The 115,343-nt window shown below is 41.0% G+C and carries 107 protein-coding genes and 1 other annotated feature (2 of these 108 cut by a window edge); of the genes, 20 read left to right on the top strand and 87 right to left on the bottom strand.

The window, feature by feature from the left end:
* From C6Y07_RS10385 to C6Y07_RS10345, 9 genes are all read right to left on the bottom strand, one after another.
* Nucleotides 1-108 carry the 5' end (the start) of a tetratricopeptide repeat protein gene (locus C6Y07_RS10385; RefSeq protein ID WP_106156664.1) on the bottom strand. The gene continues 1,353 nt to the left of window position 1, outside the view, so 108 of the gene's 1,461 nt are visible here — the first part of the coding sequence; it begins with the start codon at nucleotides 106-108; the stop codon falls past the left edge of the window.
* 130 nt (nucleotides 109-238) lie between these two features.
* Nucleotides 239-868, bottom strand: coding sequence for a bifunctional phosphoribosyl-AMP cyclohydrolase/phosphoribosyl-ATP diphosphatase HisIE (gene hisIE, locus C6Y07_RS10380; protein WP_034660080.1), 630 nt, complete (start codon nucleotides 866-868; stop codon nucleotides 239-241).
* Nucleotides 865-1,623 carry an imidazole glycerol phosphate synthase subunit HisF gene (gene hisF, locus C6Y07_RS10375; RefSeq protein ID WP_060597354.1) on the bottom strand — a complete coding sequence of 253 codons (759 nt, stop codon included), beginning with the start codon at nucleotides 1,621-1,623 and terminating at the stop codon, nucleotides 865-867. Before hisF ends, hisIE begins: the two co-directional genes overlap by 4 nt.
* Complete coding sequence (gene hisA / locus C6Y07_RS10370; RefSeq protein WP_060597355.1) at nucleotides 1,620-2,357, bottom strand: 1-(5-phosphoribosyl)-5-[(5-phosphoribosylamino)methylideneamino]imidazole-4-carboxamide isomerase; 738 nt, start codon at nucleotides 2,355-2,357, stop codon at nucleotides 1,620-1,622. The genes hisF and hisA overlap by 4 nt, the downstream gene beginning before the upstream one ends.
* Complete coding sequence (gene hisH / locus C6Y07_RS10365; RefSeq protein ID WP_034660083.1) at nucleotides 2,354-2,992, bottom strand: imidazole glycerol phosphate synthase subunit HisH; 639 nt, start codon at nucleotides 2,990-2,992, stop codon at nucleotides 2,354-2,356. Before hisH ends, hisA begins: the two co-directional genes overlap by 4 nt.
* Nucleotides 2,992-3,576: an imidazoleglycerol-phosphate dehydratase HisB gene (gene hisB / locus C6Y07_RS10360; RefSeq protein ID WP_106036493.1), complete on the bottom strand. Its 585-nt coding sequence runs from the start codon at nucleotides 3,574-3,576 to the stop codon at nucleotides 2,992-2,994. The genes hisH and hisB overlap by 1 nt, the downstream gene beginning before the upstream one ends.
* The gene (gene hisD, locus C6Y07_RS10355; protein WP_060597356.1) at nucleotides 3,573-4,862 is read right to left on the bottom strand and encodes a histidinol dehydrogenase; all 1,290 of its coding nucleotides are present in this window, start codon (nucleotides 4,860-4,862) and stop codon (nucleotides 3,573-3,575) included. Before hisD ends, hisB begins: the two co-directional genes overlap by 4 nt.
* Complete coding sequence (gene hisG / locus C6Y07_RS10350; protein ID WP_003213329.1) at nucleotides 4,859-5,500, bottom strand: ATP phosphoribosyltransferase; 642 nt, start codon at nucleotides 5,498-5,500, stop codon at nucleotides 4,859-4,861. Before hisG ends, hisD begins: the two co-directional genes overlap by 4 nt.
* A complete protein-coding gene (locus C6Y07_RS10345; protein ID WP_034660086.1) occupies nucleotides 5,493-6,668 on the bottom strand; it encodes an ATP phosphoribosyltransferase regulatory subunit in 1,176 nt (391 codons plus the stop codon). Before C6Y07_RS10345 ends, hisG begins: the two co-directional genes overlap by 8 nt.
* Nucleotides 6,669-6,901: 233 nt before the next feature.
* Between C6Y07_RS10345 and C6Y07_RS10340 the strand changes: the two genes are divergently transcribed.
* Nucleotides 6,902-7,696: a C39 family peptidase gene (locus C6Y07_RS10340; protein WP_106156662.1), complete on the top strand. Its 795-nt coding sequence runs from the start codon at nucleotides 6,902-6,904 to the stop codon at nucleotides 7,694-7,696.
* A gap of 224 nt (nucleotides 7,697-7,920) precedes the next feature.
* Here C6Y07_RS10340 and C6Y07_RS10335 read toward each other — a convergent pair whose 3' ends face one another.
* The 7 genes from C6Y07_RS10335 to hprK form a co-directional block, all read right to left on the bottom strand.
* Nucleotides 7,921-8,562, bottom strand: a complete 642-nt coding sequence (locus tag C6Y07_RS10335; RefSeq protein WP_066031704.1) for an NAD(P)-dependent oxidoreductase — start codon at nucleotides 8,560-8,562, stop codon at nucleotides 7,921-7,923.
* Between the two features lie 85 nt (nucleotides 8,563-8,647).
* Entirely contained in the window at nucleotides 8,648-9,076 is a 429-nt protein-coding gene (locus tag C6Y07_RS10330) for an Rrf2 family transcriptional regulator (protein ID WP_060597360.1), read from the bottom strand.
* A 69-nt stretch (nucleotides 9,077-9,145) separates the two neighbouring features.
* Nucleotides 9,146-9,664: an acyltransferase gene (locus tag C6Y07_RS10325; RefSeq protein ID WP_106036490.1), complete on the bottom strand. Its 519-nt coding sequence runs from the start codon at nucleotides 9,662-9,664 to the stop codon at nucleotides 9,146-9,148.
* Between the two features lies 1 nt (nucleotide 9,665).
* Nucleotides 9,666-10,316 carry a pyrophosphatase PpaX gene (gene ppaX / locus C6Y07_RS10320; RefSeq protein WP_106030541.1) on the bottom strand — a complete coding sequence of 217 codons (651 nt, stop codon included), beginning with the start codon at nucleotides 10,314-10,316 and terminating at the stop codon, nucleotides 9,666-9,668.
* A complete protein-coding gene (locus C6Y07_RS10315) occupies nucleotides 10,313-11,257 on the bottom strand; it encodes a nucleoside recognition domain-containing protein (protein WP_060597362.1) in 945 nt (314 codons plus the stop codon). The genes ppaX and C6Y07_RS10315 overlap by 4 nt, the downstream gene beginning before the upstream one ends.
* Before the next feature lie 20 nt (nucleotides 11,258-11,277).
* On the bottom strand, nucleotides 11,278-12,102 hold the full coding sequence (lgt, locus tag C6Y07_RS10310) for a prolipoprotein diacylglyceryl transferase (RefSeq protein ID WP_106036488.1): 825 nt from the start codon (nucleotides 12,100-12,102) through the stop codon (nucleotides 11,278-11,280).
* 11 nt (nucleotides 12,103-12,113) lie between these two features.
* Nucleotides 12,114-13,046 (bottom strand): HPr(Ser) kinase/phosphatase, encoded by a 933-nt coding sequence (gene hprK, locus C6Y07_RS10305; protein ID WP_003212943.1) that lies wholly within the window; start codon nucleotides 13,044-13,046, stop codon nucleotides 12,114-12,116.
* 177 nt (nucleotides 13,047-13,223) lie between these two features.
* Here hprK and nagA point away from each other — a divergent pair, with 177 nt between their 5' ends.
* The 3 genes from nagA to C6Y07_RS10290 are packed head-to-tail and all read left to right on the top strand — an operon-like array spanning nucleotide 13,224 to nucleotide 15,889.
* Nucleotides 13,224-14,414: an N-acetylglucosamine-6-phosphate deacetylase gene (gene nagA / locus C6Y07_RS10300; RefSeq protein ID WP_066031700.1), complete on the top strand. Its 1,191-nt coding sequence runs from the start codon at nucleotides 13,224-13,226 to the stop codon at nucleotides 14,412-14,414.
* Nucleotides 14,414-15,139: a glucosamine-6-phosphate deaminase gene (nagB, locus tag C6Y07_RS10295; protein ID WP_066031699.1), complete on the top strand. Its 726-nt coding sequence runs from the start codon at nucleotides 14,414-14,416 to the stop codon at nucleotides 15,137-15,139. The genes nagA and nagB overlap by 1 nt, the downstream gene beginning before the upstream one ends.
* Nucleotides 15,140-15,163: 24 nt before the next feature.
* The gene (locus C6Y07_RS10290; RefSeq protein WP_066031698.1) at nucleotides 15,164-15,889 is read left to right on the top strand and encodes a GntR family transcriptional regulator; all 726 of its coding nucleotides are present in this window, start codon (nucleotides 15,164-15,166) and stop codon (nucleotides 15,887-15,889) included.
* Between the two features lie 33 nt (nucleotides 15,890-15,922).
* Here C6Y07_RS10290 and C6Y07_RS10285 read toward each other — a convergent pair whose 3' ends face one another.
* From C6Y07_RS10285 to C6Y07_RS10265, 5 genes are all read right to left on the bottom strand, one after another.
* Complete coding sequence (locus C6Y07_RS10285; protein ID WP_106156661.1) at nucleotides 15,923-19,780, bottom strand: lamin tail domain-containing metallophosphoesterase family protein; 3,858 nt, start codon at nucleotides 19,778-19,780, stop codon at nucleotides 15,923-15,925.
* A 93-nt stretch (nucleotides 19,781-19,873) separates the two neighbouring features.
* Nucleotides 19,874-20,260, bottom strand: a complete 387-nt coding sequence (locus tag C6Y07_RS10280) for a phage holin family protein (RefSeq protein WP_024423577.1) — start codon at nucleotides 20,258-20,260, stop codon at nucleotides 19,874-19,876.
* A complete protein-coding gene (locus tag C6Y07_RS10275) occupies nucleotides 20,261-20,455 on the bottom strand; it encodes a PspC domain-containing protein (RefSeq protein ID WP_060597366.1) in 195 nt (64 codons plus the stop codon).
* Between the two features lie 6 nt (nucleotides 20,456-20,461).
* Nucleotides 20,462-21,553 (bottom strand): DUF4097 family beta strand repeat-containing protein, encoded by a 1,092-nt coding sequence (locus C6Y07_RS10270; RefSeq protein ID WP_106156659.1) that lies wholly within the window; start codon nucleotides 21,551-21,553, stop codon nucleotides 20,462-20,464.
* 11 nt (nucleotides 21,554-21,564) lie between these two features.
* Entirely contained in the window at nucleotides 21,565-21,900 is a 336-nt protein-coding gene (locus C6Y07_RS10265; protein ID WP_034660105.1) for a magnetosome magnetite crystal formation protein family, read from the bottom strand.
* Between the two features lie 195 nt (nucleotides 21,901-22,095).
* Here C6Y07_RS10265 and C6Y07_RS10260 point away from each other — a divergent pair, with 195 nt between their 5' ends.
* On the top strand, nucleotides 22,096-22,326 hold the full coding sequence (locus C6Y07_RS10260) for a hypothetical protein (protein ID WP_034660106.1): 231 nt from the start codon (nucleotides 22,096-22,098) through the stop codon (nucleotides 22,324-22,326).
* A 227-nt stretch (nucleotides 22,327-22,553) separates the two neighbouring features.
* On the opposite strand, the gene uvrA is transcribed toward C6Y07_RS10260, so the two are convergent.
* From uvrA to C6Y07_RS10245, 3 genes are all read right to left on the bottom strand, one after another.
* Nucleotides 22,554-25,430, bottom strand: a complete 2,877-nt coding sequence (gene uvrA, locus C6Y07_RS10255; RefSeq protein ID WP_060597368.1) for an excinuclease ABC subunit UvrA — start codon at nucleotides 25,428-25,430, stop codon at nucleotides 22,554-22,556.
* A gap of 7 nt (nucleotides 25,431-25,437) precedes the next feature.
* Nucleotides 25,438-27,423, bottom strand: coding sequence for an excinuclease ABC subunit UvrB (gene uvrB, locus C6Y07_RS10250; RefSeq protein WP_034660110.1), 1,986 nt, complete (start codon nucleotides 27,421-27,423; stop codon nucleotides 25,438-25,440).
* A 295-nt stretch (nucleotides 27,424-27,718) separates the two neighbouring features.
* A complete protein-coding gene (locus C6Y07_RS10245) occupies nucleotides 27,719-27,964 on the bottom strand; it encodes a CsbA family protein (protein WP_012011392.1) in 246 nt (81 codons plus the stop codon).
* A gap of 284 nt (nucleotides 27,965-28,248) precedes the next feature.
* Between C6Y07_RS10245 and C6Y07_RS10235 the strand changes: the two genes are divergently transcribed.
* From C6Y07_RS10235 to C6Y07_RS10210, 6 genes are all read left to right on the top strand, one after another.
* Nucleotides 28,249-30,780: a PEP/pyruvate-binding domain-containing protein gene (locus C6Y07_RS10235; RefSeq protein WP_106156657.1), complete on the top strand. Its 2,532-nt coding sequence runs from the start codon at nucleotides 28,249-28,251 to the stop codon at nucleotides 30,778-30,780.
* Nucleotides 30,781-30,870: 90 nt separating this feature from the next.
* Nucleotides 30,871-31,443: a TetR/AcrR family transcriptional regulator gene (locus C6Y07_RS10230; RefSeq protein ID WP_060597371.1), complete on the top strand. Its 573-nt coding sequence runs from the start codon at nucleotides 30,871-30,873 to the stop codon at nucleotides 31,441-31,443.
* A 40-nt stretch (nucleotides 31,444-31,483) separates the two neighbouring features.
* Nucleotides 31,484-32,818, top strand: coding sequence for an MFS transporter (locus C6Y07_RS10225; protein ID WP_106072074.1), 1,335 nt, complete (start codon nucleotides 31,484-31,486; stop codon nucleotides 32,816-32,818).
* Between the two features lie 277 nt (nucleotides 32,819-33,095).
* Nucleotides 33,096-34,079, top strand: a complete 984-nt coding sequence (locus C6Y07_RS10220; protein ID WP_106072073.1) for a YncE family protein — start codon at nucleotides 33,096-33,098, stop codon at nucleotides 34,077-34,079.
* The gene (locus C6Y07_RS10215; RefSeq protein ID WP_060597374.1) at nucleotides 34,076-34,762 is read left to right on the top strand and encodes a response regulator transcription factor; all 687 of its coding nucleotides are present in this window, start codon (nucleotides 34,076-34,078) and stop codon (nucleotides 34,760-34,762) included. Before C6Y07_RS10220 ends, C6Y07_RS10215 begins: the two co-directional genes overlap by 4 nt.
* Nucleotides 34,759-36,174: a HAMP domain-containing sensor histidine kinase gene (locus C6Y07_RS10210; RefSeq protein ID WP_106156655.1), complete on the top strand. Its 1,416-nt coding sequence runs from the start codon at nucleotides 34,759-34,761 to the stop codon at nucleotides 36,172-36,174. The genes C6Y07_RS10215 and C6Y07_RS10210 overlap by 4 nt, the downstream gene beginning before the upstream one ends.
* Before the next feature lie 209 nt (nucleotides 36,175-36,383).
* Here C6Y07_RS10210 and C6Y07_RS10205 read toward each other — a convergent pair whose 3' ends face one another.
* Nucleotides 36,384-37,733 carry an amino acid permease gene (locus C6Y07_RS10205; RefSeq protein ID WP_106156654.1) on the bottom strand — a complete coding sequence of 450 codons (1,350 nt, stop codon included), beginning with the start codon at nucleotides 37,731-37,733 and terminating at the stop codon, nucleotides 36,384-36,386.
* 75 nt (nucleotides 37,734-37,808) lie between these two features.
* Nucleotides 37,809-38,033, bottom strand: a binding site (T-box leader).
* Between the two features lie 90 nt (nucleotides 38,034-38,123).
* Nucleotides 38,124-38,798: an NAD(P)H-dependent oxidoreductase gene (locus C6Y07_RS10200; RefSeq protein WP_060597376.1), complete on the bottom strand. Its 675-nt coding sequence runs from the start codon at nucleotides 38,796-38,798 to the stop codon at nucleotides 38,124-38,126.
* A 229-nt stretch (nucleotides 38,799-39,027) separates the two neighbouring features.
* On the opposite strand from C6Y07_RS10200, the gene C6Y07_RS10195 reads away from it, so the two are divergent.
* Nucleotides 39,028-39,393 (top strand): winged helix-turn-helix transcriptional regulator, encoded by a 366-nt coding sequence (locus tag C6Y07_RS10195; RefSeq protein ID WP_034660123.1) that lies wholly within the window; start codon nucleotides 39,028-39,030, stop codon nucleotides 39,391-39,393.
* Between the two features lie 10 nt (nucleotides 39,394-39,403).
* Here the strand turns inward: C6Y07_RS10195 and C6Y07_RS10190 are convergent, their stop codons facing one another.
* The 3 genes from C6Y07_RS10190 to ctpB all read right to left on the bottom strand — a co-directional run bounded on the left by C6Y07_RS10190 (nucleotide 39,404) and on the right by ctpB (nucleotide 42,806).
* Complete coding sequence (locus tag C6Y07_RS10190; protein WP_060597377.1) at nucleotides 39,404-40,591, bottom strand: PDZ domain-containing protein; 1,188 nt, start codon at nucleotides 40,589-40,591, stop codon at nucleotides 39,404-39,406.
* A 68-nt stretch (nucleotides 40,592-40,659) separates the two neighbouring features.
* Complete coding sequence (locus tag C6Y07_RS10185; protein ID WP_007500014.1) at nucleotides 40,660-41,013, bottom strand: swarming motility protein SwrAA; 354 nt, start codon at nucleotides 41,011-41,013, stop codon at nucleotides 40,660-40,662.
* A gap of 344 nt (nucleotides 41,014-41,357) precedes the next feature.
* A complete protein-coding gene (gene ctpB / locus C6Y07_RS10180; protein WP_106156652.1) occupies nucleotides 41,358-42,806 on the bottom strand; it encodes a carboxy-terminal processing protease CtpB in 1,449 nt (482 codons plus the stop codon).
* Between the two features lie 153 nt (nucleotides 42,807-42,959).
* Here ctpB and C6Y07_RS10175 point away from each other — a divergent pair, with 153 nt between their 5' ends.
* Complete coding sequence (locus C6Y07_RS10175; protein ID WP_034660126.1) at nucleotides 42,960-43,700, top strand: sulfite exporter TauE/SafE family protein; 741 nt, start codon at nucleotides 42,960-42,962, stop codon at nucleotides 43,698-43,700.
* Between the two features lie 50 nt (nucleotides 43,701-43,750).
* Here C6Y07_RS10175 and C6Y07_RS10170 read toward each other — a convergent pair whose 3' ends face one another.
* From C6Y07_RS10170 to C6Y07_RS10150, 5 genes are all read right to left on the bottom strand, one after another.
* Nucleotides 43,751-45,016, bottom strand: coding sequence for a murein hydrolase activator EnvC family protein (locus C6Y07_RS10170; protein WP_034660127.1), 1,266 nt, complete (start codon nucleotides 45,014-45,016; stop codon nucleotides 43,751-43,753).
* A gap of 111 nt (nucleotides 45,017-45,127) precedes the next feature.
* Nucleotides 45,128-46,018: a permease-like cell division protein FtsX gene (ftsX, locus tag C6Y07_RS10165; RefSeq protein WP_034660128.1), complete on the bottom strand. Its 891-nt coding sequence runs from the start codon at nucleotides 46,016-46,018 to the stop codon at nucleotides 45,128-45,130.
* Nucleotides 46,011-46,697 (bottom strand): cell division ATP-binding protein FtsE, encoded by a 687-nt coding sequence (gene ftsE / locus C6Y07_RS10160; protein ID WP_034660129.1) that lies wholly within the window; start codon nucleotides 46,695-46,697, stop codon nucleotides 46,011-46,013. Before ftsE ends, ftsX begins: the two co-directional genes overlap by 8 nt.
* Nucleotides 46,698-47,077: 380 nt before the next feature.
* A complete protein-coding gene (gene cccB / locus C6Y07_RS10155; protein ID WP_106030555.1) occupies nucleotides 47,078-47,407 on the bottom strand; it encodes a cytochrome c551 in 330 nt (109 codons plus the stop codon).
* A 48-nt stretch (nucleotides 47,408-47,455) separates the two neighbouring features.
* Nucleotides 47,456-48,304, bottom strand: a complete 849-nt coding sequence (locus tag C6Y07_RS10150; protein ID WP_003212797.1) for a YitT family protein — start codon at nucleotides 48,302-48,304, stop codon at nucleotides 47,456-47,458.
* Between the two features lie 189 nt (nucleotides 48,305-48,493).
* Between C6Y07_RS10150 and C6Y07_RS10145 the strand changes: the two genes are divergently transcribed.
* On the top strand, nucleotides 48,494-49,228 hold the full coding sequence (locus C6Y07_RS10145; protein ID WP_106156650.1) for an alpha/beta family hydrolase: 735 nt from the start codon (nucleotides 48,494-48,496) through the stop codon (nucleotides 49,226-49,228).
* 16 nt (nucleotides 49,229-49,244) lie between these two features.
* Here the strand turns inward: C6Y07_RS10145 and C6Y07_RS10140 are convergent, their stop codons facing one another.
* The 24 genes from C6Y07_RS10140 to degS all read right to left on the bottom strand — a co-directional run bounded on the left by C6Y07_RS10140 (nucleotide 49,245) and on the right by degS (nucleotide 71,325).
* On the bottom strand, nucleotides 49,245-51,038 hold the full coding sequence (locus C6Y07_RS10140) for a M3 family oligoendopeptidase (protein WP_060597382.1): 1,794 nt from the start codon (nucleotides 51,036-51,038) through the stop codon (nucleotides 49,245-49,247).
* 124 nt (nucleotides 51,039-51,162) lie between these two features.
* A protein-coding gene (gene prfB, locus C6Y07_RS10135) for a peptide chain release factor 2 (protein WP_106030559.1) occupies nucleotides 51,163-52,264 on the bottom strand; the annotation gives its coding sequence in 2 pieces (ribosomal slippage) (nucleotides 51,163-52,191 and nucleotides 52,193-52,264; 1,101 coding nt in all).
* 67 nt (nucleotides 52,265-52,331) lie between these two features.
* Nucleotides 52,332-54,857 carry a preprotein translocase subunit SecA gene (gene secA / locus C6Y07_RS10130; RefSeq protein WP_060597383.1) on the bottom strand — a complete coding sequence of 842 codons (2,526 nt, stop codon included), beginning with the start codon at nucleotides 54,855-54,857 and terminating at the stop codon, nucleotides 52,332-52,334.
* A gap of 186 nt (nucleotides 54,858-55,043) precedes the next feature.
* Entirely contained in the window at nucleotides 55,044-55,607 is a 564-nt protein-coding gene (hpf, locus tag C6Y07_RS10125) for a ribosome hibernation-promoting factor, HPF/YfiA family (RefSeq protein WP_003213481.1), read from the bottom strand.
* 189 nt (nucleotides 55,608-55,796) lie between these two features.
* Complete coding sequence (locus C6Y07_RS10120; protein WP_106156648.1) at nucleotides 55,797-57,482, bottom strand: methyl-accepting chemotaxis protein; 1,686 nt, start codon at nucleotides 57,480-57,482, stop codon at nucleotides 55,797-55,799.
* 33 nt (nucleotides 57,483-57,515) lie between these two features.
* Nucleotides 57,516-57,896 carry a DUF8042 domain-containing protein gene (locus C6Y07_RS10115; RefSeq protein WP_034660137.1) on the bottom strand — a complete coding sequence of 127 codons (381 nt, stop codon included), beginning with the start codon at nucleotides 57,894-57,896 and terminating at the stop codon, nucleotides 57,516-57,518.
* A 13-nt stretch (nucleotides 57,897-57,909) separates the two neighbouring features.
* A complete protein-coding gene (gene fliT / locus C6Y07_RS10110; RefSeq protein WP_060597386.1) occupies nucleotides 57,910-58,251 on the bottom strand; it encodes a flagella biosynthesis regulatory protein FliT in 342 nt (113 codons plus the stop codon).
* Nucleotides 58,248-58,652 (bottom strand): flagellar export chaperone FliS, encoded by a 405-nt coding sequence (fliS, locus tag C6Y07_RS10105; RefSeq protein ID WP_058013567.1) that lies wholly within the window; start codon nucleotides 58,650-58,652, stop codon nucleotides 58,248-58,250. Before fliS ends, fliT begins: the two co-directional genes overlap by 4 nt.
* Nucleotides 58,653-58,669: 17 nt before the next feature.
* Complete coding sequence (locus C6Y07_RS10100; RefSeq protein ID WP_106048174.1) at nucleotides 58,670-60,184, bottom strand: flagellar hook-associated protein 2; 1,515 nt, start codon at nucleotides 60,182-60,184, stop codon at nucleotides 58,670-58,672.
* 20 nt (nucleotides 60,185-60,204) lie between these two features.
* Nucleotides 60,205-60,546 (bottom strand): flagellar protein FlaG, encoded by a 342-nt coding sequence (flaG, locus tag C6Y07_RS10095; RefSeq protein WP_060597391.1) that lies wholly within the window; start codon nucleotides 60,544-60,546, stop codon nucleotides 60,205-60,207.
* Nucleotides 60,547-60,707: 161 nt separating this feature from the next.
* Nucleotides 60,708-60,932, bottom strand: coding sequence for a carbon storage regulator CsrA (gene csrA / locus C6Y07_RS10090; protein WP_095285728.1), 225 nt, complete (start codon nucleotides 60,930-60,932; stop codon nucleotides 60,708-60,710).
* The gene (gene fliW, locus C6Y07_RS10085) at nucleotides 60,926-61,360 is read right to left on the bottom strand and encodes a flagellar assembly protein FliW (RefSeq protein WP_034660142.1); all 435 of its coding nucleotides are present in this window, start codon (nucleotides 61,358-61,360) and stop codon (nucleotides 60,926-60,928) included. The genes csrA and fliW overlap by 7 nt, the downstream gene beginning before the upstream one ends.
* A 28-nt stretch (nucleotides 61,361-61,388) precedes the next feature.
* Entirely contained in the window at nucleotides 61,389-61,967 is a 579-nt protein-coding gene (locus C6Y07_RS10080) for a DUF6470 family protein (RefSeq protein ID WP_034660143.1), read from the bottom strand.
* 48 nt (nucleotides 61,968-62,015) lie between these two features.
* Nucleotides 62,016-62,927: a flagellar hook-associated protein FlgL gene (gene flgL / locus C6Y07_RS10075; RefSeq protein ID WP_066031682.1), complete on the bottom strand. Its 912-nt coding sequence runs from the start codon at nucleotides 62,925-62,927 to the stop codon at nucleotides 62,016-62,018.
* Between the two features lie 9 nt (nucleotides 62,928-62,936).
* A complete protein-coding gene (gene flgK, locus C6Y07_RS10070) occupies nucleotides 62,937-64,457 on the bottom strand; it encodes a flagellar hook-associated protein FlgK (protein WP_060597394.1) in 1,521 nt (506 codons plus the stop codon).
* A 15-nt stretch (nucleotides 64,458-64,472) separates the two neighbouring features.
* Complete coding sequence (locus tag C6Y07_RS10065; RefSeq protein ID WP_034660146.1) at nucleotides 64,473-64,955, bottom strand: flagellar protein FlgN; 483 nt, start codon at nucleotides 64,953-64,955, stop codon at nucleotides 64,473-64,475.
* Between the two features lie 18 nt (nucleotides 64,956-64,973).
* Nucleotides 64,974-65,237, bottom strand: a complete 264-nt coding sequence (gene flgM / locus C6Y07_RS10060; RefSeq protein WP_003213252.1) for a flagellar biosynthesis anti-sigma factor FlgM — start codon at nucleotides 65,235-65,237, stop codon at nucleotides 64,974-64,976.
* Between the two features lie 79 nt (nucleotides 65,238-65,316).
* Nucleotides 65,317-65,736, bottom strand: a complete 420-nt coding sequence (locus C6Y07_RS10055) for a TIGR03826 family flagellar region protein (RefSeq protein ID WP_106156646.1) — start codon at nucleotides 65,734-65,736, stop codon at nucleotides 65,317-65,319.
* Nucleotides 65,737-65,792: 56 nt separating this feature from the next.
* A complete protein-coding gene (locus tag C6Y07_RS18930; RefSeq protein ID WP_189288297.1) occupies nucleotides 65,793-66,479 on the bottom strand; it encodes a ComFC family protein in 687 nt (228 codons plus the stop codon).
* Nucleotides 66,476-66,769: a late competence protein ComFB gene (gene comFB, locus C6Y07_RS10045; RefSeq protein ID WP_060597398.1), complete on the bottom strand. Its 294-nt coding sequence runs from the start codon at nucleotides 66,767-66,769 to the stop codon at nucleotides 66,476-66,478. Before comFB ends, C6Y07_RS18930 begins: the two co-directional genes overlap by 4 nt.
* A 66-nt stretch (nucleotides 66,770-66,835) precedes the next feature.
* The gene (locus C6Y07_RS10040; protein WP_142393300.1) at nucleotides 66,836-68,215 is read right to left on the bottom strand and encodes an ATP-dependent helicase ComFA; all 1,380 of its coding nucleotides are present in this window, start codon (nucleotides 68,213-68,215) and stop codon (nucleotides 66,836-66,838) included.
* A gap of 120 nt (nucleotides 68,216-68,335) precedes the next feature.
* Nucleotides 68,336-69,178 (bottom strand): DegV family protein, encoded by an 843-nt coding sequence (locus tag C6Y07_RS10035; RefSeq protein WP_034660152.1) that lies wholly within the window; start codon nucleotides 69,176-69,178, stop codon nucleotides 68,336-68,338.
* Between the two features lie 217 nt (nucleotides 69,179-69,395).
* Entirely contained in the window at nucleotides 69,396-70,085 is a 690-nt protein-coding gene (gene degU / locus C6Y07_RS10030) for a two-component system response regulator DegU (RefSeq protein WP_008348273.1), read from the bottom strand.
* A gap of 64 nt (nucleotides 70,086-70,149) precedes the next feature.
* A complete protein-coding gene (gene degS, locus C6Y07_RS10025; protein WP_003213166.1) occupies nucleotides 70,150-71,325 on the bottom strand; it encodes a two-component sensor histidine kinase DegS in 1,176 nt (391 codons plus the stop codon).
* 221 nt (nucleotides 71,326-71,546) lie between these two features.
* On the opposite strand from degS, the gene C6Y07_RS10020 reads away from it, so the two are divergent.
* The gene (locus C6Y07_RS10020) at nucleotides 71,547-72,215 is read left to right on the top strand and encodes a YigZ family protein (RefSeq protein ID WP_012011434.1); all 669 of its coding nucleotides are present in this window, start codon (nucleotides 71,547-71,549) and stop codon (nucleotides 72,213-72,215) included.
* Nucleotides 72,200-73,291, top strand: a complete 1,092-nt coding sequence (locus tag C6Y07_RS10015; RefSeq protein WP_106048170.1) for an LCP family protein — start codon at nucleotides 72,200-72,202, stop codon at nucleotides 73,289-73,291. The genes C6Y07_RS10020 and C6Y07_RS10015 overlap by 16 nt, the downstream gene beginning before the upstream one ends.
* Before the next feature lie 36 nt (nucleotides 73,292-73,327).
* On the opposite strand, the gene C6Y07_RS10010 is transcribed toward C6Y07_RS10015, so the two are convergent.
* The 14 genes from C6Y07_RS10010 to C6Y07_RS09945 all read right to left on the bottom strand — a co-directional run bounded on the left by C6Y07_RS10010 (nucleotide 73,328) and on the right by C6Y07_RS09945 (nucleotide 89,405).
* The gene (locus C6Y07_RS10010) at nucleotides 73,328-74,395 is read right to left on the bottom strand and encodes a glycosyltransferase family 4 protein (RefSeq protein WP_034660156.1); all 1,068 of its coding nucleotides are present in this window, start codon (nucleotides 74,393-74,395) and stop codon (nucleotides 73,328-73,330) included.
* A 134-nt stretch (nucleotides 74,396-74,529) separates the two neighbouring features.
* Nucleotides 74,530-75,726 (bottom strand): teichuronic acid biosynthesis protein TuaH, encoded by a 1,197-nt coding sequence (tuaH, locus tag C6Y07_RS10005; protein WP_066031804.1) that lies wholly within the window; start codon nucleotides 75,724-75,726, stop codon nucleotides 74,530-74,532.
* 19 nt (nucleotides 75,727-75,745) lie between these two features.
* The gene (gene tuaG, locus C6Y07_RS10000) at nucleotides 75,746-76,501 is read right to left on the bottom strand and encodes a teichuronic acid biosynthesis protein TuaG (RefSeq protein WP_060597403.1); all 756 of its coding nucleotides are present in this window, start codon (nucleotides 76,499-76,501) and stop codon (nucleotides 75,746-75,748) included.
* A gap of 24 nt (nucleotides 76,502-76,525) precedes the next feature.
* A complete protein-coding gene (gene tuaF / locus C6Y07_RS09995) occupies nucleotides 76,526-77,203 on the bottom strand; it encodes a teichuronic acid biosynthesis protein TuaF (protein ID WP_060597405.1) in 678 nt (225 codons plus the stop codon).
* A 58-nt stretch (nucleotides 77,204-77,261) separates the two neighbouring features.
* The gene (tuaE, locus tag C6Y07_RS09990) at nucleotides 77,262-78,719 is read right to left on the bottom strand and encodes a teichuronic acid biosynthesis protein TuaE (protein ID WP_066031678.1); all 1,458 of its coding nucleotides are present in this window, start codon (nucleotides 78,717-78,719) and stop codon (nucleotides 77,262-77,264) included.
* A 39-nt stretch (nucleotides 78,720-78,758) separates the two neighbouring features.
* Nucleotides 78,759-79,688 (bottom strand): NAD-dependent epimerase/dehydratase family protein, encoded by a 930-nt coding sequence (locus tag C6Y07_RS09985; protein WP_060597406.1) that lies wholly within the window; start codon nucleotides 79,686-79,688, stop codon nucleotides 78,759-78,761.
* Between the two features lie 14 nt (nucleotides 79,689-79,702).
* A complete protein-coding gene (tuaD, locus tag C6Y07_RS09980) occupies nucleotides 79,703-81,040 on the bottom strand; it encodes a UDP-glucose 6-dehydrogenase TuaD (protein ID WP_060597407.1) in 1,338 nt (445 codons plus the stop codon).
* 79 nt (nucleotides 81,041-81,119) lie between these two features.
* The gene (tuaC, locus tag C6Y07_RS09975; RefSeq protein WP_060597409.1) at nucleotides 81,120-82,304 is read right to left on the bottom strand and encodes a teichuronic acid biosynthesis protein TuaC; all 1,185 of its coding nucleotides are present in this window, start codon (nucleotides 82,302-82,304) and stop codon (nucleotides 81,120-81,122) included.
* A complete protein-coding gene (gene tuaB, locus C6Y07_RS09970; protein ID WP_060597411.1) occupies nucleotides 82,301-83,752 on the bottom strand; it encodes a teichuronic acid biosynthesis protein TuaB in 1,452 nt (483 codons plus the stop codon). The genes tuaC and tuaB overlap by 4 nt, the downstream gene beginning before the upstream one ends.
* An 18-nt stretch (nucleotides 83,753-83,770) precedes the next feature.
* Nucleotides 83,771-84,430 carry a sugar transferase gene (locus C6Y07_RS09965; protein WP_066031673.1) on the bottom strand — a complete coding sequence of 220 codons (660 nt, stop codon included), beginning with the start codon at nucleotides 84,428-84,430 and terminating at the stop codon, nucleotides 83,771-83,773.
* Between the two features lie 198 nt (nucleotides 84,431-84,628).
* The gene (locus C6Y07_RS09960) at nucleotides 84,629-85,201 is read right to left on the bottom strand and encodes a prolipoprotein diacylglyceryl transferase (protein ID WP_066031672.1); all 573 of its coding nucleotides are present in this window, start codon (nucleotides 85,199-85,201) and stop codon (nucleotides 84,629-84,631) included.
* A 233-nt stretch (nucleotides 85,202-85,434) separates the two neighbouring features.
* On the bottom strand, nucleotides 85,435-86,925 hold the full coding sequence (locus C6Y07_RS09955) for an N-acetylmuramoyl-L-alanine amidase (RefSeq protein WP_060597729.1): 1,491 nt from the start codon (nucleotides 86,923-86,925) through the stop codon (nucleotides 85,435-85,437).
* A 23-nt stretch (nucleotides 86,926-86,948) separates the two neighbouring features.
* On the bottom strand, nucleotides 86,949-89,057 hold the full coding sequence (locus tag C6Y07_RS09950) for a SpoIID/LytB domain-containing protein (RefSeq protein WP_106030569.1): 2,109 nt from the start codon (nucleotides 89,055-89,057) through the stop codon (nucleotides 86,949-86,951).
* A gap of 24 nt (nucleotides 89,058-89,081) precedes the next feature.
* Complete coding sequence (locus C6Y07_RS09945) at nucleotides 89,082-89,405, bottom strand: hypothetical protein (RefSeq protein WP_024423640.1); 324 nt, start codon at nucleotides 89,403-89,405, stop codon at nucleotides 89,082-89,084.
* A 182-nt stretch (nucleotides 89,406-89,587) separates the two neighbouring features.
* On the opposite strand from C6Y07_RS09945, the gene tagU reads away from it, so the two are divergent.
* On the top strand, nucleotides 89,588-90,508 hold the full coding sequence (tagU, locus tag C6Y07_RS09940; protein ID WP_034660171.1) for a polyisoprenyl-teichoic acid--peptidoglycan teichoic acid transferase TagU: 921 nt from the start codon (nucleotides 89,588-89,590) through the stop codon (nucleotides 90,506-90,508).
* Between the two features lie 33 nt (nucleotides 90,509-90,541).
* Here the strand turns inward: tagU and wecB are convergent, their stop codons facing one another.
* The gene (wecB, locus tag C6Y07_RS09935; protein ID WP_060597415.1) at nucleotides 90,542-91,681 is read right to left on the bottom strand and encodes a non-hydrolyzing UDP-N-acetylglucosamine 2-epimerase; all 1,140 of its coding nucleotides are present in this window, start codon (nucleotides 91,679-91,681) and stop codon (nucleotides 90,542-90,544) included.
* A gap of 269 nt (nucleotides 91,682-91,950) precedes the next feature.
* Here wecB and galU point away from each other — a divergent pair, with 269 nt between their 5' ends.
* Nucleotides 91,951-92,832: a UTP--glucose-1-phosphate uridylyltransferase GalU gene (gene galU / locus C6Y07_RS09930; protein WP_034660174.1), complete on the top strand. Its 882-nt coding sequence runs from the start codon at nucleotides 91,951-91,953 to the stop codon at nucleotides 92,830-92,832.
* Nucleotides 92,833-92,858: 26 nt separating this feature from the next.
* Here the strand turns inward: galU and tagH are convergent, their stop codons facing one another.
* The 6 genes from tagH to tagD all read right to left on the bottom strand — a co-directional run bounded on the left by tagH (nucleotide 92,859) and on the right by tagD (nucleotide 102,295).
* Nucleotides 92,859-94,463: a teichoic acids export ABC transporter ATP-binding subunit TagH gene (gene tagH / locus C6Y07_RS09925; RefSeq protein ID WP_106156644.1), complete on the bottom strand. Its 1,605-nt coding sequence runs from the start codon at nucleotides 94,461-94,463 to the stop codon at nucleotides 92,859-92,861.
* A gap of 19 nt (nucleotides 94,464-94,482) precedes the next feature.
* Nucleotides 94,483-95,310: an ABC transporter permease gene (locus C6Y07_RS09920; protein WP_060597419.1), complete on the bottom strand. Its 828-nt coding sequence runs from the start codon at nucleotides 95,308-95,310 to the stop codon at nucleotides 94,483-94,485.
* Between the two features lie 172 nt (nucleotides 95,311-95,482).
* Complete coding sequence (locus tag C6Y07_RS09915; protein ID WP_106156642.1) at nucleotides 95,483-97,849, bottom strand: CDP-glycerol glycerophosphotransferase family protein; 2,367 nt, start codon at nucleotides 97,847-97,849, stop codon at nucleotides 95,483-95,485.
* Nucleotides 97,850-98,031: 182 nt separating this feature from the next.
* Nucleotides 98,032-100,293: a CDP-glycerol glycerophosphotransferase family protein gene (locus tag C6Y07_RS09910; RefSeq protein WP_106030573.1), complete on the bottom strand. Its 2,262-nt coding sequence runs from the start codon at nucleotides 100,291-100,293 to the stop codon at nucleotides 98,032-98,034.
* A gap of 48 nt (nucleotides 100,294-100,341) precedes the next feature.
* Nucleotides 100,342-101,808, bottom strand: coding sequence for an alpha-glucosyltransferase N-terminal domain-containing protein (locus C6Y07_RS09905; RefSeq protein ID WP_106156640.1), 1,467 nt, complete (start codon nucleotides 101,806-101,808; stop codon nucleotides 100,342-100,344).
* 97 nt (nucleotides 101,809-101,905) lie between these two features.
* On the bottom strand, nucleotides 101,906-102,295 hold the full coding sequence (gene tagD, locus C6Y07_RS09900; protein ID WP_008343212.1) for a glycerol-3-phosphate cytidylyltransferase: 390 nt from the start codon (nucleotides 102,293-102,295) through the stop codon (nucleotides 101,906-101,908).
* 371 nt (nucleotides 102,296-102,666) lie between these two features.
* Between tagD and C6Y07_RS09895 the strand changes: the two genes are divergently transcribed.
* Nucleotides 102,667-103,437, top strand: coding sequence for a WecB/TagA/CpsF family glycosyltransferase (locus tag C6Y07_RS09895; RefSeq protein WP_106156638.1), 771 nt, complete (start codon nucleotides 102,667-102,669; stop codon nucleotides 103,435-103,437).
* Nucleotides 103,438-103,448: 11 nt separating this feature from the next.
* Nucleotides 103,449-104,636 (top strand): CDP-glycerol glycerophosphotransferase family protein, encoded by a 1,188-nt coding sequence (locus C6Y07_RS09890; protein WP_106030575.1) that lies wholly within the window; start codon nucleotides 103,449-103,451, stop codon nucleotides 104,634-104,636.
* Between the two features lie 17 nt (nucleotides 104,637-104,653).
* On the opposite strand, the gene C6Y07_RS09885 is transcribed toward C6Y07_RS09890, so the two are convergent.
* The 8 genes from C6Y07_RS09885 to C6Y07_RS09850 form a co-directional block, all read right to left on the bottom strand.
* Nucleotides 104,654-107,284, bottom strand: coding sequence for a glucosaminidase domain-containing protein (locus C6Y07_RS09885; protein ID WP_106156636.1), 2,631 nt, complete (start codon nucleotides 107,282-107,284; stop codon nucleotides 104,654-104,656).
* Between the two features lie 125 nt (nucleotides 107,285-107,409).
* On the bottom strand, nucleotides 107,410-108,360 hold the full coding sequence (gene manA, locus C6Y07_RS09880; protein WP_066031653.1) for a mannose-6-phosphate isomerase, class I: 951 nt from the start codon (nucleotides 108,358-108,360) through the stop codon (nucleotides 107,410-107,412).
* Nucleotides 108,361-108,506: 146 nt separating this feature from the next.
* Complete coding sequence (locus C6Y07_RS09875) at nucleotides 108,507-109,328, bottom strand: carbohydrate ABC transporter permease (RefSeq protein ID WP_050944374.1); 822 nt, start codon at nucleotides 109,326-109,328, stop codon at nucleotides 108,507-108,509.
* Nucleotides 109,325-110,296 (bottom strand): carbohydrate ABC transporter permease, encoded by a 972-nt coding sequence (locus tag C6Y07_RS09870; RefSeq protein ID WP_181185425.1) that lies wholly within the window; start codon nucleotides 110,294-110,296, stop codon nucleotides 109,325-109,327. Before C6Y07_RS09870 ends, C6Y07_RS09875 begins: the two co-directional genes overlap by 4 nt.
* A gap of 52 nt (nucleotides 110,297-110,348) precedes the next feature.
* Entirely contained in the window at nucleotides 110,349-111,614 is a 1,266-nt protein-coding gene (locus C6Y07_RS09865; RefSeq protein WP_066031652.1) for an ABC transporter substrate-binding protein, read from the bottom strand.
* Nucleotides 111,615-111,715: 101 nt separating this feature from the next.
* Complete coding sequence (locus tag C6Y07_RS09860) at nucleotides 111,716-113,134, bottom strand: response regulator (protein ID WP_106156634.1); 1,419 nt, start codon at nucleotides 113,132-113,134, stop codon at nucleotides 111,716-111,718.
* Nucleotides 113,128-114,570, bottom strand: a complete 1,443-nt coding sequence (locus tag C6Y07_RS09855; RefSeq protein WP_106156632.1) for a sensor histidine kinase — start codon at nucleotides 114,568-114,570, stop codon at nucleotides 113,128-113,130. Before C6Y07_RS09855 ends, C6Y07_RS09860 begins: the two co-directional genes overlap by 7 nt.
* Nucleotides 114,567-115,343, bottom strand: partial view of a sugar-binding protein gene (locus C6Y07_RS09850; protein ID WP_066031649.1) — the 3' portion only. Its footprint extends 225 nt past the window's final position; 777 of the gene's 1,002 nt are visible here — the last part of the coding sequence; the start codon falls outside the window, past its right edge; its stop codon occupies nucleotides 114,567-114,569. Before C6Y07_RS09850 ends, C6Y07_RS09855 begins: the two co-directional genes overlap by 4 nt.

Genomic DNA, 115,343 nt, shown 5'->3' with positions numbered 1-115,343 from the left:
TAGATTTCTTTCTCTATAAGCTTTTAGACCTTTATGAAAAAAGTAATGCCCATCTTGGAATAGCTGGACGACTTGTGTGTGATTATTTTGAGAAGTGTATTTACTCACCGATACCCTCCATTTCGAACAGTGTACCGTGTGTAGTATAACATACTTCACGAGTCGTCACATAGAACAAAAGAAAAGGAAGGATTTGTTTTTCACTCAAAAACAAAAAGCCAGAGGTGCCCCCGGCTTTTCACTCACCTTGATGACGCTTTTTTAATACTTTTAATACCTCATCAAGCGGCAATTGCTGTTCACGTAATAACACAAGCAGATGATACAGGAGATCGGCTGTTTCCCACTTCAATTCTTCTTGATCCCGGTTTTTCGCTGCAATGATGACCTCTGACGCTTCTTCCCCTACCTTTTTTAGGATTTTATCGACCCCTTTTTCAAATAGATAGGTTGTATAAGCGCCTTCTGGCATTTCTGTCTGACGTTTTGCAATCACCTGTTCAAGTTCATTTAAAATCGCAAAACGATCCTGCTCTTCCGTTTGAAGCTTCACGCCTTCTTCCGAAAAGCAGCTATAGCTGCCAGTATGGCAGGCTGGTCCACTTGGTGTGACAAGAACAAGCAGAGCATCTTTGTCACAGTCATATCGAATGGATGTGACTCGCTGAGTATGTCCAGATGTGGCGCCTTTGTGCCAAAGCTCGTTTCTCGACCGGCTGTAAAACCATGTTTCCCCTGTCTCCAGTGTTTTTTCATAGGATTCTTGATTCATATACGCCAATGTCAATACTTCCTTACTTTGAGCATCCTGTACAATTGCAGGTATCAGGCCTGCCTCATTAAAGGATAATTCGTTTGCCTGTTTCATCTGACCTTCACCCCGTGTTCTCTCAAGTATGTTTTTACTTCTTGAATTGAAGTCTCTTTATAATGGAAAATGGAGGCTGCTAATGCTGCATCAGCTTCTCCTTTTGTAAATGCCTCCAGCATATGCTGGGCATTGCCAGCGCCTCCCGAGGCAATGACAGGCACGGTGACGGCTTCTGACACAAGCTTTGTTAATCGATGATCAAAGCCTGTTTTCTCACCGTCGGCATCCATACTTGTCAGTAAAATCTCTCCTGCTCCCCTCAGCACGGCTTCTTTTGCCCAATCGCTGACCTCTATATCCGTTTGACGGCGCCCTCCGTGTGTGTAGACCATGTACTCTTTTTTCTCTTCATCGTACTTTGCATCTATTGCGACGACGATGCACTGGGAACCAAAGAAATCGGCGCCTTCTGAAATCAGTTCTGGTCTTAAAACTGCCGCTGTGTTCACAGATACTTTGTCTGCACCCGCTCTTAATATGCGCTTCATGTCATCAAGGTGGTTAATCCCGCCGCCTACCGTAAAAGGGATGGCAAGAGTGGACGCCACTTGCTTGACCACATCCACCATCGTTTTCCGGCCTTCATGAGAGGCAGAAATATCAAGAAAGACGAGTTCATCCGCCCCTTCCTCATCATACATCTGCGCTAATTCTACCGGATCACCAGCATCCTTTAAGCCGAGGAATTGCACCCCTTTGACCACACGCCCTTCCTTCACATCGAGACATGGAATGATTCGTTTTGTCATCATACGCGGTCAAGCCCTTCAATTGCTTCAGCTAAAGTAAACCGCTTCGTGTAAAGGGCCTTTCCAATGATCGCACCAGAAACACCTGACTGTTTTTGTGCTGACAGCTTTTGAAGATCAGCTAGCGCGCTTACACCACCTGAAGCAATGACTTGTTTGCCGGTAGCTTCCGCTAAGCGAACTGTACTTTCCACATTGGGGCCAGACAGCATGCCATCCATTTGAATATCCGTGAAAATAAAGACCTCCGCGCCTTCCTTTGCCAATTCTTTGCCGAGTTCCTCCGCCTTCACTTTCGACGTTTCAAGCCACCCCTCAGTCGATACAAAGCCATTTCGCGCATCGATCCCAATCGCTATTTTCTCCCCATATTGCGCAAGCATTTTTTTCACAAAGGCGGGATTAGAAACAGCGGAGCTGCCAAGGATGACTCTAGCTACACCATTGTTTATATAAAAGGCAACGTCTTCTTCAGTCCGAATGCCGCCGCCAATTTGTACATTCACATCTAAGGATGAAGCAATCGCCAGTACATGCTCATGATTGACGCGATTCCCTGCTTTCGCACCATCTAGGTCAACGAGATGAATCCACTTTGCTCCTTCATTTGCAAACCGCGCAGCCATATCAAGCGGCGAATCTCCATAAATGGTTTCTTGATCATAATCTCCTTGCACAAGCCGTACACATTTGCCATCTCTCATATCAATCGCTGGATACAATGTAAATTCACTCATTTGTTCACCCTCTGTTCGTTTGCTAATTGAATAAATTGTTTGAGCAGCGCCATTCCCGTTGTACTGCTTTTTTCAGGGTGAAACTGTGCGCCAAGCACATTCCCCTTGCCGACAACTGCTGGTACTTGAACGCCATAATCCGCACTTGCTAATTGCTCTTTTGGATTCATATCACTTACATAATAAGAGTGAACAAAGTACGCAAATCCTTCCGGTACACCATCAAACAATGGGGAGGGCTGATGAAATGTGAGCTCATTCCACCCCATATGAGGCACCTTCAGCCTTTGCCCATCCTGGTCGCGATCCTTTAAAAGAACGACACGCCCTTTTAACAGCCCCAAACCTTTCGTACGTCCTGCCTCTTCACTTTCTTCAAATAACAGCTGCATCCCGAGACAAATACCAAATAGCAGCTTTCCTTCCTGCACAACTTGGTGGATAAACTCTTCAAGTCCTGTCTGTTTTAACAGCTGCATCGCATCACGAAACGAACCGACCCCAGGCAAAATATAAGCATCTGCCTTTTTGAGCTCCTCCACATCAGAGGAGACGATATAACTGGCACCTGCTCGTTCCAGTGCTTTTGATACGCTGAACAAATTTCCCATTCCGTAATCAATGACTCCGATCATTAGAGCATCCCCTTTGTCGAAGGAATCCCTTTCACACGTGGATCAATGGTTGTTGCCTCATCTAGGGCACGTGCCATCGCTTTAAAAATGGCTTCAATTATATGGTGCGTATTGGTTCCGTAGTGAACAATCACATGAAGATTTATACGAGCTTCTAGCGCAAACTTCCAAAGAAACTCATGCACGAGCTCTGTATCAAAGGTACCGACCTTTTGACTTGGAAAGGCCGCTCTCATTTCCAAATGAGGGCGATTGCTTAAGTCGACCACGACCTGGGCAAGCGTTTCATCCATCGGAACAAAGCTGGAGCCATACCGCTTAATTCCCTTTTTATCACCTAACGCTTCCTTAAACATTTGCCCAAGCACGATGCCGATATCTTCTGTTGTGTGGTGATCATCAACATCCGTATCTCCTTTCGCATCGACGGTCAAATTAAAGTGTCCATGCTTCGTAAATAAATCAAGCATGTGTGTCATAAAAGGGACATCTGTTTGAATATCTGCTTTTCCTTCCCCATCAATCTCTAACGCTAACGAAATATTCGTTTCATTTGTTTGTCTCGCTGTTTCCGCCTGTCTCATGACGATTCCTCCCGCTTTCTCGATTCAATCGACCTTGCATGCGCTTCGAGCCCTTCTAATCTGGCAAAAGCCGCAATGCTATCCCTGTGTGTCTCAAAGGCTTCTTGACTATATGAAATAATGCTCGTTTTCTTTTGAAAATCAGTCACACCAAGCGGGCTGGAGAATCTAGCTGTTCCGTTGGTTGGCAGCACGTGATTTGGTCCTGCAAAATAATCTCCCACCGGCTCAGGGCTATAACGCCCTAAAAAAATCGCCCCTGCATGCTTGATTTGACCAAGAAGTGATTCTGGATATGCTGTCAGCACTTCTAAATGCTCTGGCGCTAACTGGTTGACGACGTCTACTGCACGATCCATGGAATCTGTCACGTATATACGGCCATGATTTTGTATGGATTGTGCGGCGATTGATTTTCTTGGCAAGGTGTCCAGCTGCGCTTGCACCTCAGCCTGCACGTTTTCAGCAAGTGTCTTAGACGGTGTCACCAAAACACTAGATGCCAGCGCATCATGTTCTGCCTGCGAAAGTAAATCAGCCGCTACCTCATGTGCCGATGCCGTATCGTCTGCTAGAACCGCAATTTCACTTGGACCGGCAATCATATCAATGTCTACTAGGCCAAATACTTCCCGCTTTGCCAGGGCTACATATATGTTGCCTGGACCTGTGATTTTATCAACAGACTGGATGCTTTCTGTTCCATAGGCAAGTGCCGCAATCGCCTGCGCACCGCCCATTTTATACATCTCAGAAATACCGAGCTCCTTTGCAGCAACGAGTACAGCATCTGAAAGATGCCCATCTTTCCCTGGGGGTGTCACAAGGACAATTCGCTCAACACCAGCGACAAGCGCCGGAATCACATTCATTAAAACAGATGATGGATAAGCAGCTGTTCCGCCGGGGACATACACACCGACTGCATCGAGCGGTGTCACCTTTTGTCCGAGCATCGAGCCATCCTGCTGGTGATAAAACCAAGAGGATGTCAGCTGACGCTCATGGTATGTGCGAATATGACGGATAGCCGTTTGGATCACCTGAATCATGGCTGGGTCCATGCGTTCGGAGGCTTTTGTCATTTCCTCCTCTGTGACAAGCGGATCTTCAAGCAGCACTCCATCAAATTGCTTTGTAAAAGATTGTACCGCTTGATCACCATTTAACCTCACTTCTTGTATAATGCGCTGAACAGCCAGGCGCTGCTCTTCCGTGCCTGTATCTAAAGTCCGCTTGAGTGAGAGTGTCTCTGTCTCACCTTCTTGTATATAGGTGATGTTCATGATGTTTCCTCCCCTTCAATGATTCTTGCAAGGCGCTGCGCCATTTCATCGATCACCGCATCCTTCATCCGATAGCTCACAGGATTGACAATAAACCGTGACGTAATATCACAAATATGCTCCGTTTCAACAAGTCCATTTTCCTTGAGTGTTTGACCTGTAGAGACAATGTCAACAATACGATCGGCGAGTCCGATGAGCGGTGCTAATTCAATTGAACCATTCAGCTTAATGATCTCCACCTGCTCCCCTTGTTCTCTAAAATAGGAAGATGCGACATTTGGGTACTTTGTTGCCACACGCGGCGCGACACCGCCCCAGCTGGCTCCCGGTAATCCGGCAACCGCTAAATGGCATTTGCTGATGTTTAAATCGAGCACTTCGTACACATCACGAGCTTCTTCGAGCATAACATCCTTCCCTGCAATGCCAACATCTGCTACACCGTGCTCTACATAAGTCGTCACATCCATTGGCTTCGCTAAAATAAAGCGGAGGTTTTCTTCCGGTACATCAATGATTAACTTTCTTGAATCCTCGAATTCCTCTGGCAGCTGATATCCCGCCTGTCTTAACAACCCAGCTGCTTCTTCAAATATCCGGCCCTTTGGCATCGCCATCGTCAACACTTTACCCATTTGACTCTCCCTTTCTAGCGCCGATAAAATAAGTCACCTGCTCAAATGCCTTGGTCATCGCGTCAATATTTTCAATCCCTGCTAAGTCTTGCAGGACGATCTTTTTCCCTTTTGACCGCTCCTTTTCTGCAAAAGCAAAAGCCTCCAGCCGTTGTTCTTTACTAAAAATCACTGCCTCCTGCGGCTCATTGATTTCTTTTGCATCAAGCGCTTCAAGCAGACGGTCTAATCGAAGTCCGAATCCTGTAGCTGGTGCAGGTGCATCAAAATGAGCCAGCAATTGGTCATATCTGCCGCCACTTCCGATGACTGACCCAACATGATCTGCAAATACTTCAAACAAAATGCCCGTGTAGTAGCTCATATGACTCACCATGCTTAAATCTAAACGGATATATTCTGTACAGCCGTAATCTTCAAGTGTTTCCCAAAGCGATTTTAACTGTGTGAGCACCTCTTTTCCCTCTTGTGAAACGACGATTTCCTTTGCCCGCTCTGTGACTTCCTGGCCGCCTCTTAACTCTAAAAGCTGTAACAGCCTCGTTTTATCGATGGAGGAGAGTGGCAATTGCTTCACATGCTGGCGGTATCCTACATAATTCTTTTCATATAAGAATCGGCGGAGGACGTTTGCACGCTCTGTATTTCCCAATACATCTACAAATAACGTCTCTGCTAAAGCGACATGCCCGATCGCGATTTTGAAGGACTTTAGCCCGGCATTTTTTAATGCAAATACGACAAGCGCGATCACTTCAGCATCTGCACTAATCGACCCATCACCAATCAACTCAATTCCGACCTGCTCAAATTCTGATGGCCTTCCGCCTTCTCTTTCCTGCGCCCGGAACACATTGGCCGCATACCCAACGCGAAGCGGATACGCCTGTTCATGAAGCTTTGAAGCCGCCACTCTCGCAATAGGTCCCGTCATATCAGGTCTGAGTACAAGGGTTTGCCCGTTCTGATCTAAAAGCTTAAAGAGCTGTGTATCTGTAATCGCCGATTGAACACCGACTGTATCGTAAAATTCAAGCGTTGGTGTCTCCATCAAACGATAACCCCAGCCATTCATGACCTCTGTTAATGAATGTCTCACTTTTTTCTTCGTCTCATACAACCCTGGTAATGAATCCCGCATACCATATGGTTTCTCAAACATAAACATGCTCTTCTGCACCTCCAACACATTAAAACAAAAAATTCCGAATCCTTTAGTTCGCTAATATGATAATATGCTAACAAAATAAAGTAATTAAATCAATCATTTTTATTTTCTCTCTATTTTCATGAAAAATTTGTGGAATTATTACATTCAAGTGACACCTGTCCCTTTTCTGCATGTTTGATAAAAGAACGTGATATAATACTTAAAAATATTGAATAACACAGGAGATTACAGTGAAGTTCATCCAGACATTAATCTTAACTTTGTTGTGCGCATGCCTTGTTTATTTCGGCTTTATATACGTGACACAAATCGACCAAGTCAAGAAGGCAGCTTCACCACACGAAGCAGCCAAAGAAAAAGAAAACGATACGGCACTCGCAGCTGAAGAAACACGATCAACGAAAAAAACAGACAACACATATTCTTCTTTAAAAGGAAGCAAAAAAGCCATGGATGTCATCCTCTACAATCAAATGGATGCCCCAAAGCTTTATAATGGATGCGAAGTCACAAGCTTAGCGATGCTTCTTCATTACAGCGGCTATGAGCAAGTGACAAAAGACGCATTGGCAAATGAAATCAAACGTGTTCCGCTCAATTATGAAAATGGCTTAAAAGGAGACCCGCATGACGGGTTTGTAGGCGATATGGAGAATGGACCAGGTCTTGGTGTTTACCATGAACCTATTTATCAGCTTGCGAAAAAATATGCGGGCGCTCAAGTCGTCGATTTAAGTGGAAAACCTGTCAAAAAGGGCATCTATCAATCACTTGAAAAAGGGTATCCTGTTTGGGTGATTACCACATCCACCTTCGACAAAATAGATAACATCGAAACATGGAATACACCAAATGGCAAAATAGATGTGAGCTTTAATATGCATAGCGTGGTCATCACGGGCTATGACAAGGAACATGTCTACCTAAATAACCCATACGGTGAAAAGAATCAAAAAGTCGATCGCAATCAGTTTGAGGATTCTTGGGAACAGATGGGCCGGCAGGCGATTATCATTAAAGCGTAGAACACCTTTCTCATTGAAAACATGAAAAAACATCCTCTAGCCGTATAGAGGATGTTTTTTTCATGATGATCTTTCTAGTATTTCCTTCAGGCGGTCTTCAAGCTTTGCAGCTGTCATTACTCCTCCGCCTACAATGAAGTATTCAACCTTTTTTTAGTAAAAATGAGAGATAATTCTTGATCGTTAGACTTCTCACTCATCGTTTTTAGCGGCAGTGAAACGACTTATTCTGCTTCAGATACAACGGTAAAACGTTCTCCAACATGGGCAGCCTGCTCAATTTCATCGACAAGGGCAATGGCGTAGTCGGCATAGCTCACATAGCTGTCACCTTTAGAATTGACAATCAGCTGGTCTTTCCCTTTCACATAAGAACCTGTGCGTTTGCCTTCTGGGTCAAAGAATGCAGCAGGGCTGAGGAAAGTCCATTTTAATCCTTCGGTCTGTTGAAGATCTTTTAGGTTTTCACCTTGCTGTGAAGCAGTCGCCACATACTCCTTTGGAAATTCTGGTGTATCAACAAGTCTTGTTGTTTGAGCCTCATCAACAAATAGACTGCCTGCTCCGCCCACAACGATTAAACGCGTATCGGGTACCTCTTTCAAAATATCAATAAGCTTTTTCCCAGCCTCTACGTGAAGGTGCTCTTGTCCAGCAGGTGCACCAAATGCATTGACGATGACATCAAAGCCTTTGATGTCTTCTGCTTGTAAATGAAACACATCCTTCTCGATAACAGCTACGGATGAATCTGTCACCTTTTGTGCATCTCGAACGATGGCTGTCACTTCATGTCCTCTAGATTGAGCCTCTTTTACAATTTCCTGTCCTGCTTTACCTGTAGCGCCAATAATACCAATCTTCATATGAATTCCTCCTGTAAAATGATTTTATTTAATAAATAAAGGTGTAACAATTATAGTTACAACAGAGGTAAAAAAAATTGAATAATCATCCAATTTTTTTGATTAACAAATGCGTTAGTTCACTTAATTTGATCTCAGCAAGCACTTGCTCCATCGCACTTTGAGCGCGGCACAAGATTAACTCAAGCACAGCCTGAATATTTGCACCGATCGGACAGTCAGGATTTGGGCTTTCATGGATTTGAAACAACTCTCCCTCATCCACGACTTCAACCGCTTTATACACATCAAGCAGCGTGATGTCGTCTTCACTGCGGTTCAACTGAGAACCACCTTTGCCAAGACTCGTTGAGATTAGGCCTGCTTTTTTTAATTTACTCATAATGCGGCGGATGACCACTGGGTTTGTATTCACACTTCCCGCGATATCCTCCGATGTCTGTAATGATCCTTTTTCAAGTGATAGCAAGGCCAGAATATGGACAGCGACAGTGAATCTGCTGCTGATTTTCATGTTTTCTCACCTCTGTTGTAATCATTATAGTTACACCATAACATATTGTCAACAAAAAAGTCTGCCGAGCTACTCAGCAGACGTAGATTGACGTGCTTTCATTTCTTCTTTCGTATAAATCATGCGCATTGGATTTCCTCCAACAAATGAGCCCGCTGGAACATCCTTATGAACAAGTGTACCAGCCGATACGATCGCCCCATCCCCAATGGTTACACCAGGTAAAATGGTTGAATTGGCTCCAATTAAGACTTCATCACCAATATAGACTTCCCCAAGTCTGTATTCTTTAATCAAATACTCATGGGACAAGATGGTCGTGTTATAGCCAATCACACTATTTCGACCGACCGTGATTTTCTCAGGAAACATGAGATCCACCATGACCATTAAGGCAAACGCTGTATCCTCGCCGACCTTCATACGAAGAAAGGTTCGGTATATCCAATTTTTCATTCCCATAAAAGGCGTGTACCGTGCTATTTGAATGAAAATAAAGTTTTTCACCACTTTGAAAAAGGGAACCGTCCGATAGACTTGTCGTAACGAATTGACCCCTTTTACAGAATAACGATCTGTTTTTCTCAACTCAATCAGCTCCAACAATCGCCAGGAGATCACTCATTTTCTTCAGCATGAAATCAGGGCGATGCTTTAAAAGGGCCTCTTCTCCCTTAATCGTCCAAGCAACACCTGCTGTTTTTGTCCCTGCCGCTTGACCAGACAAAATATCGTGATAATTATCGCCGACCATCACCGCTTCATGCGGATCACTGCCAAGCTTGGATAATGCCAGCTGGACAGGTTCTGGATGCGGCTTCTCATTTTGGACATCATCGAGCGTCACAATCACCTCAAAGAATGGCTCTAAACCTGTCAGCTTCAAACCCATTAAAACCGTATCACGTATTTTTGTTGTGACTATCCCAAGTTTAAATCCTTGATCCTGCAGGACTTTCAATGTATCTAAAACAGTCTCATATTCAGTCACAAGCAGATCATGCTGTTGATGATTAAACGTTCGATACATCTGAATCATATCATCCGTTAGCTCAGGGTCCATCGCAGAGAATGTATCAAACAATGATGGACCAATGAAATGAAGGATCTCTTCACGGCTGTACTGACCAGGATAATAATGATCAAGCGTATGTTGAAATGAAGCAATAATTAATTCATTCGTATTGATTAATGTGCCATCTAAATCAAATAGCACGGTGTTAATAGTTGATTCGTTCATATGGCTTCCTTTCTAACAGCTGCAAGCTCCCGCTTCCGCCAAATATAGCTAATGGCAGCTGTTAATAAAATAGCAGATATCAGACGGATGACAAGAAGCGGCCACACAGGAATCCCAAGTGGAATAAATATCAGCGTATCTTCGACCACTGCATGGCAGGCAACAAGGAAAATGAAAGCAAGGGTTAAATCCTTTTTACTCACGCCGTCCTCTTCCACTGCCTTCATCATCACGCCGGCTCCGTATGCCAGACCGATGGTTAATCCAGCTACCATTGTCATCGACGTATTTTCTTTCATTCCAAGCATTCTCGTAAATGGAGACAGCCACTTAGACAGCGTATGGAGCCATCCTAAATCTCTCATGAATTGAATGATGATCATGAGAGGGATGACGATACAGGCGAGCTGGACCACACCGAGTACGGCTTTTTGTAAAGCGAGAAGGACAATCATGTACCAGCTGGAAGGCACATCAGCCGGCTGAGCTGCCGTCAGCAGTCCATATTGTGCCGGCTCCTGGCCTCCCTGCCAAACGAGATGAATGACAATAGCCGAAATAACAGCAAGGCTGATTCTGACCAGCAAAATGATAGACACTCTGAGTCCAACCTTTGCTGCCACTGTCGATTCGATGATCAGGTTATGGCAAAAGGACAGCATCACGGCCAAAATGAACACTTCCTTCACAGGAAGATCTAGTGTCAGAATGGCGGCTATGCCCGCATACAAGTTCAGCACATTTCCTAATACAAGCGGAATGGCCGCTTCTCCTGAAAGACCAAACAACCCCATAAATGGCCGTATGAATTGTATGATCCAATTCATAACAGGCGTATGCTGCAAGATACTGACGAGAATGGTAACCGGAAAGATGACTTTTCCAAGTGTCCAAGTTGTCGATAGCCCTGCTTTTAAGCCGCTTTTCCATGTCTCTCCCATCTCTTCTGATCCCCCCCTGCTTAATTCGATGAGTTGTTCTCTTTATAAGGAATCGATGCGTATCCTTTCATTCTTCTAAAGATCATCAGCAGAACAGCCACTGCAAAAATGGCAATCGAAATCATTTGAGCGATTCGTAGATGTTCTGTCAGCATCAAGCTGTCCGTTCTCATCCCTTCAATGAAGAAACGACCGATTGAATACCAGATTAAATAAGACAAGAAGATTTCGCCTCTGCGCAGCGATGTTCTGCGTAATAAAATCAAGATCACAACACCGGCAAGATTCCATAATGATTCGTATAAGAACGTTGGGTGATAATAGGTCCCATCAATATACATTTGATTAATGATAAACTCTGGCAGATGCAAATTCTCTAAAAAGGCTCTTGAAACAGCCTCACCATGCGCTTCCTGGTTAATAAAGTTCCCCCAGCGACCAATTGCCTGCGCTAGTAAAATACTAGGTGCTGCTACATCGGCTATTTTCCAGAAGGACACCTTTTTCACTTTTGTAAAGACGATCGCTGTCAGCACAGCACCTATCAGCCCGCCATGAATAGCAATTCCGCCATTCCAAATCTTAATGATTTCATTTGGATGCTGCTGATAGTAATCCCATTCGAAGGATACATAATAAATTCGTGCACAAATAATGGCTATTGGAATCGCAAATAAGATTAAGTCAATAAACGTATCTTTATTGATTCCTCTCTTCTCACATTCTCTCAGTGCGAGCCAGAGTCCCAGCAAGGCTCCGACCCCAATGATCACACCATACCAATGAACCGAAATAGGTCCGAGCTGAAAAGCAATCGGATCAATTGGCTGAATCGCTTCGTTCATATAGACAACTCCTATTCATCCTGGCCATTGTCTTCAATGACATCGGCAAGTTTACTTGTAAATTGTTCCGCCGCATTATGTCCCATGCGTTTTAACCTGAAGTTCATCGCAGCCACCTCAATGATGACCGCTAAGTTTCGTCCTGGCCGGACAGGGATGGTCAGCTTCGGTACATCTGTATCGATGATTCGCATCTTCTCTTCTTCAAGTCCTAAACGATCGTACTGTTTGCCTTGTTCCCAAAGCTCAAGGTTCATCACAATCGTAATTCTCTTATAGCTTCTGACAGCACCGGCTCCAAATAAGGTCATCACATTAATGATGCCTAGTCCACGGATTTCTAAAAGATGTTCAATCAGCTCTGGTGCGCTTCCAACTAACGTATCCTGATCCTCTTGACGGATTTCCACGCAATCATCTGCGACCAGCCTGTGTCCTCTCTTCACTAATTCTAAGGCTGTTTCACTTTTTCCTACTCCGCTTTTTCCAATTAACAATACACCTACACCATATACATCTACGAGCACGCCATGAATGGCGGTCGTTGGTGCAAGCTTACTTTCTAAAAAGTTGGTCAACCGACTCGAAAGTCTTGTCGTTTTTAGGCTTGATCGTAACACAGGGACGCCATTTTCATTTGAAGCTTCAATTAATTCCTTCGGCACTTCACGATCTCGTGACAAAATAATTGCAGGGGTAATATCTGTACAAAGAGACATCATTCTCTGCTTTCGTTCGCGTTCTGGGAGTTGTTCAAAAAAAGAAAGCTCTGTTTTCCCTAAAAGTTGAACTCTTTCTTTTGGGTAATATGTAAAATAACCAGCCATTTCAATACCTGGTCTGGAAAGATCACTGATTGTAATGGGACGATTAATCCCTTCTTCCCCACTTACCAGTTCAAGATGAAATTGTTCCATTATGTCCTTCGTACGAACTTTCGGCACGTTTCTTCCTCCTTTTATCACAGGCGATTCAGAAATACAGCTCTATTTTATCACTTTCAATGATGATCCCAAAACAGTATTTTATCCTGATCCTGTTTCATCTGTTTCACTGGTATAGACAACTATACTTAAAAAGGGTAAACTAAGTCAAAGACAATGACTAAAGGGGGCACAATCATGAGCAGCTCTTTATTGCTCTCCAATATTCATATTGTGACAAAGACTGAAATGATTGCAAACGGTTTTGTCGGTTTACGCGACGGCAAGATTGACTATATTTCAACATCACCACCGACAGGAAATTATGAAAAAGTATATATTTCCCGGGAAAACTTTTATTTACTTCCCGGAATGATTGATATTCACATCCATGGCGGATATGGAGCAGACATGATGGATGCGACATCAGAAGCCATGAATACACTCGCTGACTACTTACCGTCAGAAGGAACGACAAGTTTTTTAGCAACAACCATCACTCAAAACCATCATGAGATTGAGCAAGCACTTAAAAATGTCGCTCAGTGGAAACATTATAATGAAGAACAAGCAGGAGTTCAGGCACAATGTTTAGGTATCCATCTTGAAGGTCCTTTTATTTCTAAAGATAAAGCAGGGGCACAGCCTGTTCAATGGATAAAGCAGCCCGATCTCCCTCTTTTTGAAAAATGGCTGGATGCTTCTCAACAGCTTATTCGAATTGTCACGTTTGCACCTGAGGAAGACCCTGACTTTGCTTTTCTTTCTCTGTTGCAAGAAAAAAACATCATTCCTTCTATTGGACATACGAATGCCCATCATGACATGATTGAATTAGCAGCTAATCATGGTGCACGCCATGTCACGCATCTTTATAATGCACTGAGTTCATTTCAACATCGTGAACCAAACGCTGTTGGGGCTGCTCTTACGAACGAGAATCTTCATACTGAGCTGATTACAGATGGGATTCACTCCCATCCACTTTCCATCAAGCTTGCATATTTGGCAAAAGGAAGTGATCGTTTGATCATGATTACAGATTCGATGCGCGCAAAAGGACTCGGGAATGGGACGTACGAATTTGGCGGTCAAACAGTCACAGTCAGCGGCGAAAAAGCATTACTCTCAGATGGTACACTTGCAGGATCGATCCTGAGAATGAAAGATGGCGTCAAACGGATGAAACAGATTACACATTGTGAATGGACAGAGATAGCGAAGATGACCTCAACCAATGCAGCCATTCAGCTAGGACTTGACCAGCAGCTCGGTTCGATCGAAGTTGGAAAACAAGCAGACCTTGTGATTTGGGATCAATCTGGCGAACTAATGATGACGATCTGCCGTGGACAAATCGTCTTTGAGAAAAAGGAGGCCAACCACTAATGAAGATCATCGAATTTGAAGATAAAGAACAATTAGGAAAAGAAGCAGCAGCCCTTATCGCACGCACAATCGCTTCTAAACCAGATGCAGTACTTGGCCTAGCAACGGGCGGTACACCTCTTGATACATATCAAGAGTTAATTCACCTTCATCAAGCACACCAATTGTCTTTCAAACAAACAAAAACAGTCAACTTAGATGAATATGCAGGACTTGATCCAGATCATGAAAATAGTTATATGACCTACATGAAACGTCATTTATTTGATCATATTGATCTCCCTCAGGATCAGTATTTCCTTCCAAATGGCGCTGCACCTGATTTAGAAAAAGAATGCTTAAGATATGATCAGCTCATTCAAGATATAGGCGGCATCGACCTTCAGCTTCTTGGAATCGGTCAAAATGGACATATCGGTTTTAACGAGCCCGGTACCCCATTTAACTCAAAGACTCATGTCGTGCAACTAGATGAAAACACCCGGGAGGCCAATGCAAGATACTTTTCTTCTATTGATAAGGTGCCTACACATGCCATTACCATGGGCATTGCAAGCATTCTTTCAAGTAAAAAGATTCTCCTTCTTGCATCAGGAAAATCAAAAGCGAAAGTGATACAATATTTAGAACAGACTGAGATACATCCAGACTTCCCAGCATCTGCTCTGAAACTTCATGAAGATGTGACAATTTTGATTGATCGAGAAGCTGGTTCACTACGCTAAAGCTAAACACGAGAGGATTTTCACATGTTTATTGATAAGCAGTCACCTATTCCGATGTACCATCAGATTATGGAGAACTTGAAAAAACAGATTGAGGATGGAACATTAGCACCTGATACACTCATTCCTTCTGAAAGAGAATATGCCGAACGCTTTGATATAAGTCGAATGACTGTCAGACAAGCCTTATCGAACCTTGTGAACGAAGGATATTTGTATCGACAAAAAGGAAAAGGCACCTTTGTTAGCCGAAAAAAGTTTGAACAGCCGCTTCAAGGCTTAACAAGCTTTACAGAGGATATGCGCCAGCGTGGGCTTAAAGCTTCAAGCCAGCTGATTGACTTCAAAAAAACCGTATGTCCAGAGCACTTACTGCCTGTCTTACAACTGTCAAATAGCGATGCTATCTTTGAACTCAAACGGATACGCCTTGCAAATGATGAACCGATGGCGATTGAAACGAGCTATATCCCTGAAGCATTTGCAGGAGATTTAACAAAGGAACATTTAACTGGCTCTATATATGAATATATAGAGACTCAAACAGGCCTTGCAATTGCTCATGCAAAACAAGAGCTTGAAGCGAATGTAGCTTCAAAGGAAGAAGCACACGTGCTGTCTATTTCAACAGGCGATCCCGTGCTCTCAATCGCAAGAACGACTTATTTTCAGAATGACATTCCGTTTGAGTATGTTCTCTCCGTGTATAGAGGGGATCGTTACAAGCTCATTCATACAATGGAAAGATAAACAGTGCCCTCATAAAAGGAGGAGCACTGTTTTTTATTTCCTAAGAAATGTTGCTTCACGATCATCTTTTGTATGAATTTTCCATATAGGCGAAATTGCTTTTCCTTGAAAACGATCTTTTGCTACAGTGTACCAATAATAGTCTTCATTTGGCCTTAAGCCTTTCCACTCAAAGCTTGCTTTTTTGCCGCTTTTTACACCGCGTGCCTCTCCTATCAGGACATTTGTGTAGACATTAAGTTCAAAATAATTGGTTTTAACAGATTTCATTTTCGGCGTCAAATCCACATCAATTGAAAATTCATCCTGATCTCCATACGTTTTAGGATCATAGAAATGCTCTTGATTCATATAAGGTGAGTACGTCGTAAAATGAAGCTGGTTTTTTTCTTGATCGGCTGTTATCAGCCTCATAAACCCTTGTCCACCTTCAGGTCCTGACTGATAATCAGCGAGTATTTGATATACTTTCCGGTCTACTTTGCCATCCTGGTCATCGTCAAGCTCATCTACTTTCCTGCTTGCTCCGTGATAATGGCCGCTAAATACTGCCACAATATTGGGATGGCGTTTCACCACCTGATGGAAGATGAGGTCGCCAATCGGGCTGCGGTTGCCACTCACCAACAAATACTCATGGAAATTTAAAATGACGATGCGATCTGGATGCTCAGAAATCACACGGTTTAACCAATCAATTTCATCTTGCTTAATCCCCCAGCCCATGTATACCATCATATAATCATTGCCACCGGCAGAGATGAGATCATAATGACCTCGATTGTTTTGATAGGATTCACCATAGTAAGGTTTATTTGCAAAGCGTTTCTCCCCGAAATATTTCCCATATTCCGCATATAAGCCGTCCTTATGTCGAACATCATGATTTCCTGCTAAAACACCGTAAGGAATCTGATGCTCATCTAACACACGCATAAACGTATCGGCACGATGCCATTGTTTATCCTTTGAATCATCCACAATGTCACCTGTATGGAACACATATTGAATGTTTAACTTCTCCCTCTGGTCTCGGATCCACTCGACCATTTGTTTAAAGATATGAGGATAGCTCTTTGCATAATATTGTGTGTCAGACATCCAAACCATCTTATATGGCTTTTGCGCTTTGCTGATTTCATCCTGTACAAGCAAATCAAACGTATGATTCTTCATGTACTGTCTTACTGACAGCAGTCCTTTCAGGTAAAATTCTTTTTGATCTTTAGCAAAATGATGAGTGATTTTATCCCACTTTTCTTGCTGATGATTCCATGCATACATGGTCACCTTTCTCCCTGACAATGAACTCCCTTTCCACATCGCTTCGACGACATCCTTTTCACGTACATCTTGATGAACCTTGATTTGAAAACGATGATAGGGAAAACGATGTAAATCCTTCGTTTCAACTGACTTACCATCAGCAAATGCAATGCGATTCCTTTCTTGATTAGAAAAGATCATTTCTCCTTTTTCGTTAAAGCTTTTTGGCGGTTCTGTATCCGCTGCATATTTCAAAATCTTCATTGATGGATGCAGCGATGTATATTGGTAGGCACGGTAAAAGGAGTAATCCAGCTTATCATTCGTTGGATCCTTGGTGAGCACAGTTTGCTTAGACGATTTCATTTTCGTCTTATCTGCTACTCGTTCTGGTGTCTCAGGGTGTTCATGTACCGTTTTGAATTCTTTTTTCAACGTCGACATGTTCCCTGCGGCATCTTTTGCTTTAATTGTCAATGTGTGCTCACCAGGGTTTAATTCGCTAGAGGACGTCTGATATGGCAAGGAAATTGGCTTGCCATCTACATATGCCTTCATCTCCTCTATGTCACTCCAACGATCCGTTACCTTTGCTTTTAACGTAAAGGCACCTTTATATGGATCCTTTGTTTGAACGTTGGTCTTGATTTTCGGACCTGTGTTATCGACATTCACATGTACAGATGCATGCTCGTCTGAGGTTTTGGCCTCAATCAAATGTGGCCCCTCTTTCAGCCTTCTTGTGTCCCACTTCATATAGGTTGAAACATAAGCTTCTTTTGAAATTTCAAATTGAAATATTCTTACCTTTTTGGCGTTACCGCTGTCTCCCATTTTCCATTCTTTTTGCGGCTTTGCATTGATTGGAGGAATTTGTGTTCCATTCGACAGGATCATCCGGACGTTTTTTAATTCAAAATCATCGTGATTCTCTCCAGGCAGCCGATCTACTGGAGAAGACTTCGTTCCAGCATGGAAGGAGATCGTTTGGGGACCTGCTTTTTTCATCTCTGCTTCTGGTATTGGCATTGTATAGGTACGATACACTTTTGTCGAATCATCAAAAATAGAAAGTAAGTGCTTACCTATGGACACACCATTTTTAAAATATAAATTTGTCCCTTTGACATCAAATGCGATATATGGATCTGCTTCAAGGGCAGAAAATACTTGCTGATTCCGCTTTCCATCTATCAATAATTCAATGCTTTTTTTCCGATCAGACGTTGCCTTTAATGGAAATAATCCTGAAACCGTATCTCCTTCTTCTACATTGAATCGAAGGCCGTGGGCTTTGCTAACCTGCTCCACATCAATCATTTTTTTCATCGTCATTGCTGTATTTTCGCCGTCTGACGCTTCAAGCTGATATTCCAATTGTTCTTTACCAATCAACTCGGGTGAGTAAATAATATGATGAAATAACCGGTCGTTATGATCTTTTTGAAGCAGTATTTCCTTGAAATCATCTTTCCGATTTGTTCGATAGCGAAGCTTGACGGTTTTGACGGCCTGATCATCCTGTACATCCGCTTTAATCTCTATGCTTTCAGTTGGTTTCACTGGTTTCCTCACTGTCATATCTTCAATCACAGGTTTATGGATATCTTGAGAAATTTCTTTTTTCTCAGATGGAATTTGTGCTTTTAGCACTTTTCCAGGCGTAGGCTCTTCTTCAATTTTCGAGATCAGCTTCATTTGCGAAGTACCGTCCATTGGATATTTAAACAGCAAAGATTTATGCTCACTAAACCATGATGGCTTCAAACGAAATGCTGCTGAAGAAATCTCCTCCCCTATATTTGTTGTGATTGAAACAAGACGAGATTTAGAGTTGGACAGCCCTTTGCTCTCGATGACAGATACATGCTCACCCTCTTTTAATTGACTTTTGTACATGGCATTGAAGTCCGCTACAGTTAAATGCTCCTGCCCTTTTTTCCTCAGCCAGAAAACATAAGGTTTTCCAGGTGAAATGGTGACTGGATTTGCGTGAAAGGAATACACATCATCCATTTCAGTTCCTTGTGCAGGATTGCGGTAGCGAAGTTGATAATGTTTAAGAGAGATTGGCTCATGTGTCGTGTTATACACCTCGATAAATTCAAAGGCATCTTTGCCTTTGCGATTCTTTGAATTGACAACAATTTCCGTGATGACTAAGTCCGGAATGCGAGAAAGATCCTCTTCAAATCCATTTAAGTGGACAGATTGTTCTGCCGTTTTGATCACGGACTTTTGCGTAAGAAACTCTGTATAGTAACGAACGGTTGAATTCCATAATTGATCTGGCGGAATTTTCGCTGTAAATTCTGGCTTCATACCTGGTAACCGTTCCATTGGGATCAAACGGTACCCTAGTTCATCACTTTGTTTATAGTACAAGTTCGCAGACAAAATTTGTTCCGGATCCGTAATAGACGCACGAAACTGGAGATCACGGCTTTTTTCCCCTAGAACTGGACGGACATCCACATGAAATCGATCAAAGATAAAAGGAGAAAAAGGCTTGTCCGGTATATTGACTTGTGTTTGAATAAAAGGCCCTGCTGAAGCAGGCTGATTGAAACAAAAAAGAATGATAAAAAAACATAAAAGCATGATTTGTCTGCTCACGTTCACCATCGTGCACCGCCTCCTTCGGATATTGTGTCTCCTGAAGGAAGTTTTTATGACAGATGAAACGGAGAAACGATACAAAATGGTACAAAAAAACCGTTAGCTTTTTTTCGCTAACGGCTCCACAATTCCTTTTTGTATCAACAGATGGAAAATGGATAAAATGACAGCCATCCAAATGGCCGTTCCAAACCCATCAATGTTAAAACTATCACCCATAAAGCTCGATGTCATCATCAATGTGATGGCATTAATCACAAACAAGAACAATCCTAGTGAAAGGACGGTTACTGGAAGCGTTAAAATGATCAAAAACGGCTTCACTAAAATATTGAGCAAGGATAAAATGATACTTGCGACAATGGCTGCCCCAAACCCTTCAATATATACGCTTCCGAGCCCTGGCAGAATGCCTGAATCAAAATATCCAGCAATGACGATTAAAAGTAATGCATTTACTAAAATACTGACGATCCATCTAAGCATTTAGTTAGTGCCTTCTTCCGGAACAACAAAATACCAGATGAAGTAGACCAGGAAGATAGGCATAAATGCTGTCAAAAATCCGATGATGACCGTTAAAATGCGAAGCAGGGATGCATCGACACTTAAGTATTCGGCAAGTCCACCAACAACACCCGCTATTTTTTTATCTGTTGCTGAACGATAAAGCTTCTTCATGTAGAATCACTCCTTGTCTGATTGGTGCTTTACTTGAATTGAACCTGTTTTTGTTTCTGCAAAAATGGATATACTGTTCACTGCCTGTTGATTGGCTTTGATCATTTTCTCTTTTTGTAATGTTTCATTTTTCTCTTTAATCATCTCTGCATCAAGCAAATCATGAGAAATAGACCCAAGATTGCTTTTCAGTTCAGCGGTCACTGCACACGTACGCGGGATCTGGACGTCCACACTGCCTGTTGTCGTTTTCGCATAAATGGAACGGCACTTTTCATCCGACAGCTGAACAGCAATGTTTCCGTTAAAGCTTTGGGCATCAATTGATTCACTTTTCCCGCGCAGGTCAATGAGCCCATTGATGGTTTCTACTTCAATCATACCACACTCGTGATCCGCCAGTTTAATTTGTCCGTTTGCTGTTTCAATTCCGACCTTTTCTGCCTGTAACGAGGCAAAAGAGACAACACCATTGGTGGTTTTCGCAGCAAGTTCTTTTGTCTTTAGCTTTTCCCCGCGAATCGGACCATTAAACAGTTTAACCTTGATTTTATCGTATTCGATACGAGGTACATATAAAGTGACATTGACTTTCATCGTCTTCTTTTCGGTCCGTATAAAAAATTTATCCCCTTCCAGGCCGCAGTCCAATTGATTGAGAAATTGCTGTCTTGCCTGCTCTCCGTCCTCTGCACGGTAGATTTTCGCATGGCACTCTGCACGAATATCCCCATCGTCCCAAGGCATCACATTGAGACTGCCGTTCGCCAATTGAATATCTAAATGAGAGAGCGTGGCGTCTTTGAACTGAAAAATGTGCTCAACGTCGACCGACTGTCCAAAGTTTAAATCAAGATCTACGTCTTTCACCTTTTTCACCGCAGAATCTAACCAGCCAAACAGCTTTGCACCAAGATTTTCAGTACCAGTTCCTTTGCTCTCTGTGCCAACTTTTTCTTCATGAAAGGTGTGATCAGCTGTAGACTTTTCTAATGAAACAGACTGACTTTCTTCTAGTTTTTCAAGCAGCGTAATCGCTTCTTTTGCCGATAATGTCCCGTCTTCTACTAATTTTAAAATGCGTTCTTTTTCATTCATACAAAGCCCTCCTACGATTTGATGGATTGAAGTACTTTAATACCTTGAATGATATTCCAAATGACAGAGATCAAAAAGCCAATGGCGACTAAAAAGGACAAGATGAGCATCGTGATCACTGGAATAAGTGAGTCACTTGCCTGTGTCGCCAATAAAAATGGGATAGATCCAAAAACCAGTATCACGCACGCTGCGACTGGCAAAAGGTGTGACCACAATGCCCGCATCGCGTGCCGTTTCGTTTCCTTTTGATCAACTACAAAATATGCCACGATCGGTACAATAAACGGCATAAAAAATACACTAAAATAACAAATAGATGCAATGATCGACTGATCTCTATTCATATATTCGCTCCTTCATGATGAAAATTCCTTTCTCACTCATACGTTTATTGCGTATCAAAAGTTTCAAAATCATTCGAATTACATATGACCTTAGACACAAATTATATCTTTTTGCACCTAAGTATAGATTCTTCACGGATTACCCTTTAAAATATGTTGAAAAGATGGTGATTATCATTATAGGGGGTAATTATTTTGACAGATCATCATAATACTAACCACACGGCTCAAACGCTTTTAGACCTTATACAGAAACAGAAAAGCATGAACAGCGATATGATCAGGGAGCTTGAGACCATTCATCCGTCTCATCCAAAGTATGGTGATATCCGTTATTTAAAAGTACTGCTCGACAGCAGCAGCACCCATATTTTAAAGGATTTAACGCAACTCAGTCATTTAATGCCGAAGGAAGATGCGCAATAAAAGAAAAACCCCTCTTAACGAGGGGTTTCAGCGTGTAGGCAAACCCTCGCATTTTTTGTCAGGACTGCGCGCTGGTGCTCCCGAATGTCAAATTCGCTCCGCGCCAGTGCTCATCCTTCCTAGACTTCAAAGGTTTTCTATCACACTGAAAAGAAGACAAAGGGCTAAAATAAACATCATTTTAGCCCTTTGTCAACAATCTGAAACCCCTCTTAACGAGGGTTTTTTTATGATGACGTTACACTTTCTGTTTCTTTGACCAACTGTTTCATTCGTTCACGGTCTCGTTCTAAAATAGGCTTCAAGTATTGACCAGTGTAAGAAGCTTCTTCTTTTGCAATCTGCTCAGGAGTCCCAGAGGCAATGATCGTTCCGCCGCCTGCACCGCCCTCTGGTCCGAGATCAACGAGGTAATCAGCAGCCTTGATAATATCAAGGTTATGCTCAATCACTAGCACCGTATCTCCGTTTTCGACCAAACGCTGAAGCACTTTTAATAAACGGGCAATATCATCCACATGCAGACCTGTTGTCGGCTCGTCTAAAATATAAAGAGACCTTCCGTTTGAACGGCGGTGAAGCTCAGATGCTAATTTCACACGCTGCGCCTCTCCCCCGGACAATGTCGTCGCAGGCTGTCCAAGTGTAATGTATCCTAGCCCAACATCAAAAATCGTTTGAAGTTTCCGCTTAATTTTCGGGATATTCTCGAAAAATTGGAGTGCGTCCTCCACAGTCATTTCAAGGACATCGGCAATGTTTTTCCCTTTATATGTGACCTCAAGTGTCTCGCGGTTATAACGTTTCCCGTGGCACACCTCACAAGGCACATACACATCAGGTAAAAAGTGCATTTCGATTTTAATAATGCCATCTCCACGACACGCCTCACAGCGTCCGCCTTTGACGTTAAAGCTGAATCTGCCTTTTTTATAGCCTCGTACCTTTGCTTCATTGGTTTGTGCAAACACATCCCGCACATCATCAAATACGCCTGTATACGTAGCTGGATTGGATCTCGGCGTACGGCCGATTGGAGATTGATCAATATCAATCACCTTATCTAAGTGATCCATTCCTTTGATCTCTTTGTGCTGTCCTGGCTTCGCCTTCGCTCTGTGCAGTTTTTGCGCAAGTGATTTTAATAGAATTTCATTCACAAGCGTACTTTTCCCTGAGCCGGACACACCGGTCACAGCTGTAAAGACGCCTAGAGGAAACTTCGCATTGACGTTTTTCAGGTTGTTTTCTTTTGCACCTTTGATCTCAATGTAGCGGCCGTCAGGCTTTCTTCTTTCGATCGGCAGCGGAATAAATTTCTCACCCGATAAATATTGTCCTGTTAAAGATTTCTTGTCCTTCATGACTTCTTCCGGCGTCCCAGCTGAAATCACTTCTCCTCCATGAACTCCTGCTCCAGGTCCAATATCAATCAAATAATCAGCGGCCAGCATCGTATCCTCATCATGCTCTACGACAATGAGGGTGTTCCCGATGTCACGCATGTTTTTCAATGTCCCGATCAACCGGTCATTGTCACGCTGATGCAGACCAATGGATGGTTCATCTAATATATAAAGAACACCTGTCAGCCTTGACCCGATTTGAGTCGCCAGACGAATCCGCTGCGCCTCTCCGCCGGATAGTGTGCCCGCTGACCGGCTCAATGTGAGGTAATCTAATCCCACATTATTTAAGAAAGACAATCGTTCTTTGATTTCACGTAAAATGAGCTGGGCAATCTGCAAATCTTTCTCAGACAACTCGATTTCACCATATAAATCAAGGGCATCAGAGACAGACAAATCAGTGATTTCTCCGATATGTTTGCCATTGATCAGAACCGCAAGCGTTTCTTTTTTCAGACGATATCCTTTACATGTCGGACATGGCTGATTGGCCATATATTTTTCCATTTGCTCACGAATATAATCAGAGCTGGTTTCCTTATAGCGTCTCTCAATGTTACGAAGAACGCCTTCAAATTCAATTTCATTTTCACGTACCTGACCAAAATCATTTTCATATTTAAAATAAATCCGTTCAGAGCCGCTGCCATATAAAATTTTATCGAATAAATGCGACGGTATATCCTTCACTGGAATGTCCATGTCGATGCCGTAATGTGTACATACTGCCTCAAGAAGCTGAGGATAGTATTGTGAGCTTTGCGGCTCCCATGGGGCAATAGCATGCTGTCGTAACGTCAAATCCTTATTAGGAATGACGAGCTCAGGGTCAACTTCTAGTTTAGAGCCAAGCCCATCACAGCTCGGGCAGGCACCGAAAGGACTATTAAATGAAAACATTCTCGGCTCAAGCTCACCAATAGAGAATCCGCAGTGCGGACAAGCATGATGTTCACTGAATAACAGCTCTTCTTGTCCAATCACGTCAATCATCACACGGCCTTCACCTAGTCGCAGCGCCGTTTCAAGGGAGTCAGACAGCCGAGCCGCAACGCCTTCCTTCACCACGATTCGGTCAATCACGACTTCAATGGAATGCTTCTTGTTCTTTTCAAGCTCGATCTCTTCTGACAGATCTTCCATCTCTCCGTCGACTCTTACTCGAACATAGCCCTGCTTTCGAATTTGATCAAGTACTTTGACATGTGTTCCTTTGCGGCCAGATACAACCGGAGCAAGCACTTGCAATTTCGTTCTTTCTGGATATTCTAAAATACGATCTGTCATCTGCTCAATCGTTTGGGACGTAATTTCAATTCCATGTATCGGACAAATAGGTTTCCCGACTCGAGCATACAAGAGACGTAAATAATCATAGATTTCAGTAACGGTTCCAACCGTTGATCTAGGGTTCCGGCTCGTCGTCTTCTGGTCAATACTAATCGCCGGGGAAAGACCTTCAATGGCATCTACATCCGGTTTATCCATTTGACCGAGAAATTGGCGCGCATACGCTGAAAGAGATTCAACGTACCTGCGCTGACCCTCTGCATAAATGGTATCAAAGGCAAGAGACGATTTTCCTGAACCAGATAAACCCGTGATGACCACTAGCTGGTCACGCGGGATATTCACATCAATATTTTTAAGGTTGTGGGCTCTAGCACCTTTCACCTCTATTCGTTCCATAGCCATCAGGCAATCATCCTTCCGCTTTTAGCTCTAGCAATAGATCTCTTAATTCTGCTGCTTTTTCAAAATCAAGCGCTTTTGCTGCATCTTTCATTTCCATCTCGACCTTTTCGATCACTTTTTCTCGTTCTTTTTTGCTCATTTTTGACAGCTTTGGTGCTGCATTTGTTTCATATTCTTCCGATTCCTCATGTATCTTTGTTGCCTTAATGGCATCTCTGATTTTCTTATGGATGGTTTGCGGAGTAATCCCAAATTTCTCATTATACGCCTCTTGCTGCTCTCGTCTGCGCTTCGTTTCTTGAATCGCAATATCCATTGATTTGGTCATTTTATCTGCATACATAATGACCCGGCCTTCTGAATTTCTCGCTGCACGGCCAATCGTCTGGATGAGGGATCTTTCAGAGCGTAAAAAGCCTTCTTTATCCGCATCTAAAATCGTCACGAGCGACACCTCTGGAATATCCAGTCCTTCACGAAGAAGGTTGATTCCCACAAGCACATCATATTTTCCGAGACGTAAATCTCGAATAATCTCAATCCGCTCAAGGGTTTTAATTTCTGAATGCAGATAATTGACCTTGATTCCGATCTCTTTTAAGTAATCTGTGAGATCCTCAGACATTTTCTTCGTCAGCGTAGTCACGAGCACACGCTCATTTTTCTCAATCCGAGCATGAATTTCTCCAATTAAGTCATCAATTTGACCTTCAATCGGACGCACTTCAATGATTGGATCAAGTAAACCTGTTGGACGAATAATTTGTTCCACAACCTCTGGGGTTTTCTCAAGCTCATAAGGACCAGGAGTGGCAGATACATGCACAATATGGTTGATATGCTTTTCAAACTCATCAAAGGTGAGCGGTCTGTTATCAAGTGCTGAAGGCAGACGGAATCCGTGATCAACCAACACTTGCTTTCTTGCTTGGTCCCCGTTGTACATCGCGCGGATTTGCGGGATCGTCACGTGTGACTCATCGACAACAATCATAAAATCATCTGGGAAATAATCAAGCAATGTGTAAGGTGTTGAACCAGGAGGGCGCAAGGTCAGATGCCTTGAGTAGTTCTCGATTCCTGAACAAAAGCCCATTTCTCTCATCATCTCAAGGTCATATCTTGTCCGCTGCTCAAGGCGCTGCGCTTCTAGCAATTTTCCATTATCTCGAAGCTTTTCGAGCTGCTCCTCAAGCTCTTGTTCAATATTAATAATTGCTTTTTCCATTTTTTCTTCTCTTGTGACGAAGTGAGATGCTGGGAAAATAGCCACATGTTCACGATCACCGAGTATTTCTCCAGTCAGTGCATCCACTTCACGAATACGTTCAATTTCATCACCGAAAAACTCCACTCTGATACAATGCTCATCACGTGAAGCAGGAAAAATTTCAACGACGTCTCCTCGTACTCTGAAGGTTCCGCGCTGAAAATCTATATCATTACGAGAATACTGAATGTCCACCAGCTTACGAAGAAGCTGATTGCGTTCAATCTCCATTTCAGTACGTAAAGACAGCACAAGCTCTCGGTATTCTTCTGGCGAACCTAAGCCATAAATACAGGACACACTGGCAATGATGATGACATCTCTCCGCTCAAATAACGAGGAAGTAGCGGAGTGTCTCAGCTTATCAATCTCATCATTGATGCTGGCATCCTTTTCAATAAATGTATCAGTCTGAGGCACATACGCCTCTGGCTGGTAATAATCATAGTAACTCACAAAATATTCGACAGCATTATTCGGAAAGAATTCCTTGAACTCGCTGTATAGCTGACCGGCAAGTGTCTTGTTATGCGCAATGACAAGTGTCGGTTTGTTCACTTCTTTGATCAGGTTGGATACAGTAAAGGTCTTTCCCGTACCTGTAGCACCTAACAGCGTTTGATGCTGTTTCCCCTGATGGATCCCCTCAACAAGCTTTTCAATCGCCTTCGGCTGATCTCCTTGGGGCTGATAGTTAGAAACTAATTCAAAGCGGTCACTCACATCAAAGCCTCCGTTTCGTTACGAAATCTATCTAATGAATATATTATCATAAAAGAACACAAAAATACGAACTAAAGTTCGGCTCTTGCTTGATTTTTATTTCCAATACAGTCATACCCTCTCTTCAATGGCAAATAACCCTCTTACGAAAACCTTCCTTTCAGTATGGAACATTTTGGTGAGAGATATTCGATGAGCAGAAAAAGAGCACAAAAAGAAAGCTGCACTCACTAGAATTCGTAAGCACAGCTTAAAAAACGTCACCTTTCGGCCTAGCACGCTCTTGATGATGACATCAATGATGTTTTTCAGCCTTTTCTCTTTTTTCAATTTCTTTTTTAGCCATATATAATGCCCCAGCTACTAAAGAAATTATATCTAATCCCACAATAAAGTAGGTTTCTGTATAGCCCTTCATGTACGAGGCAAATAAAAGCGCTGCTGTTAATGCAATGCCCACATAATGATTATAAGTAACCTTTGAAAATAAAATAACGAGCAGGAAAGGAAAAACAAGTGCAAATATGGCTTTTGTAATCACAAAAACCCTCCCTCTTCTTGGTCTACTTCCTTGATTATAGTAAAGATTGGCATATTGAACAATTCACAGTTTTCAATTTCACCTATTTTTCTTTCTGTTCGGAGACTTTTGTTATAGATATAGAAGGAAATTAGTGAGAATGTCCCCTTTGTAAAGATAGGTCTTTCCGTCTTTGACAGTAACATCCAATACATCCTATGATTAAAATGATAGTGCGCACTATCATTTTAAAAACTATAGAGAGACATACAAATCATTGGCTATTTGGATAAGGGGGCATTCCCATGTATTCAGTTTTATTTCATGCGGCTGAAGAATCCGCAGCACTCGCAGGGGCAAAAGGCCTGAATTTAATTAAATTAAACAATCACGGACTGCCAGTCCCAGATGGATTTATTATCAAAACCAACAGCTTTTCAAGCTTTCTTTCATATCACAACCTGCATCCAACTGAACAAAACCTTGCTAACAAAATCAAAGAAGCATCGTTTCCTTCTCAAATGGAAGCAGAACTCCTTTCGTCCTTTCAATCATTGCGGAAGACTTATCCCTCAGTTGCAGTTCGATCCTCTTCTGTTGCTGAAGATCTCGAAGGCGCCTCATTTGCAGGACAGTACGAGACCTATTTAAATATCAAAACAAATGAAGAATTCTTACAGGCTGTCAAAGAATGCTGGTCTTCTTATTTTGCAGCGAGAGTGACAGAATATAAGGAAGAGATGGATGAAAACGAGGAAGAGATGCCGCTCATGGCTGTTGTCGTTCAAGGATTGATCCATTCTGACGTCTCCGGAGTCATCTTTAGTGAGAATCCCGTATCGGGAAAAACAAATGAAATGATGCTGACAGCAAGCTACGGACTAGGAGAAGCAATCGTCTCCGGGCTTGTGACACCAGACACATTTATTGTAGACAAAGAGACACTTTCTATTGAAAAATCACTTGGAACGAAAGAGCTGCAAATTATTCCTTATCAAGAAGGTGTCATTGAACAGTCAGTAACGGAGGAAATGGCTGGGCAATATTGCCTGAATGATGACGAATTAGTAGAAATCACGCAAATCACCAAACAAGTAGAAGCACTTTATGGACATAGCGTCGATATCGAATTTGGAATAGCAAATGGCACATTTTATTTACTTCAAGCCAGGCCGATTACCGCAGCCCTCTCAAAAGCAGCAGATGAAACAGCGGGTACTTCTTTTCAAATGCAGCCAGATGAGCTGCAGGATTTCTGGATCTCAATGGACGATCATATGCCTGGGCCAACGAGTCCTCTCTTTTCAAGTCTGATCATCCCAGCATTAAAAAGCGGAATGAAGAAAAATGGTGAAAAATATCAAGTACCTGATCTGAATATTAAAAATATCAAGCTTTATAGAGGCCACCTGTACTCAGCACCGTCACTGCCTGAAGCGAGTGCAGAAGCTGCTCCAGTTATTGATGAGCGCATATTTGAGTTATTTCCGCATTTAAGTGAACGTATGTATGAGATTTTAGAGAAAAATTTCTTTCCCTTTTACGAAAAACTCGATCACCAAATGAAGGAACCTATGACCATTAAAGAAGCCATCATCGGCTTCGAAGAATTAAAGGCTTTTTATATACAAGCCTACGATGATCATTTTGATATTGTCATACCACAAGTTATTCTATCGGCTATGATCGAAGACATGCTTGTGACATATACTGGTGATCAAACACAAGTGGTCCTGCTGCATGAGATGTTGATAGGCGTGATGAACAAATCTCTTGAAACAGACAAGAAGCTTTCTGATTTTGCAAAGAGTGTCCTTCAAGATCCTGAACTTCATCAAGCATTTATGAAGCATGAAAAGAACCCAGAGCTGCTTGATGCACTCAATCACTCGGAAAAAGGCAGACACTTCATTTTGGAATTAGAGGAGTTTCTTCAAGTCTATGGCTGGCGATCTGTTAAAAGTCATGACCTTACGGAAGAAACATGGGTGGAAAACCCTGAGTTTATACTAGATATCATCAGAAACAACATTCAATACCAATGTGATTTTGATGAAGAATTTGCACAAGCCGTCATCAAAAGACAAGAGACATATGAACATTTTATGAGCCAAGTGAAGGATGAAGCGTTTAAAACAAAATTTGAGACACTTTATCAATTTGCCCTACAGGCCGCTAATATCCGTGATGATCATCACTTCTACATTGATGCCATGTTAGATGCTAAAGCCAGAGTATATCTATTAAAAATTGGCGAACTTCTTGTACAAAAAGGAGCGATTCCTCATCAAGAAGATCTATGGTATCTCTACGATGAGGAGGTACACACAGCGCTCACAACGTCTACAACATTCGATACGGTCATTGCACAAAGAAAAATCGAAATGAAAGAAAATGAAGACATTCAACCACCAGCTTATATGGGCACCCCAACTGAAGCTGAATTACACCAAGTGGAAAAAATGCTCGGTTCATTAAGAGAAAATGAAAATAACACAAACGATATGATCTATGGAATTGGCGCATCTAGCGGTATTGTTTCTGGAAGAGTAAAAGTCATTACATGTGCTGAGGAATTCTCACAATTTCAAAAGGATGATATTTTAGTTTGCAAAACAACCACACCTTTATGGACGAGCTTATTTAGAGATGCAAAAGCAGTCATAACCGATGCTGGAGGCATTTTGTCTCATTCAGCTATTATCGCTAGAGAGTATATGATGCCAGCTGTCCTAGGTACCCGAATAGCGACTGAAACACTTCAATCCGGTGACCTTGTGACAGTAGATGGTAGCAATGGACGCATTCAGATATTAAAACAGCATGCACGTGTCTAACTTTATCGTTTTGGGTCATATTGGCGGTCATAGGTTTTATCGGTATACTTACTTTGTTGCAAACACATTCATAACCTGAGGTGAGTATGCTTGTTAAAATCTACAAATCAACGAATCATTCGCGCAACAATGGATTTATTAACTGAAAAGGGCTATCAAAAAACCACAACCAAAGAAATAGCCACAAAAGCGAATGTCAGTGAAGCGACTATTTTTCGCAACTTTAAAAACAAACGCGGCGTCATTGCTGCCATTATGAAAATGAAATCAACACCGACGAAAACCTTAGAAGCAGAATTTAAAGGCGATTTATACACCGATTTAAAGTTTCTCGGTTCCTATTTCCTTGAAGATTTAACTTCAAAAAAAGAATTTATTTATATCAGCATGCGAGAACCGGCTATGTTTAAAGATTTGACCAGTCATGAAAAAATTTATCCTCAAGAACTAAGGGAAATGCTGATACAATATTTCAAAAAGATGAGTGCTCAGCATCATGTCTTAAAAGGAAAAGAAGACATTTATGCAGACATTTTCATTAGTACGTATTTCGGTTTTTTTATTCAGCAGCTAGAGCAAGACTTTCAACTCGTTTTAACACAAAAAGATGATTTTATTGAGACATACACACACATTTTCATGAGAGGAATTTCTCCCGCTTAAAGGGTGGAATTCTTCTTTTTTACAAAAGGTGGTATACACATTGAGGTTACAAAAAGAGAGCTTGATCATCTATTCTTTGTTACTTGGAGCTATACTAGTTCCGGTCAACTCAACGATGATCGCAGTCGCTCTATCATCCATATCAACTTATTATGATCAATCCATTTCAAACATTACTTGGGTTGTCACGATTTATCTTATTGTCATGGCGGTCACTCAGCCTATCGCTGGTAAGTTAGGAGATATATACGGACACCGCCGCATGTATTTAACCGGAGTAACACTCTTTTTAATCGGCTCGATTGGCTGTGCTTTAGCACCTAATCTAGCATTTCTCATCATCTTTCGATCCATTCAAGCAGCTGGCGGGGCTATTTTAACACCGAATAGCATTGCATTGATTCGTGCAACAGTATCACCCGAAAAACTGTCTAAAACAATGGGTTACTTTGGATTTGGTGCTGGTATTGGTGCCGCACTTGGACCTTTTATTGGATCGATTCTCATTCAGAGTTTTGACTGGCATTCCATATTCTTAGTGAATATCCCATTTCTGTTTCTTACACTTGTCACCGGTATTTTACTCATTCCAAACATAAAGCATACACGCTTACAAGCAAGGGTAGATATCATCGGTTCATTGTATTTAACCATCGGAATTGCCACAATCATTCTATGCACAAAAAGCAAGTTACTAAATGAATATTTAATTTATGGCATTTTAGCATTGATTGTGATTCCTTTATTCTTTAAACATGTACGGAAAGTAAAGAATCCGATCATCGATTTGTCCCTATTTAAAAACAGTTCATTTACAAATGCGAATCTGTCGATCATGCTAAGTAATTTTGTCATGTACGCCATCCTTCTTATTATGCCGCTGTTTATGGAACAACAACTTGCCCTTTCTCATACACAAGGCGGTATGATTCTATCGGTATTTTCGCTTTGTATGTCTCTTAGCGGTTTGCTAGGGGCTAGACTTCATCCGAAAAAAGGCGCGAAAAAAATGATTCGCTTTTCATTTCTCTGCCTCACTTTATCAGGCATCATGTTAATTACACTGAGTCAGTACCCCTCCTTACCACTGCTAATCGTGACACTAATCGCAGGTGGAATTTCATCAGGGATTGGTATGACCAGTATGCAGATGGCTTCTTTAACTGCTGTTGATCAAAGCTTATCTGGTTCGGCATCTGGTATTTTCTCTACCTTTCGATATTTTGGCAGTATCATTTCATCGACATTGATTGGTATCATGAGTGGTTTCCAATCTTTATTTATTGTATTAATGGGCGCAGGAATCCTTGGTTTCCTTTTATCTCAACGCGTCAAAACAAGTTCCACCTCTCCATCATCGGGGCATTCCGCCTAATGACTCCCTGCGCTCTATGTTGATTTAGAGCGGGGGAGTTTTCATCATTTGTATCACTGTAAGCTAGAGCGGGTACAGTAATCAAATATTGAAAATCCTTTTTTAAAGATGAAAAAAAGCCATATGACTAGACAAAAAAGGAACTTCCGATCGAAATTGTCCCCGTTCACCCACCTAAAAGCTGTTTTTCATCTCTTCCAGTACTGATAACTTCGATTTTTTTTCACAATTTTTGTGGTATGCTTTTTGAAAATATAGGACGCAAAGGAGCGGAAGAATGGAACGTGCAAAATATGTTTTGATCTGTTTATCAGCTCTAATATTATTCCTGTCAGGCTGTGGCAAAGACCAGCAATTTAATCCACCTGGCAGCTCTCAATCGATCGCGGTCATCTCTCAATTAAAAAAAGCTTCCTTTTCAATAGTTGATTTACAAAAGAATAAAATGATCTCTTCCGTTGATTTAAAACATCCGCTCACTGACCTTATCCAAATCAACAAAGACGTCATCATTGCAACAAGTAAAGAACGAGAATCGCTTATCGAAATTAATTTAAAAAAAGGTACAGCAACAGATTATATGGATGTGAATAAAGGGCTGACTTCTCTTACATATGATGCAGCTTCTCACACCTTAATTGCAGCGGATACACAGAAAAATGTCGTTTATTTTATTGATACGCAGCGTAAAAAAATAAAAGCAACTGTGAAGACCGGAAAGTTACCTTCTTCTATGACACTTTCTTCTTCAGGTACTTTATTTGTTTTAAATGCAGAAAGTCATACTGTCTCCGTCATAGATATTGAGAAGCAAAAACATATACGTACGTTCTCTGTACTTGAACGGCCTTCTGGTATTCATTTTGATGGAAAGTCCATTTGGGTCGGTGGACACGGTAAACAAGGTACCTTAAATAAAAGCATTTTTTCTTACGACCCAAAAACAGGTAAAAAGCAGCGAGAAATGAAACTAGGCGTTATGCCCGTTGCATTCTTTTCAGAGAAAAATTCTTCTACTTTATATGTACTTTGTCATGGAGATCATACTCTGTACAAAGTAGATACAGAGACAAATAAGCAGCTTGCTTCTGTTGAAACTGGTCAAAACCCGAATTATATCACCGCTGATACCACATCAATATATGTGAGTAACTTAGATGACAATTCAGTATCAATTATCGATAAACATACATTCATGATGAAAAATCGACTGAATGTCCCATCAGGACCTTATGCTATCGTGTTGGAGGAAAAGAAATGAAAGAACAAATGCATATTTTAATCGTAGACGATGAGTTCGATATGCTTGAGTTAATCGGATCCTTTTTAAAGAGACAAGGCTTTCACATCATCACAGCTAATAATGGAATGGATGCCTTACGTCAGCTTGAAAAAGAACCCGTTGACCTTGTTGTACTGGATATCATGATGCCTGATATGGATGGATTTGAAGTCTGTCAGCGTATTCGGCAAACATCTCAAATCCCCATTTTATTCTTAACAGCTAGAAGTTATGAGGAGGATCGAATTAGAGGTCTAGAAATTGGTGCGGATGACTACATCATGAAGCCTTTCAGTCTACGTGAGCTTGCAGCAAGAATTGAAACAACCTTGAGACGAATTAGAGGTCTTTCGCTAAAGCGCAGCCGAATACAGATTGGTGACATGGAGATTGATCAGGATGGCAGACAAGTCTATATCCATCAGGAGCCCATTAATTTAACTAGAAGAGAATTCGATTTACTCATGTTTCTTTTACTCAATCAAGGCCAAGTGTTTTCACGAGAACAGCTCTATCAAAAATTGTGGGAATCACATTCCACGAGCGGCTCTTTACGAACAGTCGATACACATATCAAAACGCTGCGACTGAAATTAAAGGGAGCGGAACGGCATATTAAAACCGTTTGGGGTGTCGGCTATAAGTTTGAGGAGGAAGAATGAAGCCTTTATCGATTAAAAAGAAAGTGCTCTTCTTAATCCTTGTAGTGACCGGAATCGTTGCTGCCTCAGCTCTTGCCCTTACCTATTACTTATACCAGCACTTATATATTGATAAACAGATCGATTCCTTAAGTTTACAAGGTAAAAAGTTGGCACAAATCTATCATAAACACGGGAAAGATACGTATTTTACCGATAGAATAAAATGGGCAAACGACTCAAGTCAGGCGAACATTATTTTTACAGATGACCCAATGGAGCTTTCAAGTGGTATTCCTTTTGATACGAACACAAATGATAATCTCATTACGTTCAAGGAACGCCAAAAGCTCCTTCAAGGGGAAACCGTCGTGCTGATTAGAGAACACTCACAGTTTCATCAAGATATTCTTGGCATCGCTATCCCTGTTTTCTCAAGCAAAGATGAGCTATCGGGGACAATTTTTCTATCCATGCCCTTATCGGATGTGTATGAACCCTTTGTCCAAATCAGATTGACACTTGGCATATCCATTTTATTGATCCTGCTCCTGATTTTCTTTATCGGATATAAAAGCTCCAATAAAGTCGTGCGGACAATTAATCAAATGAAAGAAATTGCTATGGAAATGGAATCTGGTGATTTTTCAAAACGTATGGCTGTGACCAAAAACGGAGATGAGTTAAACCAGCTGAGCCGCTCCTTTAACAAACTGTCTTCTACCCTTGAAAAAGTTGAGCAGCACCGCAGGGAATTTCTTGCGAATGTCTCTCACGAACTTCGGACTCCGCTAAGTTATATGAAAGGATATGCTGAAGGAATTGAAGAAGGGATCATTGATCAAAAAAAAGGAATGCACATCATCCAGGATGAGGCCGCACGTTTAAGCCGGCTTGTGCACGATCTTTTAGACCTTGCGCAGCTAGAAGGTGATTCTTATCCACTAACGATGGAGCCAATTGTCTTTGCACAGCTGATTCATGACGTTCTTGATCAAATGGCATTTATCGCTAATCAAAAAGGCATTTATCTGAAACGAACACTTGATGAGGATTGTATTGTGTATGGCGATAGCGATCGGCTGCAACAAGTGGTTCGTAATTTACTGGACAATGCCATTCATTACACTCCCTCTGGAAAATCGATCTCGATTGAATTACTAGTTCACCAGCATATGGCTGAATTGAGAGTGACAGATGAGGGCAACGGCATTCCAAAAGAAGACCTTCCACATGTTTCTGAGCGATTTTACCGAGTAAATAAGGCACGTACGAGAAAAGATGGCGGCTCCGGTCTTGGACTAGCCATTGTCTATCAAATCATGAAAAAACATCATGGCACGTTCGATATTCAATCTGAGCCAGGATGCAGTACGACAGCCATCATTCAGCTGCCAAATACTCCGATCGATGAAGACCTGCCTTTGATATAACAAATTAGATTTTATAGGTAGGGTCATTCGCTTGATCCATATATGTGCATCAGTCGTCTAAATTCGAACAGCTATTTTCAGCCCCTTTTTGATCATCTACTTTTATGCATCAATTCCTTTCAAAAGGAGAGTCGATTGCTTCAGTTCAAACAATAAAACTATTAAAAAAGCGTGCCAGACCTTCTTCAAAAGTCCTGCACGCTTTTAAATTAAACAACTGTTTCAAACCGCTTTCTATTGATGAAGAAAGAAAGAGTGATGATGAGATAGATACCCATTGTGACCAAGGTTTGGACGATCGGAGTTGTTGATACTACGCCAATAAAAATGGCAATGATCGCAATGACAGAAAACCATGTCGTGAAAGGATACAGCTTGACGCGATATCCTCCTGGTGCTGTTACGCTTCGAGACTTTAGATGCCCGACAGCAATAATAAACCAGATGAATAAGACTGTGTAGCTTAAAGATCCCATTAAATAATTAAAGGTTTGACTTCCTACAAAAAGAGAGATTAATACGGCTGCATACAAAGTAGATGTACATACTAGAATCGCTCTGACTGGCACCTGCTGTTTCGACAGCTTAGAAAAACCCTTCCATACACGGCCATCCATCGCCTGTGTAAATAGTACCCTTGAAGAAGCATACAGACCAGAGTTCATAGAAGACAAGATCGCTAGTAAAATAATCCCGTTCATGATATCACTTGCATATGGCACACCAATCGTTGCAAACACCGTGACGAATGGACTCACTTGCTCATTGTTTACTTGATTCCAAGGAATCAAGCTGACGATGATGAAGAACGGAAGTACATAAAAACCGATGATTCGTACAAATGTACTTTGAATGGCCTTTGGGATGACTTTTTCAGGGTTTTTTGTTTCTGCTAATGTGACCCCAATCATTTCAGTTCCCCCATATGAATACACGACCACCAGCATTGCGGCAATTAAGCCGCCCGTTCCATTCGTGAAAAATCCCCCGTGGTCGGTTAAGTTGGATAATCCCGGTGCTGCATGCTGTCCGAATGAGACAAACAGCATCGTTAACCCAATGATAATAAATAAAAGAATGACAGCAATTTTTATAGAGGCTAACCAGTATTCTGTCTCAGCAAACATTTTGACTGAACAAACATTGATCAATGTCACAACAAGTGAAATGATTAACACAAGTGTCCATATTGGTACTTGCGGGAACCAGTACTGAATAAAGATTGCAGACACGATCGCTTCTGCTGCAATGTTCAGCACCCACATTTTCCAATAGATCCAGTCTAAGAAATAGGCGGGGTATTTGCCTAACACAGGTTCAATTAAATCACGAAATGTTCTAGCGCCAGGTCGTGCAACCGTCATTTCGGCAAGTCCTTGCATAATAAATAATAAAATAAGACCACCAATCATATATGCCAAAATGACAGCAGGACCCGCGATATCAATGGCAGAACTGCTTCCTTTAAACAGACCAGCACCGATGGCACCGCCAAGTGCGAGCATCATGATATGCCTTGACGTCATTGTTCGTTTTAACTGCACATGTTCCTTTTCCATTTTCTATAGCTCCTTTAAATTTGAATCTTCAGACAAATATAAGATAAAAGCATATAAAAAGGCCAGTCATCTCCTTGAAGAGACGACTGACCTTGCAACCGCGTTACCACTCTTATTGATTCAGACATAGCTGAATCCAACTTGAAACCCGATAACGTAGGTCACACGTAAAGACTTACTATTCATTCAGTCTTGCCGCTCCTTGAGCGAGTTCAATGATTCGTTTTACTGCGTTGCACCACCCCGCAGCTCTCTTAGAAAACGGATATTCATTTACTATTCTCAAGTCAAAGCGTTTTATAGTCAATTTGTCTATTTATCAAAGATTTTATTTTTTAAATATACTGACTAACCACGCAATTGTCAACAGCCTTTTTCAGACATTTTCTTTTAACGAATCCAAACGGCTACTTCATCCATCGGACGACGCGTTTTGCCGCGCTTTGGCTCAATGACTCGATACCCAAAGGCTGCCATGACAGAGATGTCGTACTGACCACCTTCAAGTAATTCTTCTTCCTTAAGAATACGATGAATCTCATCGTAGCTGAATCCCTCAACAGGGCATGAATCAATGCCGATTTGTGCCGCGGCTGTCATCATATTTCCAAGGGCAATATACGTTTGTTTGGAAGCCCAATCGAAGAGCGTACGGTCATTTTCCATCAAATGAAGATCATTCTCTTGGAATTCTTTGTAGCGTTCTTTTACCATTTCAAACGTTTCGTCTGTCATTCCCTTGATTTCCTTGTTGATGTATTCTGCATATGCTGAATCATACCGGGCGTCTGTTCTTGCCAAAATGATCACAAAATGGCTGGCAGTTGGAAGCTGCTTTTGCGCACCCCATGTATATTCTTTTAATTTCTCTCTAAATGCTTCATTTTGAACGATGAGAAATTTCCAAGGCTCAAATCCGACAGAGCTTGGGGAAAGTCTTCCTGTTTCTAAAATGAACGCAAAGTCATCTTCTGGAATCTTTTTCGTCGGGTCAAACTCTTTTGTCGCATGACGGAATTCATACGCCTCAATGATTTCTTTTTTTAATTGCTCTTTGTCTCGCATGGTATTCATCCTTTCTAGTGAACGATTAGGGTGAGAAGTTTCATCAATCCAATTTCTTTCCATTCCCATATAGAAATTGTTATGATAATAAAACAAACAGCCCGAATGTGTGATGTGATATCTCTATGGTAAAAGAAAAGCTTCCATTGATTCAAGTACGCACATTTTTGTTCGTTAGGTACAATCATGTTCGTTTATCACCCATTTCGTCTTAGAAAGGAGTGTAAAGATGAGTGCACCATCCAATCCAGTCAGTATTGTCAATCATGGCTGTCCCGTTTCAACCACAACGAGTGTAATAGGAGGAAAATGGAAAGGAGTGATCCTTTATCATTTGACTTGCGGTCCAAAACGATACAACGAATTACGCCGGCTTCTGCCAAGAATTTCTCAGCGTGTTCTCACGCTGCAATTGCGCGAGCTAGAACAAGACGGCGTTGTTCACAGAAAAGTCTATGAGGAGGTCCCTCCTCGTGTCGAATATTCACTCACTTCTCTTGGAGATACTTTAAAACCCATCATCTTCGCTATGCGTGAATGGGGCGAATCCTATGGAAAAGAAGCTCGCCCAAAAGAAAAAAGCTGCCATCTCTAGCAGCTTTTTTTTATGATGAAATCGCCGTTGATTCTTGCTGTGGATCATCCTTCACAAACAGGATGCCAAGCTGATGATGCTCCCCTTCGTAAGAAGCGCGTTTCTCAAACCTTGTCTGACCATTCAAGCCAATGATCTCAAGCTTTGTCAGAGCACGATTGGTTTGAAGGGCTTCGTAAAATTCCGAAACGGTTTTGACTTCAATTCCATTCACCTTTGTAATGACTTCTCCGATCTCAAGCTTTAAATCAGCTGCAGGTGTATTCGGAATGATTCCCAGCACCATCAGCCCTTGATTACGCTTAGAGAAGTAGAATGGAGCCGCATTGTCATTGACTCTCTGTTTCCATGAGAGGAAAGCTCTTCCGACAATCGCTATCAATACAGCTCCCCATGCAATCGGCTCAAACCAAATACTTGCAGCACCTAGTAAAGCAACAGCGAGTCCAAGCATGAGAATACGCCGTGCCGTAATTTGAATGCTCACAATTGGCAGTGATCCTTGAATCCGCTGCCCGAAACCGATGATGTATGGAATCAAAATAAATGAAAAGCTTTGATCGTGTACTTGAAGCACCGGCCACCATGGCAGAGAAGAAGTAAATTCACCTGCCGGCATCAGCAAAACAAGCGGTAAAAGCCACAGGCGGTTTGCCCGCTGCTGGCCAATCAAAAGTCCTCTCGCACTCATCACCATTGCAGGCGATGTTCGTAAATGCGCCGTTCGATAGGCTAGAATCCCCTCGGTCATTAATAAAAGACCTAGCAAAATAACAACGGCTGATGCATTCATCATTGAGAGCTGCGGCAGCCAAGAATGGCTCACTTGGACATACATTAGTCCAAGTGCCGCAATAAAACTGAAACCGAGTGTGTATGCAGACGAAAGCGCACTCGCCTTAAAGAATAAAGAGCAAACGATGGTCATCGCTGCAATCAGCACGATGAATCCAGGCGGGAGGGAAATCCCTAAGCCTACTGAAATGACGGATAGGCAAATCCCTAGAATCCATCCCTTTGAATATGTAAATTTAAGTTCATCGTATACATCTTCTATTCTTGTTTGAAACGCTTTTCTCTCCCGCTTTACGCGGATGTAGCCATGTAACAGGCTGATTAATATCATGAAATAAAAAAGAGGGTGGATTAAAAACAGACCGACCGCTTTTAATCCAGCTCCCATCCACTCCGAGCTCATTATCGTTCACCGCCCAAGTCAAGCATTTTCTCTTATTCTATCAAATAAATCGATGCTTGACACCAGGTTTATTTCTCCTGATTCATCCATAGTGTGACATTCGACAGTGAAAAATCTTTTAAGTAGTGATTGACATCTACATCTAGTATGCCGCCGAGCAGCTGCATCGACCTCTTGATGTCGGTTAAGTTTATACCAAGTCTCTTATGATTATCCATTAAATAATTGAAGTATATCTCAGCACAGTCTTCATCGATTTCGTCGACTGATTCTACCGTTGTGTAATTGACCAAGTACCTGCTTAACAGCATGAGCAGACTTAATGCCTTTGTAGCGGAAAACGTCACATCTTTCGTACGACTCTTAAGCTCCTCTACCAACTCGTAATATTTTTTCTCTCTCACAATACTTGCCCTTTTCAATTGTGTACCCCCATTTACTAGTTCTTTTAAGAAAAGCGCAAACCTCGGTACAGCTTAATGCTCAAGCTGAATATCCGCAAAAAATAAAATATTTAAAATGAGTGCTACTTTATATTGTAAGAATTATTTATGTAACATACAACTTTCAAAAGTTTCATTTTCATGACATGTTTAAATCAACAGAAAGTCTCTTATATAAATATGTTATCGGGTAAAATCGAAGGAATGTTATGTTTTTTGTAAAATAAATGAATATATTTCTCGATATAATTTATTTTTAAGAATAAACTATTACATGTTCGTGACACTTATGAACCAAAAAAAAGAGGCATTTATTCGCCTCTTTATTTTTTAAGATATAGTGCTTTTAGTGCAGTCTGCAGTTGAAGATCATTTTTCTCATAGGATTTCACTTCATCCACCATTTTGTTCATCATTTTCGCTGTCTTCAGATCAATCACACCTGATTTATCGAGATTGTATGTGCTTTGGAAGGCTAGAACCGCCTTTTTCGTTTCTTCATCAAAGTAGCCGTCTACTCTGCCGGGGTCGAATGACAATCCCTTTAACAGCGTCTGTGCTTGTCTCACTTCTTCATTGTTCATATCCAGCTGAAGCGGTTCTTTCAGTTGAAGTGGGCCTACGGTAAAGTAATCTGGCTGATGAATCGCAATTGTCGGTACGACACCTTTTTTGTGAATCCAATTCCCTTTTGGCGTGAGCCATTTATACAGCGTTAATTTAATGTTACTGCCGTCACCCATTGGAACCGCCTGCTGCACAGTGCCTTTCCCAAAGGAGACATCACCGACGACTTCATATTTTCCGGCTTCTTTCATAGCACCAGCAAGTATTTCAGAAGCGGATGCACTGCCTTTATCGATTAAGACATTGACTGGATAAGGCTTCTGTTCTTTCCGTTTTGAAAAATACCGTTTCCTGTCGCCGTTCCGTTCTGCAATTTGAATATAAGGCTGATCCTTCGTAATAAAATGCTTCAAAATGTCTTCTACACTTTGCAGATAGCCGCCAGGGTTCCCTCTCACATCCAGCACAAGACCTTCTATGCCCTTTTTCTCGAGTTGTTTCAGGCTTGACGTGAAATCCTTCGCAGTATCTTCAGAAAAGCTAGAGATCGCGATATAGCCCGTTTTATGACCATTTACCTCTTTCACAGAAGAAGTCACGGTTTCAAGCGGAATTTCTTCTCGTTTGATATGGAATGTTAACTCTTTTTCAATCCCATTTCGTCTGATTTTCAGAGCGACAGATGTTCCTTTTTTTCCTCTGATTTTCAGTACAGCATCGTTTAAGCTTTTTTCTTTCATCGGCTCACCATCAATGCTGATGATTTCATCTTTCGGCTTTAGACCTGCTTTTGCCGCAGGGGATTTTTTAAAGGCAGAGACGATAATGATTTTTCCTTCATCCATTCCCACTTCTGCCCCAATTCCCTCAAAAGAAGAATCAAGCGAATCAGAAAATTGCTTGGCGGTTTGCTTGTCCATGTATACTGAGTACGGATCATTTAAAGTTGAAAGCATTCCTTGAATGGCGCCTTCAAGCAGCTTTTGGCGATCCACTTCCTCTACATATTCATTCGATATCAGGTCATAGGCTTTCTCGATTTTCTCCATCCCATTCTCTTTCGCCTTATCACTTGATTGAGCTTGTCCAGCCATTGCAACAGCTGCTTGCGGTGACTCCGCATGAGTTCCCTCTTTATGCGCCATCACCCCTGCACTTATTAATAGAACGACACTTGCCATAATAGATGCGATTTGTTTTTTCATATTTGGCCTCCTTCTTCAACTCTTCCTGATGACCTGAGTTATTATATGCCAGAAGAAGGGATTTCATGTAAAGACATTCTCCCGCGAAAGCTTGACTAATCATTTCATTAGGTGTAATTTTTATTTTGTTATGATCGAGAAGGAGTCTTCGCTATGTATATTATATTGACGATGCTTTTATTAGGAATTTTATTAGGATTTGTAGGAGCAGGCGGGGCTGGTTTTGTCATCGCATTGCTTACGTTAATTTTTGATATCCCTATCCATACCGCACTCGGGACGTCTTTAGCCGCAATGGCATTTACGACGTTATCAGGTGCATACAGCCACTACCGGGAAGGGAATATTCAGCTGAAATCTGGTTTGATTGTCGGAGCTTTGGCTTGTGTTGCTTCTTTTGCAGGAGCTAAGGTTGCTCCTTTTATTCCAGAAGAAAGTCTGCACTATTTAACAGCTGGAATGCTCTTTTTATCCGCTGTGTTTATGATGATCAAATTATTTGTTCTTAAGGAAGACACTGAGCATCAGCCGCTTTCTTCACGTCAGCTGCTCATAAGGGGTATTATTTTAGGACTTGTATCCGGATTGCTGTCAGGTATGTTTGGTATCGGGTCTGCACCATTTATTCAAGTAGGACTTTTGATTTTACTGAGACTTTCCATTCGACAGGCAGTTGGCACGACAATGCTTGTCATAATTCCGATTTCCATTGGTGGTGGAATTGGATATATTACAGAGGGCTATGTTGATTTTATCTTGCTGATTCAAATTTTAATCGGAACAGTATTAGGGGCATTTATTGGCGCAAAATTCACACGCCTTGCACCGAAGCTCTTATTGAAATCGGCTGTACTGTTAACACCTATTATTGCCGGTTTACTGCTGTTATTTTAATTTCATTTAGAATCAAAAAGGCCGATAACATGATGTTATCGGCTTTTTGATTAGCGGATATATTGCGCTGGATTGACTGCATTTGATTTAGCGCCATTCCATAATCCTTTATGAATTTCAAAGTGGAGATGCTGACCATGTGATTGGCCTGTATTCCCCATATATCCAAGGAATTGTCCTTGCTCGACTCTCTGCCCTGTGGACACACTTCTTGTAGACAGGTGGGCATATACCGTTTGATAGGTCTGTCCATTGATATTATGCGTAATGAATATCACATTCCCGTAGCTCGATGAGTAGCTTGAGTTCGTGACTGTTCCAGCTGCAGCTGCGACGACAGATACTGTGCCTTTTGCTGCAATATCTAAACCGTAGTGCTGTCCGCCTGAACGTCCGCCAAAGCCAGATGAGAATCGGCCAGCAGCTGGTTTAATAAAGCCGGAGCTGCTTGCTGGTGTATCAGATACTTGATCCGAGCCGCCGCTTTGAGGTGCAGGTGCACTTTTTTCAGCAGCTGCTTGTTCTGCTCTCTTCGCTTCTTCCTTTTGGCGGCGTGCTTCCTCAGACTTCACAGCCGCTTTTTGGTTCGCTAGAATTTCTTGTTCATTTTCAAGTTTGCCTAATTCATCATGGGCATGGTTCTTTTTATCTGTTACATCCCCTAAGATTTTCTCTTTTTCTTTTTGCTGTTTAGACAAATCCTTTTTCAACTCTTCTAGCTCTTTCAGAGATGTTTCAAGTCCATTTAGCTGATTATTTAGCTCTGCTTCTTTTTGCTCCACCAGCTTTAAATCATTTTCATGTTCTGTAATCATGTCTTTGTCTGCTTCGACAATGGTTGTGACAGCTCCAACACGACCGACAAAATCACTAAAGCTGCGAGCACCCAGCAGCACATCTAAATAGTTGATCGTACCGCCGCTTTTTTGCATCGAACGAATTCGATCTTTGAATATAGCTTTTCTTTTTTCAATTCGATCATTGATGACTTGAATGTCTTTTTTTAGTTTCTTGATCTCTTGCTTCGTTTGTTTGACTTCTTTTTCTTTTTCAGCGACTTTTTCAGTTGCAGCACTTACCTTGTGGTCAATCTTTTCAATTTCTTTTTTGAGCTTGGATTCTTTCTTTTCAAGCTTAGCCAGCTCTGATTTCTTTTTCTTCAAAGTGGATTCAGTCTTTGATGTTTTCTCTTCGATTTGTTGACGTTTTTGATCTAGGTCTTCGTATGCGAATGCACGATTCTCGTTCCCTGGAATGTATAGCCACGTTGTTCCAATAAACGCTGCCATTCCAGCCATCATCAGCTTTCTTTTCAAAACGATATTCCCCTCCTATGACAACTGCCTGCATAAAGAGTCGACCGGATGAATCGGTTCAACCGGTCACACCTTCTATCAAATTCTCGAGTGCTGCCATCAAAAATAGATTTATACTTTTAAGAATTTACGGATAGACGTCAAGCTTCCCCATACACCAATGATTGCACCGATCAATAGAAGGACCAGTGAAACTTGATAGACAAACGGGTTATATGGAAGCATGGAAATAAATGAGCCTTGTACTCTCGGTGCCACCCAGCCCACTGCATATTGATATGTGCCAAGCAATAGAGCTATTGGTATAATAGAACCAAATACACCAAGCAGTAATCCTTCAATAAAGAATGGCCAGCGGATAAACCAGTTCGTTGCACCTACGAGTTTCATAATCTCGATTTCTTTACGTCTAGCAAAAATCGTAATTTTGATCGTATTAGAGATCAAGAACATGGCTGTAAATAAAAGCCCAATAATGAGCGCAATACCTACATTTCGCGCCACTCCGACCACATTAAAGAGTCGGCTGACTTCTTCTTTTCCATAGGTTACTTTATACGTACCCTTTAAGTTTTCTAATTTCTTCGCTACTTTTGGTGTATCGTGTGGATCAGATGTTTTCACAATAAACGCATCGTTTAATGGGTTTTCTTGATCAACAAGTCCCATGGATTGTCCATTTTCACCAAAGCTTTTAATCAGCGCTTTTAGTTCGTCATCTTTAGATGAGTACTTCACATCACTGATTTCAGGAATCTTCTCAATTTCTGCTTTTAATTCATCCTGCTGCTTTTGATTCGCCGTTAATTCGATTAACACTTTTACTTCTACTTCTTTTTCAGCGTTCGATGCCATGTTATTCAAGTTGAGCATAATCACAAGAAAAACCCCAACTAAAATCAATGTGACAGTGACCGCACTAATTGATGCAAATGTCATCCACGTGTTTCTTCCAAGTGAACGGAAGCTCTCACGTAAATGCCGCGAGAGAGTTTTAATCATAAATGCCGTACTCCCCTCTTGCTTCGTCACGCACAATCATTCCATCTTCGATTGCGATGACACGTTTCTTCATGCTGTTTACAATTTCTTTGTTGTGTGTCGCCATGACGACTGTTGTTCCGCGGTTATTAATCTCTTCAAGTGTCTTCATGATTTCCAGAGATGTGTCTGGATCAAGGTTTCCTGTCGGCTCATCTGCAATGACAACCTCAGGACTATTCACGATCGAGCGAGCGATAGATACACGCTGCTGTTCACCGCCAGACAACTGGTCAGGAAATTGTCGTGCTTTGTGCTTGAGCTGTACCAAATCAAGTACATCCAGCACTTTTTTCTTAATGATATGAGGCTGTTCCCCAATGACTTCAAGAGCAAATGCCACATTCTCAAACACCGTGAGGGTTGGAAGTAGTTTGAAATCTTGGAATACTACGCCAATTTCTCTTCTTACGTAAGGAATTTCTTTTTCCTTAATTGAGGCTAAATCTCTGCTATTAATTAAGATTTTCCCTTTGGTTGGCTTCTCTTCACGATACATCATTTTGATAAAAGTGGATTTACCAGCACCACTGGGACCAACAACATACACAAACTCTCCTGGGTGGATAGAGACATTGATTCCATTGATCGCCTTTACACCGTTAGGATAGATCTTGTAGACTTCCTTCATTTCAATCATGTAATCACCTAATCTTTTCTTATTGCTGACTAACAGCTTATCATGATGTTTTGACACTTATCGTCAAAAAACGTTATGTATGGTCACGCACATACCCTTCGATACGTACAAGCAATTTATGTCCTTTTCATCCAAAAAGATGAAAAAAATGAATCGTCTAAATTTCAACAACTCCAATTATACGTCATGAATCGACGCAATGGTATTACATTTATATTTCAAAACTTATAGTTAAAAGGTAAAAAGAACAATTAAAACCGATAAACATGTCTTTTTACCCTTATTTTTTTAATAAAATTTAATATAATACGTTTTCATACTATTCAAAAGTCTTTTTCTACATATAAAAACAAAAAAACCTTGTCGATTAGACAAAGGTTTTATTTTTTCTCTGCAAGCCATTTTGCCACTTCTTTTGCTTGCTTCTCATCTACCATTCCGCTTGGCATAGAGCCTTTACCATTCTGTGCAATATCTGCGATTTGGCTTTCATTATATTTCTTCCCTACTTCTTTCAGGCTTGGTCCGCCTCCACCAGATAGGTCTTTCCCATGACAGCCAATACAGTTTTGCTGATAAATTTCCTCACCACTGCTCACAGTTGAAGCACTTTTGCTGCCTTCTTTGTCACTGCTGCTTGAATTTCCTCCACAAGCCGCAAGAACAAGAAGCATCACTGCAAACAGCATCATTAATCCGCTTTTTTTCATCAATTTCCCTCCCTTACAATCATTTGGTCAACGCTATTATATCCTTGTTTACGCCCTTTTAAAACCCTCACCAAGCACCTCTTTTGCATCCATTACGATGACAAATGCTGATGCATCGATTGCTTTCACCACTTGTTTCAACTTTGTGAATTGTGACTGCCCAACGACACACATCAGAATTGGACGGTCATGGTCGGTATATCCACCGACTGCTGAGATCTTTGTGACACCACGGTCAATTTGATCAAATACTGCCTGCCTGACCTCATCCTCATGCCCTGTAATGATCATCGCCATTTTCGAATGACTGAAGCCGGCCTGTACGACATCAATCGTTTTACTTGAAATAAACACACCAATGACAGCGTACAGTCCCTCTTCAATCCCAAAAACAGTCATCGCAGCCAGGACAATTAGGCCATCCATCATCGCTAAACAGGTGCCAAGCGTGAGGCCTGTATATTTATTGATGATTTTGGCAGCGAGCGCCGTTCCACCTGTTGATCCATTTCCAAGGAACACGAGCCCTATTCCGATCCCAATCACCACTCCGCCAAAAATGGCTGCTAAGAGCGCTTCATGTGTCACAGGTGCAATATGTCTTGTGACAAACACCATCAAAGGTAAAAAAATAGAGCCAACGAGCGTTTTCACGCCAAATGTCCCGCCTAATAAATAAAAACCAGCGATAAACAGCGGAATATTGAGTCCCCATTGCACATATGCCGCCTCAAAGCCGAATGACTGCATAATCGTACTAATACCGCTCACTCCACCTGCAGCAATCTGATTCGGTAATAATAACGTATTAAATCCAATCGCCACAATGGCTGATCCGATTAAAATGAACAAGTAATTTTTCGCTTCAATCCATAATTGTGAATGTCCCTGCTTCATGTCTTTCTTCCTCCGTTACTTCTGAATGCACACCTATTTTAAGCCCTTCTAAAACGAATGTAAATAACAGCCAAATGCAGTGCTAATGGATTAATACTTTATCACACAAACGGATCAGCGTGCTTGCCGTTTGGCATAGGAGCAAATGATGGTATATTTAATATGTACATGAGAAAGAAGGGACATGCGATGAAGAAAATACTGAAGATAACAGGCATGACATTACTTGCACTGATCATCTTGGCTTTTGGTGCTTTCTATACATGGAGCCGCTTTACATACGGACCATCCGCCGCATTAAAAAAGCAAGTGAACATCGAGCAAGTGGAACATAAAAACGATGTGTATATATTTGCAACAGCAAAAAGCGATACTGGTATTATTCTCTATCCCGGGGCAAAGGTGGAACCAATTGCGTATACCTATATTGGGAATGAACTGATGAAAAAAGGTTATTCTGTCTTTATCCCTGACATGCCATTTTCGTTTGCGATTTTTAATACAAACAAAGCACACGATATTATGAAAGTTCATCAAACGATCAAACACTGGTATATTGGCGGTCATTCACTAGGCGGAACAGCTGCCGCTATGTTTGCAGAAAAAAACCAGCGCAAGCTCGACGGTCTCTTTTTCTTTGCGTCTTATCCAGCATCAGATAACTTGAAATCATCCTCCTTGAACGTACTCTCTATATCAGGTGAAAAGGATGGGCTTGCGACACAAGAGAAAATCAAGAAATCGAAAACAAATTTGCCGTCTCAAACCGTTTACCATGAAATAAAAGGCGGGAACCATGCTCAGTTTGGCATGTACGGCAAACAAAAAGGTGATCAGCCTGCGGACATTCCAGCCCTCACGCAGCAAAAGGATATCATTCAGACCATGCTTGAATGGCTAAAACCAGCAAAAAAGCTCCCGTAATAGGAGCTTTTCATTTTTACTTTTTCGTCGCTTCTAAAAACTCTTCAGCGTCTGCTACAGCTAAACCAATGGCTTCCTCCCAAAAGGCTTTTTGGGTAAGATCGACGCCTAAATGCTTATGAGCCAAATCTTCTACTGTCATTGAAGCTGTATCCTTTAGTAATGCAATGTACTTCTCTTCAAACGAAGTACCAGCCCGCAAGGCTTTTGCATAAATCCCTAGTGAGAACATGTAGCCAAATGTGTATGGGAAATTATAAAACGGTACACCTGTGATATGGAAATGCAGCTTAGACGCCCAGAAATGTGGATGGTATTCATCTAAAGAGTCACCGAAGGCTTCCTTCTGCGCTTCTACCATCAGCTCATTCAACCGATCCGCCGGCACTTCTCCTTGTTTACGCTCTTCATAAAAACGCTGTTCAAATAAGAAACGAGATTGAATGTTCATGAAAAATGCTACACTCCGCTGCAGCTTATCCTCTAACAAACTGAGACGCTCCTCTTCATTTGCCGCTTCTTTTAATGAAGCATCAGCCACAATCATTTCTGCAAATGTCGACGCCGTTTCAGCTACATTCATCGCATATTTGCGATTAAGAATGCGAACATCCTGCATCACTTCCTGATGGAACGAATGACCAAGCTCATGCGCGAGTGTCGCCACATTGGATGGACTTCCTGAGAAGGTCATAAAAATGCGTGACTCCCCGCTGTCAGGAAAATTTGTACAAAAACCGCCTACTCGTTTGTTTGGACGATCCTCAGCTTCTACCCAGCGTTCATTAAAGGCTTTTTCTGTAAAGGCAGCAAGCTCTTTTCCAAATCCAGCGAAATGTTTCACAATAAAAGCAGCTGCTTCTTGATAGGGATAGATCTTGGTTTCACTGCCAATAGGAGCCCCAACATCAAACCAGCTTAGCTTATCCACTCCAAGCATGTCAGCCTTTCGATGTAAGTAATCAATGAATGGCTGCTTATGTTCATCAATCACAGACCACATTGCATCAAGGGTTTCTTGTTTCATCCGGCAAATATCAAGCGGCTCTTTTAAAATATGATCCCAGCCTCTTGCTTCATATACTTGTAAACGGAAACCTGCCAGATGATTAAGCGTGCTTGCAAATAGATGTTCATCCTGTGTCCATGCGTGCTCTAAGTTATGATATACGGCCTTTCTGACTTCACGATCTGAATCATCCATCGCATTTTCCGCTTGGCCGACAGAGATCATCTGCGTTTCACCATCTTGTTCAAATGGAATCATAATCTTATTCACCAAGCTAGAATAAAGCTCATCCCACGCATGGTAGCCATCTACGGCTAGCTTTTGAATCAACGTTTCTTGTTCAACAGGCAATTGATCCTTCACGCGCTCTCTGCGTTCATTTAATATGTAGCGTACATCTGAAAAGGCCTCTGAATTCAAGAGATCTTCCCATTTTCCAGGAGAGATGGCAGCAAGCGCTTGATCAAACAGCGCAAGAATGGTACCTAAATCAGCTTCAAGCTTGGCTATCGTACCTCGAAGACTGCCAGCCTTCATATCCTTTGTATTTTGAGATTGAAGACAGGATACAAATGAACCTGCTTGAGACAGTTTTTTATATGTGGTTTCATACGTGTCAAGGACAGACGTTAACCTGCTTTCAATGTGTGTATCTTCTTTTGAAAAGGCATCGACCTTTTGTCTTAATTCATCTAATAGCTGCTGAATGTGTTGCAGGTATGTTTTAAATTCTGGTGAAGAACTGCCTCCTTTAAAAAAGGCATCTAAATCCCACGTCTCTTGTAATGGTGTTAATCCCAAAATATTTCCCCCTTTATTTGCTAATTTCATCATACAAAGGATATAGAGTCAGTATGGCATATGTATTCCTTTATATTCATTATATTTTCTCACAATTAAAAAAACCCAGCAAGAAGCCGAGTTTTTATGATAATTTCGAACGTAAGTAAGCATCGATAAATGAATCTAAATCTCCATCCATGACCGCTTGAACATTTCCCATCTCCGTATTGGTTCGATGGTCTTTCACAAGAGAATACGGATGGAATACATAAGAGCGAATTTGGCTTCCCCAGCCAATTTCTTTCTGCTCTCCTCTAATTTCATCCAATTCAGCCTGCTGTTCTTCGATCCGTCTTTGATAAAGTTTCGATTTCAGCATTTTCATCGCACGTTCTCTGTTTTTGATTTGTGACCTTTCTGTTTGGCATGTGACCACAACATTGGTTGGTATGTGTGTGATACGAACGGCAGAGTCAGTCGTATTGACATGCTGTCCACCTGCGCCGCTTGCACGATACGTATCTACCTTGATATCTTCTGTCCGAATATCAATATCAATTTCTTCATTGAACTCTGGCATGACATCACAGGAAACGAAGGACGTATGCCTGCGGCCAGATGAATCAAAAGGAGAAATACGAACCAAACGATGGACACCTTTTTCTGCTTTTAAGTACCCGTATGCGTTATGCCCTTTGATGAGCAATGTCACAGATTTAATTCCTGCTTCATCACCAGGAAGATAATCAAGCGTTTCAACCTTAAAGCCTCTGCGCTCTGCCCAGCGAGTATACATTCTCAGAAGCATAGAACCCCAGTCCTGTGATTCAGTACCGCCTGCACCAGGGTGAAGCTCAAGAATGGCATTGTTTTTATCATATGGTTCACTTAAGAGAAGCTGCAACTCAAACTCGTTAAACTGCTTGGTTAAGTTCTTCAGCTCTTTTTCAAGCTCTGCATGAAGCTCCTCGTCATAATCTTCCTTTAATAGGTCATGTGTCATTTGCAGCTCTTCATGAGATTCACTGAGCTCATGGTATGCATTCACATTATCCTTTAGTGCATTGGCTTCATTGATGACGCCTTGTGCCTTTTGCTGATCATTCCAAAAATCAGCTTCTGACATTGTCGCTTCGAGTTCTGCAATTTTGGCTTCTTTTGTTTCGAGGTCAAAGAGACCCCCTAAAATCAGCTAGCCTGCTAGCCATATTTTCAAGCTCTTGTCTAATTTCTACTAATTCCATATCCTTCACCTCATAGATGTATGGGGGCTGACATGAATAGAAAGAGGTTTTCACCTCTTTCCATTACTTATTCTGTCTTCCCATGACAATTTTTATATTTCTTGCCGCTTCCGCAGTGACATGGTGAGTTTCGCCCAATGTCTACGACTTTACGTACCGGCTTCTTTTTCACTGTCTTCTCCTCATCACCCTCTTGAGGCTGATGAGCAGTTGTTTGGCCTTGAACGACTTCTTCACGTTCTAGGTTGTTTTGAATTTCTGATTTTAAGACATATTTGGCTACATCATCTTCGATTGAAGCAACCATATGCTCAAACATCGCAAATCCTTCCATTTGATACTCACGAAGCGGATTTGTTTGTGCATACGCGCGTAAATGAATCCCTTGACGCAGCTGATCCATTGCATCGATATGATCCATCCACTTTGAATCCACCGCACGAAGAACGATGACTTTTTCAAATTCTCGCATTTGTTCATCGCCATATGTTTCTTCTTTTGCATCGTATTTTTCTTTAATACGATCCATGATGAAGGAGGTGATTTCATCTGCTTCTTTGCCATAAATATCTTTGACCGAAATAGCTCCTTCATCTAAATAGTTCGTGTTGATTAATTCAACAAGCCCATCTAGTTTCCATTCTTCAGGAAGCTCTTCTTTCGGCGTATAAGAACCAACAGCCCGCTCAATTGAAGATTGAATCATATTGATGACAATCGATTTTAAGTTATCAGAATCGATGACTTCAAAGCGCTGTTTGTAAATCACTTCACGCTGCTGACGAAGTACATCGTCATATTGCAGAAGCTGTTTACGGGAATCAAAGTTGTTCCCCTCGACGCGTTTTTGAGATGATTCAACGGCTTTAGACACCATTTTACTTTGGATAGGTGTAGAGTCATCCATGCCAAAGCGGTCAAGCATCGCCATCGTGCGCTCTGCACCAAATCGGCGCATCAATTCATCTTCCATGGAGAGATAGAATTGAGTAATCCCTGGGTCTCCTTGACGACCAGAACGTCCGCGAAGCTGGTTATCAATACGTCGTGATTCATGACGCTCTGTCCCAATCACAGCTAGACCGCCAAGCTCTTTGACGCCTTCGCCAAGCTTGATGTCCGTACCACGACCTGCCATGTTTGTCGCAATGGTGACGGCACCTTTTTGACCAGCCTCTTCAATAATTTGTGCCTCACGCTCATGGTTTTTCGCATTTAACACTTGATGAGGAATCCCTTTATTTTTAAGCAGCTTAGAAATAAGCTCAGATGTCTCAACCGCTACTGTTCCGACAAGAACTGGCTGCCCTGTCATATAGCGCTGCGCAACATCCTCAGCCACTGCTTTAAATTTACCTTCCATTGTGCGGTAAATTAAATCAGGTCTGTCATCACGAACCACTGGTTGATTGGTCGGAATTGTCACAACCTGCATGTTGTAAATGTTACGGAATTCTTCTTCTTCCGTTTTCGCTGTACCAGTCATACCAGATAGCTTTTCATACATACGGAAGTAGTTCTGGAACGTAATCGTTGCAAGGGTCATACTTTCGTTCTGCACTTCGAGACCTTCTTTTGCCTCAATAGCTTGATGCAGACCTTCACTATAACGGCGTCCTTTCATTAAACGTCCTGTAAAAGAGTCAACAATAACGACTTGGCCTTCTTCAACGACATAATCTACATCTTTTTGCATCGCAACATGTGCCTTCAGCGCCTGAGCGATGTGATGGTTCAGCGCAACATGCTTAACATCAAATAAGTTCTCGATGCCGAATGCTTTTTCCGCCTTCGTCATTCCGCTTTCTGTTAGCTGTACACTTTTTGTTTTAATATCATATGTGAAATCATCTTCTATTTTTAATGTACGAACAAATGCATTGGCTTGTACGTAAAGCTTTGTAGATTTCGCAGCTTGTCCAGAAATGATAAGAGGTGTTCTCGCTTCATCAATTAAGATGGAGTCAACCTCATCGATCACGGCATAATGAAGCGGTCTTTGAACCATTTGCTCTTTGTAAAGCACCATGTTATCTCGTAAATAGTCAAAGCCCAGTTCATTGTTTGTTGAATACGTGATATCAGCGGCATACGCTTCTCTTTTTTCATCTTTGTCTAAGCTGTTTAAGTTTAAGCCAACCGTTAAGCCAAGAAATTCAAAAATCTTGCCCATTTCCTCTGCATCACGGCTTGCCAAATATTCGTTGACTGTCACAATGTGGACGCCTTTTCCAGAAAGAGCATTTAAATAAACAGGCATTGTTGATGTCAACGTTTTACCTTCACCTGTTTTCATCTCAGAGATGTTGCCTTCATGAAGCGCGATCCCCCCCATGAGTTGCACCTTAAACGGGTACATTCCTGTCACGCGGCGTGATGCCTCGCGAACCGTTGCAAATGCTTCAACCAACAGGTCATCCACGGATTGTCCTTTTTCAAGTTTTTCTTTAAATTCAATCGTTTTATTTCGTAAAGCCTCGTCAGATAATTTCTCGAAATCTTGTGCGAGAGCTTCGATTTCATTTGCTTTTTTTTCATATTTGCTGATCGTACGTTTCGTAGGATCAAACACTTTGTTTAAGATTCCAAGCATATAATAACGCTCCTCTATTTCATGCAATTTTTCGGCATGTCCAAAAGATTGACAGGTCCATATTTACCTGCATTTATCATACCATACCTTCCTTCATTTCCAAAGAATTTGCAATGATTTCGCACAAAAAACCCGCCCCTTATGAAGGGAACGGGTTTACTTTTTTTAGGTTGTTTTTAGATCAGATTAAGCGTTTGGCTCAATGAGTCCATATTTGCCATCATTTCGGCGATAGACCACATTGGTCAAATTTGTCTCAGCATTTGTGAAGACGAAGAAACTATGACCTAACATGTTCATTTGAAGAATGGCCTCTTCGCTATCCATCGGTTTTAAATTGAATCGTTTTTGTCTGACGATTTCTGTTTCATCAATTTCTTCGTCATCTTGAACAGCTACATCAGCCGTCCCATTTCCTCCAGCAAATAAGTGTTTTTTGGCACCTTGCTCGCGGAATTTACGGTTTACTTTTGTTTTGTGTTTTCGAATTTGACGTTCTAATTTACTGGCTGCTAGGTCTACTGCATTGTACATATCTTCATTATGCACCTCAGCTCGAAGTGCTAGATCAGTCATTGGAATGGTAACCTCAACTTTAGATTCTTGATCATTGTAAAACTTCAAGTTCACGTTGACTGAAGCATCTACGTCTGTTTCAAAATAACGCTCCAGCTTTCCAATTTTTTTCTCGACATGATCTCTTAGTGCAGGTGTTACGTCGATGTTTTCTCCTCTGACATTGTAATTCATGTAAAGAACGCCTCCTTTAAAATTAAGGATATGTAAACCTATTTCTACTTTTCCCTCCTTTTCTCCTGCTCAAACGTAAAAAAAATGTGAATATTCATTGAAATTTGTCGAATTTTGCGGTGCTTCAACTGTTGCTTGATAGGTGATGAATATATATTCGGCTCATTCTTGAAAAAGACCAGCTCACGTTTAAATCGTGAAAGATGAAATGGATGTTTTCAGCGAATGAGATAAGGTTTTTAAATCTTCCGCCGCTGCTTTCATCTCTTCATTTGCCGCCAATGATTCTTCAACAGCAGCAGACATGTACTCCGTCTCTTCTGAATTGCGTTTGGCTCCTTCTTCAATGACCCCAACCGTCTGAGATATTTCCTCTGTACTAGCTGAAATTTGCTCTGCAGTGGCTGAAAGCTCCTCTGCTTTCATCGAAATATCACGAATAGATTCCAGGATTTCATGAAAACTCTGTTCAGACAATTGCGATACTTTCACACCTTCTGCTACATCCTGCTCAACCTTTGTCATCGAGTGTGATGATTTTTCAGTATCTTTGTTCACGTTCGCGAGTAATTGACTAATTTGATCTGTCAGCTGACTAGATTCTTCCGCCAGTTTCCTCACTTCATCTGCTACAACCGCAAAGCCTCTTCCATGTTCTCCTGCTCTTGCCGCTTCAATAGCAGCATTTAAAGCAAGCAAATTCGTTTGGTCAGCAATGGCATGGATATGACCTAACAAATCTTCAATGCCAGTAAACTGGGTTTGTACATGAGCCATTGTGGAATGGTGTTCATTCACAGACGCTTTTATAGAGTTCATTTGTTTTACAAATTGCTGAATAAGTGCTGCACCCTCTTCAGCCTTTTCAGTCACTGAAATTGAGTGACCCGAAACATCGGATGTATGTTCAGCTGCATTTTGCATACCAGTCGAGACTTCTTGAATCGCAGAAGCTACTTTTCCGACCGCGTCTGATTGTTCACGTGAAGCTTCACCGACCTGTTCAATCGAACTAGACGTCTGCTCACTTGCCGATATTGTTTGATGAATGGTTTCCTCAAACTGAGCAGCAGAATCAGCTAATTGTCTTGATCCATTTTGCACCTGTAAAATGAGTTGACGTAAATGAGTCGTCATTTGATTAAAAGCGGTACCGAGTTGGCCAATCTCATTTTTAGAGGTCACTTCAATCTCTTCAAGTGTAAGATCACCATCTGCCATCCTTCTCGCGGCATTTGTGACAGAAACAATCGGCTTTGTCATACGATAAACGAATCTTGTCCCAATCACCAAAAAGCCAACAATAATGACCGCACTAACTAGAATGAGTGTGAATAGTAATTGGTTACTGTCTTGATTGAGCTGATTGATTTTCTGGTCACGTTGCTTCAACTGGGTTTGAGCAAATTCTTTTGTAAAGGTATGTATTTCTTGTTCGATAGGCTGTAATTCTTGACTGAGGCGGGTGTTGAATTCTTTTTGATTTTGCATATTCAATGAATTAAATAGTCGGTTCGTTGAGGTGTAGTAAAGATAATTTTTTTCTGAGATTTGATCTAATAGATTTTTTGCTTGTTTGACAGCGCTCATTTTTGAAGCTTCAGTTGTTTTCTTATTAATCTCTTCATATGTTTGCTCAATTTTCTGTAAATTTTCAGCATCTTGCACGACAACATAGGTTTTGATTTGCGCTTCCTGCTTTTGCAAAAGCGTCTCTAATTCCAGTGAGGTCTGATAAAGCTTCACTTCTTTGCTGAGAAGCGTCTTGTAGGATTGATCTGTTTTGTAATAGATAAAGCTTGAGAACCCTAAAATACTGACAAACAATACACATATGACAATAAGCCCAAACAAAAATTGATTTTTTAGTCTCATAATTTCCTCCGAATGGTCTGAATTGAACAAAAATTAATGAATGACATACGGCCTCATACAGGCATGTATTTCATCCATCCACTTTCTATATTCAGGTATAAAATATGATGTAAGGAATGATTGGAAGTGTATTGAAGGGAATGTATAGAAAGCTAGTATATCAAAACTTAAAAAAATTTGATCAAACGAACGAATCGTTTTGGCAAAGTGCTCATTTTCTATAATTGAAAGCAGAAGGGGATGTGTTGTCTCTAAATGAAAGAAGGCATGGATCAGATCATTAAAGATCCGATCCCCTTCAGTTTTAGCAAAATCCTTCTCAATTTCATCTAAATATTTTAGACTCTCTTCTATCGTATATAGAAGTTCATAATATGTGGTTAATAAAATATAGTCATCTGAACGATACGCCACAGGTCTCACCTAATTATTTCCGTTTATCGTAATATACGCCGTCACTCGTCATAGGCTGGTATGGATTTTGATAATTCAGCTGTTTTGTTTTCTTTCTTTGAATGGCTTGAATATCTGCTCTTATCCCATTTTGGATAACAGTTAATTGCTTCGCCATCTGTTGATCTGTTTGGATGATTTCTTTGATTTTCTCTTTTTCTTGATCCGTCAGCTCATGCTGAATATCTCTCATTAATTCGTCTCTCTCAATTAAAAAGGCATCAAAATCTTCAACCAAGGTGTCACTTTGTGGATTTGCCGCTATTTCGGCTGCCATTTTTAATGTTCGGTCATACAGCTGGTCCACAATACTCATAGAGATCCCCCGATAGAGTGGTGGCGCCCTTTTCGATCGGTTTGAATAACTTCCTTCCACGCATCACGAAAATCAGTTACGTATTGCTCTACTTCATTCAACATCTCTTCGTCATTTTGAAGATTGGCTTCAATCAGTCTGCGATAAATGTAATCATACATACTTGCCATACTCTTTGATACGTCATAAGAACGATTTAAGGTAACATTTAATTCTTGAATGATGTTTTGAGCCTTTTTCAGGTTCACATTTCTCGTTTCTGCATCCTCTTTTTGAATGGCATACTTCGCTAGTCTAATGAACTTTAAGCAGCCTTCATAAAGCATAAGCGTCAACTCGGCAGGTGTTGCAGTCTCAATAGAATTTTTCTGATAGGCGGCATAAGGGTTCTGTATTGCCATATGTTATAAACCTCCAATTATTGTCCAAGCAGTTGAGAAAGATAGCCAGATTGGTTGTTTAGCTTTTGAATCGCGCTATCCATGGCGTTAAACTTTTTGTAGTAGCGGGTTTCAACCATTTTTAAACGATCTTGGAATGTATCCATTCGTTTTGTTAAAGAATCAAGGTCCTTACCAAGTCCGTATTCCTTTAATTGCATTGTTGTGCTGCCAGCTTTAGTTTGAATGCTCTTCGTGAAGGCTGATAAGGAATTTTTGATACGATGAATGATTCCTTGTTCTTGATATTGCTGCTGCGCTTTATCTTTATCTTTTGAATCCACATTTAGCGAACCTGACATAAATATTTGACTGATCTTCTGTGGGTCTTCTTCAATGGCTTTTCTTAGTTTCGGTTCATCAATGACAAGCTTTCCGCCATCTTTATATTTATCTGAAGTGGTAATTCCGATTTGTGTCATGTGAATTCTATTCCCATCACTTGTCGTAATATCAGCATAAAAATCACTTCTTATTTTAGAGGCACCACCTCGTAAAATGGAATCACTTCTCAGCAAGCCAGACTTCGCTGTCGTTTCCCATAGCTCCACTTCTTTGTCAGACATTGCTTTTTTCTCTTCAGCTGTTAAAGGATGATAGTCCCTATTTCTTTTTTCATTGACTTTGCCATTGACCTGCTCAACAAGTTCATTGTATTTATCAACAAATTGTTTAATTTTATCAAAGATTGTATCGACATCTGTTGAAACGTTTAAGCTGACAGGCTTATCGGTTGTCCCTTTAAGCTCGTACGTAATACCAGCTTGCTCAAATGTATTGTTGTTATTTTCCATTTTCAGACCATTAATCTCGTATTGTGCTTTTTGCCCTTGAGTGGTCGCAACTAATTTGTTATCTCCATCCACTTGGAAGCCTAATTGAGTGAAGAATGAAGCTGAATTACCATCAGCTGCTTTAATACTGACACCTTCTCCCGTTGTCCGTGAAGTGAGAGCGACCGTATCGACATAGTTTGATCCGTCAAAGATCTGTCCTTTGTAAGCCGTCACACCTAATTGCGAGTTGTTCAGCTTTTTCACGATGTCATCAATTGTATCGGTATCAGAAGTATTGATCGTCACCGTTTTCGGTTTTGTCGAATCTGGTGTCGTCACTTCGAATGTAAACGTGCCATTTGTTGGTGTAAATCCAGATGTACCAGATGATCTGAAGACGGAAGCTGTCGCTAATTGGGTGACATTGATTGAGCCAGAGGCAGCATTAGTTGAGCCAGTTGCTGTGACAGCAGATTCATTTGAGCTTGTCACCTTTTTTGCGCCATATGTACTTGGACGCGTTAAGTTTAAACTGTTGATCAAATCATCTAATTCTTTGACTTTCGAGTTCACCTCGCGATAGCTGTCTCTTTGCCATTCAAGTGTTTGTTTCTGGCGTGTCATTTTATCAAGTGGTGCTTGCTCAGTTTTCATTAGCTTTGATACGATTTCATCAATATCAAACACATTTGAAAATCCAGTAATTCGATTGACCATTTTTTATGTTCTCCCTTCACTTACATTCTTTTATCTACAAATAAACCGACAATTTCTGTCATTGCCGCATAGAAATCAAGCCATTCCTTGGAAGGAATTTCTCTAATGACTTCTTCTGTTTGGTTATCTACGACTTTGACATAATATTCATTGAGTTTTTCATGTAATTCAAATTGCAGATGAAATTGAGTGGGCTCAATGAGCTTGTTTGCTCCTTGAAGCGTTTTTTCAATTTCTTCTTTTGAAACGACCTTGCCATTTGCTTGTAAATCAGAGTTTACATTGTCATTCTGGTTATTAGAAACACGGGTTTGAAATGCATCGATAATTGGCTCTAGCGATGTCAACTTACCAACAGACATAGTTATTCAGCTCCTGTGCTTTAATCTATCTTTTATATCGGCTTTGAATTTTCAAATTAAATATAGATGGACAGATTTGTTAAAGTTTCATATAGATTATAAACACACACATCGAAACGCTTTCATACGGAGAAGGACAACTGAATTAGATAAAAAAATCCTCACTTTTTTTGTGAGGATAATTGAGTGAGGAGATCTACGGATAAACTCGCAGCACGACTGTTCTCTTCTTGAATAGACAGGTACACTTCTTTTCTATGAATATCAATGTGCTTAGGAGCCTCAATCCCGATTTTCACTTGATCGCCTTCGATTGAAATAATCTTGACTTCAATATCATCGCCAATTTGAATCGACTGGTTTAATTTACGCGAGAGAACTAACATGAGGATGCCACCTCTAACAAATGTTTTGTATGATAGGCTGAATCATGCAAAATCACCTGCTTGGCTTTCATGTTTTTCCGGTTCACAATAATAGGCGCTCTTAAATTGGCTGTCGTTTTTTCAATAGAAGATTCCATTGTTAAGATCACCATGACTTCCACATCATTGGCATCTTCTACTTCTAGAATATCTACGACCGTTTCGTCTAGATCGAATTCATATTGATTGAAGAATAAAAACGGACTGCTGACAATAAAGCCTAACTCTGCGTTTTTCAATGATTGAAGAACTAAAAATGGAGACTCTTCTGATAAAGGTAAAATGACAAACTGTTGTTGATCTAGAAATCCTGGTATTCCATTAGAGAAGTTGATGATTTGCTCCTCTTTGATTGTCATTTCACCATGGTATTTTGTTTGAATGATCATAATTCACGACCTTTTTCATTTTTCTTAACTATACCTTATCACCATTTTGGCCCGTTTCGTCAACTTCTATTTTTAAATCTGGGTATTGTAACATATCAATATTGACCTTACCTGGCTGGTAGTTAACGATTGGTTTATGAGGCGTTGCCTCTATAATAGCTTTTTGAGGCTCCACATCAATTTGAAGCTCAGATGGCTGATAGTGAATTTTGACACTAAAGAATGAAGGGATCACACCAATGGTGAATTGTTTGGCTGGAGGGGTGCCATTGATTTTGGCAAACTCGGCAATTGCATTCCCACCATTCTCGATCTTGATGAGTTCACTGCCTTCTTCCGCTCTTCGGCCCATTCCCTCTCCAACAGCACGTTTCCCCTCAGCTGCCCATTCCTCAGATCGTCTAAAAATCGACTTGATATCCATATCGGCAAATGCTTCGGTTTGATCTATTGTTAATTTTGACGGTGTCCTTGTCATATTCATGACGGCTCTGGGCTGCTGAATCTCAAGGTCTGCTCTTGGCTGCTCTACTTCTTGCCGAGAAGGAGTTGTCGACATTTGCAGCTTTGCATAGGTTTGTTGCATTAACAATCTAGGGATTTGCATATAGGTACACCTCCATGATGCAAAAAAGCACCCAACGGATGCTTTTTATTATCTTAAGAAATCGACAAGGGATGGCTGAATAACTTTAGCCGTCGTTGCTAAAGCAGCTCTATTCACAACCTCTTGTTGAAGAAGATCAATAATTGCTTTTTCACTTTCTACATCTTCATTATCTGATTTGGCATTTTTCAGTACTTCGAATTGTGAAGTCAAGCGACTGCCTACTAAGTCAACACGATTTGAACGGGCTCCTAGGTCCGAGCGCTCAGCACTCATCACTTCTTTAAACTGATCGATACTTCCTAACGCATCATCAGAATTTGCGAACGTTCCATTTTTCAATGAGTTTTCTAAATCCGTCAGCATTTCAATGACATTTTGACCGCTGGCAGACTGTCCACCAAACGCTGAAATTGGATTTGAGTTCACATTTAAAGTGATACCATCAGAAATGTTCGACTTAACGGCATTTGCATCTGTATAGTTTTCAAAGTTAAACGTAAACGTACCATCTGCGTTCTCGACAACTGGTTTGACATTTGTATTCGTTCCATTAAATACGAATTTACCTAACATCTGAGTGTTCATTGCGTCAATGATTTGTTTCTTCATCTGGCCAATTTCCACTCCGATAGCTGCTAAATCTTCTGGCTGCTTTGTTCCGTTAGCCGCATCAAGCACTTTATCTCGTACATTTGACATAATATCAATGATTTCAGTGACACTTGTTTCAGATGTATCAATCCAGTTTTGTGCTTCATTTAAGTTTTTTTGATATTGTTCATTTCGAAACATTGCTGTGCTATATTGAAGGCTTTTTACTGCTGCAACGGGATCATCAGACGTTTTTGTGAAACGTCTCCCTGTTTGTGCTTGCTCATTTATTTTAGAAAGTTTTTCATAACTTTTACTAATATTACGAAGTGAGTTTTGAGAAATCATACCTTGTGTGACTCGCATCAGCTATACCTACCTTCCTACGACACCCATGCCGTTTATTACTTTATCCAATATTTCATCTTGTAATGTCACAACTCTCGCAGCTGCATTATATGCATGCTGAAATTGGATCATATTCGTCATTTCTTCATCAATGGAAACAGCACTCGTCGACATTCTACGTTCATTGGCTGAATTGACAAGAGCGGCTGAACTGCTTTCTAGCGTCATGTTCTTTTTCCCTTGAATCCCCATCTCAGCAATGACATTTTGGTAGTAATCCTGGATCGTCGTTGTATTGCCGCCGATTGGTAACTTTAAGTCTTGTATATTTGCTAATTTTGTAGCATTCGAACCGTCACCTTTTGTTTGATTGAGAGATGCTGCAATATTATCTGTTGATGCTAAAATGACATCACTCACTTTGATACGAGCTGCTAAGCCTTTATTCAATTCATTGTTATTCTCAATATCAAAGAAGTCTTGTCCACTTGTGCCATTTAACGTGTACCCCTGCTTATGCACATCGTTAAATGTATCCATAAATACTTGTGCTACTTCATCCAGCTCTGCAAGCATATCCGGATACATGCCTTTTTCAGCACCATTTGACATGTAACCATAAGCCTCAACAAGTGCTTTTACTTTACCATTCACTTGAAGCTGATCTGCTGCAATGGTTGTTGTTCCGAATTGAAGTGAGTTAACAAGTCCCGTTGTGTTATCATAGGAGATTTGCAGTTCAGATTTTTCGCTCGTAATGCCATTCAAAATCGTTCCAGCAGATTGTCCATTTGCACCGATAATGTCGATGTTGACAGTTCCTTCAGCAATTTTGAGTGCATTCCCGCCAGATGGATTATAGCTCACTTTAATATCAACAAGTGAGGATAATTGATCTACCAACGCATCACGCGTATCATATAGATCATTTGGAAGATACCCGTTTGGTTCAACTGCTGCAATTTGTTTGTTCACTTCATCTATTTGAGATAAAATCGTGTTCACATTTTTGGCTGTTGAATCGAGTTCTGTTTTTAAATTCTTTTGTATCGTTGTTAAAGACGAATTAAGTAGACGGAATTGATCTACTAAAGCCTGTGCACTTGTTTTAACAACTGTACGCGCAGACGCTGTATCGGCATTTTTTGTTTCGGATAGGACCTGTAATGATTTCCAAAGGTTATCAAAAGCTCTGTTTAAGCCTTCATCCGTCAAATCATTCATAACTCCCTCCATTTGCGAAAGGGCATCAGATTTTGTTGAGTAGTAAGACAAGTTATTGTTATGATCTCTGAATTGCAGATCTAAAAAGCTGTCTCGAATTCTTTCAACGGTTCCAACTTGAACTCCTGTCCCCATTTGGCCATACGTCTTGCCGTCATAAACTGAAATGACTGGATAAGGATTATCTGCTTTAAAGGTAACTCTTTGTCTTGAGTAGCCATCTGTATTTGCATTGGAGACGTTGTTTGATGTGACATAAAGCCCTGCACGCTGGGCTGTGATTCCTCTTTTTGCCGTTTCTAGACCCATGAATGTAGAACCCATTGGTATCCTCCTTGTTTACGCCTTTGAATCAAACAAAGCCCTCTGCTGTTTAGGCTTTGAACTCTCAAGACCATTTTGTCCGTAATTCATATTTTCTTTATTAGGGTTAACGAGATCGAATGTCAGTGAAATAAATTGAAGCGACTGCTGAATGAGCTGTTTGTTCAGTTCATTTACATCTTTCAGTTCCACCATGATGTCATTTAATTTGTCATATAACGAAATGAGCTCTTCTTGATCCGAACCTTCAGCCTTTTCGATACACGCGGTGATGGTTGGCGGTTCATCACTTTGTAAAAATTGAACTGTGGCTTCAATTCGTTTTTCTTCTAATTGAGAAATGGCTTGAATATATTTTTGCTCTAAATTCAGAACCTCTGAAAGAGCATCAATCTCATTGCTTTTCAGCATTTCTGTTTTATCCTTCGACAGCTTCAAAAGCTGTTCATGCAATCCATAGAGACGATGCAGCTCTTCAATGATTATTTTAACTGACATTCACGCTACTCCCTTTTGTTATTGTTGTTTATAAAAATTCAGCATTTTATCAGCAATGCCTTTTGTATCTACTTGATATGTTCCGGCTTCAATGCTTTTTTTAATTTGGTCTATTTTATCTTGGCGTTCTTTCATGATATTCGGCACCTTTTGCATTTCGATTGCCTTTTTAGAAATTTCGACTTTATCAGTTGATTTTGCTTGATTTGATTGCAACGTTTGTTTCTCATATGTTTTCTTGTAAGGATTTACTGGTTGTGTTCCATATCGATTAATTTTCACGGGATTCCTCTCGCTTTCCGTTACAGTCTGTCTTGATTCTATCCATTTTATCGACCAAACTGCAACTTAGTTTAGGGAATCAATCGTTTTTAGGATTAATGGCATAATAGGTGTCTTTTTTCCTAGATTCAATCTCCCTTTTACGCTCTTCTTCTTGATTCATTTGACTCATTTGCGAATGAATATCCTGTTCACATTGGCTGCACAGCTTGTTTTTTCTGATCGGTTGGCCACATCTTTCACAAGGATAGTTGATATTCGGAAATTGACTAATTTGAAGTCTTTTCAAACGGATAAATTTCAAGATTAATTCTTCAGCAACTTCTGTTGCATCTACTATTTCAGCAATGGTTGAGTGTCTATTACTTTGCTTTCGCAAGAATTTATAAACGATATCAAAAGAACGTTCTTCTTCTTCGAAGCATTTGTTACAAACCGTTTGGATGGTGGTTTTTAAAAATAGCTGATTACATTGTGGACAGTTTGCCAATTGATTCATAACCAAAACCCCTTACGTTATTTTCTCTTCTTATTATCGGTTAATTATCCTGAATTTTAACTACGGATCAACGTAAAAGAGGAAACACTTTTGGCACCTGCTTCTTTTAAAATTCTTGCCGCATCATAAATGGTGGCCCCCGTTGTATAGATGTCGTCAATTAAGATAACATCCCTTTGAACGATCGCATCTGTCTGCTTGATTTGAAACATTCTTTTTTGATCTAAACGTTCATTTTTCTTTTTCTTAGACTGCTTGCTTTGATGTATTTTCACAAGCGGCTGCAGGATCGGCTGACCAATCAAGGAAGCAAGTATGACTGACTGATTAAACCCTCTTTCCTTTAGCCTTTCTTTACTTAAAGGAATCGGGATCAGCACAGGTTCTTTAATTGAAAAGGAGCGCTTAAATACTGCTTGGACATCTTGTTTAAAAAGCTCAGCTAAAGCTGTATCACCTCGAAATTTAAAGCGGGAAAGGACATCTTTCATCAAATCGTTGTAAGCATAAACAGACCTATTTTTCACAAGTACTGTAGTAGAATCAGGGCGTTCTTTCCACCTGGAACAGTCTTGACATAATTGATCATTCGACTGTGCTCTCCCACAAGCTGGACAAATCGGGCGTTGAATTTTTTCTAGGTGATGCTTACATGCTATACATAGATGATCATCATTTAATAGAAGTAATGATTTCCATGTAAAAGCAGCGACAAAATGCCCCTCACAAATTAGGCAGATCAATTGTTATCCTTATTTATCGGCAGACGATTTTCGCATCTTGGAAATGTGGTGACCTTTGAAGCAGCTTCTGTCAGAATGACCAGCATGGCCGTATTCTTCTGTTTATCCACCATCTCGGATTTACTGTAAGATATTTTATCGATATCTGTTATATACTGAGGCTTCACTTGATTTAGTGAAATCGCTAATACATCTTCTATACACTTTTCACAGTGACAAATCATGTTTAATTGGTTGAGATATTGATAGAGGATTTCCTTGAGTAGTATTTCTTTTGCATTGAGTAGCATATTTGTCTCTCCTGCCATTTGTGTATTGTGAATATAAATGTACCATGAAATTTAGTTGGACCCACATTATTTTTCAGAAAACTCTTTTGCAGCTGTATCATTCATTTTTACGATATGCTTCTTTGCTTGTTTCATACTTCTCGTTAAACCAAAATGAAAAAAGATTACATCTCCTTTAAAAAAATCGGGATGTCTACCTGCTCTACCAGAAATCTGAACAAGTGCACTCTCTGTAAAGATAGTAGATTCCGCACCTAGTACCCCCACTTGAACATTTGGAATGGTAACGCCTCTTTCTAGAATGGTGGTTGTAACTAGTACATCGTATTTATAATCTCTGAAGTGCTGGACCTTTTGTTTCCTGTCTGGATCATCAGCAGACACCCCCTCCACATTTAAGCGGTGTTCTCTAAGGACCTTCGTTATCTTCTTCATGGTCGAAATAGAAGGAACAAAAAGTAAAATCCTTCTCTTCTTTGTGATATGTTTCTGCATCCAATTCATTACTTTAGGTGGGAGCTGGTTCTTTTTTAATTTCTTCTTCCAATGTCCAATCCATTGAAAGGACGGGACAGGTAACGGTTGTTGGTGAAAGCGCAGAGGAATTTTTATGGCTTCTAGTTGTCCACGAGATACATCTCTTTTCATTTTCTTAGAGGGCGTCGCACTTAAATAAACCCTAACCCCTTTCTTTCTCATTGCCTTTAAAACAGCAAATTGGAGACGTTCATCGATTGAATAAGGAAAGGCGTCGACTTCATCTATAATAAGCACATCAAATGCAAGTTTGTATCTCATCAACTGATGAGTTGTGGCGATCACTAGCGGTGCTATTTGGAACCTTTGAGGACTTCCTCCATAAAGAACAGCTATTTTCATTCCTTGAAATGCTTTTTTAAGCCGCGGCTCTAGTTCAAGGACAACATCTGTTCTAGGTGTCGCAATGCAGACGCTCATTCCTTGATGTAAGGCATATTCAATTCCGTGAAAAAGCACCTCTGTTTTCCCTGCCCCGCAAACTGCCCAGATGAGTAGATCAAATTTGTTTTTTATCGCTTCGATCAATTTTTCTGACGCCCTTTTTTGTCCTTTAGACAGGTTTCCCTGCCATGTTAATTCCGTATGACATGTTTCTTCCATTTGTGGACCCGTCCATTCATAAAGAAAGCCACATTCCGTTGTTTTCCCCATCATGATGCATGATCTACAGTACACACAATCTTTTTGACACATGTCACACGGAGTGTGGGCAAAGTACCGCTTTTTTGATACACCACATCTACAGCAAGTAAGACCATTTGCTTTCCTCTCAATAGCAGGTGTTCGGATGACTAACCCTTTCTCCACCAGCCAATCCAAATCGGACTGTGAGCATCTTGTTTCAGCGGTAAGCAGGTGGCGTGACTGCAGTTGCTGCCTTAGTTCCATTGCTTTGTCCATGTTCAATTTCACCAAACACCTTTCAACTGATGTTTGCCTATTATGCGCAAAGACATGACCTTTCGTCCAACAGCTAAAATAGAAAAACAAAACCCCTTTTCTATTAGAAAAGAGGTTTTTTAAGATTTATCTAATCACCCAGCCAAGAGCTATAGAGCCTTCGCCTAGATGAGTGCCAATCACGGCACCAAAGTAGCTTTTATAAAATTCAACATGAGGATACTTTTCTGATAAGTGCGCAATTAAGTCGTCTGCTTCTTCTTCTCTATTACCATGTATCAGTGTTGCTCTCATCGGGACACCACGTGATGCATCTTCGTCAAATAATTCAAAAATACGTGAAATGGCTTTTTTCCGTGTACGAATCTTCTCAAAAGGGACAATTAGCTTGTTGTCAAAATGCAGTATAGGCTTTACCTTTAAGAGGCTCCCAATAAAAGCCTGAGCACCATTTAATCTGCCGCCTCTTTGTAAATGAGTTAAATCGTCTACCATAAAATAAGCTCTCTGATTCTCTTTCAGATAATTGAGATGGGCTAACACTTCTTCTAGAGAAGCACCACCTTGGATTTTTTCAGCAGCTTCTATCGCATAAAAACCTTGCGCCATACAGCTAGTTTCTGTATCAAACGGATAAATATCAATCCCGTCAACTAGGTCATTTGCTGAGGCTGCACTATTATATGTTCCACTAATTCCACTTGAAAGGTGAATACTAATCACGGCATCGTATGTTTCACTTAGTTTTTCATATAATTCTATTAACTCACCGAAAGCAGGCTGAGAGGTGGTTGGAAGGTCTTTATGCTTTTTGACTTCTTCATAATATGTCTTCCAATCCATTTCTATTTCTTCACGGTATGATTCGTTGCCAAAAATGACATTAAGAGGGATCATATGAATATGATGTTTATCACGCAGTTCTTGTGGTATATAAGCAGTACTGTCTGTTACAACGGCTATTTTCATTCTTAAATACCTTCCTTATCCGTTAAGTTGCTCTTTTTTATTTTCAAAGAATGATCATTGTTATTCATTAGATTTATAATAGTAATCAAAAAAGCCTGCCTAATCAATAGGCAAGCCCGTTATATCCGAAAAAGACTCCTTATCTACCTATCATTTCTCTCCAATTAACATGTGAGAGAACCAAAAACAGGCGAAAAAGGAGTACTTGTCCGGAACATTATCTCATTTCTACCCAGCCGTTTTTAATTGCTACAACAACAGCTTGTGTACGGTCGTTTACATTCATTTTTTGTAAAATGTTACTCACGTGGTTTTTGACTGTTTTCTCACTAATAAAGAGCGACTCACCAATTCCTCTATTGCTCTTTCCGTCAGCTAACATTTGAAGAACTTCGCACTCACGTCTCGTTAAGATATGAAGTGGTCTGCGAATTTCAGGATATACCTCGTGCTGCGGATGTGCTGAAACGCCACTAGTCGCTAGGCGTCGGAATTCATTTACTAAGTTATGAGTAACTTTCGGATGTAAATAAGATCCTCCGTCAGCTACGACTTTCACTGCTTCAATGAGCGTGTCTGCATCCATTTCTTTTAACAGGTAGCCTCTTGCCCCTGTTTTCAATGCATGTGTCACATAGTTTTCATCGTCATGAATAGATAGAATAATGACTTTTGATTCGGGATAAAGCTCAACTAGCTGCTTTGTAGCCTCTACACCATTTACATTCGGCATATTAATGTCCATAATGACAACATCCGGATGATAGTGTTCTACGATACGTGCAGCTTCGTCACCGTCGTCTCCTTCTGCAACTACTTCAAAAGTAGGTTCAAAATCTAAAATCCGTTTGACACCTTCACGGAATAATTGGTGATCATCAATAATTACAATATTTACTTTAGTCACAAGCTACGCCTCCCCATGTTTATTGTTCTACACCTGAACTTTATGGTCAATATGTCTTTTGTCTCTATTTTACAATTTTATTTTGCAATGTTAATGGCACGCGAATCATGATGAATGTCCCTAGACCTATTTTTGAGTCTATGGTCATTTTACCTTCCAGTAAGTCTACGCGTTCTTTCATGCCAAGTAAACCGAAGGATTTGTTTTTGTTTGTTTTCACATCTTTCATATCAAAGCCTTTTCCATCGTCTTTGATAATTAACGTGACAAAGTCTTTCGTCACTTCTACTTTTACAGAGATTTCTTCAGCTTCGGAATGCTTTAGTGAATTTGTGACAGCTTCTTGGGCTAGTCTAAACAGTGCCACTTCAAATTGAGAAGCAATTCTTTCGCTTTCTGTATCCCCTAGGCATTGGAACGTAATCTTGGTTTTTCCATCATACTCTTCGATTGTGTTTAAATATTTTCTTAGCGTCGGAATGAGACCCAAATCATCTAAAGCCATTGGTCTTAAATCATAAATGATTCTTCTCACTTCGTACAGAGCATTTCGCACATTCTGTCTGAGACTTCTAATTTCTTTAAAGCCTTCTTCTGTCCCACGGTCTCTGAAAATCCGTTCAATTAATTCGGAACGCATCATCACGTTTGCCAGCATCTGGGCCGGACCGTCATGAATTTCCCGGGACACCCTTTTGCGTTCTTCTTCTTGGGCTTCAATAATTCTTAGTCCAAAATCTTGTTTTGCCTGAGCATCTTCAAGTAACACGCCAACTTGGCGTAAGTCCTGATTGAGATAGTTGAGAACAACTGTGATCTGACTCACAAGCGTTTCAGAGCGTTCAATGACGTCTTGCAGGCTTAACAATCGTCTTTCCAGATCGTCTCTTCTTTCTCTCAGCTGCTTTTCGCGCTGCTGGATCATGGTGAGTTCCACTTGTAGATTATGTGCTTTTTCGTAGGCCTCCCGTATTTCTTCTTCGCTAAATTTGTTGAAGTTTCTGCTGACCTCAGATAAGCGATTTCTAGCATGTCTCGTATGGACTTCGAGTTTATCCCCAAAATCAATTACTTCGTTTACTTGCTGCTTGATTTGCTTCAGCTCTTCTACTAGGCTTTCATATTGTTGACGGGACTGTTCGCCTATCCTAAATACTTCGTCCTTGCTGCCATCAACTGTACTTAGCATTTTCATGATGATTGAATCCAATAATTTCGGATCCATTTTAGGTGTTGTCATGGCTTTTCCCTCCCGTAACAGTGATGTCATCTTTTTTTATTATAAATGTCATTGATCTGCATTTTATGTCGAATTATAATGAAAGAATGCGTATAAATCATGAAGTTTTTATGACGACCCTTTTTCCGCCCCTATCATCATAACAAAATACGCTGTAAAATTCTAAAATCAATGCAAATTTTCTCTAGTCTTACAATTTGCTTGTCAGGAGGGTAAGTCTTTTGCTGAATCGCTATCTTACAGTAAAAAGTCGTGGCGAGCATGAGATCGTCATTGAAAAATCACGTTTTATTTGTCATATACAGCGTGCTGTCTCAGAAGAAGAAGCACAAGCATTTATACAATCCATTAAAAAACAACATTGGAATGCCACACATAATTGTTCTGCCTATCTCATTGGAGAACATGACCTGATTCAAAAAGCGAATGATGATGGTGAACCAAGCGGTACAGCAGGTGTGCCAATGCTTGAAGTGTTAAAAAAACGGAAGCTGAAAGATACAGTCGTAGTGGTCACTCGTTATTTCGGCGGTATTAAGCTAGGCGCCGGTGGATTGATTCGTGCCTACGGAAAATCTGTATCAGAAGCCATCAACCATGTTGGTATGGTAGAACGCTGTTTAATGCGTACGATGCACACAACAATAGATTATACATGGCTTGGAAAGGTAGAGAATGAGCTTAGAGCCTCATCTTTTCAGCTAAAAGAAATTCATTATGCAGAAGATGTTATTTTTGAGACGTATGTAGAAGAAACACAAACAGAGCAGTTCATTGAATGGATGACTGAGCTGACAAATGGAAAGAGTGTTACAAAAGAAGGCGAACTGATTTATTTAGAAAAGGACATTGGTCCGATAAAGGAGACAGATGAATGGCACAACGAGTAAGAGTGCGTGTACGAAAGAAAAAGAGTAAGAAGAAGAAAATTTTCAAACGTATCCTGGTCTTATTTTTACTTCTTATCATCTGCATGGGCGGATTTGCAGTATATAAAATAGTCAATACACTTCAGGCTGCTGACAAAACATATGATGAGCTAGACCGAGGAGAGAAATCGAAGCTTCGTGATGCGGTCATTGATATTAAGAAGAAACCTTTCTCTGTACTATTTGTCGGAATTGAGGATTATGCCACAGATGGTGATCATGGCCGTTCAGATTCACTCATTGTCGCAACGATTAACCCTCAAGACAAAACGATGAAAATGGTTAGTATCCCTCGTGACACACGCGTACAGCTTGCAAGTGACACGACAGGAAATAAAGAAAAGATCAATGCAGCATTTGCTAAAGGTGGAAAAGACGAGACGATTGAAACTGTCGAACAATTCTTGCATATTCCGATTGATAAATATGCAACCGTTGATTTTGACGGATTCAAGGATGTTATTGATGAAGTCGGCGGAATTGATATCGATGTTCCATTTGACTTCAATGAAAAAAGTGATGTGAAAAAATCGAAAAAGATTTACTTCAAAAAAGGCAATATGCATTTAAACGGGGAAGAAGCACTTGCTTACGCGCGGATGAGAAAACAAGATCCACGCGGTGATTTCGGACGTAATGATCGTCAGAAACAAATTTTACGCGCAATGATTGATCAAATGACGAAGGCAAATAACATTGCGAACGTCGATAATATCGCTAAAGAAGTAAGTGATCACATTACAACCAACTTCCGTATCACAGAAGGTCTTGCGCTTCAGCAAATCTACAGCGGATTTAAGGGGGATGACACAGAAACACTTTCTATTAAAGGAACAGACCTTTATTTAGGACCAAATCGAACGTATTACTTTGAGCCAGATCAAACCAATCTAGCTAACGTACAAAATGAATTACGGACGCATTTAAAGCTTCCTGCTGAATCTTCGAGTGAAACAGATTCACAAACCAATCCACCCTCTGGTGAAACAGGGTCAAGCGATACAACTAATCCTTCGACCAGCACACCAGGACAATAATAAAAAACAGCCCAGTTCCTAGGAACGGGCTGTTTTTTATTGTCTTTTCACCATTCGTTTATAGAATTTCGTAAATGGTTTGAACTCTTCGTTGACCAAACCCGTGACTTCCGCAATCACTTGCATAAACATTACCAGTAAAAAGATAATGATGAGCGATAACCAAATGGTGGCGCTTGTCAGCAAAATCGCACTTAAGCTAAAGACTAAGCCAATCATGTAAATCACGATAACCGCCATGCGATGGGACAAGCCAAAGGCCATTAGTCTATGATGAATATGGGATTTGTCCGGCGCTGAAATCGGCTGTTTGTTTAATATGCGTCTAATGATTGCAAAGGTCGTATCAAATATAGGAACACCTAGAATGATCACAGGAACAACAACACTAAACAAAGTGACACTTTTGTATAACCCTAAAAGTGACAGCACCGAGATCATATACCCTAAAAATAGCGAACCGGTATCCCCCATAAAAATCTTCGCTGGATGAAAGTTGTAAAAGAGAAAGCCGATCGTACTGCCAATGACGACAAGAGATAAAGAAAGAATCAGAATCTTATCAGCAGAAAATGCCATCACTGCAATCGTTGATAAACCGATGACGGAAATACCGGCAGCTAGTCCATCAAGACCGTCAATTAAATTAATGGCATTTGTGATGCCGACAATCCATAGCACGGTGAGGGGATATGCCATCCAGCCTAACTCAATTCGATCTGTTAAAAAAGGAACTGAGAAAAAATCCATTTTTAAGCCTGTGCTCACAATCAAACAAGCAACAAGAACTTGTACGAGAAATTTAAATTTTGCACTTAAATTATATTTATCATCAAATATACCTAAAATGACGATGAGTACGGCACCAACTGAAATTGCTGTAATTTTATTATGTAGAAACAGCCCGCCTGCTAATGCTCCAGCCGCTACCCCAATAAAAATTGCCAAACCACCCATTCGAGGCATTACTTTATCATGAACTTTTCGTTTATTCGGCTGGTCCACTGCACCAATCTTAATTGCAAACTTTTTGACGATTGGTGTCACAATTAAAACTGTAGCCAGAGAGACAAAAAACGCTAATAAGGCGCGTTCGTAATCCATAGGTCAGTCTCCTTCTAAATTGAAATCTGTATTTTGTATATTGGCCGCTCTTTCCATTATACAATTGAATAGAGGATGATCACAAGCTCCCCCGGTGAAGAAGAAACAAATAAAAACGCACAATCCCGAATGAATTATGCGTTTTCTTTAATATTCGTTAGTTCCACCATGTTTGTGAACAGCGCGTGCCAATCTTTTTTCATTGCACGGCTTTGTCTTAGATGTCTATAGGTCGTGTCGTCTTTTTTGCTGATCACTTTCAGGCAGGCTTCTACGAAGAGCGCAGGATCATCGCCCTCTAAATATTCATACACATCCTTCTCTTTTAGCCTTTCCGTTGACGGGAGATTTAAACCGACAACCGGTATTCCAGCTGCTAAAAATTCATAAAGCTTGAGAGGGAACACCGCTTGATTGTAAGGGGATTGTTTGTATGGCATCATGCCTACATCAATCAGCTTCATATAAGCAGGTACTTCTTCTGGTGCAACAGCTCCTGTCCAAATCACATTTGGCAGTTTGAGTGCATGCTGAAAAGATGGATCTCCATTCGTTCCATCCGGACCGACAAATAAAAATGTCCAATCAGGCCGCATGCGAGCAGCTTCAGCCATCATGTCAAAATCGAGCTTTGGCTTGATTCCTCCGATAAAACCAAGCACGGTTCCTTCTCTTCCTTCCAGCACATCTTCTTTACACGGAAGATTGCTTTTCGCAAATACATCGTACTCGACGCCATTTTCCACAGTAAACACATCTTTCGGTTCTCCCATAAGACGTTTTTTGATTTGATCGTGTAAATATTGAGAAGAGCATGTAATGCTGTGTGCGTATTTAATGATTCGATTTTCTGCTTTGACAATGACACGCTGCCTCATATAAGAAAGAATGTTGTGTTTGCCGCTTATCGGCTCTCCCCACAGGTCACTGCAATCATAGACAATGTGTTTCCATTCAAATAAGGAAGATAAGAGCGGAAAGCCCGGAAACGTATACCATAAACAAACAGCAATCCCCTTCTTTTCCTCCATCCGCAAATGCTCAAGAAGAGGGGACAATTTATGAATATAGAACATGTCTTGATATCGGCCAAAGCGAAATAATTTACTCTTGAGCACATCAGGAATGGCCAATTGCTTCATTCGATCTGTTATGGGCTGAAAGGGAGCTGTATGACGAGATGATGACGGGCATACCCAGATGACCTCTTTCGTTTCCGGATCAGATGCTAAAAATTCGGCCAACCGATGCCGTCTGTACCTCAGTCCGTCCTGTCCCCATTCTCCCGTCGCTACGACAACATGTATGATCGAGTCTGCTTTCACCTTTATCACCTTTTTTCCCTTCTGTTTATAAGCGCTTCTTCACAGCATTTGTCGCATAGTGCATAAAACACCAGGACGCTTTGACAAAATGAAGCTGCTCAATTTCTCTGTAGACAAACCACGTTTTTTTCGCTGCTTTCCACTTGTTGCTAGAGATGGAGTTTCCAACGATGCGATATTCACTGAGCGGTTCGCTCATACCATAGGCTGTAAATCCTCTTTTTAATATAGACAGCCATGTAGCTAAATCCTGCCTTGTGCGAATGTTCGGCATTTCCACATGTCCTACCTTTTGAAGATCAAGCATGACCGTTAAACAGCCGATAATGGTATTTTTCAAGGCTTCATTATAATCTAATCTCGCTGGCGCAGTGACGGTTTTTTCTAATGGTTCTCCATTTTCTGCAATGATGTCATATGCCGTAAATGTAAAGGCATAATCATTTGTCAGCATGAAGTCTACCTGTTTTTCAAGCTTCGTCTCTTTCCACTTATCATCGCTATCTAAAAAAGCAATAAAGCGCCCTTTTGCCTGGTTGATGGCTGCGTTTCTAGCAATGGCAGCTCCCCCATTTTCCTCTAAATAAATGACGTTGATTCTGTCGTCCGCTTGACTTAAATCCCCTAATAGCTTTCTCGTTCCATCTGTAGAACAATCATCTGCAATGATCAGCTCCCAATTGGAATAGGTTTGGGCAAGGACGGAATGAACTGTATCCGTTAAATAACGTTCCGCATTATACGCCGGTGTAATGATGGATACTAACGGTTGATTGTTCACCTAAGACTCATCTCCAGTTCATCATTAAGATTCTTTGAACACTTCGGGTAAGACCACAAACATGAGCGAGATGCTAAAGCCAATGACAAGCCCAAGCAGTGCACGTTTTTTGGCTGACATGCCTTTATTGCCCTCATCAAGTACTTGTGCAGGATCGACAATCTTTGCCTGCTTCATTCCAAGCTTTGTCGACTCCAATTCATATAAGAATCGTTCTTTATCGACTTTGGAATCATTGCTGACAGATTCGTCTTCAAGAGCAGCTAATCTACTTTCAATCACCTGCTGCCTTTTTGTAAATAATGCTTTGTCTTGCTTAAGAAATGTATCCGACACCTGCTTCACGACAGCCAAAGCGCGATCCTTATTGGCATCTGTGAAAGACAGCTGTAATTGTGTATCTGATTGATTGGTAAGGATGAGACGGGTTTTCACATCCTGCCTTTCTTCTTCTTTGACATCACTGAGTGCTTCATTTAGAAATGCATCGCTTTTTAATAGAGATGTCACTTCTGCCATATTGTTATACACCCCATCATCATATTTACCAAGAGTGAGGGTAACAGCAGCTGTGTAACTGGACTGCTGCGTAGTTCCTTTAGCAAAAAAGAAACCAAAGGCGCCTAATATGACAGGCAGCAGGATGAGCCATACGATGTACTTTTTGATTCGCTTCCCTATCCTAGATATGAAACCAGACATGTTCATTCTCCCAACATTGACGTATTTGCTCTTTCACTAGTGTAGCCATACACACGGTTTACCATAGCTTGAGTCGTTGTTTATTTTTCAACATATTCACCGCTGCGATCACCAGTCCTAAAAATACCCAGTGGAAATATAAATTCGAGACGGAGCTAGGACTGATACTTGAAACGAGAAAGCTCAGCATGGCTGCAAACAACCCCTCAATGATCATTTTTGCCGATCTTGTGTCAGCCCATTGGTATTGTTTGTACAGTGTGAACATGAGATAGGCGTATACTGAGATATAGCCCAGCATGACTGCAAACCCAAAGTTCGTCATCAATTCCAGCAGCCAATTGTGCACTTCTACGACCTGGTCTGTATCAAAGATCGAAAAGTGAGCTAAGTAGTAAGACACATTCCCCGCTCCAACCCCGAATCCGTATGAATTCGTAAAGAAGTGCCAAGCATTTTTGATCAAATTCGCTCTCGCGATGTTAGACGGGAGTGGTTCACTAAAAGAATGTGCGACCTGAGAAGCGAGAAACAAGTCATAAAAAACCGAATAAATCTTGGCTGAAAAGACAGCGATACCGATGACTACAAGTCCGCTTGCTGCAATGATTGACCACTTTTTGAGAAATCGCGGCAGCAGCAGCCATACATAGACCGCCACTCCTGCAAATATGCCAAGCAGACTGGCTCGGGATTCGGTTAACAAAATGAGATACAGTGCGGCGATTGCCCCTAATAATCCAAACGCTTTGATATAACCGTTTTTCATTTGACGCATGCATGCTAGATATAAAAAGAAACTAATCGATAAAAACGTCGCAAAGTCATTTTGATTAAAAAAGACAGATGTAGGATAGTGCTGTTTATACGCTGGTCCTAGATACAATGAGGTATTCGGTAAATGGTTCAATGTAAAGTGATTATAGAAACCAATCCCCATCACAAACACAGTCATGACCAGCCAAATGCTATAAAAGGTCACCACTTGATCCATTCGCTGAATGAACATGACGACAAGAAAGACAAACCCCATCCCCATTGCAAGCAGGGACATATATTTCAGGCCGTCTGTGACCGAATGAGCCCAAAGCAGTGAGATGAGCCCGTAAAGAAACCATGCAGCGAAAAAACCAAGAATTCCTTTGACACGAATCTGCTGCCACTGCGATATGTACGTCCCCTTATCTCTCATCCGCCATATGAATAAAGCAAAGACGGCGATAAGCATAATACGGTAGAGAAAAAGACTAAAGAATCCGGCACTAATAGAAAAGAAAGCGTTGTTGAGAAAAGTCAATGCAATCAAAAGATAGATGGCTGACATGAAGATTTGCTCACCATTCATGTATAGCTTCATCAACACGAGAGCAGCCGACAGGATCAAAAGTATAACCGGAACAGCCACCATCTTCTTTAACCCGACGGGCTGGGCGGTTGCCATTTGTACAAGCCCGATCCCTGCTGCAAACAAAATACATCCAATCATGATTTGCCATGCTGTTTGTTTCACACTCATACCCATTTTCCTCCTAAGCAACCCATCCGATTTGAGGGATTAAGCCTTGACTTCCTGTTCATAGTAGGAAATGGTACGAGCCAAACCTTCCTGTAAACTCACAACAGGCTCCCATGCTAAGACTTGTTTCGTTTCCTCATTTGCCAATGTACTATGCACAATATCTCCTGCACGCTGCGGCTTGTAAATTGGTTCAAGATGCGACCTCGTCACCCGCTTCATCGTTTGAAACAGCTCATTCACAGTGATCGAATCACCACATGAAATATTTAAACAAACGTTTGATTGAGCTGTTAAAGCCGCAACATTCGCTGCTGCTAGATCACCTACATAAATGAAATCTCTTGTTTGTTCCCCGTCTCCGAAAATGAAAGGAGCCTCATCTTTTGCAAACTTATCAGAGAAAATAGAGACAACTCCACCTTCGCCAAGTGCGTCTTGTCGCGGACCATAAACATTGCTGTACCGAAGAATACAATAGTCCACATCATACAGTGATTTTGCCATTTCTAAGTATCGCTCTACTGTGAGTTTCGCTAACCCATAAGGCGAACCAGGCTTTAGCCGGTGAGCGGTATCCACTGGCAGATACACTGGATCTCCATAGACAGCTGCTGATGAGGCAAATACCACCTTTTCCACTCCTGCTTCAGCCGCTGCTTTCATGACGTGCAGGGACCCTTTTATATTGACCTCTTCGTCATAAACGAAATTCTGAACGGAAACCGCTACACTCACCTGTGCTGCAAGGTGAATGATATAATCCGGCGCCATTTGTTTGATCAAATCGACCGTTTCTAATTTTGTGACATCTGCCTCAATGCATTGAACGGAAAGGTGGGCAATATTTTCCCGAGATCCAGTTGAAAAATTATCAAGAACGATGGGCTCGTAGCCTTTTTCTAGTAAAGCCTCTACCGTGTGTGACCCAATAAATCCGCTTCCCCCAGTAACCAATACTTTCTTCATCCAAGCTCCCCCTGTTATTGTGCCTTTGATACCAATTCTGCTTCCCATACGCCTGGGCGGCCGATAGACTGGTAAATAAATCCTCTCTCTTTCATTTCTGCTGGATCAAACAAATTCCTTCCATCAATTACAATCGGTGAACGAAGCAGCAGCTTGATTTGATCTTTATCCATCTTCTGTACGTCATCCCATTCTGTTAGGATGAGGCAAGCATCCGTATCTTTTACTGTTTCATACAGGTCATTGCTGAAGACAGCCTGCGGGCCAAGCTCTCGCTCTGCTTCTACATAAGCAATCGGATCATAAGCCTTCACAAAAGCACCCAGCTCTCTCAGCATGGGGATAATGTCTAATGCAGGCGCAGAACGCATATCATTCGTATTCGGTTTGAATGCGAGACCTAAGACAGAGATGGTTTTTCCTCTAATATCACCGAATACACTCATCAGTTTGCTGACAAGGTGAGCTCTTTGGTGATTGTTCGTTTCAATCACGGACTCGATCAGCTTGAACCGGTAGCCGGCTGTTTCGGCAATTTTGAGAAGAGCCATCGTGTCTTTCGGGAAACAAGAACCCCCAAATCCAATGCCCGCTTTTAAAAATTTATGCCCGATGCGGCTGTCTAATCCAACTCCTTCGCTGACTTTTTCAACATCAGCGCCCACCCGCTCGCAAATATTTGCAATGTCATTGATGAATGAGATTTTTGTGGCAAGCATGGCATTTGCAGCATACTTAATCATTTCAGCACTTTCTAAGTTGGTCTCTACAACCTCTGTTTGAAACGGATCATGCAATCTTTTGATGATGGTTGACGCATGAGTGCTTGTCGAGCCTATTACTGCCCGCTCCATATTCATCGTGTCTTGGATTGCAGAGCCTTCTCTGAGGAACTCTGGATTGGATACGACATCAAAAGGATATTTACTGCGGGATGCTTTTTCGACAATGGCTTGAACGAGCCGGCCTGTTCCAACGGGCACTGTGCTTTTATTAACGATGATTTTATAGCCATTTAGATGTTCACCAATTGTTTGAGCGACGGCTTTCACGAACGTTAAATCTGCTTCCCCCTGTGCTGTCATCGGTGTCCCTACAGCAATATAGATAATCTCTGATTCCCTGATAGCGGCAGGAATATTGGTTGTAAAAAACAGTCTTCCTTCCTCCGTATTCTTTTCAATCAATTCCTTTAAACCCGGTTCATAAATGGGAACGACACCACTTTTTAAGCTGTTGATTTTTGATTCATCGATGTCACAGCAGATGACACGATTTCCGATATCAGCAAAACAAGTACCCGATACTAACCCGACATACCCTGTTCCAATCACAGCAATTTTCTTCAACATTTTTCATCCTCTCAGTAAAAGCATATTGTCCGTTCCAAGCTGTTTATCTATCTATCATTCTTTGCACATTTCATCTTGTTTAAACGATGGATATTGATTGATTAAGCACCTTTTCATATTGCTGTATGAGCTGTTTCGCATTATTTGCTGATGAATATTCTGTGTGAACGATTTGATGAAGATCGTTCTTCACTTGCTCATTCCATCTGTTTTCATAAAGATAGGCGTGAATGGCCTCTTTTAACTGATTCGTCGAACGCGGATCAACGAGCAGGTGTTGATAGCTAGAAAATAAAGATGGGAGACCACCGACTCGTGTCGCAATGACAGGTACTTTTAAAGCAAGCGCCTCTAGGACGACGGTAGGCATTCCTTCACTATAGGAAGGAAGTGCAAACAGATCAGCTGCCATTAAGTAGTCTTTCACCTGCTCATTCGGCACCTGTCCTGGGAGTACAATGGATGCTCCAGCCCGTTCTTCCAGCTCCTTTGCAAGGGGGCCTTTTCCAACAAAGACTGCTTTCACACCATCCATGCCGCTGACAGCATCAGCTAATTCAAGTAAGCCCTTCTCTTTGACTAATCGCCCGACGAAGACAACGAGCTTGTCGTGAAGGGGTAAGCCTAACTTTTTCCTGATGCCTTGTTGATCTTCTTCCGTTTTAGAAAATGACTGAAGCGGAATACCGAGCGGGAGACATTGCGCTTCCACCTTTGTCATGTCATTTGTCTTTTTAGCAAGCTCCTCGCTCACCGTCAGAACAGCAGATGCCTGTTTCACCGCCGTTTCAAAGGCTGCATGTGCCCCTTTGCTATAGCCCGGATACACGTTCACATCACTGCCATGTAAGGTCAAAAGATAAGGAATTTGCGTTTCTTTCTGAATCACAGCCGCCGCTCCGCCAGACGGCATCGCAAAGTGCGCATGGATAAAATCTGGTGACAGCTGAAAACGCTGCATGGCGCCTAGAACAGAAGCCGCTATTCGTTTACTCGGCTGTGCCCATTTCAGCTGTCCAGGGAGCGCTGTATAGGGCGGCCTGTATACTGTCACTCCGTTTCTCACTTCCTGTTCAAGCAGATTTTTTTTCTGCCGATAGGACGCCTTCAGCATCCGCAAAACCGGTGGAATTACCGGATTGGGACATACGACGGTCACTTGTATTCCTTGTTTGAGCAGCTCTTGCACTTGCGTTTCATGGAATACACCTTCACTTGGATGTTTTTCACTAGGATATACACTTGTCAGCCATAGCACCTTCATGACGAACGACCTCTTCTCAATAATCTGCCTGCCACCTGCGGATACATTTTGATGAGCAGCAAGCCATACAATGCAGCACTGACACAAATCGTCAATCCTAATTGAAGTAAAATATCCGCTGACGTCAGCTTCATGCCTTGATGCAAGAAAACCGCACAGGCGGCCATCAACAGCGTCATGACAGCAGGCTTTCCAAGTGATTTTAAATACACCTTCATATCAAGCTGAATGACATACGCCATGAGCCATCTGCCAACAATAAAGTTGAGCAGGCTGACACCTGAGTAAACCCAAGCTACTGTGAGCAGACTGCCTGTGCTGACACCTGCATATAAGGCGCATCCATACACGATGAGCATCCCCGTATCCCAATAAAAGGCTAAGTCCGCTCTCCCTTTGGCAAGAAGTATTGAACCGTTTGGATTCATCAGCACACGCAAAAGGCCGACAATGCACAAAATGTTAAGAACCGGAACGGCTACGAGCCATTTCTCTCCAAACACTACTTCTATAAAGCTATCTGATACGGCAGCAAGACCGATTAATAATGGAAAACTAATCAATGCGAGCATATTCGTCATACTGAGGAAGCCCTCTCGCAGCATGGAGTGATCACGCTGACTTTTTGCGAAAACAGGGAAAGCCACTCTCGTCACGATTGGGTTAATCTTCAGCACCGGGATCGTTACAATTTGATACGCCAAGCTGTAAATACCTAATGCTTCTGCTCCAAGAAAACGGCCAATTAAAATCATGTCTATGTTCGATCCTGCTCGATTGACCAGTCTGGATGCGAGCTGGAATGCTCCAAATGAGAAAAATTCTTTCACTTCCCCTAATGCAAAAACAGGTGCTGGGCGCCACTTCTTCCAATAAGCTGCGGCATACATTAGCCCTTTTCCTGATTGCAGCAGCACTTGAGAAATGACATAGGCAATAATCGGATTGATGAAGAAGGCCAAAGCGAGTAAAACAAACAGCGATATCATGGTTGCAATGGCTTCAATGGTACTTAATGTTTTAAAGGCTAAGTCCTTTTGCATCATGTATTGGTATTGCTGGCCAATTGGTGCAATCAGAAACATGATGGATAATAGTTTGAGCAAACCCTCCAGCTCTGGCCGGTTATAAAAGGCGGCAATCATTGGGCTTACTAGAATGAGTAAACAGAATAAGACAATTCCAGTGAGCAAATTGATCCAATATAATGTAGATAATTGACGTTCTGTTGTTTGTTCCTTTTGGATGATCGCTGCCCCAATCCCTAGATCAAGTAAAATCTGCGTAAATATTGTGACAGTTGTGATCATGCCAACGAGTCCAAACTCCTTCAGTGACATCACGTTCCCTAAAAAAGCGAACTGTGCGATTTGGATAATCGTAATGATGAATGCGGACAAGCTTGTCCATTTTGCCCCGCCTAGCATGCGTTTTTTCATACTTGCCATTTCTCTTCCCTACTTTACTTATCTGGCTCCGTCACCCGTCATGATGACTTTTAACGTTTTTACCATAATCTTCGTGTCGAGAGAAAATGTCAAGTTTTGAATATACTGTAAGTCGTGCGTTAATTTTTCGCTCGGACTCATTTCATATCCGCCATTTACTTGAGCAAGACCTGTCAATCCCGGCTTGACCGCTAATCTTTTCGTAAAACCTGGAATCGTCCGATTAAATTCTGCGGTAAACATCGGTCTTTCCGGCCGCGGACCTACGATACTCATTTCTCCTTTTAACACGTTGATAAATTGCGGAAGTTCATCGATTCTTGTTTTACGAATGAAGGCTCCCACTTTGGTGATACGCGGGTCATTTTTTTGTGCCCATTTCGCTCCTCCGCTTTCAGCGTCGGTTCTCATCGATCTGAGCTTCCATAATTTAAAGTAAACACCGTCTTTCCCGACCCTCTCCTGCATATAAAAGGCTGATCCCGGTGTTTCCAGCTTAATCAAGAGAGCAAACAGCAAAATGATTGGCGTACTCAACATCAATCCGATGAACGAGAACATTAAATCTATGAAACGTTTTGCAAATAAATAACGAACCATATGTTCTGTTAAGGCAAAAGAGTGGTTTCGTCTCACTTCATATTCTCTATAAAGATTCATCGCTTTCTCTGCACTCACTGACCTGCACCTCACCATCTAAAGTAGTTGTTGTGTAAAGAGATGTTCTATGAAAGTCAGTTTATCAGAGCAACATTAAGCAAATGTAAATGCGCTGTTAAGTCTTGTAAAACTGTGTTAAGAATGTGCACTTATATCAAGTTATGCCCTTTTCAACGTAAAAAAGACCCGCAATTCTGCGGGTCTCCGGGTCTTTCTTTATTTTGCTTTGACGGATTCGATGGTTTTTAATCGAAGGGTTCCGTTTGCATCTTTTGTATAGGTTACTTTCACTTTTGATTCTTCTTTTAAGCTGTTCACTTGTTTAGAAAACGCATTTCCGAACTGAATAGCTACTTCTTTGCCATCAATGTTCACAGCAATGGTATGTCCATCAGCCAAACCGACATATGTGCCTTCTTTGGTGACTTCATTTTTCTTATTTGTTGTTGATTCTTTCTTTGTTTTAGAATCAGCTTTTGATTGATCCTTAGCAGGTTCTTCTTTTGTGATTTCTTTACTTGAGCTGTCTTTTGCCGCTTCATCAGATTGACCAGCTTGCTCTTCTTTTTGAGCAGCTGTTTCTTTGCTTTGATCATCTGCTTTTTCATTAGATGACTGATCTTCTGTTTTTTCCTCTGAAGCATTTTCTTTCTTTTGATCAGCCGCTTCGGTTGTTTCCTTTTTGCTGTCATCCTTATTGTTGTCGCTTGATTGATTTGTTGTGCCGCATGCTGTAAGTAATACACCTAGAAGCAATACTAGAAACGGCATTGTGATTAATTTTTTCAAGATCGTCACCTCTTCATGATTTGTCGATTTGCTGTCGCTTGAAGATTCATGCGTAAACCATTCACCTTCTATGTTTCAATTATAACAAAGATAACCAAAAATGAAATGTATTTTTAACTTGACACATTATTGATTACCCGATCACTTCATAGACTTTTGAAAAAAGGCTGCCGAGAGACGTTCTCGAGCAGCCTAAGAGGAGTATCTGAGGCACCCCTCATGTTTGTATTTTCTTATCTAAAGTAACCTGACACACCGCTTGAAATGCCTGACGCTAAACGATCTTTATACGTAGCAGATTTCAAGATGTTTGAATCAACTGGACTGGACACAAAACCAGTTTCTAAAAGAACACTCGGCATTTTAGAATATTTAATCACGTAGAATCCAGCTGTTTTCACACCACGGTCTCTTGTACCAAGTGCACTGACCATTTTAGGCTGAATGTTTTGCGCAAGCTTCAAGCTGTTTGCAGACGCATAGGTTTTGTCATAATACGTTTCTGTTCCGTTTGCACTGCTGTTATCATTTGAGTTGGCATGGACACTAATGAAGATATCTGCTTTCGCATTCGCACCTTTGCTCACTCGTGTTTGAAGACTGTCAAATGTGTCTGATGTTCTTGACATGGTAACAAGTGCACCAGCGTTGTTTAATTTTGCATTTAAACGTTTTGCTACATCTAAATTCAAGTTCTTTTCATATAAACCGTAGCCTACAGCTCCTGAATCATGTGCACCATGACCTGGATCAATGAATACTTTTTTTCCGACGACAGGATTTTTTAATTGATTCACAACAGTTGGTGTCACCGTATTTGTACTGCCTACGACAGTAAATTTGGTGATTTTTTTACTGCTGATTGTTGCTCTTGTTACTTTTGGTAATGTCTTTTCATTCGTTAGAAGCAATGCTTTGTTTTGCTTCGCTGCGATCCCTGCAGCAGAAGATGAAGTGGCATAGCCAAAACCTCTTCCTACATAGGTATTATACGTGCTCATATTATACTTTTTCACAATATTAGCGGCAACGTCATAACGAGTGGAGCCTTTGATTCGTGTTGGAGATTTCAATTGATTATAAGCTGCTTTTGTGACGTAATTTTCTCCACCGACGACAATGGTTTGTTTGACATTGCTTGCTTTTGCAACAGAAGCGATTTCAGAACGAAGTCCCTTTTTATCTGTGTAGAGAATTGGGAATCCTTTTTGTGCTGCTACCGGTGCAATTGCAATCCCATGAGCATAGAAGGAACCTTCAACGACAACGACGCCTGCTGGCTTTTTCATTTTTTTCGCGATATTTGCAGATAGCTCATATCGATTTTTTCCTGAAATACGTTGTGTAGAGATACCCATTTTCTTCACTTCGTTAACTACGTTGTTCGACACACTTGATGTACTGCCTAAAACGATAACTGTCTTTGTTTTTAAAGCCTTTAGGGCTTTTTTCGTGTCACCCGAAAGACTCTTACTGTTTGTATAAAGAACTGGTCCATTTTTTTGGTGTGCAAGTGGAATCCCTGCTGTTGCATCTGCATACGCAGTTTTCCCTACTAAAACGACTGTACTTGCAGTTCCCCATCCCTTTTTCGCTACGTTTGCTGCTACAGCATATCTGCTCCCGCCATCAATTCGTGAGACGGAATTATCTGCTGAAGCTGTCGGAACAATAACGAAAATGGCGATAAGGCTGAGGATGGCTGTTTTCATGCTTGAGCGCATCATCTATGTCCTCCTTTAACCCTTTAATAGTTTGTTAGTTTTGTACCTGGATAGTAGAACGAAAGTATGGAAGAATATGAGTTTCCAGATTCTGCTCTAGCTTTGGCTCCGTATTGGCTCATACCAATGCCGTGACCATATCCTTTTCCTGAAATCGTAAAGTCATTTGTATTGTTTTTGACAGACGCAAATGTGCTTTTCACCTTTGTTGCGCCCATGACGGATCTAAACTCGGTCATCTTCATACTTGCCGTTGTGCTTTTGTTTACTGCATACGTGCCTGTTTTATTTTTCAGATGATATGTCAGCTTGATCGATACCGTCTTCGCACGCTGGCCTTTTGTTTTTCCTGAGAATGTCAGGCTTGAGATGGATGCAATCTTCATATCAGATGCAGCTGTTTCTTTGTTTTTGAGTAGCCATGATTTGAGACCAGCAAGGTCCGCTGCATTTGTCTCTTTTGTCTTAGACCACTGAGATGCTGCTGTGCTAGCAGTCAATGTTGTGCCTAGTTGTTTTTTAGAGAGTTTTAGCGTCCATGCATTGACCGGATCTTTTGTATCCTTTTTGGCCACTAAGTACGGCAGTGCATTTGCCCACACTTCTTCACTTGCCTCTGTATAACCGCCATTACTAGAATAATAGGTTGCTGAAATGAGCTGATTGTTGTATTTCAGTACCTTCCCTTTTGTGGCATCGACAGCTTTTGTCGAATTCGTGTACCAGTTATATCCTCCATATACTTGGAAGGCAGTTGTATCAGGTACGACTTTTCCAATACTTTTCACTGAATACGTTCTAGCGGCAACTGCCTGTGCTTTTAGCGCTTCAACATGCCAGCTTGCAGGCATTTCATTTGGTACTACGCCTTTTAGATAGTCTTCAAATGGAATATTTTCGAGAGTCGGCCTGATATAACCTGATTCAATTGCAAAGTTGACGCTGCCTAAGTACGGCTTCCCTGCAATTTGAAGGACATTTTTCGTTGAATATTTCTCAGGAACAACTCTTACTGTGTTATACGTCTTTATGCCTTTTAATGAAATTTTTCCGTTAGAAATATTCAATTGGTAGTTTTGATTTTTTTTCAGATAGACTTGTTTAGCTAATGAGTTTTTCAAGCTATCTTTAATCGCACTTGTGCTACCAGCAAGGTGATAAGCATATGTACCCTTTTGTTTCAGCAGTGCTTTTAGTGACGCTGTGACAGAATCTGGTTTCACATACACAACGGTACTGTTAGACTTTGCAGCCAATTGAGACAGCGGCATAGCATAAATATAGCTAGAGGCTTTTGCCAAATAAACTTTATCTGCATTGATATTTAATTTCTTAATAATATTCACAGATAGTTCATAGCGATTGGCACCACTGATTCTTGTCACCTGTGACGTTTTTTTAATTTGATTCTCTACTTTTTGTCCCGTACTTTTCGTACTGCCGATGATGATGACTTTACTTGGCAGCTTGTAAGACGGAATGGAATCTTTTTTTGTTAACAGGATTGGATATCCCTTTCTCGATGCATAGGATGCAATCGCAATCCCATTCATAAATGAGTTTCCGCCGACAACGACAGCTTGCTTATAGTTACCCATTTCTTTAGCGATTTTTTGAGAGATTTCAAACTTGTCTTTTCCACTAATACGTCTGACTTTGCCATACTTTTTAATAGATTTCTCAGCAGCTGTGGAAATACTTTTCGTGTTACCGATGATCAGGATGTTATCCGGTTTCATTTTCTTCAGCTGGTTTTCAGTTGTTTTTGTCAGTCTTTCAATGTTTGTATACAAAATGGGTGCGCCTAGTTTGTAAGCTAACGGTGATACAGAAATGGCGTGATCAAATGCATCACGGCTCACAATGACAACAGTTGATGGATTCTTCCAGCCAGCAGACGCGATGCTATTAGCAACTTCGTATCGATTTTTGCCATCATATCTTTTCGTGACAGCCACATTCGATCCTGACAGCTTGTATTCTCCAGCTGTGGATAGATCCATCGTTTTTTTATTTCCGATATAATTAGACAATTTCACTGAAATTGTCGAGCTAGCCATGGCAGACTGAAAGGGTGCGACTAGTAGAGTCAGTGTCATGAGAACAATAAGTGTAACGCCTGTTTTCTTCAATTTTGTTCATCCCGCCCATCTTTTTTACTTCTGTTTTTCAATCTTTTGAATTTCCTTTTGACCACTGTCATTGATAAAGTAAGAGATTTCTACTGTGTCTCCTGGTTTGAATTCATTTAACACATCTTTAAAATTATCCGTAAATTCATAGCTTAAGGTCGTATTCACTTTTTTCACTTCGACTGTATGTGCATCAGCCATTCCAATAAATTCAGCTTTTTCTTCCAGCACCTGAGGAGTTGAACTGCTTGTCTTGTTTTCTCCCGAGGACTGCTCAGCCGTTCCACATGCTGTGAGCACGATACCAAGTAGTAGTATTAAGAACGGTAAAACGACGATTTTCTTCATTTTTTTCACCTCATGTCTTTGTATCGTCTTATAACTTAATATTTTAAGGTAAATTTAAGGTTTTTTGAAACCTTTTTTTTGTTACAACGTCTATATCTAGGTTCAGAGTAAAAAAATAACTTGTTTATCAAGATTCGTAAACCTATAATCATGGAAGAATCATAGAAAAGGTGAGGGACATTATGAGAGCTGAAAGAAAACGAAAGAAAAAAAAGGTTCTTTGGATTGTTTTATCGATTATTGGCTTATTCGTATTAGCAACTGGCGGATATGCATATCATCTTTGGAATACAGCAGCATCAACCGTGGCAGGCATTCAGGAGAATTTAAAGAAGTCAGATAAGCGTGACAAAGATGTCGATTTAAATAAGAAAGACCCGATTTCTATTTTAGTTATGGGTGTCGATGAAAGAAAGAATGACCGCGGTCGTGCGGATACATTAATATACATGACCGTTAACCCAAAAACCAAAACGACCGAGATGGTGAGTATCCCGCGTGATACGTATACAAAAATTGTTGGAAAAGGCACAATGGATAAAATCAACCACTCCTATGCATTCGGCGGCACACAAATGGCAGCAGATACAGTAGAGGAATTGCTTGATGTACCTGTTGATTACTTTGTGAAAGTCAATATGGAAAGCTTTAAGGATATTGTCGATACACTTGGCGGCATTACAGTTAACAGCACATTTGCTTTCAGCTATGACGGCCATTCATTTGGTACAGGAGAAATTAATCTAAATGGTGATCAAGCCCTTGCCTACACAAGAATGAGAAAGCAAGATCCAAAGGGTGACTTTGGACGTCAGCAAAGGCAGCGCCAAGTCATTGAAGGCATCATTGCAAAAGGGGCAAACATTTCATCTATTACGAAGTTCGGCGATATGTTCAAAGTCGTGGAAAACAATATGAAGACCAACATGTCCTTTGATGATATGTGGACGATGATGAATGACTACCGTGACGCAAGACAGCGTGTGGAGCAGCACGAGCTGAAAGGAACAGGAGCACGCATCAATAACATCTATTATTATCAGCTTGATGATAATAGTTTGGCTAAAGTGAAGAAGGAATTGAAGGAAAGTTTGGAGCAGTAAAAAAGAAGACTACATGACTGTAGTCTTCTTTTTTTATGATGTAAATGGAGCAGGTTTTTCTTCACTTAATCCAAATCGATGGAGAAGCTCTTCGACAATTCGTCTCGAGGCTTGTCCGTCACCATAAGGGTTAGACGCCTTCGACATATTGTCATACTCTTTCTGATCTACTAGCAGCTCTTTTGCCATTTTGTAAATGGTCTCTTCATCTGTACCTGCAAGCTTAAGCGTGCCGGCTTTCACGCCTTCTGGACGTTCTGTTGTATCACGCAGCACTAATACTGGCTTCCCTAGAGAAGGCGCCTCCTCTTGTACACCGCCAGAATCCGTTAAGATAAAGTGTGAAGCGGCAGCAAAGTTATGGAAATCAACGACTTCAAGCGGTTCAATTAAGTGTACCCGATCGAGACCGCTAAATTCTGTCTGAGCTGCATCACGTACAGCAGGGTTTAAGTGAACAGGATAAACGACCTGAACATCTTCAAACTCTTCTACAACACGTCTAATGGCTCTAAACATGTTTTTCATCGGCTGTCCGAGATTCTCTCTGCGATGGGCCGTTAACAAGATCATTTTATCCGTGCCTATTTTCTCTAAAATAGGGTGCTGATAGTGCTCAGTAACCGTTGTTTGCAGGGCGTCAATCGCTGTATTCCCTGTCACACAAATGGTCTCTTCTTTTTTATTTTCAATTAAAAGATTCTGCTTCGCTTCGTCTGTAGGTGCAAAATGAATATCGGCAATAGTGCCTGTCATTTGACGGTTCAATTCCTCTGGGAAAGGCGAATATTTATTGTGTGTTCTCAATCCAGCTTCGACGTGACCGACTGAAATTTGGTGATAAAATGCTGCCAAGCTTCCTGCAAAGGTTGTTGTAGTATCCCCATGGACAAGGACAATATCAGGTTTTTCTTCTTGGAATAATTGATCTAGCTTTAACAGTGCATTTGATGTGATTTCAGATAATGTCTGGCGCTGCTTCATGATGTTTAAATCATGATCTGGCGTAATCGAAAAAGCCTCAAGAACTTGATCAAGCATTTCTCTATGCTGGGCTGTTACAGTGACAATTGAATTTATCTGTGGATGTTTATTTAATTCAAGGACAAGTGGTGCCATTTTGATCGCTTCAGGTCTAGTACCGAAAATAGTCATTACATTTAGTTTTTTCACTTGTTTAATCCTCTTTCCTAGTATAGTACTTTCAATTATACACAATTTGGAGGATAAATTTAATGATATAAAAAAAGAAATTTACATTGAATTAACGTTAAATTTCTCTTTCCTTTACATTTAACATATAAAATATGAATTATCTAAAATTCATTTTAGTGAAATCATTTGTCTTTCCTATGATTTGTAAGTTACACTTTAAACAGACGACCAAGAACAAACATTGAATGATTAAATCGGTTATCTATGTAAGGAAGGTGCAAAGTTCATTGAAAAAAGTACGTAAAGCCATTATCCCAGCTGCAGGTCTTGGGACACGTTTCCTCCCTGCAACAAAAGCTATGCCTAAAGAAATGCTGCCAATCGTTGATAAACCAACCATTCAATATATTATTGAAGAAGCTGTTGAATCAGGAATTGAAGACATTATTATCGTCACTGGAAAAGGAAAAAGAGCCATTGAGGATCATTTTGATTTTGCACCAGAGCTAGAGCGCAACCTGGAGGAAAAAGGAAAGAGCGAGCTTTTAGAAAAGGTGAGAAAATCCTCTAACATTGCTGACATTCATTACATACGTCAAAAGGAACCTAAAGGACTTGGACACGCCGTTTGGTGCGCACGCAACTTTATCGGTGATGAACCTTTCGCCGTTTTATTAGGTGATGATATTGTTCAAGCCGAAACACCCGGACTTCGCCAGCTGATGGATGAATACGAAAAGACTCTTTCATCTGTGATCGGTGTTCAGCAGGTGGCAGACAGCGATACACATCGCTACGGGATCATTGATCCTCTTACACAAGAAGGACGCCGCTACCAAGTGAAAAACTTTGTTGAAAAGCCGCCGCAAGGTACAGCACCATCCAATTTAGCCATCTTAGGACGCTACATTTTCACGCCAGAGATCTTTATGTACCTTGATCAGCAAGAAATTGGTGCAGGCGGAGAAATTCAACTGACAGATGCCATACAAAAGCTGAATGACATTCAGCGCGTATTCGCCTATGATTTCGAAGGAAAACGATACGATGTCGGTGAAAAGCAAGGCTTCATCGAGACGACTCTAGAGTTCGCCCTTCAAGATGAGGATCTAAAAAAGAAACTCATTCCATTTATGAAACAGCTTCTCGAAAAAGAAGAAGTGAATTAAAAAAAGCTGCCGGGATCGGCAGCTTTTTATTTGATCACTGAAATCGTCAGTGTATGCTGTTCATTATCAATGACAAACAAGTTGTTTTCGCCCTTCACTGCGAATTTCGTTTGTTTCTCATTCAGCCAAACGTTCTGTTCTGTCAGTCCAAGTGTTGAAGGAGAGATTGACATGATCTCACGGAATACCATCGTATTCGCTTGACCATTTTGAATGACATAGTCGGCTTTCTCTGTGGTCAATCGTTCAATCATTCCGCCTTGATTACTTTTGATCGAGCTCAGCGTTTGCATTCTTTGCTTAAGCACAGATTCTTCTTTTCCAAGGAAAGAAAGTAAATACTCATACGAGCCTGCAGATGCGGGCGATACATAGGAATTGAACTGACCTGGTCCAATGGATAATGACTTTAATTCTTCTGCATGTTGAAGCCCATCAGCTTTGACAAAATACATCTCTGATGCTGTTTTGATTTGAACGGTTTGTTTATTTTCAGCGACAGCTTGTACTTCTTGCCCAAATGGCAAAGTGACATCTGCCTTCTTTTTCATGGCTTGATCTTTGTACACCGTGAGTGGATCTGCCGTGACAATTGCCTGTCGATCCACCTTTTTCATATCAGGCGCCCCTTTCGATAGCGGGTTCTTTGACTGAGGCGATTCTGTCTTATCTGATGGGATGGCGCCAAACGTCGCCAGTGTACGAAGCGGGCGATCCGAAAACATCGATAAGGCAAGTAAAATAGTTAAAACAGCTATTATCGTCACTTGAAAGGCTGGTCCAAAAAATGAACGTCGTTTTCCGTTCTCATCATATCGAGACACCTTTTCTGTCTTTTTTTGTACGCCTTTACGCCCTTCTTTGTGTTTCAATTGATATTCTTTTTTTTCTTTTTTGGAAAGCTTGTTAAACCATTCAACAAACTCCTTATACTCTTTCACGACCTTCTTCGTATCATCAAACATACGAAGCTCACCATAATGCATCCAAGCCACTCGGTCACAGATTTTTTGAATTTGGCTAATGGAATGGCTGACAAAAAAGATCGTCTTCCCTTGTTCTTTGAATTCTGTGATTCGATCCACGCATTTTTGATAGAAGGTTTGGTCACCAACAGACAATGCTTCATCAATAATCAAGATATCTGGATCGATATGCGCTGAAATGGCGAAGCCAAGACGTGATTTCATTCCGCTTGAGTAGCTCTTCACAGGCTGATCAATAAAGTCACCGATATCCGCAAACTCTACGATTTTTTCATACAGCTCGTCTATCTCTTTATTCGTCAGCCCCATCATTAAGCACTTGAGGCGAATGTTGTCTTTCCCGCTTAATTGGTTGTTCAGCCCTGCCGCAATGGCAATTAACGAAGGCTGTCCGTCCATATCAATTTCACCACTTGTCGGTGGAATGATTTTCGCTAGAAGGTTAGACATCGTTGATTTTCCAGATCCGTTGATCCCTACAAAACCAATCGTCTCGCCTTCATATACATCAAAGGACACATCACGAACAGCAAAGAAACCTTTTTCATTTTTATTAGGAAAAAACAGCCCTTTAATCTTATCTGACTGCTTTTTATATAGGACGTATTGCTTGGATACGTTTCGAAACGAAACCTTTAGTTTCATCGTATAATCTCCTTACTTTTTAAAGAAAATCGACAAATTTATCCCTAAATTTCATATGAAGCAATGAACCGACTGTTAAAAGAAGAAGCGTGATCAGCCAAAAATAAAGCGTATATTTCACATCATGGAAGAACCATTCTCCCTTTAACAAGCTATTTCTAAAACCATCAATAATGTAGAAAAGAGGATTCAATCTTAATATATCCCCGATCCATGCTTTGTCTCCAGTGAGCTTCTCTGAGATATTCCAAAAAATTGGCAGCAAAAAGAAAAGTAAACGTGTCACGGATTGTAAAAGAAATTGATAGTCTCTCACGAGTACGCTAATCGTGGAATTAAACAAACTAAACGAAAACATAAACGCGATCATACAAATAAGATAGTATATATATTGCAGCCAGTGCGCATCAGGATATATGCCATAGGAAATCAGCACAATCAGATAGACACCCATCATGACAAAGTAGCTGAACAAGTTGGACATAATCACCACAGACGGCAGCGCACTAATAGGGAAATTCATTTTCGATACCATATTAATGCGTTTAAACACACTGTTTGATCCATCAAGTATCGTCGGACTAATGAAGAACCAAGGGATTAATCCGGCAAGCATCCAAATGATAAATGGAACTTCCATCCCTCCAATGACAATTGGCTGTCCTCCGCGAATTCCCAGACCAAAAACAAACCAGTAAGCCAGCATTTGAATCAATGGATTTAAAAACTGCCATAAAACACCTAAATAATTCATCTGATATTTTGATTTTGTTTCATAAACAGCAAGTCGCATAATCAGCGGAAATGAGCTAATTTGCTCCTTTAATATCGTCAACATTGCGTTCATTCTAATCTTCCTTAGATATAAGTTTTTGGGATTACTTTTTTAAAAAGCACCGCTCATAATTGTAACAGATAACGATGCACATTTCACCTTATAACAAAAGTCATGCACGTCAAACTAGAAGACAAAAAACCCCTGAATCCTTTCAATCGTTGATTCAGGGGGTCCTAACATATTAGATAATTTGATGTTCTTTTAAGAAATCCGTAATTCTTTTCGTATTCTGATTATCGTTAAAGCTGTTGATTTTCAGATATTTTTCTTTATATTCATCTTCCACAACATACTGACGATCGATCGCATGTTTAACAATCCGAATCAGCTCTTGTGTATTATATGCTATCGGTCCTGGTGCATTTTCATCGTTTACAGGAGGAATCGCCTTATACTGTCTAATCAAGTAATCTTTTTCTTCCCAATAAAAAATAGGATAGGCACCTCTATATTGTGCATCATAAATAGCAGAAGAATAATCAGTGATAAACACTTTTGACACTTTTAGCGCTTCCGATGGGTTATCAGAAATAAGATGTTTATACTGAGGCAGGTTTTGATAAACGTACTGCGAAAATTTGTTATGCGGTACAATTAACAGACGATCAAGAAGACCTGCTTCTTCAAAGCTTTTGATGATTTTGATCAGAACTTTATAGTAAGATGTTTCTTCAATTCTATTCGTATAAATAAGACCCTCTTCCCAATATCGGTAAGTTGGCATAAAGGCGATCTTATCTGCACCGTCTACTAATTTGGCATGATCAAAGGTTGCTAGCCCTGTCAAAATCAAATCCTCACGATCATAGTTCATTTTATAAAATTCACCGGCCTCTAATTCAGAGCTGATGACCGATTTATAAATATTGTATTGATTCTTGTCTTTATGGAATCCAAAGGCCATTGGATTATCAACCGGTTTAGCAAACATAATTCCATGCTGTAAAAAGACGAGTGGAACACTCATGATTCTCTCTCTGAGATGATCAATATATAATCTATCATTCAGAACATGGTTAGATAATTCACTTGATATAAAATAACTGGCATTAAAGATACTTAAATAATGTCTGAGACTATATTTCGGTATGATACCCTTTCCATATTTCGCTTTCAATGCTGGATATGCGCTTGATTTCTTATTAAGAATAAAGTAATTTTTTGAGCCTGTTTGACAATTGTCTTGTACGTAGTCATACACTCTAATAGCTGATTCATCTGCTTTATCACTCTTTTTCTCAAAAAACAAATTCACACCATAATTTTTGTCTTTATAGAATGATGATAGGATACTCGCTATTTTTATTTTCACTTTACTAAATAAAGAATATTCCTGTGAATAAGGAATAATGGTCGATGTCACATTCCCAAATAGATTTGTTCTTAGTACTTGAAGCTTGTCCCCATTCTTTTTCGTGATATATGTTTTGACCTTTTTATCCTTTTTTTTCAACCTTAAACTATGGATAATTCGGTGATCATTTCCTACGAACAAGTTATTGTGGATTCTGCTGTCTAAATCAAGATCATTTAACGAAATTTTAAAGAAACCGTATCTTTTCAGGAATTTAATCTTCCTAAATGGTCTTATAAATTTCGCCAGCTGGTGCTCAGAATTTCTAATGTAAAGATATTCATATTTTTGATCTGAATTATACGCATAATGCGTCAATCTTCCATAAACATAAAAACTATTAAACAAACTAAAGATGCGTAATCTCGACGTATGTTTTGTAACGAGATATGGGTTTCCTCTTACTAAGTAAACGCCATTCGTTCTGACATAGATGTAATATCTTTGTTTATTAATCACCAAGATATTGAGAATATTGTCATCTTTGAACTGCTCCAAGGTATCTTTACCAAAAACTTTAAGCGGCTGATATCTAGGAACGAGTCTAAAGTTGACGATTTTCTTTTGATCCGTCACTTTATTTAAAATTTTGATTTGATTACGATTATTCACAGTCACTTCAATATCTTTATGTTCCTGCATCACATCAAACAAAATTTTCCTTACATTTAGTTCCTTATTCTGACAATCATAGGTAATAACAAAGTGGAAAGCACTGTATTTAATAAAGGAGATATCCACAAATCGTCTACCTACCTTTTTAATGGGCAAATCTATTTTATAATTCCGATTGATCTCATCTACATTCAGCAGCCCTGAAAATAATAACAGTTCCTCTTCGCCGCTGTATAAGCCATAGCGATCTAACCCTAACTGCTTGACATAGATATCATCAAATTGATTATTAATTTCAATGGGAAGTACTTGATCTGGCTGGATCATGTCTGAGCTTTCTTTGACAATATATAAGTTATGATCCTTAGCATAGAGATAGATCATTTCATTAGAATTGTCTATTGTGGATTCAAAAATCATCTGATCCTTTACATTAATTTCGCAAATCCACTTTGATTCATTTACATTTAGCTCTTTAAATTCATAAGTGCACAATTTCTCTATGTTATCAATATATAAAACTAACTTGTTTTCATCTAAATTAAGAATTTCTAAAAAATTATGATAAAGTTTGTACATTGAAGCACCTCTATATTATTTTCAGCAAATTTACATTACCGGATAATCTTATCTAAATTTAGCATGTTTAATGTTAAATTTCTATGTTTTTTTATTTTTACCATAACTTTTAAATATGTGTACAATGGTATGAAAAACACAAAAAAGTACCGTTCAAAAGGCGAAGAACGGTACTTTTTAAACTATTTTTCAGAAAACACTACTTCCACCACACGCTTCGAAGACTCCCCGCTCTCTAGATAGCAGAATTTTTCATAAAACGGTGCGAATGAAGCCGGTAGTGTAAAGGTTGGCTGTTCTGTTTCTCTTACCCAGTCAATGACGCTGGCTGTCTCTTTTACAAGAGGTCCAGGTGCTTCTTGTTCAAAGTCGAAGTAGAAGCCTCTCAGCTTGTCACGATATGTTTCGATGTCTGGTACATAGAACAGCATCGGACGTTTAAGGTTTGCATAATCAAAGAACACAGATGAGTAGTCAGTGATGAGCAGATCAGATATCATATACAGGTCTCTAATGTCTTCGTAATGAGAGAAGTCATAGGCAAAACCTTCATATGGTCCTAAATCAAAGTTTTCAGCGACTAGATAGTGCATACGCAAAATGATGATATATTCGTCTCCGATAGCTGCTCTTAGCTCATGCAGATCAAGGTCTAAATCAAATTTGTACTGCCCTTTTTTATAAAATTGATCGTCTCTCCATGTCGGTGCGTATAAGATCAATTTTTTATCAAGCGGCAGGTTCATTTTTTGTTTGAGTGCTCTCATCGTTTCTTCATTGTTTTGATTATGAAGGAAGTCATTTCTCGGATATCCTGACTCAATCATGGTCTTTTGAAATTGGAATGCACGTGTAAAGATTTCAGTCGAGTAAGCATTTGGAGAAATGAGATAGTCCCAATTCGATGCTTCTTTCGTGAAATTCTTTTTGTATTTCTTCGTGTTTGTTCCAGGCATATGCACCTCGTCCATATCCATCGCAAGTCGTTTTAACGGCGTACCGTGCCATGTCTGCAAGTATGTTGTATGCTCTGGTTTTGGAATCCATAGCGGCAAACGGCTGTTGACGACCCAATACTCGGCTCTTGCCATCGCAAAAATCCATTTCAATGATAGACGGTTGATATAGTAGATGTCCTTTTCCTTGAACGGTGCTTCATGCCCTTTTTTCACACTCCAGATCAACGTATATTCAGGATGATTTTCTTTCATATACTCATAGATCCCACGCGGATTACAGCTGAATTGTTTTCCATTAAAGCTTTCAAAAACAACCGTTTTCTTTTTCACAGACAGCTTACTCGCCATCTTAAAGGTCGTTTGGAAGGTCCTTGTCACAAGGCGGTTACGGACTTTTTTTATTTTACCGATTTTCTTTTTGAACTTCTTCCACTTGCTTTTGACGTAGTACTTCGCTCGTGTTTTCATTGTATAATCATTAATTCGAATGCCAAGCGTTTGTCTCTTTTTCTTTCGATACACCTCATATCGAATCGGTACATCGTTTCGTTTATGAATTTGAACAAGTCCTTTGAGTTTGTTCGAGCGATCTCCAAGCACTAAAGAAGCGGTCGTTAAAGTCTCCTCTACTCCATCTACATCACAAATAAATTCAAGATAGAAGCGATATACAAGGCGGTTGTTTAACGAATATGTCAATTCCTTTAAAGGAACTTCTGCTAGAAATTGATAAAGCTGTGGTACTTGTTGATCATCACGGTATTTGACCACTTCTTCTTTTATTTGGGTCATATTTACCGGAAAACGATGTTCAATTGGTTCTTCACCATTTCTCTTCAATAGAAGCTTTACTTCTTTGATCTCATAAGGATGCTCTGCACTGAGAACGCCTGCATACCCAGTTAAAGATAACGTACATTCTTTGTTGAGCTCGATATGATTGAATTTCACAACCTTTAGCTCACGCTTGATTTTAAACGATGCATTCCCTTTATCCGTACGATACGGGATGACATACAGCATCGCATCTTTATTTTCTAAAAAAGTCAGCTCTGGCTTGTCTATTTCCATTTTTAAACGGCGTTTATAGTATGGCGTCTTCTCTTCTACTTCGGCGTTATCCGTTTCTTTTAGTTCGTCTTCCTCTTCTTCTGTATCAGAATCATAGGCTGAGTCCTCAAGCTCGTCTTCATCCTCTTCTTTGTTTGCGCTTAGATAGTCTGTGACATACAGGTTATATGTCTGGCCCTGCTCTAATGCAAGCGGCAGCGATGATTCACTCAATACGAACTTGAATAGATTCTCTTCCTGATGAACAAGCGGAAGGAAAAGCTCTTGTTTTGATACCCTTTCCCTCATAAACAAATAAAATTCTCTATCTTTTAATGGCATGTCATCGTCGATGCGAATAAGCATTTCTAGTTTCTCATGATGATTTTTTAACCCTTCAACGACACTCTTCTTATGAATTCCCTCTTCAATCATTAATCGTTAATCTCCTCTGTTCAGAAATCTTACCGTTGTGTTGTCACGTTATTTCACTTTCCAAGAATAGTTTCCTTGTTTCGTTTGATACGACCACCCATCGATTGACGATGGTTTATTGGTGAGCAGCTCTCCCTCTACTTCTAGACGCTGCAAAACTTCTTGAAGTTCTTCTGTTTTAAAACGAATGTAAAAATCAACGTATTTTGTTTGGTTGGTTTCAATGTTTTTCTTTGTTTGAAAATGACCAATTGGAAAGCTGACTTGATGGTTTTCATCGATTGTTTGAGATATGATTTCAGCTCCATTGCCTCGATCATATCCTGCGAAATCGATTTGCACATGATCCGCATGGCTCATTTCGTCCTTCAACTCAAGATGAAGATGAAGAACATGATGTTCAGAGCTTAGATCACGCAAAACCCATTTCGTACGCTCCACGATCCTTCTCAGTTCATCTTTTCGCTCACGATTTTCGAGCATATGATGAAGTGCTGTATTCCAAAGAGACATTTCATCAGAAGGTACAAGATAAAAATAGGTTTGTTCTCCCAATACCTTCTCAACATCTACCTTATGCTTAGTATCTCCAAAGAAGATGGCATCCACTTGCTGTTTTCTTATTTGTTTAAATAATTCTCCGTAATGAGAATAGAGTTGATGTGGATCTTCTTCATAATGTGCGTCATGTACAAATGCAGCGTAATACGTTGTTTCAGGCTGATCAATTTTAAACAGGTGGCGGTCCTGATCCCGGTCTTCTGTGATCATTAGTTTCAAACGGTCATTTTGTGTTTGAATACTGGATAACCATAGTTGCTTTATATCCGTTTTCTTTGTAAAAGTTTGAATTCCTGTTTTTTTATACCAATTAATATGCCGAACTGGATTCTTTTTTGCATCTCCTGAGTAGATGATCTCCATATAAATGCCGCCATCGTCATTGATTAGTTCCTCCAAGTATAGAGCACCTGTATGAGGAACAAAGCTTTGTACTCTGCATAAAACGCCCTGCCAATTGTATTCTTCCCTCTTCACTAATTGCTGCTCTTCATTATATTGATCAATATAACAAATAGGGGAAGAAGGCAGTTCATATCTCGTCACCTGTATCATTGATTCATCTGCTGGCATGACTGCTTCATTGATCGAATGAAATGATGTACCGATGATAAATTCCGAGTAACGTCTTTTACTTCCGCTTTCTGGTAGAATATAGTGTTCAAATACATTCAAGATGTCAACTTGGCGAAGAAAGGTCTCCTCCATGCTATGAATATGTTCTTTCACATTTGCATCATAATTCAAAGTTAAAATGGCATTACGTTTATGTTTGTCAGCCAATGGCTTTAATCTCGCTTTTAAAGACTTCGTTAAGCGCTCATCCTGTTTTGGTACATCACCCATGATAAAGTAGTAGTCCATATCAGGCATGTCAACTGATGTCATTGTTTCATGTTGTTGAGGTTGATCCAATGTGTGTTCAACTTTTTTCTTCATCCAATTTTGAAACAAAGGAAGCTCTCCTTAAAAATAATGATAACTTGCTCATTGTATTTTACATGAAAAAGTACTTCTCACCAAAAGATAAGAAGTACTTTTTTTCGATCTATTAAAGTCCAGCGATTTCTTCCTTAATTTGAGTTGTCGAGATGCCTTCTGTTCTCTTCAAGTACACGACTTCGCAATGCTCTTTTAAGAAATCGAATTTACCTTCCCAGTCATCTCCCATGACAAACACATCAATATCGTGCTCCTGCACGTCACGGACTTTTTGATCCCAGCTGTTTTCTGGAATGACTTCGTCTACATAACGAATCGTTTCAAGAATCAGCTTTCGATGCTCGTAGCTATGATAAGCCTTTTTTGATTTTTGTAAGTTAAACTCATCTGTCGAAATGGCCACCACTAAGTAATCTCCAAGCTGCTTTGCACGTTCGAGCAGCTTAATGTGCCCCCAGTGTAATAAATCAAATGTACCGTAAGTAATAACTTTCTTCATTGCAAACATGAACTCCTTTCTTCATTCCTTATTCAACTGCTTTCATGCAGTAATGTTTATCCGTAATCCTATTATCATCGTTCGTATTTTTTCGCTCTTCGGAACCTCATTATATCACAGCGCCCATCAAACGTTAAGCAGATGTAAAGACAAACTATTTCCAATTTATTGGGCGGAGAAGGGAAAGTCCGAAGAATCAATGTTTCTCGCAGCATCCTTCATATGAATTGATGAAAATGTCATGAAATTTAAAGGTTTGTAAAGTTATTGTTAATATTTCATGGAGCATCTGTGATAAAATGATGAGTAGACGAAGAATGAATTTACAATGAACGTTCATAGATAACAAGATGAAAAAGGAGGTCTAAACAATGCAAACAGAAGTGGTCTCTAACCTTTCTTATGTAAACGGCGACCTAGATGAATTTATCAGCTATATGAATCACCATCATATTTCTCAAAGAAGAGGCGCCATGATTGCGACTGTCAATCCAGAGATTGGCTATGCTGTTATGAAGGATCGTGCGTACCATCAAGTCGTCTCTTCTGCGGATTATGTTCTGCCGGATGGTGTAGGCGTCGTCTTGATGTCACGTTTGACACAAAGTCCGCTGAAGTCAAGAATTGCTGGCTTTGATGTCTTCATGTCTATGCTTGATCTAGCAAACAAGCAGTCTAAAAGTATCTTTTTATATGGGGCGAAAAAAGAAGTGCTTGAGGCTGTTAAACAGCGAATTGATACGGAATATCCAAATGTGGTCATCGCGGGCAGCTGTGACGGCTATCAAGCCGATAAACGTTTCGTAGCGAAGCAAATCGCCCGCTCGAAAGCAGATATGGTGTTCGTTGCTTTAGGTTATCCAAATCAGGAGAACTTTATTTATGAATACCGTCATTTATTCCCGCAGGCTGTTTGCATCGGTTTAGGCGGAAGCTTTGATGTATTTAGCGGAACGGTGAAGCGTGCACCACGATGGATGATTAAAACAAATACAGAATGGCTGTACAGACTTGTTGTGAATCCATGGAGATGGAAACGAATGCTGAACATTCCTAAATACGCTTTTGCCGTATTGAAAGAAAACAAAGGAAAAAAACGTTACTATCCTGAGCAAGTAAAGGATCAGACGAAGCAGCTGTGAGAGACTGACCAATGATGAATATACGCTCAATGATCATTTCATGCTATGCAGCTTTCGTTTCTTTAATTGGATGGCTGATGAGCGGCGTGAAACCGCGTGAAAACCAGGTGACGCTGCTTGTTTCATTTCAAGAGAATGCAGCTGCTCTCATTGATACTTATCAACAACAGGCGAACATGACGATGAAGCTTACAGTCCTCTATACGAAGCATGCTTCTGCGATAGAAAAGGACGGGTCTCATCTGTCATTTCGCTATTTTCATGAAAAAAATCCTCTCCATCTCATTCAATGTATTTATACGATGTTTAAAAGCAAGGTTGTCGTGACAGATAATTACTTTCTCATGACAAGTGTACTCAGAAAACGGCCTTCTACCACCTGTATTCAAGTATGGCATGCCAATGGGGCGTTGAAAAAATTCGGTCTTGAAGATGCATCAAATTCGGAACGAAGTCCACGTGATATCAAACGCTTTAAACGAGTCTATGCGTCTTTCGATTATATCGTTACAGGCTCAGATCACATGCGCGAGATTTTCAAGTCTTCGTTTGGGGTCAATGATGAACGTTTTTTACCAACAGGTGTACCGATGACGGATGTGTACTTTGACCAGTGCCTGCCTTCCTTGAAGCCGAATGATTTTCCTAAAGGGAAAAAGATCCTGCTTTATGCACCGACCTATCGAGACTTTGCAATGGACGATCTTGTCCTGCCTTTTTCAAAAGAGCAATTGCAAACAGAGCTAAATGGAGACTATATTCTGCTCGTCAAGCTTCATCCTGCGGTCAAACATTTAGCAAAGGCGGAAACAGACGGTGAATGGATATTTGATGTGTCCGATCAGCCGCTCTATCCATTGCTTTGTACTTGCGATGTACTCATGACAGATTATTCGTCGATTGTGTTTGAATATGCGCTGCTTGAAAAGCCTGTTTTGTTCTTCACTTATGACTTAGACACTTATCGAGCGAAACGCGGCTTAGTCGATCGGTATGAGGACATCATTCCTGGAAAGGCTTGCGTCACTCAAGACATGCTCTTGAAGGAGCTGCTTCATCTAAACGAATCAGATCACAGAGAACGAATCAAAACCTTCGCTGAGGAATGGAACCAATATTCAAAGGGCGAGTCTAGTCAGCAGCTCCTATCATTTATTGAACAGCAGCTCTTACACAAAAAACGTCCGGCTTCTCATTAGGAAGCACGGACGTTTTTTTATTTGTTATAAACCGGGATGTCGTAATACAGCGTATAGTTATCAAGTAAGTTATACAAGCTATACATACGAGTGACTTGCTTATAAGCCCAGCCAATATCTGTTGCATATTGATGAGTCGCTGCACTAGACCAGCGCATTTTATAAATCGTATCTTGTTTGTATGTGGCGTGATTGATATAGCTGTTTCCAATGAATTTTGCCCCGCCAATAATCGCTGCCTCTGGCGTGAACCATTGTTGTTCATACGCATACTTTGCACCGAGGTAATTCGGATTGCTGTCGTATGCGCCAATGCCATACATGTTATATACTTTCTTCCCATTAAACATCGTACCATTCGCTAAAATCGAACTTCCGTTACCCGTTTCAAGCAACGCATGAGAAATGAGATAAATTTCGTTGATATGATACGTTTTCGCTGCCGTAATAAAGGCTTGTCCTTTACCTGCAAGAATCCCTTTACCTGCTAGAATTTTGGAATTGACTTCTGCCGGATTGAGATTCGCAGCTTCAGAGAGTTTCAGAAATTGAAAATAAGATTGAGTGCCCTCAGCAATATTGGCTGGGTCTACATATTTTTGCACCTCTGCTGAACTTGCATTTCTCCAGCCCAAGCTGATCTTGATCCAGTTTCCTTCTTTCCCAAGCTGTCTTACTTTTGTTCCTTTGTTCAGCTGCGCCACGATGTTGCTTGCAGAGCTCGAATCAGGTGTAGAACGAACATTTAAGCCGTCTGTATTCACAGTTGACGTCGCCGGGTCTACATATGCTGCATAGACATAGGCTGCACCGTCTGTCTGTGGTGACACCTTCATTTGCTTGTTCACCATCTCATTGACAGTGAGGTTGTAGTTCGTTTGCATGACCATTGGGCCATTTTTGATTTTTACGGCTGTGGCTGTCCAGCCATATTGGCTTTTCACAAAAGCAATCGCCGCATTTACAGTTGGTAATCCTGTGAATTGCTGCGTAATGTTGATTTTGTAGGTTGGTTTCGTTGTTGTTTTATAAGCAGCTGGTTCATTCCGTTTTTTGAAAAAAGCCAGGCCTTGGTCGCGCAATGCAGCTGTGGAAATGACACCGGTTTTAATCTGATATTGACCATAATCAGTTGTACCTGTTTTTTGAGCAGCTGCTTTCATTTTTTGTTTCGTTAAATAGCTTAACGCTTGATTCAGTTTTGTCTGATTCACCGTCGGCTCTGTCGTGATCCGGTATTGCTTAACCGCTTCTGTCAGCGTTTTTGTACTGCTGGCAACGCCATTTTTCTTGATAATCTCTTGAGCCTGTTTGACTTTACTTTGCTCATATACAGGTGTTGTCTTGAGACTATACGTTTTGCTGACAGCTTGTCCCTTACCTGTTGTGATGCTGCTTGTCACCTTCTGCGTTTTTAAATATGCGGCACCTTTATTTATTTTGGCTTGCTCCGCTGATTGATTGACGACAAGTCGATACGTGCTGTCAGATACCTTACCTGTTTTTTTCGTTGTCGCAGATACCTTTTTCTTTTGGAAGAAAGCCGCTGCTTTTTTCGCTTGATCATCTCCTAATAGGTTTCCAGTCACTACTTGATATGGCTGTGTAGAAGAGATCTTTTTGGATGTGTAGCGCCATTTCTTTTTCTTGAAAAAGGCTACCGTTTTTCCGTATGCTGTATCGTTCAGTTGATTGAGTTTCACGATATAATTTTTTGTTTTTCCCACTCGCTGCACAGTCCCTGCAGCGCCGGTTTGTTTCTTGATCTGACCCGCAGCTGAGGTTGCTTGTTTGTTGTCTTTGAAATAGCCTGATTCCAAGCGATAAACATTTTTTAAAGCGCCTGTCTTTTGAATCTTCCCGCTGATCTTTGCTTCTCTTTGCAGCTGGGTAAGGAGCGTCTGTGCTTTTGACTGGCTGGCTTGTGCAGCTGATGTGACGATGTAATATGGCTTGCCTGCTGTCACCGTTTGAAGCACTGCTTTTAAACCAGACTCCTTTTGAAAGCCTTGCAGGATGGTATTCGCCTTACTTTGCCCAACGATACCGCCTGAAATCAGCTGATACACAGCGCCAGCTTTGTTTTCAGTTTGGTATGTACTGGTGACACCGGCCTGCTTTTGTAATTCGGTTTGAATATTTTTGACTTTCGTTTCAGAATCAATGGTTCCTGATATGACCTGATAAGAAGGTCTGCTTTGATTGATGACTTCATAGGTGCTATTGAGCCCTGATGTTTTCGTTAGCTCGAGCGAGAGCTTTTTTGCCTGAGCTTCATCATTGACTGGGTCAGATATGACCTTTTGTAAAGGCAGGCGGTCACCTACTGGAGACACCGTACCGCTCATGCCCGTCTCTTTTTTTAATGCAGCTGCACTTGCACTCGCTGCTGTTTGCGACTCATATCCTGAGGCAGTGAGCTGATAGGTCGACGTGTTTCCTGAGGTTTGATAAGTGGCTGTCCACTTTTTGTCCTTCTTCAATGTTTCCACTGCTTTTTTCACTTCTGATTCTGTTGTAAATACCTTTGAGGTGTTCATCGTATAAATGGATTGATCGACATAGGAGGCTGCTTGCGCTTCTTTGCCCGTCTGTACTGTCATACCAAAGGCAGCTGCGAGTAACATAATCTTGATGGTTTTTTTCACGTTCCCTGTCCCTCTCTTAACTTTGCATAATAGTCTACTAATCTCTTTATCGACAAAAACAAGTACTCTTTCAAGTCATTTATGCAATAGAAAAATAGAGGACCCCTTCGAAGTCCTCTTTTCCTTTATATATGCGACACAATCAGTTCACAAGTTCCTTCAATTGAGAAGCTCCCTGTTTCAGCCGGCAGGATAAAATGAGCTCCTTTAGGCAGTGGATATGTATGTCCATCATGCGTTAAAGACCCTTCTCCATGAATTACACTGCACAGCAAAAACGGATAATCTTGCGAAAGCTCTACTGTTTGATCAATTTCCCATTTATACACAGAGAAATACTCTGCTTCAACAAAAGTTCGAATGGTCAGCCCACGGCGTGTTTCAACTGATTCATCTGTATAACCGTCTACATGAGGAACCGTTGTGACATCAATGGCTTGCACAAAATGAAGTTCACGTTCATTGCCATCCTGATCTTTTCGTTCATAATCATATACCCGATAGGTTGTGTCTGAGCTTTGCTGCGTTTCAAGGACAAGCGTTCCTTCGCACAGCGCATGAATGGTTCCGCTTGGCACATAATAAAAATCACCAGGCTTAATCTTCACACGACGCAAAAGACCTTCCCAATCTCCACTGTTCATCATGGTCACAAGCTCAGTTCTTGTTCTTGCATTGTGCCCATAGATCATTTCTGCTCCTTCTTTGCAGTCAATGATATACCAGCACTCTGTTTTTCCAAGCTCTCCATTTTCATGTCTTTCCGCATAATCATCATCCGGATGAACTTGAACGGACAAGTCTTGGTTTGCATCTAAAATTTTGGTTAACAGCGGGAATCGATCGCCTTCTATTCCCCCGAACAATTCTCTGTGATTGTCCCATAGTTCGATCAGCGTTTTCCCTTTATATGGACCGTCTTGCACGACACTTGGTCCGTTTGGATGAGCAGAAATTGCCCAGCATTCTCCCGTTTGATCAGAAGGAATATCATAGCCAAATTGATCCCTTAAGGCTGTACCTCCCCATATTCTCTCCTTCAATTCAGGCAGTAAAAATATTGGTGACTGCTTCATTCAGGATGACTCCTCCCTTTGCTACCCTTTGATAATCCTTGCCAAGCTTGATGAAAACTAGCAAGTCTCAACTTTTATTATGACGCTATCTAAAGAGAAGTCAATCCTTTCAGTACACCAAATGAAAACGATAACACAAAAATATTTCATCCTTTGACAGAGCCTGCGAGAAGCCCTTTGACAAAGTATTTTCCGAGCAGAATATAGACCAAAAGTGTCGGCAGTGCGGCCAATATCGCCCCTGCCATTTGGACGTTCCATTGCACAATTTGACTGCCTGATAGATTTTGCAAGGCGACCATCACCGGCTGATGCTCCGCAGTGGTCATCGTGACTGCAAATAAGAACTCATTCCACACATTTGTGAACTGCCAAATGGCGACCACAACAAACCCTGTGATCGAAAGCGGAAGAATCATATGTCTGAAAATCCCGATAAACCCTGCGCCATCCATTTTTGCCGATTCAATCATTTCATCAGGGATGCTCACATAGAAGTTTCGGAACATGAGCGTTGTGATCGGGAGTCCATATACGACATGGACAAGCACCAGACCTGGAATCGAATTATACAATCCGACTTCACGCAAAAATTGAATGAGTGGTATGAGGATACTTTGATATGGAATAAACATCCCAAACAGCATCAGCGTAAAGACCACTTCTGACCCTTTGAAACGCCATTTTGATAGGACATAGCCATTCATCGCTCCTAGTACAGCTGACAATAAGGTAGCCGGAATGACAAGATAAAGTGAATTCATTAAATTGGGCGCTAGCTTTTCAAATGCGATTTGATAGCTTGAAAAATCGAGTGTTGATGGCAGCGCCCACATTTTCTCAAGGGTCACTTCACCTAATGGCTTCAAGCTTGTGACGAGCATGACATAGACTGGCATCAGAAAAAAAAGACTGCACAAAATCAATAAAGCATAAAGGACTGGACGGACAAACCATCTGGCTGTCATGATGACGCCCCCTTCCGGCTCGACAGGAGATACGGCACGATAAAGACAGCAACAGAGATCAGCATAACAATCGCAATGGCGGCACCGCCTGCATAATGGTTTCCTCTAAAGGTCATTTCAAACATGTAAACGCCCGGAACATCTGTGACAAAGTTTGCACCCGGTCCTGTCATCGAGTAAATCAAATCGAAAATCTTTAATGAAATATGAGCCATGATGATAATGACACTTGCAGTAATCGGTTTCAATAGAGGAAAAATAATCTTCCGGTAAATCTGCCATTCGGTTGCGCCATCCATTCTAGCAGCCTCTCTTACTTCCTCTGGAATTCCTCTCAAACCCGCCAAATACATCGCTAGAGAAAATCCAGTCATCTGCCAAACCGCTGCAATCACGACTGCAATCATTGCCGCAGGGACACCAAACTCAATTTTCCCCCAGACAAATCCGGCTAAAATGTTCGTATCCGTGTACCACTTAGGCTGGATACCAAGCGTTTTTAAAAACAGATTCACCCCAGTTGACGGGTTTAAAATCCATTGCCAGACGACCCCTGTCACAACGAAGGAAAGGGCCATCGGAAAGAAAAATAAATTCCGAAATAGAGATTCACCCTTGATCTTCTGATCTAGTAAAATCGCAAGTGCGAGTCCAGAGGCAATGACGGCTCCAATAAAAAATAGAGTAAAAAAGACCGTATTTCGAAGATCTGACTGAAAGCGGAAATCTTGAAACAGCATGATATAATTTTGAAGACCTGCAAAAGAGAAATTCGGAACAAGCGAGGTCCAGTTTGATAATGACACATACCCTGTCCAGCCAATAAAGCCGTAAACAAAGATGAATAATAAAACAGCCGACGGGGTTAAAAATAGCAGCGCAAGCAGCTGATCCCCATTCCATTTTTTCCGAACACGTTTGACTTTAGGTGTTGCTGCTTTTGTGATCGGCGATGTGTCCATGCGCATGAAGCTACACTCCTTTTCAAAAAAGAGGCGGTGCTTAGCCGCCTCCTCGTCTTTATTTCATTGCATCTTTTAAAGATGAAACAAACTGGCTGCTGTCTTTTTGCGTGACGAAGATATTCACGGCTTGATTCGCTTTTGTCACAAACCCTTCTTCAGCAGCTGAACCATGTGCGAGAGACGGCGCCAGCTTTGATTCTTTAAATGCCTTCATCGCCGATTTTCCGTATTCATCATATTTAGAAACATCTGCATCCACACGTGCCGGAATCGATCCCTTTAGCGGATTAAATGCATCCTGTCCTTCCACAGATCCTAAAACAGATAAGAATTTCTTCACGTTTTCTGGCTGTTTCACGCCCTTTGGCAGTCCGAATGTATCGGTGATCACCATAAAGCTTCCCTCGGTTCCAGGAGTCGCCGCGTATCCAAAGTCTTGATTCACCTTCAGATCGAGATCATTCACAAAGTACCCCTTTGCCCAGTCGCCCATGACATTCATTGCTGCTTCCCCTTTTGCCACGAGCTGCGAGGCATCCTGCCAGTTACGGGAGCTGTGATCATCATTGACGTATTCGAGCATACGCCCAAAGATGTCTGCCGCTTCCTTCACTTTTGCGTCATCCATTTTCATGTCGCCAGCCCAAAGTTTTTGATATCCGTCAGCGCCTAAAACGCCGAGCAGCACACTCTCAAACAAATGCGTCGCTGCCCAAGGCTCTTTATCACCAAGTGCAAGCGGTGTAATGCCTTTTTTCTTTAAGGCATCTGCTGTTTTGAAAAATTCATCAAAGGTCGTTGGCGGCTCTAAGCCTGCATCATCAAATACCTTCTTGTTATACCAAAGCACATTGCCTCGGTGAATATTCACTGGTACTGAATAGATTTTCCCATCTTTGCTGACAAGGTCGATGAGTGATTCCGGAAATTTGTCCTTCCAGCCTTCTTTTTCATATAGATCATCCAGCGGCTCCATTTTGCCTGCTGCGACCCAGCTCTCATTCAGCTCCGCTCCGCCATGTACTTGGAACGTAGCTGGCGGGTCATTCCCTTGCATCCGGCTAGTCAAAACAGCCTTTGCATTTGTACCAGCACCACCTGCGACAGCTGCATTTTCGATTGGGATGTCTTTATTTTTCTCTTCAAACAATTGAATGAGTGCTTTCAGTCCGTCCTCCTCACCTGCTCCAGTCCACCAAGAGAAAATGTCTAGTTTCTCTGCTCCGCCCTCTTTTTTTGCATCTGAGTTGGTCGATGAACTACAGGCAGTGACGATAAGCATACAGAGCGCTAACAGCGTAAAACCTAATTTGAACTTCATGATTGATCCCCCATCCCCATTTTGTAAGCGTTATCAAAATAAGTATAATGGCAGATCCTCGCTTTTTTTCAGCAAACTTCTTCACTTTTTTATGAAATTCTTCACTTTTTTACGGTCTGTTTTCGATATTCCTTCGGTGAACAGCCGACCATCTTCTTAAACACACGGCTGACGTAATTGGGGTCTGTATATCCTGCCTGATAGGTAATTTCTTTTAAACTAAGCGAGCTGTCTTTGAGAAGCTTTTTGATTTTATCCAGCCGGCAGGTTGTCACATACTCTTTAAATGTCAGCCCTGTCTCGTCTTTAAAGCGCTTTGTGAAATAGGTTGGACTTAAATCAACATAGGCGGCAGTCTGCTCAAGCGTGATCTGTTCACAAAAATGCGTTTTGATGTAGCGTTTTGCCCGCTCAATGTCATTCACGGTCTGGGTTCTCGCTTCGTACACGTCAAATAAGTGTTCACAGCACTCACGGCATTCAGCTGCGGTGCTGATCGTTAATATTGGCCAGTCTGTTCGGAGCCGTGATTTAAATAAAATCAGCAGCTCTTTTAGTTGTGAAATGGTCGCTCCCTCCAGTTCAAATGCATCGAATAAAGCCAGCGCATCCTCTCTTCTCCCTTCTTCCATTGCCTGCATCATATCGTCTGCAAGCTCCGGCAGATGGATCAATGGATGGGACTGTTCTTCTGTTTGGTAAAAACCATAACGAACAACGCCGGGACTCTTTTTTCGCTGATAATAGGAAAGCTTCGCCTCTGCTGCACTTTTCTGAAGATAAAGCGGGTTTGAGACCGGGTGTCCCATGCCAACGACAGGTGAAGGCTGATCGATTGTTGTGGCAGTTCGAATCGCATGTAGGACATCTGCCTTTAACTGACCAGGCGCTTGGTGGCGATAAATGAGACATGTAAACAGCTCACCACTCACCTGAATCGGTACCGTATGAAAAAGGGGAGATGTCTGTAAATCAATCAACAGTTGATCCCCGATTGTCCGCTGAACAGCGATGACAAGACCTGCTTCATATTCGTGAAACATTTGTTGAAACTCCGTGGAGGTATAGGACTGACCATTTATGACATGAGCTTCGAGCCACTTTGACTGCTGACCAGCCGCCACCGCCTGCCGCTGAGACGCCTCCTGCTGAATCTCTGCCGCAACCGTTCGAATGGCGGCGATGGTTTCATCTTTGTCAGCCGGTTTAACGAGATATTGCTTCACCCCTTCCTGCATCGCTTGCTTGGCATAATCGAACGTATCGTACGCTGTCAGCATAATAAATTTTGTATGAGGACTGCTCGCTTTGATCTGCTTGATCGCTGTCAATCCGTCCATTCCAGGCATCTGAATATCCATGAGCACAAGATGAACGGGCTCAGTTCGCACGAATTCAACCGCCTTCTTTCCATTTTCAGCTTCTCCTGCTATATGACACTCTGGAAGCCAATCGGTCATGAATTTCCGCATCGCTAGTCGTTCTATTTTTTCATCATCCACAATCAGCACGTTCAGCATGCCGGTCCCTCCTTCATCGGAATAGCCAATTGAATGGTGGTGCCTTCGTTTGGCTTTGAATCAATTTGTAGGGCATCTTTTACCCCGTAAAACAAATGCAGCCTTGACATCACATTTCGAAGACCGATCCCTGTCGAGTGCCCTTTACTCAAGGTGTTTGGACTTTCCTCTTCTTTTTCTGATAGCAATCTCCTTATCTCTTGTTCATTGATCCCCATCCCATTGTCCCGAATCCGAATCATCACATAGCCGCCTTCTTGATAGATCGAGAGTTCGACAAGCCCGTCTTCCTCCTTTGGTTCAACGCCATGAATAAAGGCATTTTCGACAAGCGGCTGTAAGGTGAGACTTGGGATATGTACAGATAAACATGATTCATCTATGGTCGTTTTGCATGTAATACGATCGGCAAATCTTGTTTCTTGTATATGAAAATATTCTTTGACCACTTTTACTTCTTGCTCCAACGTAACAGATGCACTGAGAGCTGACAGCGAATACCGCATCAACGTGGAAACGGATTGGATCAACCTCGATGTGGCATCCGCTGATTCTAAGTAAGCCATGCGTGAGACGATGTTTAATGTATTAAATAAAAAATGTGGATTCATTTGGTTTTGCAGCGTTTTCAGCTTCATGTCTTTGATTTTTTGATTTAAGGCTGCCTTTTGTTTCATCTCTTCAATCATCATTTTCATCTCTTGACGCATTCGCTGAAAGGCCTCATTTAATACAGAAATTTCATCCTTTGAGGTGACATGCAAGTCCGCTCCATCAAAATTCCCTTCTGATACTTCCTTTACGCTTCGAGACAGATGGACGATCGGCCTTGATATCCCTCCAGCAATCATATACGCCATCCATAATGCGACCCCAATGGATAGCGTAAACAAACATAAGGTAAAGAGTGCATAGGTTTGGTGTCTTTTTTGCAGAGATTGATAGAGTACTTGATACTCAGACAATTCATCATCAAGCAGGGTCATCGTTTGCTCTTGTATGTAGGAGGAGACGGTTCTCACCTCCTTTACACTTGCTGCATATTCTTTGATTTTCCCTTCTTTTACATGTGTCATGGTCGCATCACTTTCATTGATGAGCGTCCGCATCATATATTGGTATTTTTCAATAGAAGGAATCGCCGCATGAAGCCCGGCATCCTTTCGCAATGCCTGATCATAGGATTTCATTTTCTGTTTTGAGGCCAGATATTCTTTGGCAAACTGCCGATCCTTTTCAATCGCATACGCATTGACCTTTTCATACATCGTTTTTGCCTCTGTCGATATATCATTGAGCAGGAGAAAAGAACGAAAGCTTCTGCTATATTCTGATGTGATATTCGAGCTGCTCCAATAGACGAAAAAAGCGGCCACGTTGCCAAGGAGCACAAGGATTAAAAATGCCAATAACAGCTTACTTCGAATCCTTCTCATGGCTGCACACCCTGCTTTCTGTCTGTTTGCTGCAGAGGCAGATCCTCGCGCCGAATCACACTCGTTCCTGTGTACTGGAGTGGTTCTTCTTTTTCACCTTTCTGCAAACGCACAAGCGATTCCACTGCTTGATAGCCCATTTCATAAGGATGCTGAACAACCACTGCATCAATCTTTCCATCATCGAGCGCCTGAATCGTATCTGGCAATGTGTCAAATGCGAGCACATAAAAATCTGTGGGCGATCGATATTGTGCTGTTGCTTGAATGATGCCTGCACCATCTAATGCACTCGTGCCGTAAAATGCGGTGAGCTTCGCATGATCGTTTAATAGTTTATACGCGGCACCGGAGGCCCCTGACTTCGTAATGGCTGATTCTTCTATTCCAGCAATATGAATACGTTTTTCAGCGGCGACGGCATCTCTAAATCCTTTGACACGCTGCTTTTGATGAACGGCATCAAGCCTGCCTGTGACAATTCCTACATACTGTTCGCCTTTTGTATCTGCGATGAGTGCCTGTCCTGCGATAAAGCCTGAATAATAATTGTCCGTGCCTACATACACTTGACGCTTGCTCCCCTCTGCATCCGTATCGACGGTGACAACATCAATGCCTTTTTCCCTCGCCTTCTGAAAAAGCGGTTTGTATTTTTTCGCATCAAGTCCCTGTGTCATAATGCCATCGACATGCCCTGCGATCGCCATATCAATGGTTTTCAGATGATCGTCTATATCTGCTTGCTTCGGACCCAAATATTCTAGATACAC

This window comes from Bacillus sp. LNXM12-1 (genome assembly GCF_003004375.1).
Lineage (GTDB): Bacteria > Bacillota > Bacilli > Bacillales > Bacillaceae > Bacillus.
Note: the sequence above shows the minus strand (reverse complement) of the source record. Positions and strands in the feature narration are given on the sequence as shown.

Coding starts and splice junctions, on each gene's coding strand:
- hisF (WP_060597354.1), bottom strand. CDS start 1,623: ATGATGACAAAACGAATCATTCCATGTCTCGATGTGAAGGAAGGGCGT.
- C6Y07_RS10280 (WP_024423577.1), bottom strand. CDS start 20,260: ATGCTTAGATGGATCGTCAGTATTTTAGTAAATGCATTACTTTTAATC.
- tuaC (WP_060597409.1), bottom strand. CDS start 82,304: ATGAAGGTGCTATGGCTGACAAGTGTATATCCTAGTGAAAAACATCCA.
- tuaB (WP_060597411.1), bottom strand. CDS start 83,752: ATGGCAAGTATGAAAAAACGCATGCTAGGCGGGGCAAAATGGACAAGC.
- C6Y07_RS10285 (WP_106156661.1), bottom strand. CDS start 19,780: ATGGTGAACGTGAGCAGACAAATCATGCTTTTATGTTTTTTTATCATT.
- cccB (WP_106030555.1), bottom strand. CDS start 47,407: ATGAAAAAAAGCGGATTAATGATGCTGTTTGCAGTGATGCTTCTTGTT.
- C6Y07_RS10210 (WP_106156655.1), top strand. CDS start 34,759: ATGAAGCCTTTATCGATTAAAAAGAAAGTGCTCTTCTTAATCCTTGTA.
- uvrA (WP_060597368.1), bottom strand. CDS start 25,430: ATGGCTATGGAACGAATAGAGGTGAAAGGTGCTAGAGCCCACAACCTT.
- hisA (WP_060597355.1), bottom strand. CDS start 2,357: ATGAGTGAATTTACATTGTATCCAGCGATTGATATGAGAGATGGCAAA.
- C6Y07_RS10215 (WP_060597374.1), top strand. CDS start 34,076: ATGAAAGAACAAATGCATATTTTAATCGTAGACGATGAGTTCGATATG.
- ppaX (WP_106030541.1), bottom strand. CDS start 10,316: ATGAACGAATCAACTATTAACACCGTGCTATTTGATTTAGATGGCACA.
- ctpB (WP_106156652.1), bottom strand. CDS start 42,806: ATGAAAAAACAAATCGCATCTATTATGGCAAGTGTCGTTCTATTAATA.
- C6Y07_RS10335 (WP_066031704.1), bottom strand. CDS start 8,562: ATGAAGATTGGTATTATTGGCGCTACAGGTAAAGCAGGACAGGAAATT.
- hisIE (WP_034660080.1), bottom strand. CDS start 868: ATGAAACAGGCAAACGAATTATCCTTTAATGAGGCAGGCCTGATACCT.
- C6Y07_RS10145 (WP_106156650.1), top strand. CDS start 48,494: ATGAAGAAAATACTGAAGATAACAGGCATGACATTACTTGCACTGATC.
- tuaF (WP_060597405.1), bottom strand. CDS start 77,203: ATGTCTGGTTTCATATCTAGGATAGGGAAGCGAATCAAAAAGTACATC.
- C6Y07_RS10200 (WP_060597376.1), bottom strand. CDS start 38,798: ATGCGAGACAAAGAGCAATTAAAAAAAGAAATCATTGAGGCGTATGAA.
- C6Y07_RS10150 (WP_003212797.1), bottom strand. CDS start 48,304: ATGAAGCAGGGACATTCACAATTATGGATTGAAGCGAAAAATTACTTG.
- fliT (WP_060597386.1), bottom strand. CDS start 58,251: ATGAGTATTGTGGACCAGCTGTATGACCGAACATTAAAAATGGCAGCC.
- C6Y07_RS10055 (WP_106156646.1), bottom strand. CDS start 65,736: ATGAATCAATTGGCAAACTGTCCACAATGTAATCAGCTATTTTTAAAA.
- C6Y07_RS10195 (WP_034660123.1), top strand. CDS start 39,028: ATGAGTGCACCATCCAATCCAGTCAGTATTGTCAATCATGGCTGTCCC.
- ftsE (WP_034660129.1), bottom strand. CDS start 46,697: ATGATTGAAATGAAGGAAGTCTACAAGATCTATCCTAACGGTGTAAAG.
- C6Y07_RS10235 (WP_106156657.1), top strand. CDS start 28,249: ATGTATTCAGTTTTATTTCATGCGGCTGAAGAATCCGCAGCACTCGCA.
- C6Y07_RS10080 (WP_034660143.1), bottom strand. CDS start 61,967: ATGCAAATCCCTAGATTGTTAATGCAACAAACCTATGCAAAGCTGCAA.
- fliS (WP_058013567.1), bottom strand. CDS start 58,652: ATGGCAATACAGAACCCTTATGCCGCCTATCAGAAAAATTCTATTGAG.
- C6Y07_RS10190 (WP_060597377.1), bottom strand. CDS start 40,591: ATGAGCTCGGAGTGGATGGGAGCTGGATTAAAAGCGGTCGGTCTGTTT.
- manA (WP_066031653.1), bottom strand. CDS start 108,360: ATGAAGCAGTCACCAATATTTTTACTGCCTGAATTGAAGGAGAGAATA.
- csrA (WP_095285728.1), bottom strand. CDS start 60,932: ATGTTAGTTCTCTCGCGTAAATTAAACCAGTCGATTCAAATTGGCGAT.
- C6Y07_RS09865 (WP_066031652.1), bottom strand. CDS start 111,614: ATGAAGTTCAAATTAGGTTTTACGCTGTTAGCGCTCTGTATGCTTATC.
- hisG (WP_003213329.1), bottom strand. CDS start 5,500: ATGGGTAAAGTGTTGACGATGGCGATGCCAAAGGGCCGGATATTTGAA.
- C6Y07_RS10275 (WP_060597366.1), bottom strand. CDS start 20,455: ATGAAGAAGCTTTATCGTTCAGCAACAGATAAAAAAATAGCGGGTGTT.
- nagB (WP_066031699.1), top strand. CDS start 14,414: ATGAAGATCATCGAATTTGAAGATAAAGAACAATTAGGAAAAGAAGCA.
- tagH (WP_106156644.1), bottom strand. CDS start 94,463: ATGAAACTAAAGGTTTCGTTTCGAAACGTATCCAAGCAATACGTCCTA.
- C6Y07_RS09870 (WP_181185425.1), bottom strand. CDS start 110,296: ATGCGCATGGACACATCGCCGATCACAAAAGCAGCAACACCTAAAGTC.
- C6Y07_RS09945 (WP_024423640.1), bottom strand. CDS start 89,405: ATGAAGAAAATCGTCGTTTTACCGTTCTTAATACTACTACTTGGTATC.
- tuaD (WP_060597407.1), bottom strand. CDS start 81,040: ATGTTGAAGAAAATTGCTGTGATTGGAACAGGGTATGTCGGGTTAGTA.
- comFB (WP_060597398.1), bottom strand. CDS start 66,769: ATGCTACTCAATGCAAAAGAAATACTACTCAAGGAAATCCTCTATCAA.
- C6Y07_RS10345 (WP_034660086.1), bottom strand. CDS start 6,668: ATGTTTATGTTTGAGAAACCATATGGTATGCGGGATTCATTACCAGGG.
- hpf (WP_003213481.1), bottom strand. CDS start 55,607: ATGAATTACAATGTCAGAGGAGAAAACATCGACGTAACACCTGCACTA.
- C6Y07_RS09915 (WP_106156642.1), bottom strand. CDS start 97,849: ATGTACAAACTTTATCATAATTTTTTAGAAATTCTTAATTTAGATGAA.
- C6Y07_RS10175 (WP_034660126.1), top strand. CDS start 42,960: ATGTATATTATATTGACGATGCTTTTATTAGGAATTTTATTAGGATTT.
- C6Y07_RS10120 (WP_106156648.1), bottom strand. CDS start 57,482: ATGAGACTAAAAAATCAATTTTTGTTTGGGCTTATTGTCATATGTGTA.
- hisB (WP_106036493.1), bottom strand. CDS start 3,576: ATGAGACAGGCGGAAACAGCGAGACAAACAAATGAAACGAATATTTCG.
- C6Y07_RS10265 (WP_034660105.1), bottom strand. CDS start 21,900: ATGAATAGAGATCAGTCGATCATTGCATCTATTTGTTATTTTAGTGTA.
- C6Y07_RS10035 (WP_034660152.1), bottom strand. CDS start 69,178: ATGAAAATAGCCGTTGTAACAGACAGTACTGCTTATATACCACAAGAA.
- flgL (WP_066031682.1), bottom strand. CDS start 62,927: ATGCGAGTCACACAAGGTATGATTTCTCAAAACTCACTTCGTAATATT.
- C6Y07_RS09890 (WP_106030575.1), top strand. CDS start 103,449: ATGATGAATATACGCTCAATGATCATTTCATGCTATGCAGCTTTCGTT.
- tagD (WP_008343212.1), bottom strand. CDS start 102,295: ATGAAGAAAGTTATTACTTACGGTACATTTGATTTATTACACTGGGGG.
- C6Y07_RS10270 (WP_106156659.1), bottom strand. CDS start 21,553: ATGAATGAAAAAGAACGCATTTTAAAATTAGTAGAAGACGGGACATTA.
- C6Y07_RS10315 (WP_060597362.1), bottom strand. CDS start 11,257: ATGGGAGAGACATGGAAAAGCGGCTTAAAAGCAGGGCTATCGACAACT.
- flaG (WP_060597391.1), bottom strand. CDS start 60,546: ATGTCTGTTGGTAAGTTGACATCGCTAGAGCCAATTATCGATGCATTT.
- hisH (WP_034660083.1), bottom strand. CDS start 2,992: ATGATCGGAGTCATTGATTACGGAATGGGAAATTTGTTCAGCGTATCA.
- hisD (WP_060597356.1), bottom strand. CDS start 4,862: ATGAACATCACCTATATACAAGAAGGTGAGACAGAGACACTCTCACTC.
- lgt (WP_106036488.1), bottom strand. CDS start 12,102: ATGAACGAAGCGATTCAGCCAATTGATCCGATTGCTTTTCAGCTCGGA.
- flgK (WP_060597394.1), bottom strand. CDS start 64,457: ATGGGTTCTACATTCATGGGTCTAGAAACGGCAAAAAGAGGAATCACA.
- C6Y07_RS09955 (WP_060597729.1), bottom strand. CDS start 86,925: ATGCGCTCAAGCATGAAAACAGCCATCCTCAGCCTTATCGCCATTTTC.
- C6Y07_RS09920 (WP_060597419.1), bottom strand. CDS start 95,310: ATGAACGCAATGTTGACGATATTAAAGGAGCAAATTAGCTCATTTCCG.
- C6Y07_RS10010 (WP_034660156.1), bottom strand. CDS start 74,395: ATGGATTACGAACGCGCCTTATTAGCGTTTTTTGTCTCTCTGGCTACA.
- C6Y07_RS10205 (WP_106156654.1), bottom strand. CDS start 37,733: ATGGAAAAGGAACATGTGCAGTTAAAACGAACAATGACGTCAAGGCAT.
- C6Y07_RS09875 (WP_050944374.1), bottom strand. CDS start 109,328: ATGACAGCCAGATGGTTTGTCCGTCCAGTCCTTTATGCTTTATTGATT.
- C6Y07_RS10290 (WP_066031698.1), top strand. CDS start 15,164: ATGTTTATTGATAAGCAGTCACCTATTCCGATGTACCATCAGATTATG.
- nagA (WP_066031700.1), top strand. CDS start 13,224: ATGAGCAGCTCTTTATTGCTCTCCAATATTCATATTGTGACAAAGACT.
- degS (WP_003213166.1), bottom strand. CDS start 71,325: ATGACAACACCTAAAATGGATCCGAAATTATTGGATTCAATCATCATG.
- ftsX (WP_034660128.1), bottom strand. CDS start 46,018: ATGATTAAAACTCTCTCGCGGCATTTACGTGAGAGCTTCCGTTCACTT.
- C6Y07_RS09985 (WP_060597406.1), bottom strand. CDS start 79,688: ATGAAGAAAGTATTGGTTACTGGGGGAAGCGGATTTATTGGGTCACAC.
- tagU (WP_034660171.1), top strand. CDS start 89,588: ATGAGAGCTGAAAGAAAACGAAAGAAAAAAAAGGTTCTTTGGATTGTT.
- C6Y07_RS09895 (WP_106156638.1), top strand. CDS start 102,667: ATGCAAACAGAAGTGGTCTCTAACCTTTCTTATGTAAACGGCGACCTA.
- C6Y07_RS10065 (WP_034660146.1), bottom strand. CDS start 64,955: ATGTCAGTTAAAATAATCATTGAAGAGCTGCATCGTCTCTATGGATTG.
- C6Y07_RS09910 (WP_106030573.1), bottom strand. CDS start 100,293: ATGATTGAAGAGGGAATTCATAAGAAGAGTGTCGTTGAAGGGTTAAAA.
- C6Y07_RS10100 (WP_106048174.1), bottom strand. CDS start 60,184: ATGGTCAATCGAATTACTGGATTTTCAAATGTGTTTGATATTGATGAA.
- fliW (WP_034660142.1), bottom strand. CDS start 61,360: ATGATCATTCAAACAAAATACCATGGTGAAATGACAATCAAAGAGGAG.
- tuaE (WP_066031678.1), bottom strand. CDS start 78,719: ATGAGTGTGAAACAAACAGCATGGCAAATCATGATTGGATGTATTTTG.
- C6Y07_RS09855 (WP_106156632.1), bottom strand. CDS start 114,570: ATGAGAAGGATTCGAAGTAAGCTGTTATTGGCATTTTTAATCCTTGTG.
- C6Y07_RS10330 (WP_060597360.1), bottom strand. CDS start 9,076: ATGAAAATCAGCAGCAGATTCACTGTCGCTGTCCATATTCTGGCCTTG.
- C6Y07_RS10015 (WP_106048170.1), top strand. CDS start 72,200: ATGGCACAACGAGTAAGAGTGCGTGTACGAAAGAAAAAGAGTAAGAAG.
- C6Y07_RS10220 (WP_106072073.1), top strand. CDS start 33,096: ATGGAACGTGCAAAATATGTTTTGATCTGTTTATCAGCTCTAATATTA.
- secA (WP_060597383.1), bottom strand. CDS start 54,857: ATGCTTGGAATCTTAAACAAAGTGTTTGATCCTACGAAACGTACGATC.
- C6Y07_RS09860 (WP_106156634.1), bottom strand. CDS start 113,134: ATGCTGAACGTGCTGATTGTGGATGATGAAAAAATAGAACGACTAGCG.